Below are 113,992 nucleotides of genomic sequence, written 5' to 3'. Positions count from 1 at the left end.
TCGCCAAAGGTGATGATGCGGTGATTGTCGAGGTCCTCGACCTTCTGCGGCTCGCCGTGGCGGTTGATGTAGGACGGGGCCGCATAGACGTGCATGTGCACGGTGAAGAGCTTGCGCTGGATGAGGTCGGATTGCTGCGGCTGGCGCAGGCGGATCGCGCAGTCGGCATGACGCATGTTCACATCCACTTCCTCATTGTCGAGGATCAGCTGGATCTGCACATCGGGATAAAGCTGCAGGAATTCCTGGATCTTGTCGGTCAGCCAGCCCTGGCCGAGACCGACCGTCGTCGTGACGCGCAACTTGCCGGATGGCGTCTCGGTCGTCTCGGTGAGCTGCATCTTCACGGTTTCGAGCTTCAGCAGCACATCATGGGCGGTGCGGTAAAGCAGCTCGCCCTGTTCCGTCAGAATCAGGCCGCGTGCGTGGCGGTGAAACAGCTTGGTGCCGACATCCTGCTCCAGCGCGCTCACTTGGCGGCTGATGGCGGATTGGGACAGATGCAGTTTATCCGCCGCATGCGTGAACGAACCCGCCTCGGCAGCTGCGTGAAAAATACGCAGCTTGTCCCAATCCAATGGCATTCCCCCACCCCTCATGCCGATCTTACTCCGCGGCCACGGCGACGGGCATGTGGCCCGTCAAGTATCGCTCGGCTTCAAGTGCAGCCATGCACCCCAAGCCGGCGGCAGTGATCGCCTGGCGGAACGTGTCATCCGTCACGTCGCCCGCGGCATAGACCCCGTCCAGGCTGGTCGCGGTCGAATCCGGCGCGGTCCAGAGATAACCATTGTCCTTCAGCTTCAGCTTGTCCTTGAAGAGTTCGGTTGCCGGCGCATGGCCGATCGCGACGAAGACGCCATCGATCACCATGTCGGTGATCGTGCCCGTGCGGGTGTCGCGCAGGCGCGCGCCGGAAACGGATTGCGGCATCGGCGGCTTGGCCGGGGTGCCGGTAATCTCGGCCACTTCGGTATTCCACAGCACCTTGACATTGTCCTTGGAGAACAGGCGTTCCTGCAGGATCTTCTCGGCTCGGAAGAAGTCGCGGCGGTGCACTAATGTCACCGACTTGGCGATGTTGGAGAGATAGAGCGCCTCCTCGACGGCGCTGTTGCCGCCGCCAACCACGATCACATCCTTGTTGCGATAGAAGAAACCGTCGCAAGTGGCGCAGGCCGAAACGCCGAAGCCCTGGAAATGCTGCTCGCTCTCGATGCCGAGCCACTTGGCCTTGGCGCCGGTGGCGATGATCAGCGTATCGGCGGTCCAGACCTGGCCGCTGTCGGTGCGGGCGACGAAAGGACGCTGATTCATGTCGACTTCGGTCACGAGGTCGTTGACGATCTCGGCGCCGACATGTTTTGCCTGCTGCAGCATCTGTTCCATCAGCCAGGGACCCTGGATCGGATCGGCAAAGCCCGGATAGTTCTCGACATCAGTGGTGATCATCAGCTGGCCGCCCTGTTCGAGACCGGCGATCAAAACCGGTTTCAGCATGGCGCGCGCGGCATAGACCGCGGCAGTATAGCCTGCGGGTCCGGAACCGATGATGAGCACCTTGGTGTGGCGGGCGGGCATGTCATTTCCTTTCGACTGGCAGGAGGGCGGCGGCTAAGTGGCGATTGCGGCCGTTTCGCGGTCCATGCGCCATTTATGAACGTCCAATGCTTTTATTCAAGGGCAGCCTTGCGTTACCAACAAGGCAGATCGCCCGGATATGCAAGAATCCGTCATCGGGGTGAAACTTTCTTGCGTATTCCGCGGCTTTATATAGAAGCTCCCCGCGGAGAATTAAAGAAAGGCAATGATGTGGGGCGTGCGGAACTCGACGTCATCGATATAAAGATCCTCCGGGAGCTGCAGGCCGATGGCCGCATGACCAATGTGGAGCTTGCCGATCGCGTCGGCATCTCGGCGCCGCCTTGCCTGCGCCGTGTGCGCAAGCTCGAGGAAGCCGGCATTATCGAGGGCTACCACGCGATGCTGAACAGCCCGAAGCTCGGCTTCGACCTCGTTGCTTTCTGCATGGTTGGCCTCAAGCACCAGTCGGAAGGCAATCTCAAGGCGTTTGCCGCCGCCACCGCCGAATGGCCGCTGGTGCGCCAGGCCTGGATGGTCTCCGGCGACAGCGATTTCCTGCTGCATTGCGTGGCGGAGAACCTCACCCGCTTTCAGGATTTTGTCATCGAGGTGCTGACGGCGAACGAACATGTCGATACCGTGCGCACCATGCTGACGATCCGGCAGGTGAAGAAGCTCGGACTGGTGGAAGTCTAAGCCGACCTCGGCAGATCAAACGTTGTCGCCAACTACTTGCGCGAGATATAGCCGCCCCGATTGATGCCGTGGCGCTGGAGTTTGTCATAAAACGTCTTTCTCGGAATGCCGAGCGCCTCGATGGTGCGGCGGACGTCGCCGTCATTGGCCGACAGTGCGTCACGGATGATCTCCGCTTCGTAGCGCTCCAGCCGTTCGGGAAGTGTCTCGCCTGTCGGCTGCGGAGAGACAGCCGCCGTTGCCCCACCTTCCACGCCAAGCACGACTCTTTCGGCATAATGCGAGAGCTCGCGGACATTGCCCGGCCATGCGTGCGAGGCAAGATGCCGGCGGACATCGGGTGAAAGCGGCGGCGCATCACGGCGGAAGCGCTCCGCGGCGCGAGCGGCGAAATGGGAAAACAGCAGCGGAATATCGTCGCGGCGTTCCCTCAGCGGCGGAATGGAGATCGTCACGACATTCAGCCTGTAATAGAGATCCTCGCGAAAATCCCCGCGCACCGAGGGATCTCCGAGGTCGATCTTGGCTGCCGCGACGACGCGAAGATCGACCGGACGCACCTCGTTGGTGCCGAGCGGCGTGATCTCCCGCATTTCCAGCACTCTTAGCATCTTGACCTGCGTGGCGGCCGGCATGCTTTCGATCTCGTCGAGGAAAAGCGTGCCGCCGCTTGCATGTTCGATGCGGCCCGTGCGGCGCTTCTGGGCGCCGGTAAAGGCGCCGGCTTCGTGGCCGAACAGCTCGCTTTCGATGACGGTTTCGGGCAGGGCGCCACAGTTCAGCGCCACGAAATTGCCCTTCCGGCGGTGGCTCCATTGATGCAGGATCTGGGCAACCACTTCCTTGCCGCTGCCCGTTTCGCCGGCGACGAGCACGTCCACATCGGTATCGGCGATGTGCCGAAGGATGTTTCTGAGGTTTTCCATGACAGGCGTCTGGCCGATCAGCGGCAAATTCTCCTGCGCATCCTCGGCTGCTTTCCGCAGCATGCGGTTTTCCAGAACAAGCCGCCGCTTCTCGCTTGCGCGACGCACGCTCTGCACGAGCCGATCGGCTGCGAAGGGCTTGGCGATAAAATCATAGGCGCCGTCCTGGATCGCCTGAACGGCCATGGGAATATCGCCGTGGCCGGTCATCAGGATCACCGGCAGGTCGGCATCCATGCCTTGCAGCGTGGCGAAGAGTTGCAGTCCGTCGATCTCCGGCATGCGGATATCGGTGACGATGGGGCCGGCAAAGTCCGCCGGCAGGTCTGCCAGCGCGGCTTTCGCACCATCATAGGCGGAAACGGAAAATCCGGCGAGTTCGAGCGTCTGCGCGGTGGCGCGACGCAGATCCCTGTCGTCGTCGATCAGCGCAACGGGCATCAGTGTGTCCATGACCTCAAGCCTTCCTCAACTGAACGGTGAACCGAGTTCCGCCGCCATCGCTTGCAACCTCCATCCGGCCGCCGTAATCGCCGACGATATCCTTGGAGATCACCAGGCCAAGGCCGAGACCGCTTTCCTTCGAGGTATTGAATGGCGTGAACAAGCCTTTGCGGATCTCCGGCGGGATGCCGGGGCCGTTATCGGCGACCGTCACCGTTACCATCCCTGCATCAGTGGACGTCGTGACCTCGACGCGACCCTCTCCGGCCTTCGGCGCCACCGCCTCCAGGGCGTTTTGAAGCAGGTTGATGAGCACCTGCTCGAGACGAATCCGGTTTCCCATCACTTGCAGGTCAGGGGGCGGCAGGTCGATGTCGAGCGTATCCATCCGCCCGGCAAAGCGGCTGCGCAACAGCATCACCGCACCCTCGATGACGTCTTTCAATCCGGTTGGTTCGGCGCTGCCGCGGCCCTTGCGGGCAAAGGTCTTCAGCTCCTCGGTGATCGAGCCTATGCGCTCCGTCAGCGCCGCAATGCTTTCGAGATTTTCGCCGGCAGGCGCCGTCTGGCCGCGATCGAGGAAGGTGCGGGCGTTATCCGCATAGGCACGAATGGTCGCCACCGGCTGGTTGATCTCATGGGCGACGCCGGCGGCCACCTGACCCAGGATGGCCAACCGGTTGGCCTGCACCAGATCCTGTTGCACCGCCTGCAGCTTCTGCTCCGTACTCTTGTGGCCGATGATTTCAGCCTGCAGCCGGTCCCGCGCCTGGCTGAGATCCAGCGTCCGCTCGACTACCCGCCGTTCCAGTTCCTCCCGCGCCTGCTGTTCGCTGGAGATCCGCAGGGTGATCACATGGCGGCGGCGCAACAGGAAGGCTGCTCCGGCCAGCAGCGGCAGGAGTATCAGCAATGCCAGCATCCGGGCCTCGCGAATCCCGGCATCGACGGACGGCCCCAGCGCCACGAGATGCTGCAAATGCCATCCGGTCGCCGGCACCGACGTTGCGACATCGAGAAACCTGGTTTTCCCGGCATCGCCCGGCATGACGATCTCGACGACATCGAGCCCGTCACCGAGATTTCGGACCATGTCGAGGGGCAAGGGTTGAAGCGGCGCATCGCCGAATTGAAGGCTTTCGCGGATCGGCGTCAGCCGGTCTTCGGCGATCCGGCCGATCGTCATGAACCGCCATGATGGAAGACTGGTGATGAGGACAATCCCGCGCTCGTCAACGACGTAGGACGGGGTGCCCGAGGCGTTCCAATCTGCCTCGACGTCGTCGAATTCGACCTTGACGACAACGACGCCCAGCAGGCCATGGCTGCCCGAAATCCGCTGGGAGATATAGAGACCCGGTTTCTTGCTGACCGTGCCGAGCGCGAAGTGCTCGGCCTGTCCTCGTTCGGCCGCCCCCTGAAAATACTCCCGGAAGCGGTAGTCATTGCCGACGAAGCTCGTCGGTTCGCGCCAGTTGCTGGCCGAAACCGCGATGCCGTCCTTGTCGATGACATAGATGACGGCAGCCTTCGTGCCCGCCGCCAGCATTTCAAGCTTCTGACTGAGCTGCTTGAACGTGCCGGCATCGTTTCCCGCCAGTGCCGCGGCGAGCGCGGTATCCTGCGACAGCACGAAGGGAAGCGCCCGGTATTTTTCGAGAACCGTGCGCAGCAAAGCCGCATTCAGCCTCGCATCCATGCGGGCCTGTTCCTCGAGGGCAGCCTCCGCCCGGTGCCGGCCGATCTCGCCGCTTACCCACAGGCTGACCACGACGGCGACAAGGGCGAGCACAGCATAGGCCCACCACATCCGGCGGATGCGGTGCTGCAAGGGCAGGGAAGGCCACAATTTCTGCGACACGGACATAACAGATTTGTGCATTTTTCTGCACGAAGCGCAAATGGATTTGTGCGGATTTCCGCATTGCTTAATTAGCCCTCAGCAGTCTCCGCAAATTTTTTTGTAATAAAATCAAATGTTTGTCTCGGGGCGCGAAACTGGCACGGCGATTGCGAAAGGATATGCCAACAACGGCTGAGCTGTTGGACTTGAAGCGAACGGCTCGGGAGGCCGGAGTTCGTTCCGGACGAGCCATTAGGAGGACATCATGATCGCAGCACCACTCGATGCAGTCGCAGGCAGCAAGGGCAAGAAGCCCTTTTATACCCATCTTTACGTCCAGGTTCTCGCAGCTATCGCTGCGGGCATCCTTCTCGGCCATTTCTATCCCGAACTYGGCACCCAGTTGAAGCCGCTCGGCGATGCCTTCATCAAGCTCGTCAAGATGGTCATCGCGCCGGTCATCTTCCTGACGGTCGCGACCGGCATTGCCGGCATGAGCGACCTGCAAAAGGTCGGCCGCGTCGCCGGCAAGGCGATGCTGTACTTCCTGACCTTCTCGACGATGGCGCTGATCATCGGCCTGATCGTCGCCAATGTCGTCCAGCCCGGCGCCGGCATGAACATCGATCCGGCTTCGCTGGATCCGAGCACTGTCGCCACCTTTACCGCGAAGGCGCATGAACAGAGCGTCGTCGGCTTCCTCACCAACATCATCCCGACGACGATCGTCGGCGCTTTTGCCGATGGCGACATTTTGCAGGTGCTGTTCTTCTCGGTGCTCTTCGGTATCGCGCTCGCCATGGTCGGCGAAAAGGGCGAGCAGGTCGTCAACTTCCTCAATTCCCTGACGGCGCCTGTCTTCAAACTCGTCGCCATCCTGATGAAGGCAGCGCCCATCGGCGCCTTCGGCGCCATGGCATTCACCATCGGCAAGTATGGCGTCGGGTCGATCGCCAACCTCGCCATGCTGATCGGCACCTTCTACGTTACATCTCTGCTCTTCGTCTTCATCGTTCTCGGCGCTGTTGCCCGCTACAACGGCTTCTCGATCGTGGCGCTGCTGCGCTACATCAAGGAAGAGCTGCTGCTGGTGCTTGGTACGTCGTCTTCAGAGGCCGCACTGCCGGGACTGATGAACAAGATGGAAAAGGCCGGCTGCAAGCGCTCGGTCGTCGGCCTCGTCATCCCCACGGGCTATTCCTTCAATCTCGACGGCACCAATATCTACATGACGCTGGCGGCCCTGTTCATTGCCCAGGCAACCGGCATCCAGCTTTCCTGGGGTGACCAGATCCTGCTGCTGCTGGTCGCGATGCTGAGCTCCAAGGGTGCCGCAGGCATCACCGGCGCCGGCTTCATCACGCTTGCCGCGACGCTCTCCGTCGTCCCGTCCGTGCCGGTCGCCGGCATGGCGCTCATCCTCGGCATCGACCGCTTCATGTCGGAATGCCGGGCGCTGACCAACCTCGTCGGCAATGCGGTTGCGACGATCGTCGTGGCACGTTGGGAAAATGAGCTGGATACGGCGCAGCTTGCTGCGGCACTGGGGGGGCAGACCGGAGAGGATACTTCGGCTGCCGGGTTGCAGCCGGCCGAATAACTAACCGGACTATCGGTGTCCCAAGAATCCTGCAAACGGCCCGTTATCCGACGGGCCGTTTCTCTTTTCTGCTTCAGCTGCGATTGTCGCCGAGAAGGCTGTTATAAACGGCGCCGATCGCGCTCGCTTCTTTCTCCAGCGCGAAATTCGCCCTGACATGCCGCAGCGCACTCTCGCCATGCGCGATCGCCAGCGCGGGATCGGCGATGTAAGGCGCGATTGCCCGCGTCAGCGCCTCGCCGTCGCCGGCGGCGACGACCGAACCCGTCTCGCCCGTGACGATGAGCTCGGCATAGGCGCCCGCATCCGATGCCACCACCGCGGTCCGCGAGGCCATGGCTTCGAGCGGCGTCAAGCCGAAGCCCTCGTTGCGGGAGGGGGCGACGTAAAGCGTCAGGCGACGATACCAGACCTTGATGTCAGGCACTTCGCCGAGAAAGAGGATACGGTTGCTGAGCCCGGCGGCGGCGACATCCGCCTTGAGTTTGTCTGCGAATGCCACGTGCTCGGCCGTCACGCGACCGGAGACGACTGCCGTCCACTCAGTGTGCTGCGGCAGCAGTTCGATCATCGCCCTGACGAAAAGGTCAGTGCCTTTCTGATGGCGCACACGGCCGAAACAGCCGACGAGATGGCGGCCGGGCAGGCCGGTGGCGGCGATGCCGTCCTCTGCGGTATCAGGCGGATGGAAGAGGGCAAGGTCGACGCCGTGCTGGATGACCGTGTGCGGCACCTCGAGGAACGAGCCGGAACGGTCGCTGGTCGCGATGACGGCGTCCATGCGGCGGATCAGCCATTTCGTATAGGCGGTGTGGCGGCGTTGCGCGGCCGAGGTGAAGAGAAGCTTCAGCGGCATGCGCGTGAGATGGCGAAGCAGGATGCCGACGGCCATCTCGTTGTTGCGGCGCGCGTGCCAGACACGCCGGCGCCGGCTCGCCGGCGGGCGCCAGAGGCCAAGGAGCTGCCGCCACTTAAGTTTCGGCAGGTCCTCCGGCAGGCCGGGGCCGAGTGTCGCGATCTTGATCCCGAGCCGGATCTGGCACGGGATGAGCTGGACGATCGTCGACGTGACGCCGGAGAGCCGGCGCTTGAAATTGGGCGCAATGATCTCGACGTCACGGATATCAGGCAAGGGAGGGGTCTCGCGGCTGGCGGGCGATCAGCCCCAGGAAACCTGGAGGATTTCGTAGGCCTTGGAGCCGCCCGGCGCGTTGACCTCGATGGAATCGCCGACTTCCTTGCCGATCAGCGCACGGGCGATTGGCGAGGAGATGGAGATGCGGCCGGCCTTGACGTCCGCTTCCTGGTCGCCGACGATCTGGTAGGTCTTTTCTTCCTCGGTGTCCTCGTCGATGAGCTTCACCTTGGCGCCGAACTTGATCTTGTCGCCCGACATCTTGGTGAGGTCGATGACCTCGGCGCGCGCCGTCAGGTCTTCCAGCTCGCTGATGCGGCCTTCATTGTGGCTCTGGGCTTCCTTGGCGGCGTGGTATTCGGCGTTTTCGGAAAGGTCGCCATGGGCACGGGCTTCGGCGATCGCCTCGATGATTCGGGGGCGCTCCTCCTGCTGACGCCAGCGCAGCTCTTCCTGCAGCTTGACGAAACCGCCCTGTGTCATCGGTACCTTTTCAACCATTTTTCTGTCCTTCAATCCTCGTATCCGCACAATCAGCGGCGAACACAAAAGAAAACAGGTCCCGAAGGGGAGCTTCGGAACCGTGCCACAATCTTAGTCGGACGCTTATAGCAGATCGCCAAGGCCGATTTCCAGAAAATTCGCATAAAAGAAACGCGGCCCGCCCCGATATCAGGTGGTGCGACTTGAAAATGGGCAGAAATCGGATCGTCCTGATTGACTCCCATTGTAGGAACATATAGTGAACATACTAATGAAGAAGTCGCTCACAGAACGCTTGGCCATCCTTTCCGATGCTGCGAAATATGACGCTTCCTGCGCTTCTAGCGGCACGGTGAAACGTGATTCCCGGGCAGGTGGGGGGCTCGGTTCGACCGAAGGATCCGGCATCTGTCATGCCTATGCCCCGGACGGACGGTGCATTTCGCTTTTGAAAATACTGCTGACCAATTTCTGCATCTACGACTGCGCCTATTGCGTCAATCGCTCGTCGAGCAATGTCGAACGGGCGCGCTTTACGCCCGAGGAGGTCGTCTGGCTGACGCTGGAATTTTACCGCCGCAACTATATCGAAGGCCTGTTCCTTTCCTCCGGCATCATTCGTTCGTCCGATTATACGATGGAAGAAATGGTCCGCATCGTCCGCGAACTGCGTGTGACGCATAATTTTCGCGGCTATATCCATCTGAAGTCGATCCCCGAGGCGTCGCCGCATCTGATCGAAGAAGCGGTGCTTCATGCCGACAGGCTGTCGCTGAATATCGAGTTGCCGACGGATAACGGCATCACCCGCTTCGCGCCGGAAAAGAAGCCTGCCAATATTCGGCGATCGATGGGAGATCTGAGGCTGAAGATCGAGGCCGCCGGCGAACCGACGCTGCGGACGAAGAAGCGTCAGCGTTTTGTGCCGGCCGGCCAGAGCACGCAAATGATCGTCGGCGCCGATGGCGCGAACGATGCGACGATCCTTGCGACCAGCGGTCGGCTTTACAGCAGCTACGGCCTTAAGCGCGTCTATTATTCCGCCTTCAGCCCCATCCCGGATTCGTCGAAAAATCTGCCGCTGATCAAGCCGCCGCTGATGCGCGAACACCGGCTATATCAGGCCGATTGGCTCTACCGATTCTACGGCTTCGGCATTGACGAGATCACCGCGAACCAGGCGGGAGGCATGCTCGATCTTACCCTCGACCCCAAACTTGCCTGGGCGCTCGCCAACCGGGCCGAATTCCCTGTCGACATCAACAAGGCCGAGCGTGAACGGTTGCTGCGTGTGCCCGGCCTCGGCACCAAGACAGTCAAGGCGATCGTCTCGGCCCGCCGTTTTCGCCGCCTTCGGTTGGACGATCTCCAGCGGCTCGGCATTTCGATCAAGAAGGTCCAGTCCTTCATCTCGGCAGAAGGATGGTCGCCGCGCCGATTGATCGAGCGCCCCGACCTTCGCGCCATGTTCGAACCGCAACCTGAACAATTGTCGTTGCTGTGATGCGCCGGGTCGTGCTTGCAGGACGCGGGGAGCTTGCCGAATGGCGTGACGCCGCGCGCGCTTTCGCGGCCGCCGGTATCCTGCCGGAAGAGATCGATTGGCGCGAAAGAGGCGCAGAGGCGGACCTTGCGTTTCAACGCGACGCCATGCCGCCGACRCCTATCATGGCACGCAAGCTGATGACGGTGCCGCCCGCCTTCATCGAGCTCGCGGAAACAGTTCTCTGCCATTCCGACCCGGCGCGCTTTTCCCTGCTTTACCGTCTGCTCTGGCGGCTGCAACTGGACCGGCAACTGCTTGAAGTGGCTTCGGACGAGGACGTCGCCCGTGCCAGGCTGATGGCGAAAAACGTTCGACGCGACGCGCACAAGATGACGGCCTTCGTCCGCTTCAAGGAGGTTGCTGCGGTATCGGCGGACCGTCGAAAATTCCTCGCCTGGTTCGAGCCGGATCATCATATCGTCAGGCGCACAGCCCCCTTCTTCCAACGGCGCTTCACCGACATGGACTGGCTGATCGCCACGCCCAAGGGGTTGGCCGCCTGGGACGGCGAGCGGCTGACGATGAGCGATGCGCCGTGCGAAAAACCCAATCTCACCGATGCCACCGATGAACTTTGGCGCACCTACTACGCCAGCATTTTCAATCCGGCGCGGTTGAAGCTGAAGGCGATGCAGGCGGAGATGCCGAAAAAGTACTGGAAGAACCTGCCGGAAGCCGACCTTATTCCTGGGCTRATCGCATCGGCGGAGAGCAAGGTGCGCGCTATGGCCGCACGGGAGGCGACCCAGTCATTGCCCTTTCACGATCGCCTGCAAGAAGCCGCGCGCAGCATTCCAGCTGAACCCGAAGCGCCGGCGGGCACGCTGGAAGCACTGCGCGCGGAAGCTGCCGCCTGCACCCGCTGTCCGCTTCATGCGAAGGCGACGCAAACCGTATTCGGGGAGGGGCCGCGCGATGCCGAGGTGATGTTCGTCGGCGAGCAGCCGGGCGACCAGGAGGATATATCAGGGCGCCCCTTCGTCGGTCCCGCCGGCAGGCTCCTCGATCAAGTGATCGCTGAAGCGGGCATCGACCGCTCAACGCTTTACGTCACCAATGCCGTCAAGCATTTCAAATATGAGCCGCGCGGCAAGCRTCGCATCCATCAGAAGCCCAATATGGGCGAGGTGAAGCATTGCCGCTGGTGGCTCAATCTGGAGATGGCGCTGATCAAGCCGAAGCTGGTCGTCGCCATGGGGGCGACGGCGCTCGCGGCGCTGACCGATGCGAAACAGCGGCTACAGGATGTCAGGGGGAAAGCGATCGCGATCGACGAGAGGCGAACGCTCTTCGTGACGGTGCATCCATCCTATCTGCTGCGTATTCCCGACGAGCAGTTGAAAACGGAAGAACTGGCGCGATTTCGCGAAGATATGCTGAAAATCCAGCGGCTTATGGCCGTGGCTGGATAAATTGATTCCCGATTTGAGGAATGACCGAACGGAGGTGCGCCACCGCTCATCGAGCGATGGCGTTGCCGTATCTCAGGCGAAGTAACTCTGCAGCGGCCGCACTTCGAGATTGCCTGCCTTCAGCGCCTTGATTGCCTGGGCGGCGGCCTCGGCGCCTGCCATCGTCGTGTAATAAGGCACCTTCTGCATCAGCGTCGCACGGCGCAGCGACTTGGAGTCCGAGATCGCCTTGTTGCCATCGGTGGTGTTGATGACGAGCTGGACCTGGCGGTTGCGGATCGCGTCCTCGATATGGGGGCGACCTTCCAGCACCTTGTTGATCTTGGTGGCCGTGATGCCGTTTTCGGCGAGGAAGCGGGCGGTGCCGCCGGTCGCCAGCACCTTGAAGCCCTGTTCGACGAGGATGCGGATCGCCGGCAGAACACGCGGCTTGTCGGCGTCGCGGACGGAGACGAAGACCGTCCCGTCACGCGGCAGCTCGACGCCGGCGCCGAGCTGCGACTTGGCGAAGGCCAGCGCAAAATCGGTATCGAGGCCGATGACTTCACCGGTCGAGCGCATTTCCGGGCCGAGSAGCGTGTCGACGCCGGGGAAACGGGCGAAGGGGAAGACGGCTTCCTTGACGGCGATGTGCTTCAGCTTGCGCGGATCGGGCTTTTCGCCGTAGGCGGCGAAGGTCGCATCGAGTTTTTCGCCGGCCATGACGCGGGCGGCGATCTTGGCGATCGGCGCGCCGATGGTCTTTGCGACGAAGGGCACGGTGCGCGAGGCGCGGGGATTGACTTCGAGAACGTAGACGGTGCCGTCCTTGATGGCGAACTGGACGTTCATCAGGCCGCCGACATTGAGCGCCTTGGCCATCGCCTTTGCCTGGCGCTCCAGTTCGTCGAGCAGTTCGACCGACAGCGAGCGTGGCGGCAGCGAGCAGGCGCTGTCGCCGGAATGGATGCCGGCTTCCTCGATGTGCTCCATGATGCCGGCGACATAGACGTCGGTGCCGTCGGAGAGGCAGTCGACATCGACTTCGATGGCGTTGCTGAGATAGCTGTCGAAGAGCAGCGGGTTCTTGCCGAGCAGGGTGTTGATCTGGCCAGTCTTGTCGTTGGGATAGCGCTGCTTGATATCCTCAGGCACCAGTTCAGGCACGGTATCGAGCAGATAGCTCTGCAGCTGGCCTTCCGAATGCAGGATCTGCATGGCGCGGCCGCCGAGCACGTAGGAGGGGCGCACGACCAACGGGAAGCCGATTTCGGTGGCGACCATGCGGGCCTGCTCGACCGAATAGGCGATGCCGTTGTTCGGCTGGTTGAGGTCGAGCTTCATCAGCAGCTTCTGGAAGCGGTCGCGGTCCTCGGCAAGGTCGATCATATCGGGCGCGGTACCGAGGATCGGGATGCCGTTCTTTTCCAGCGCCTCGGCAAGCTTCAGCGGCGTCTGGCCGCCGAACTGGACGATGACGCCGACGACTTCGCCCTTTTCCTGTTCTGCCCGCAGAATCTCGATCACGTCCTCGGCCGTCAGCGGCTCGAAATAGAGGCGGTCCGACGTATCGTAATCGGTCGAGACGGTTTCCGGGTTGCAGTTGATCATGATCGCCTCATAACCCGCATCCTTCAGCGCGAAGGCGGCGTGGCAGCAGCAATAGTCGAACTCGATGCCTTGGCCGATACGGTTCGGGCCACCGCCAAGGATGACAACCTTCTTGCGGTTGGACACTTCAGCCTCGGAGCGGGCGGCGCCGACGAAAGGCGTCTCATAGGTCGAATACATATAGGCGGTCGGCGAGGCGAACTCGGCCGCACAGGTATCGATGCGCTTGAAGACAGGGCGGACATTCAGGCTGTTGCGGAATTCGGCGACTTCCTTCGGGCGCTTGCCAGTCAGGGTCGCCAGACGCGCGTCGGAGAAGCCCATGGCCTTCAGCATGCGCAGGTTTGTGGCATCCTGGGGCAGGCCGTGCTCGCGGATGCGAGCCTCCATCTCGACGATCGCCTTCAGTTCGGCGATGAACCAGGGATCGATCTTGCAGCCTTCGTGGACTTCGGCTTCGCTCATGCCCTGGCGTAGCGCCTGGGCGACCATGCGCAGGCGATCGGGCGTCGGTGTGCCGATTGCGGCGCGGATAGCGTTCTGGCTGGATTCGCCCTCTTCAAAGCCGGGGATCTCGATCTCGTCGAGGCCCGTCAGGCCGGTTTCCAAGCCACGCAGCGCCTTCTGCAGCGATTCGGCGAAGGTGCGGCCGATCGCCATGACTTCACCGACCGATTTCATCGCGGTCGTCAGCACCGGCGAAGCGCCGGGAAATTTCTCGAAGGCAAAACGCGGGATCTTGGTGACGACGTAGTCGATCGACGGTTCGAAGGAGGCAGGCGTTGCACCGCCGGTGATATCGTTATCCAGTTCGTCGAGCGTATAGCCGATCGCCAGCTTGGCGGCGATCTTGGCGATCGGGAAGCCGGTGGCCTTGGAGGCGAGCGCCGACGAGCGCGAGACGCGCGGGTTCATTTCGATGACGACGAGACGACCGTCCTTCGGATTGACGGCGAACTGGACGTTCGAGCCGCCGGTCTCGACGCCGATCTCGCGCAGCACCGCGATCGAGGCGTTGCGCATGATCTGGTATTCCTTGTCCGTCAGCGTCAGCGCCGGCGCGACGGTGATCGAATCGCCGGTGTGGACGCCCATCGGATCAATGTTCTCGATCGAGCAGATGATGATGCAGTTGTCCGCCTTGTCGCGGACGACCTCCATTTCATATTCCTTCCAGCCGAGCACCGATTCCTCGACCAGCACTTCGGTGGTCGGCGAGGCATCGAGGCCGCCGCCGACGATCTCGAAGAATTCCGAGCGATTGTAGGCGATGCCGCCGCCGGTGCCGCCGAGCGTGAAGGAGGGGCGGATGATAGCGGGCAGGCCGACATGGTCGATCGCCTGGGCGGCAATCGCCATGGCATGGCTCATGTAACGCTGCTTGCGGTCGCTCTCGCCGAGGTTCCACTGGTTTTCCAGTTCGTCCAGCGCCGTGTCGAGGGCGGGGCCGGAAAGGCTGTCGCGCAGCTTGTTGCGCTCGGCCTCGTGCGTCTTGCGGTCGAGGTCCTTGATGTCTGTGGCATTCGCCAGCATCGAGCGCGGGGTTTCGAGGCCGATGCGGGCCATCGCCTCGCGAAACAGCGCGCGGTCCTCGGCCATGTCGATGGCGGCGGGTTTGGCGCCGATCATCTCGACATTGTAGCGGTCGAGCACGCCCATGCGCTTCAGCGAAAGCGCGGTGTTCAGCGCCGTCTGGCCGCCCATCGTCGGCAGCAGCGCATCCGGACGCTCCTTGGCGATGATCTTGGCGACGACCTCGGGGGTGATCGGCTCGACATAGGTGGCGTCGGCAAGACCCGGATCGGTCATGATCGTCGCCGGGTTGGAGTTGACGAGGATGACGCGGTAGCCTTCCTCTTTCAGCGCCTTGCAGGCCTGGGTGCCGGAATAGTCGAACTCGCAAGCCTGGCCGATGACGATCGGTCCCGCGCCGATGATGAGGATCGATTTGATATCTTGGCGCTTCGGCATGAGTGCTTCCGTTTTCTGGCTGCGCAGAAAGCCGGCCAGGGTGGGTGATCACCGGGTCGGGTCGCGCATRCTGGGTCTTTTCAGGCTAGAAGCGGCTTATAGGCAAATGTATTTGCAAACGGAACCCCATAAATCGCGGAATCGACAGGAATCCAACACGGCACGAGAGACTATTTCCCGTCAGGCACGACCGCCAGCCGGATTTCGCCGCTGTGCTGCTTCCGGAAGAGCGAAAGCGGGAGTCCCATCAAGCGCTTGGCGCGTCTTCTTTACGTGAAACGGCGGCGCACATCCTCGGCATAGCTGCGGCTGACCGGGATTTTCGTGCCGTCGCGGGTGAGGATCAGCAGCCTGCCATTGTCGCGTTTCAGGCTTTCGACATGGGCGTCGGCCATCCAGTGCGAGCGATGGACGCGAAGGCCCGGCGTTGCGGCGGTTTCCTTCAGCGCATCGGCGAAACGCAAGAGCACCAGTTCGCGCCCGCGGCCGGTCACCACCTCGGTGTAGTGATCCTGGACGGAGAGGCGCAGCAGCGGGCCCCGATTCTCAGGCTTCAGCCGGTCGAGGATCGAGGCGCCCGGGCTGGCTTCCTCAGGAACTGCGGCTTCGGCGATTTTCTGGCTCATCGCCATGTAGGTCAAAAGGCAGAAGAGGGTGCAGAGCGGCACCGCAAAAAGCGCGCGTTGCAGGCCGCTTTGCAGCGTAGTCGTTTCGCCGGTGAAAACATAGTCGACGAGGCCGATGGCAAAACCGATCGGCAGGGCGGCTATGAGCGAACCCGTCATCATGCGGGCGAACATCGAAACGATCACCCCCCGCAGCAGTCTTTCGGCCGTTACCGCGCAGAGGATGGCTATCGCCCAGGCAAGGGCATGCAGGGTCAGCCAATAGGCGAGGCGTTCGCCGAACGCCATGCTTTGCATCGTGCCGTAGGGACCGGTGAAGGCAAAGAGCAGGACGATCGCGGCAAAGGTTCCCCAGAAGCGCCGGGAGTGGAGAAAGACCTGCAATTCGCGAAGCGTGGATTGCAAGAAGGGGTGAATCACGAAGTTTTCCTGCCGTTTGCGCGGTTCGGATTGAGGCTGATGAAGTCTTGGCGGAAACAGGGATCGAATTCAACCGGATGTCGCTCATGACCCTCGAACCGCTCCTCGACGCCCCGTTCGCCGTTCAGATCCATGTCGCCGCTGTTACGCCGGCGGCACTTCTCGGTGCCTATATCCTGCTGCGCCCCAAGGGCACGCCACTGCACCGGCAGCTCGGCAGGATCTGGATGGCGCTGATGGTTGTCACGGCGATATCAAGCTTCTTCATTCATGAGCTCGATCTTTTCTACGGGTTCAGTCCAATCCATCTTCTGTCGATCGCAACATTGTTCGGCAGCTGGAATGCGATCGCGGCGGCTCGTCGCGGCGATATCCGCCTGCACAAGCGCATCGTCGCCGGCCTTTATTTCGGTGGCATCGTCCTTGCCGGCCTGTTCACTTTCGTGCCTGGCCGGATCATGCATGCGGTCGTCTTCACCGGCGTCGAATGGCCGGCTGCCCTTGCCGCGGCGGTGATCGGCTCGATCCTGGTCGCGATCGTGCTGCGTCGCCGGCGCGGGCGCCTGATTGCCCGATGAAGTCGCTGGAATTCCGGCCGCCGACGGATATATAACTCGTTGAGTGCAAGCACGGGCATTGCTGGGGAGAGCGAAGATGGAATGGAGAGGCCGGCGTCAGTCCGACAATATCGAGGATCGCCGCAGCGATCCGACCGGCGGCGGTTTCGGCCGCGGCGGCGGCTTCAACTTTCCTTCCGGCGGCGGCGTTCGCCGGGCCGGCGGCGGCCTCAGCATCGGCACGATCATCTTCCTCGTCGTCATCTATTTCATCTTCAAGATGATGGGCATCGATCTGCTGCAGGTGCTCGATACCGGCAGCACGACAAGCGGTCCCGGCTACGAGCAGAGCCAGTCCAGCGGCACACGCACACCCGCCAATGACGAGATGACCGCATTCATGCGCACCGTCCTTGCCGAGACTGAGGATACCTGGAAGGGCATCTTCCAGGCGCAGGGCCAAAATTACGAAGAGCCGCGTCTCGTGCTGTTCTCGGGCTCGACGGCCTCGGCCTGCGGCTCGGCATCGGCGGCAACAGGTCCGTTCTACTGCCCGAGCGACCACAAGGTCTATCTCGATACAGAATTCTTCCAGGAGCTTTCCGACCGCTTCGGGGCGTCGGGCGATTTTGCCGAGGCCTATGTCGTTGCCCATGAGGTCGGCCATCACGTGCAGAACCTGCTCGGCATCCTGCCGAAGTTCAACCAGGCCCGCCAGCGCATGAGCGAGGCCGAGGCCAACAAAATGTCGGTGCGCGTCGAATTGCAGGCCGATTGCTTTGCGGGCATCTGGGGCAAATATACCCAGCAGAAGGGCCTGCTCGAGTCAGGCGATCTGGAGGAAGCGCTGAACGCCGCCCAGCAGATCGGCGACGATTCGCTGCAGAAGCGGTCACAGGGTTACGTCGTGCCTGAGAGTTTCAACCACGGCACCTCGGAGCAGCGGGTCAGATGGTTCAAGCGCGGCTTCGACAGCGGCCAGCTGTCGGCCTGCGATACGTTCTCGGGACCGGTTTGAGGGGAGATGAAGGGCGCATGGCACAAAGCACATCGCAGCCCCTTCCATTCCTTGCTTACTTCTCGCTGTCCATATGCTGCAGCATATGTTCCGGATAACGCCCACCCGCGGCCGCATCTTTCGGCACGGCGCGTTCGATGATGGCGAAATCGTCTGGCGACAGGTCGACGGCGCGTGAGCCGAGCGCCTCGGTCAGTCGGTCGCGGCGGCGAGCGCCGATGATCGGGACGATATCCTTGCCCTTGGCGGCGACCCAGGCGATGGCGATCTGGGCGACCGAGACGCTCTTTGCCTGGGCGATCTCACGCAGCTTCTCCACCAGAGCGAGGTTCTGCTCGATATTGCCTTCCTGGAAGCGCGGGCTGTAGGCGCGGAAATCGCCGGCCGTCCCACCCTGGCCCTTCTKCCAGTGGCCGCTGATCAGGCCGCGCGAGAGCACGCCGTAAGCGGTGATCGAAATGCCGAGTTCGCGTGTCGTCGGCAGGATCTTCTCCTCGATGCCGCGCGAGATCAGCGAATATTCGATCTGCAGGTCGACGATCGGGGCGACAGCGGCGGCGCGGCGGATGGTGTCGGCGCCGACTTCCGACAGGCCGATATGCCTGACATAACCTGCCTTGACCATGTCGGCGATGGCGCCGACCGTGTCCTCGATCGGCACGTTCGGATCGAGGCGGGCGGGGCGGTAGATGTCGATATAGTCGACGCGGAGGCGCTGCAGCGTATAGCTGAGGAAGTTCTTCACCGCGACCGGCCGAGTGTCGATGCCGCTCCAGCCGCCGACGGGATCGCGCAGACCGCCGAACTTGACGCTGATGACGGCGTCCTCGCGCCTGCGGCCCTTCAATGCCTCGCCGATCAGCATTTCGTTGTGGCCCATGCCGTAGAAATCGCCGGTGTCGAGCAGGTTGATGCCGGCATCGAGCGCGGCATGGATCGTCGCGATGCTTTCTGCACGGTCGGAGGGGCCGTACATGCCCGACATGCCCATGCAGCCGAGGCCGATGGCCGAGACATCGGGTCCGGTCTTTCCCAAACGATAGGTCTGCATTGTCTTCTCCTTTTCGGCGCCGGGGCGGCGCTGTCGGACGCCGTTTTACCGCTTTCGCATTTGTGCGATAATCCGGATAGTGTCGAACGGGTCGTACGGAAAAATGCACAATGAACGATCTTCCTCTGAGTGATCTGGATGTCTTCACGGCGATTGCAAGGGAGCGAAGCTTCCGCGCCGCCGCCCGCAAGCGCGGGGTTTCAGCGTCTTCGCTGAGCGAGTCGCTCAGGCGGCTGGAGGAGCGGCTCGGCGTGCGCCTGCTCAACCGGACGACGCGCAGCGTCACGCCGACGGCCGCCGGCGAACGATTGCTGGCCCAACTGGCGCCGGCGCTCAGTGAGGTCGCGGCCGCACTCGGGGCGCTCGACAATTTCCGCGACAGGCCGGCCGGTACGCTGCGGCTCAATGTGCCGACGATCGCGGCGCGGCTGTTCCTACCCGACATTGCCTGCCGGTTCCTGAAGCTCTATCCCGAGATCGAGCTGGAGATCGTCGCCGAGGATACGTTCATCGACGTGCTCGCCGCCGGTTTCGATGCCGGCATCCGCTATGACGAGCGCATCGAGCGCGACATGATCGCCGTGCCGATCGGCCCGCGCCGGCAGCGCTACGTCACCGCCGCTTCGCCGGCGTATCTCAAGGAAAGGGGCGTGCCGCAGCATCCGCGCGACCTGCTGGAGCACAGCTGCATCCGGCACCGGTTCCTCAGCGGATCGGCGCTGACCTGGGAGTTCGAGCGCGGCGGGGAGTCGCTGACGATTTCGCCGCGTGGAGCGCTTACCTCCAATTCAATCGAGGTGGAGCTTGCGGCCGCTGTGGCGGGACTGGGCATCATCGGCTCATTCCAGGAGCTCCTGGAACCGGGCCTTGGCTCTGGTCTACTGGTTGCTATCCTCGACGATTGGGTCAGCGAGTTTTCCGGACCGTATCTCTACTACGCGAGCCGACGGCATATGCCGGCACCGTTGCGCGCTTTCGTCGATTTTTTGAAGCTGGAACGGCCGCGCGCGCCCTCCGGTTGAGATCTCTGATAAATTCCCGTACAGCATTATCAAAAGCTTTGAAATGTTCACGGATTGTTTCGGTTTCTTTTCTGAGCTATGTCACTTTCTCGGCGACGAGATCGTCTTTTCAGAACAAACCGCTGTAGAGATGCCTCATGCTTGACCCGAAATTTGTTCGCCGCGGCCTTTTCCTGGTCTTCATCATCCTTTTCCTCGACATTATCGGCATCGCCATCATCATGCCGGTGCTGCCCGCCTATCTGGAGCAACTGACCGGCGGCAGCGTCAGCGATGCGGCGATCGACGGCGGCTGGTTGATGCTCGTCTATGCCGGTATGCAATTCCTGTTCGCGCCGCTGCTCGGAAACCTGTCCGACCGTTTCGGCCGCCGGCCGATCCTTTTGCTTTCGGTGCTGACCTTCGCGATCGACAATTTCATCTGCGGCATCGCCACCAGCTTCTGGATGCTGTTCGTCGGTCGCGTGCTTGCCGGCATCAGCGGCGGCAGTTTCGCGACCTGCTCGGCCTATATCGCCGATATCAGCACGGAAGAGAACCGGGCGAAGAATTTCGGGCTGATCGGCATCGCCTTCGGTGTCGGCTTCACCATCGGCCCCGTCGTCGGCGGTGTCCTCGGCGAATTCGGCCCGCGTGTGCCATTCCTCGGCGCGGCCGCGCTATCGCTTGTCAATTTCATCGCCGCCTGCTTCCTGTTGCCGGAAACGCTGGAGGCGAAGAACCGCCGGCGGTTCGAGTGGAAACGTGCCAATCCGCTCGGCGCGTTGCGCCAAATGCGCCACTATCCCGGCATCGGCTGGGTCAGCCTCGTCATGTTCCTGTTCTTCCTGGCGCATGCCGTCTATCCCTCGGTCTGGTCGTTCGTCTCAACCTATCGCTACGGTTGGAGCGAGGGGCAGATCGGCCTGTCGCTCGGCATTTACGGCATCGGCGCCGCGATCGTCATGGGGCTGGTCCTGCCGCGGATCGTGCCGGTGCTCGGCGAGTGGAAGACCGCTCTTCTCGGCCTCTGCTTCTCGGCCGTCGGGCTCACCGGTTATGCCTTCGCCTGGGAAGGCTGGGTCGTCTACGTCATCATCGTTGCGACCGTCATGGAAAATGTCGCCGATCCGCCGCTGCGCAGCATCGCCGCCGGCATGGTGCCGCCCTCGGCGCAGGGTGAGTTGCAGGGCGCGCTTACCAGCCTCAGCAGTATCACCACCATCGCCGGGCCGCTGATCTTCACCCAGATGTTCGGCTACTTCACGCGGCCCGAGGCGCCTGTCACCTTTGCCGGCGCGCCCTATCTTGCCGCCGCCCTGTTCATCCTGGTGGCCGCCGGCGTGTTCCTCGTGCGGGTCCGGGTCCGTGAACCGGCCGAGGCGCTGGAAGCGGCAGGTTGATCGATCAGAAACGCTGATGTGATGATGAATTTTTCATCATCTGCCTCATTTGGGGTAGTTCTTTGCGGGGCTTTGATCTAAGCCCGGATGATATTTCGCCGCAAGCTGCGGCGACGCATATTTCAATCACAGGACTGGTGTCATGGACACGCCGATCGACGCGCGCAGACTTGCGCCGACAACCGATAATCGTTGGGGCGCACATTTCCGTGCCACGCTGGCGCTCGGCATTCCGCTGATCGGCGCGCAGCTTGCCCAACTCGGCATCAACACCACCGATGTGATGATCGTCGGCCGCCTCGGCGCCGAGCATCTGGCGGCAATGGTGCTTGCGGCACAGTTCCTGTTCACGATCCTGATCTTCGGCTCGGGCTTTGCCATCGCCGTCATTCCGATGGTGGCGCAGGCCTATGGCCGCGGCGACCTCGTCTCGGTGCGCCGGTCGCTGCGCATGGGTCTGTGGGTGGTGATCGCATACTGGGTGATCATGCAGCCGGCCTTCTTCAATTCGGAGCAGATCCTTCTCTTCGCACAGCAGAAGCCCGAGGTGGCCAAGCTCGCCCACGGCTACATCATGATCGGCCAGTTCGGCGTGCTGCCGGCACTGCTCTTCAACGTCATGCGCGCGCTGGTCAGCGCCATCGGCAAGGCGGGCATCATCCTCAACGTCACCATCGCCACGCTGGTGATGAACGCGATCTTCGCCTATATCCTCGTGCTCGGGCATTTCGGCTTTCCGGCGATGGGGCTCGAAGGTGCTGCAATCGTTTCGGTCGTCGTGCAGACGGCCGGCTTCCTGTTCATCCTGGCTTTCGTGCAGCGGCGGGAAGAGACGCGGCGCTACGAGATTTTCGTGCGGTTCTGGAAGCCCGACTGGCATGCGCTGCTGGAGGTCATCCGGCTTGGTTTCCCGATCAGCGTTACCATCCTCGCCGAAGTCAGCCTGTTCACGGTGGCCTCGCTCTTGATGGGCTATATCGGCACCATCGAGCTCGCCGCCCACGGCATTGCCCTGCAATGGGCCTCGATCGCCTTCATGATCCCGCTCGGCCTCAGCCAGGCGGCGACGGTGCGCGTCGGCGTCGCGCATGGGCGGGGCGATTATCAAGGGCTGGTGCGCGGTTCGATCACGGTGCTCATCCTCGCCTGCGCCATTTCGGCGGTGGGCAGCGTGCTCTTTGCCACCATGCCGCAATTCCTCGGCAGCTGGTTCCTCGACGTCAACTCGCCCGAGGCGCCTAAGGTGCTTGCCTATGCCGGACCGCTGATCGTCGTTGCCGGACTTTTCCAGCTCGTCGACGGGCTGCAGGTGATTGCCAATGGATTGCTGCGCGGCCTCAAGGACGCACGTGTGCCGATGATCATGGCGTTGATCGCCTACTGGCCGATCGGCTTTTTCCTCGCCTGGGCCTTTGCCTTCCCGCTGGGTTTCGGCGGCATCGGCATCTGGTTCGGCTTTCTCGTGGGGCTGGCAGCCGCCGCCGTCATGCTCTGCGCGCGCTTCTACCTTCTTCTTCGCCGCGAAGGAGTGGCGGCCGGCGCCTGATATCTCCTGATCAGGCTGCGACCGGCTTGTAGCCGGCGATATCGGCGCGGATGCCGAGCCGTTCGAACATTTCCTGCGCACTAAGGTTCGTCGTCGCCTGCGCGGCGGCGCCCGCTGCCTGCGATTGCTCGAACGCTTCGGCATTTTCCCATTCGGCGATCGTCACGAAGTTGAATTCGCCGGGTCCTGCGACCTGTTCCAGGACAGAGTGACGGGTGAAGCCTTGCTGCGTCTGCAGCAAGGCATGTGTGCACACCATATGCATCAGGAACTCGTCACGCGCCGGGGGCGGCACGGCGAACTTGTCGATCCTGTAGAAAACGCCGTTCATCCGGTTTACCCCCGCATCAGATGTTTGCAGGCAGATCTGTAATCCCTCAAGTTAAGTTGAGGTCAATATGCGAATGAAGAAAAAGGCCCGCCTAAGCGAGCCTTCGTCTGAATGCGTATTATTTGAAATCAGCGCTCGGCGAGCGCCGGTTCGCCCTTCTTCTCGCGCACCATGTTGATGAAGCGACGGAAGAGATAGTGGCTGTCCTGCGGGCCGGGAGAGGCTTCCGGGTGGTGCTGGACCGAGAAGACCTGCTTGCCGAGGACGCGCAGGCCGCAATTGGTGCCGTCGAAAAGCGAAATATGAGTCTCTTCAACGCCATCCGGCAGCGACTTCGAGTCGACCGCGAAGCCGTGGTTCATCGAGACGATCTCGACCTTGCCTGTGGTATGGTCCTTGACGGGGTGGTTGGCGCCGTGGTGGCCCTGATGCATCTTCTCGGTCTTCGCGCCGAGTGCGAGGCCCAGCATCTGGTGGCCGAGGCAGATGCCGAAGACCGGGATATCGGTCTTAACAAGCGTCTTGATCACAGGCACGGCATATTCGCCGGTTGCCGCCGGATCGCCCGGGCCGTTCGACAGGAAGATGCCGTCCGGCTGCATGGCGAGCACGTCTTCGGCGCTCGTTGCGGCCGGCACGACCGTCACTTTGCAGCCGAGGCCGGCAAACAGGCGCAGGATGTTGCGCTTGACGCCGTAGTCCAGGCAGACGACGTGGTATTTCGCGTCCGTCGCCTTGAGTTCACCGTAACCTTCATTCCACACCCACGGCGTTTCGGCCCATTGCGAGGACTGGCCCGAGGAGGCGATCTTGGCAAGGTCGAGACCTTCGAGGCCGCTCCAGGCTTTGGCTTCGGCCTTCAGCGTCTCGGTGTCGAAGACGCCGTTCGGGTCGTGGGCGATCACCGCGTTCGGAGCGCCGTTCTCACGGATCCAGGCGGTCAGCGCGCGCGTGTCGATGCCGCAGAGACCGATGACGCCGCGGGCCTTCAGCCATTGGTCGAGGTGCTTGGCGGCGCGGTAGTTCGAAGGGTCCGTGATGTCGGCCTTGAAGATGACGCCGACGGCGCCATGGCGGGCGGCAGGGGTCAGATCCTCGATGTCTTCATCGTTGGTGCCGATATTGCCGATATGCGGGAAGGTGAAGGTGACAATCTGGCCGAGATAGGAAGGGTCCGTCAGGATCTCCTCATAGCCGGTCAGCGCGGTGTTGAAGACCACTTCGKCCGGCACCTTGCCGGTGGCGCCGATGCCCTTGCCTTCGATGACCGTGCCGTCGGCAAGAACGAGCAGGGCGGTCGGCTTTTCGATTGTCCAGGGTGCTGTCGCGGTCATCTTCATCCCGTTTCCGGCGATCGGTCACGCGTTGCCGCGGCTGGCCGCCTTTTGATCTCGCAGGCGTGTGGACGCGGCAATGCCGCGCGCTTCAAGCCTGATCACGAATTTTGGTGCAGGTGGCGGTAAATAGCCACGCAATCGCTTGCGGTCAATCTTTGTAGCCGAGATTGCTGCCGTTTTCCTGCGCTTTATCGCACTGACCGCGCAATTTATTTGATCCCCCGCATCAGCGTGGTTTATGAAGCGGCATCAAAACAGGAGTGAAGACCATGCTGCGCGATCAACTCGCCACCCAGCTGAAAGAGGCGATGAAGGCCAAGAATGCGGAGCGGCTTTCCACCGTCCGGCTGATTCAGGCCGCGGTCAAGGACCGCGATATCGCCAATCGCGGCATTGGCAAGGAGCAGGCGAGCGACGACGAGATCCTGCAGATTCTCGCCAAGATGGTGAAGCAGCGCGACGAATCGGCCAAGATCTACGAGGAGAATTCCCGGCCGGAGCTTGCCGCCAAGGAGCGCGCCGAAATCATCGTCATCCAGGATTTCATGCCGAAGCAGCTTTCCGACAGCGAAGTGCGCGCCAACGTCTCGGCGATCATCGCCGAGACGGGTGCCGCAGGCGCCAAGGACATGGGCAAGGTGATGGCGGCGCTCAAGGAGCGTTATGCCGGCCAGATGGATTTCGCCAAGGCGTCGGCGACCGTCAAGGAACTGTTGAACGGATAAGCTTCAGATAACGCGTCTTGCCTGCGGTTCGTCACGGACCGCAGGCCCGAGCACCGCTTCGGCGGCAGCATCGATGATGGCGAATTTCGCCGCCTGATAATTCCAATATTCACGGATGAAGTGGCCCGACAGCCAGAAGTCGCCCTTGCGGGAGGGTTCCGTCCAGCCAATGCTCTCCATGGTCGCTGCCTGCATCAGAAGCCGCTTCAGGTGGGTATTGGAGATCATGAACTGTTCGCGGATTTCCCTGAGCGACAGAGGGCCGAGCACGACGCGATCGGCCGTCCTTGGAAAATCGGGAAGGCGCGATATCAGGTAGTCCATCACCAGCCCGCCGGAATTCGCCCAGTTGAAGAGGTTGAAGGTAGCACCTGGATTGCGGACCGCTTCACTTCCTATGATCGCCCTTGCGATTAGCGGCTGGATCGCTGCCATCATCGCCGAGGGGTCGGCGGTGATCTTATCGGCGCGCTCACCGCCGTCGAGGCTGTCGAGGATCATCATATGGGCGACGAGCCATCGGGTGAAATGCTGCTCGGCGATTTCGGTAGGCTCCAGGTAACGTGTGCGCTTATCGGGGCCGGGAACCGGTCGCAGGAAACGATAGGCCAGCATTTCCTGCATGAAGGCCGCGGCCGTGTTGCGGCTGGCAATGTCGTTCCTGACTGCAAAATCGATGAAGCGGCCGGAATAGAGGCCGCCGCTCTTCCCGTCGTCGGAATAACCGTAATGAAGCGCGAAGCCGGCATGGGCCATCAGCCAGCGCTGCTGCGCGGCGAAGATCGAGGCGATGCGCGGGCTCTCGCGATAGATGGCGAGCATCTGATCGGCGCAATGCAGGATGGCAGCGAGAAAGCGATCGTCTGCTGCGAGATTGTCCGCGGTAAAAGCCATTTGGAGAGGTCCAGGGAGTTCGGCGCATACATCTTTCATGCAGGCGCCGCCTGTCAACGGTTTTGTCAATAAGCGGTTAATTTCAAAGGGAGAGTTGTCGTAAGGAGAGCCACAATTTAAGAAGGCAGGAGCTGGGGGCGCTCCTGCCTTCTTGCTCTTTGCTTCCACCGGCACGCAGGGCCGAAGCCCAAGCCGGAGGGTATTTGCAAAGGCACCCTTGCGAAGCGGCGCCGGGGGTAGGGATGGTGCTTCGCTCGGGGATCGCTTTGTTGAGATCGAACCTATTGCGGTGCGGCGGCTTATTCAAATTACAAAAAAATAATAATTGCCGGAATCGGCGGATTGGGAGGCGTCGAGGCGGACTCTCGGGAGGTGGCGCAGAGGATGATGAAGCGCAATCATCTGAGGAAATAATCCATTGTTTCCAAAAGATTTTTTCTCATCTCTGTTGGATGCCGCCGCCCTCGCTGTAGCTTTTCTGACGGCGGAATTCCGGCTCTGAAGGGACAATAATGTCGCACCCTGTCGCAGGGGGCGATAACGCGTTGTTGATTGGATAATCGGAGCCGCCGATGACCGCCACATAGCCTGTGAATAGTGGGTTTTCATGACAAGTTTCGTGGCATGGAGCGGAAAAGCAGCTTATATGGAGATTGGCCAAGAGGTATAAATGCGCTTTTCCAACACCTTTCTCGATGATATTCGCGACCGCGTTCCGATTTCGAACGTGATCGCGCGCCGCGTCAGCTGGGACAAGCGCAAGACCAACGTGTCGCGCGGCGATTACTGGGCCTGCTGCCCGTTCCACGGCGAGAAATCACCGAGCTTCCACTGCGAGGACCGAAAGGGCCGTTATCATTGCTTCGGCTGCGGTGTCACCGGAGACCATTTCCGCTTCCTGACGGAACTTGAAGGTCTGAGTTTCCCCGAGGCGGTGCAGCAGATCGCCGATATGGCCAGCGTGCCGATGCCGCTTGCCGATCCTGTGATGGAGAAGCGCGAGAAGGAGCGCGGCTCGCTGATCGACGTCATGGAGATGGCGACACAATTTTTTCAGGATCAGCTGCAGACGGCGAATGGGGCGAGGGCGCGCGCCTATCTGCGCGACCGCGGATTGACGGGCCGCACCATCGAGACCTTCCGTCTCGGCTTTGCGCCCGACAGCCGCAATGCGCTCAAGGAATTCCTCGCCGGCAAGGGTGTCTCCAAGGAGCAGATCGAGGCCTGCGGTCTGGTCGTCCATGAAAACGTGCCGGTTTCCTACGATCGTTTCCGCGACCGCATCATGTTCCCGATCCTCTCGTCGCGGGAAAAGGTGATCGCCTTTGGCGGCCGCGCCATGTCGGCCGATGCGCCGGCGAAATATCTGAACTCCAACGAGACGGAGCTCTTCCACAAGGGCAACGTCCTTTACAATTTCGCCCGCGCGCGGCGCGCGATCCAGGGACCGGGCCGCAGCGACGCTCAGGACGACAATGCGACCGGCACAATCATCGCCGTCGAAGGCTATATGGACGTGATCGCGCTGCATCAGGCGGGCATCGAGAATGCCGTTGCGCCGCTCGGCACGGCGCTCACCGAAAACCAGCTCGAACTGCTCTGGAAGATGGTGCCGCAGCCGGTGCTCTGCTTCGACGGAGACGGCGCCGGCATCCGCGCCGCCAATCGCGCCGCCGAACTGGCGCTGCCGCATCTGAAGCCCGGCCGTTCCGTTCGCTTCGCGCTTCTGCCCGACGGTAAGGATCCCGACGATCTGGTGCGCGATGACGGGCGCGCGCCTTTCGACAAGGTGATGAGCCAGGCAAAGCCGCTCTCCGAGATGCTGTGGAGCCGGGAGATCAACACCGGCAAGTTCGATACGCCCGAGGCGCGCGCCGAGCTCGAGGCGCGGCTGAAGCAACTGGTCGCCGTCATCGCCGACGAGAACGTCCGTCGTCACTACCAGCAGGATATTCGCGACCGGCTGAACGCCTTGTTCCAGCCGCAGTTCCAGAACCGCAATAATGGCGATCGCCGCGGCGGCTTCAACGGCAATGGCAATTACCGGACGGGCCGCGACAATGCGGGCAAGGCAGGGCCGAAAAGCCCGAGCGTCATTTCCGAAAGGCTCGCCCGCTCAGGCCCGGTGCGCGGCCACCAGAACAATACGGCGCTGCGGGAATGCGTGCTCGCTCTGACCGTCGTCAATCACCCCTCGCTGATGATCGACGATTATGACGAGATCGCCGCGATCGAATATGACAGCCGCGAGCTGCAGCGGCTCTGGTCGGCGATGCTGGGGGCAGCCGCGGCCGTCGCCGGGCCGCATCTGACGCGCGAATATCTGACCGAAAGGCTGGAATTCGAAGGCTTCGGCCCGCTCATCAAGAGCCTCGACCAGCAGGTGCGCAATGCCCGGCTGTGGATCGCGACCGAGGAGGCGGCGATGGAGGATGCGCGTGAGGGATACCGCCAGGCGCTGGCTTCCCACAAGCGGGCGAAGGCGCTGCGCCGGCAGAAGATCGAGCTCGAGCGCGAGATCGCGCTGGCGACCGAAGCCGGCGACGGCGAGGCGATCGTTCAACTGATGCGAGCGCAGCAGGAAGTGCATTTCGAAGGGGTGCGCCTCGAGAACCAGGAGGCCATCATCGATGGCTTCGGCGTGCTTTCCGGCCGCGTCAAAGGGGCGGCGAACCACTGATGTCGCTGACTGAACGCAATGAACCGGGCTTTTCCGCTTCCGGCGCGCTGTTTTCTTCCGGCCGCTCGCCGCTCGATATCCTCAAGCAAGTCTACGGCTATTCCTCCTTCCGCGGCAAGCAGCAGCAGGTCGCCGAGCATGTGGTTTCCGGCGGCGATGCGGTCGTGCTCTTTCCCACGGGCGCCGGCAAGTCGCTGTGCTTCCAGATCCCGGCGCTCTGCCGCGACGGTGTCGGTATCGTCGTTTCGCCGCTGATTGCGCTGATGCGAGATCAGGTGGAGGCGATGAAGCAGCTCGGCATCCGCGCCGCAGCACTCAATTCGTCGCTGTCGCGCGAGGAGTTCGTCGAGGTTCGCCGCGCGCTTTCGGCGGGCCAGCTCGATCTTCTCTACGTGACGCCCGAGCGTATTCTGACCGATGGTTTCCGCGAGTTGATCGCCAACGAGAAGATCGCGCTGTTTGCGATTGACGAGGCCCATTGCGTCTCGCAATGGGGTCATGATTTCCGGCCGGAATATCGCGAACTCGGCCGGCTCGGCGAGCAATATCCCGGTGTTCCCAGAGTGGCGCTGACGGCGACGGCCGATCCGCATACGCGCGACGACATGATCGAGCGGCTGGGTTTGGATTCTGCTGAGATCTTCACCACCAGCTTCGACCGACCGAACATTGCCTACGAGATCGTCGAGCGCGACCAGCCGCGCCAGCAGTTGCTGCGGTTCCTGTCCGGCCACAAAGGCGACAGCGGCATCGTCTATTGCCTGTCGCGCGCCAAGGTCGAGGATACGGCCGAGTGGCTGAACGGGCAGGGCATTCGCGCGCGTGCCTATCATGCCGGCATGGACAGGGCGGTTCGTGACGCCAACCAGGATGCCTTCCTGAAAGAAGAGAATCTTTGCCTGGTCGCCACCGTCGCCTTCGGCATGGGCATCGACAAACCGAACGTGCGTTATGTTGCCCATCTCGACCTGCCGGGCTCGGTAGAAGCCTATTATCAGGAGACTGGGCGCGCCGGCCGCGACGGCCTGCCGTCCGAAGTCTGGATGGCCTATGGCATGGCCGACGTCATCCAGCGCGGCCGGATGATCGACGAGGGCAGTGCCGCCGCGGAGATCAAACGGGTCGAACGCGCCAAGCTCAATGCGTTGCTGGCGATCTGCGAGACCGCCTCCTGCCGCCGCCAGGCAATTCTTGCCCATTTCGGCGAAGCGCATGCCGGACAATGCGGCAATTGCGACACCTGCCTGAAGCCGGTAGAGACCTGGGAGGGCACGGAAGCGGCGATCAAGGCGCTGGCGGCCGTCTACCGCACCGGCGAGCGTTTCGGCGCTGGCCATGTCGTCGACGTGCTCCTCGGCAATGTCAACGAAAAGACCGAACGTTTCGGCCATGCCGAAATGCCGGTCTTCGGCGCCGGCAAGGATATTCCGGCGCGCGTCTGGCAGTCGGTCTTCCGCCAGCTGCTCGCCATGGGGTTGATCCGCGTCGACCACGAGGCTTTCGGGGCGCTGAAGCTGGAGCCGGAGGCGCGTGCCGTCTTCAAGCACGAGCGGCAGGTGTTCTTCCGCAAGGACCGGCCGGCCTCGGAACGGCGTACGAAGAAGGCGGAGCGCAGCGAGCGCAAATCGGGACTATCAGGCGCCGACGGCAGTCTCTTCGATGCGCTCAGGGCCGAGCGCATGGCGATTGCGAAATCGCTCGGCGTGCCGCCCTATGTCGTCTTTCCCGATACGACGCTGATCGCCTTTGCCACCGAGAAGCCACGAAGCCGCAAGGAACTGCTCGCCATATCAGGTGTCGGGCAGGCGAAGCTCGAACGCTACGGCGATGCCTTCCTGGAGATCATTCTGGCGCAGGACAACGGCTAACGAATCCGCCTGATCCTTGAGATCGGGCGAGGGGGCATGGTAGTGCTGCCTCTAAAGGAAGAGCGCCGATGGCCCAGAATATCTACGACCGACCGGAATTCTTCGCCGGATATAGCGGCATGAGGCGATCTGTCCACGGGCTTGACGGAGCATCCGAGTGGCCGGCGGTACGCGCGTTGCTGCCCGATCTTGCCGGCAAGCGTATCGTCGACCTCGGTTGCGGCTTCGGCTGGTTTTCGCGTTTCGCCGTGAGCCAGGGTGCTGCAAGGGTGCTTGCGCTCGACATCTCGGAAAAGATGATCGCGAGAGCGAGGGCCGATACGGCGGATGCCGCGATCACCTACGAGATCACCGATCTCGAGCATCTCACGCTTGCTCAAGCCTCCTTCGATTTCGCCTATAGCTCGTTGGCGCTGCATTATATCGAGGATTTCGCCGGTCTCGCCGCAACCGTCTATCGCGCGCTTTTGCCGGGATCGCATTTCGTCTTCACCATCGAGCATCCGATCTTCATGGCGCCGACCAATTCCGCCTGGACAACCGATGCCGAAGGGCGGCGCATCTGGCCGCTCGACCGTTATTCCGTCGAAGGTTCGCGCACCACCGACTGGCTCGCCAAGGGTGTCGTCAAGCAGCATCGCAAGTTCGGCACGACGCTCAACACCTTGATCGCGGCCGGCTTTGCCATTCGCCATGTCGAGGAGTGGAGCCCGAACGAAGATGAGCTCCAAGACAATCCAGACTGGGCGGAGGAGCTGGACCGGCCGATGTTCCTGCTGATCTCGGTTCAGCGCTGAGAAGACAAGCCGGCGGCAATATGCTAACCCGGCGGTAGCGCATCGGCCCGAAAATCGGAATCGATTTTTGGAAAGCACGATGCGCAGATTAAAAGTGTAACAGCGTCCTTTGCGCGTCTGATAAGACGCGCGGCGCTGTAGGGAAATCTCTGGGAAAGGCCGTCCATGACCTCGCAATTTCTCTCCCATCTCAGCAACGAGATCTCAGCGCTGAAGGATGCCGGCCTCTACAAATCCGAGCGCGTCATCAGCTCCAAGCAGGCGGGCGAGATCGTGATTTCCACCGGCGAGCGGGTGCTGAATTTCTGCGCCAACAACTATCTCGGCCTTGCCGACAACGAGGAACTGGCCGAGGCCGGCAAGCAGGCGCTCGACCGATACGGCTACGGCATGGCCTCGGTGCGCTTCATCTGCGGCACGCAGGAAGAGCATAAGCAACTCGAAGCGCGCATCTCCTCCTTCCTCGGCATGGAAGACACGATCCTCTATTCCTCCTGCTTCGACGCCAATGGCGGTCTGTTCGAGACGCTGCTGTCGGAAGAGGACGCGATCATCTCCGACTCGCTGAACCACGCCTCGATCATCGACGGCGTCAGGCTTTCGAAGGCCAAGCGTTTCCGCTACGCCAACAACGACATGGCGGCGTTGGAAGAAGAACTGAAAAAGGCCGAAGGCAGCCGCTTCAAGCTGGTCGCCACCGACGGCGTCTTCTCGATGGACGGCATCATCGCCAATTTGGGCGGTGTCTGCGATCTCGCCGAGAAATACGGTGCGATGGTCATGGTCGATGACAGCCATGCCGTCGGTTTCGTCGGCAAGAACGGTCGCGGCTCCGCCGAACATTGCGGCGTCGAGGGCCGGATCGACATTATCACCGGCACGCTCGGCAAGGCGCTCGGCGGCGCCTCGGGCGGCTATACCTCCGCCAAGGCGGAAGTCGTCGAATGGCTGCGGCAGCGCTCGCGGCCCTATCTGTTCTCGAACACGCTGGCGCCCGTCATCGCCGCTGCCTCGCTCAAGGTGTTTGACCTCATCGAAAACGGCGATGCCTTGCGCAAGCGTCTTTCCGACAATGCGGATCTCTTCCGCAGCGAAATGACCAAGCTCGGCTTCACGCTTGCCGGCGAAGGCCATCCGATCATCCCCGTGATGCTGGGGGAGGCTAAGCTCGCCCAGGATATGGCCGGCCTGATGCTGAAGAAGGGGATCTATGTGATCGGCTTCTCCTTCCCCGTCGTGCCGAAAGGCCAGGCCCGCATCCGCACGCAGATGTCGGCGGCGCATTCGCGGGCGGATGTCGAGCGGGCGATCGCGGCCTTTGCCGAGACAGGGCGGGAACTGGGTGTGATTTGAGTTTGACGGCGTGCCGTGTCGCCCCCTCATCCGCCCTACGGGCACCTTCTCCCCGCTGGGGAGAAGAGGGGATAGCAAAGTCGGGCGCCAAGTAAGGGTGGATATTGTCGATGTCGAACATGATGAAGGCGCTGGTCAAAGCGAAACCGGAAGTCGGGCTTTGGATGGAGAATGTGCCGGTTCCCGAGGTCGGGCCGAACGATGTGCTGATCCGGGTGAAGAAATCGGCGATCTGCGGCACCGACGTCCATATCTGGAACTGGGACCAGTGGGCGCAGAAGACCATTCCGGTGCCGATGGTGGTCGGCCATGAATTCTCCGGCGAGATCGCCGAGATCGGCTCAGCGGTCACCCGCTATCATGTCGGCGAGCGGGTCTCCGGCGAGGGGCATATCGTCTGCGGCAAGTGCCGCAACTGCCGGGCGGGCAGGGGGCATCTCTGCCGCAACACGCTCGGCGTCGGCGTCAACCGCCCGGGTTCGTTCGGTGAGTTCGTCTGTATTCCCGAAAGCAATGTCGTGCCGATCCCGGATGATATTTCCGACGAGATCGCCGCAATCTTCGATCCGTTCGGCAATGCCGTGCACACGGCGCTTTCCTTCGATCTCGTTGGCGAGGACGTGTTGGTTACCGGCGCCGGGCCGATCGGCATCATGGGCGCGCTCGTCGCCAAGCGATCCGGCGCCCGCAAGGTCGTCATCACCGATATCAACCCGCACCGGCTGGAGCTGGCGCGCAAGCTCGGCATCGACTATGTCGTCGACGCATCGAAGGAAAACCTCGCCGACGTGATGAAGGCGATCGGCATGACGGAGGGATTCGACGTCGGGCTCGAAATGTCGGGGGCCGCACCTGCCTTCCGCGACATGATCGACAAGATGAACAATGGCGGCAAGATCGCCATTCTCGGCATCGCGCCGGCCGGCTTCGAGATCGACTGGAACAAGGTGATCTTCAAGATGCTCAATCTCAAGGGCATCTACGGCCGCGAGATGTTCGAGACCTGGTACAAGATGATCGCCTTCGTCCAGGGCGGCCTTGATCTTGCGCCCATCATCACCCACCGGATCGGCATCGACGATTTCCGCGACGGCTTCGAGGCGATGCGGTCGGGCAATTTGCGAGGATTGAAAGTGTTAGAGCGTCCTTTGTGCGTCCGAAAGGACGCACGGCGCTCTAAGCGCGCATATATCGTCTGCACAACTGCAAAAATGGTGGAAACAACTGCTACAGCGGGCAAAATTCTTGCTGCCCTTGTCTTTTGTTCGCCGCATCTTAAATAAGGCTTCGCAATCGCTGCCGCGGTTCGAAGCCTGTGGATAAGGCTTTTTCCGTATTTTTGTGGGCTTTTTTTCCGGAAAAGCTTGACGAGAACAAAAAATGTGGGAATCACCGTTCGACTTGTTGAATGGTGAACTGGGTCAAGGCGGATCGCGCAACCATGGCCGGAAATCCAAAAGCAAGAAAGCTTTGCTGTCCGGTGCCGGTAATCGTGGTTAATCAGGCTTTAAATGTCATCCCGTTAGGTGGGCAAAGGTGATTCGAGGGCGGCGCGTGCGGCGCGTCAGGCCCTGAGACAGCCCGTTCACCGTAGCGAGATTGGATAGCGTCAGGAAGGCGACGATATAAATGGCAACCAAGGTCAAAGAGAACGAAGACGCGGAAGTCGAACGCGACGGCGCAAGCGACGGCCCTCTTCTCGATCTTTCCGACGACGCGGTCAAGAAGATGATCAAAGCCGCCAAGAAGCGCGGCTATGTGACCATGGACGAGCTCAACGCGGTCCTGCCGTCCGAAGAAGTGACGTCCGAGCAGATCGAAGACACGATGTCGATGCTGTCCGACATGGGCATCAACGTCATCGAAGACGAGGAAGCCGAGGAAGCCGGTGCTTCCGGCGGCAGCGATGACGACGACGCCGGCGGCGACGAGGAGAGCGAAGGCGGCGAACTCGCGCCTTCGAGCGGCACGGCGCTGGCGACCGCCAAGAAAAAAGAACCGACCGACCGTACCGACGATCCGGTTCGCATGTACCTGCGCGAGATGGGCTCGGTGGAGCTTCTTTCCCGCGAGGGCGAAATCGCGATCGCCAAGCGGATCGAGGCCGGCCGCGAGACGATGATCGCGGGTCTCTGTGAGAGCCCGCTGACCTTCCAGGCGCTGATCATCTGGCGCGACGAACTCAACGAAGGCACGACGCTGCTGCGCGAGATCATTGATCTCGAAACGACCTATTCCGGCCCTGAAGCCAAGGCTGCGCCGCAGTTCCAGAGCCCCGAGAAGATCGAGGCCGATCGCAAGCTCGCAGAAGAGAAGGAAAAGACCCGTCGCGCCCGCTCCGGTGACGACGACATTACCGATGTCGGCGGCGAAGGCCTGCCTCCCGAAGAGGAGGAAGAGGACGAGGACGAATCCAACCTTTCGCTGGCGGCGATGGAAGCCGAGCTTCGCCCGCAGGTGATGGAGACGCTGGATACGATCGCCGAGACCTACAAGAAGCTGCGCAAGCTGCAGGACCAGCAGGTCGAGCAGCGGCTGTCGGCTTCCGGCACGCTGTCCACGGCCCAGGAGCGCCGCTACAAGGAACTCAAGGATGAGCTCATCAAGGCCGTCAAATCTCTGTCCTTGAACCAGAACCGCATCGACGCCCTGGTCGAGCAGCTCTACGACATCAACAAGCGCCTCGTTTCCAACGAGGGCCGCCTGCTGCGTCTGGCCGAATCCTACGGCGTCAAGCGCGACTCCTTCCTGGAGCAGTATCAGGGCGCCGAACTTGATCCGAACTGGATGAAGTCGATCGGCAATCTGGCCGCTCGCGGCTGGAAGGAATTCGCCAGGGGCGAAAACACGACGATCCGCGACATTCGCCAGGAAATCCAGAATCTGGCGACCGAGACTGGTATCTCGATCTCGGAATTCCGCCGCATCGTCCATATGGTGCAGAAGGGCGAGCGCGAAGCGCGCATCGCCAAGAAGGAAATGGTTGAAGCGAACCTTCGCCTCGTCATCTCCATCGCCAAGAAATACACGAACCGCGGCCTGCAGTTCCTCGACCTCATTCAGGAAGGCAATATCGGCCTGATGAAAGCGGTCGACAAGTTCGAATACCGCCGCGGTTACAAGTTCTCGACTTATGCGACATGGTGGATCCGTCAGGCGATCACCCGTTCGATCGCCGACCAGGCCCGCACGATCCGCATTCCGGTGCACATGATCGAGACGATCAACAAGATCGTCCGCACATCGCGCCAGATGCTGCACGAGATCGGCCGCGAGCCGACGCCGGAAGAACTGGCCGAAAAGCTGGCCATGCCGCTCGAAAAGGTCCGCAAGGTCCTGAAGATCGCCAAGGAGCCGATCTCGCTCGAAACCCCGGTGGGCGACGAAGAGGATTCGCATCTCGGCGATTTCATCGAGGACAAGAACGCGCTGCTGCCGATCGACGCCGCCATCCAGGCGAACCTGCGCGAGACGACGACCCGTGTTCTCGCCTCGCTGACGCCGCGCGAGGAACGTGTTCTGCGCATGCGCTTCGGCATCGGCATGAACACCGACCACACGCTCGAAGAAGTCGGTCAGCAATTCTCGGTCACTCGCGAACGTATCCGCCAGATCGAGGCGAAGGCGCTGCGCAAGCTGAAGCATCCGAGCCGCTCCAGAAAGCTGAGAAGCYTCCTCGACAGCTAAGGCTTCGGCCACGCCATTCTGATTGGAAAAGCCGGGCTGCGTGCCCGGCTTTTGCTTTTGTGATTAATACCAATGATCCCGGCATCTTTCTTGTCCCTCCACGGTGACAAGCCTATAATCCGGCCACGGGGGAAGGCATCGATCGCAACCCGCGAGCGAGGGCTGACGTGTGCCTGCGTGAACGAATCCTCCGCTAGATCCGGATAATTTCAGGCCTGACAGGCCTGAAATCTGAGTCTGGATCCACATCAAAGAAATAGAGCATGACCTCGTCCRAAAACCGCTGACACTTTTCGGCATCATGCTCTGGGAGGTGCGACATGACCACTTACATTCTTTTGATCAATTGGACGGATCAGGGCATCCGCAATATTCGCGACTCGGCAAAACGGCTCGATGCGGCGAAGAAATTGCTCGCCGGCGTCGGAGGCTCCTTCAACCAGTTCTTTCTGACGATGGGCGGGCACGACATGGTCGCCGTCTGCGAGGCGCCCGATGACGCCGTCATGGCGCATTTTACCCTCTCGCTGGCGATGGGCGGCAATGTCCGCACGGAGACGCTGAAGGCATTCCCGGAGGCCGCCTACCGGGATCTCATCGGGTCGCTCGGGTAGCTAGAGCCTTTCCGGGTTAGATTGAAGCATTCTGTTGGCTCAAACGGAGTCGGATGGTCGGCCGGCCGGCGCGCGTCGTAGCCCAGCTCTACGGCCAAGCCGGCCGGTCGATCAGCCGGCCCGTTTCAGCCAACCTTCCCGCAGATTTGCCTGGCAAATCTGCAAGACTCAGAATCGCCGGGCGCACCTATCGCTTCGCCCTGGCGAAGCGGTGCGGCCGGTGGGCCGGGCATCTTTCCGCCAGGATCAGAGGCGATCGGCTCGGACGTACCAAGAGGTATGCCCTTCGCCAATCGCCTCTGCCCTGACAAAAACCTGCTCCGGCAGAATGCTTCAATCTAACCCGGAAAGGCTCTAGGGCCGGCGATCGTCGATCTTAGACGTTGCGGAGCACTCGCTGCGCTGGCAGTGTTGCGGCGTGCTTCAATTTCTGCGGCAGGCTCCGGCCCGACTTTTCGGCAAGCTCATAATGAAAGCGCTCATCAGTTTCATGATCGTCATCGATCGTCCGACAGCCGCTTCCTGACCGATGGAACTGGCGGCGGACAAATGGGATGACGGGATCCGGCGGGGCGCTACGGCGTCGTTCGCGCTGCATGCCATCGCGATCCTGCTCCTGCTGCTGCTATTGCCGAAGGCCGAGCCGCCGCTGCCATTGCCGGATGACGGCCTCTCGGTGGAGATCGTTCCTCAGGCCGCGGAATCGCTGAAAATGCCTGAGCCGACCAAGGCGCCTTCGCCGGAACAGGCAAAGCCCGAGGCCGCAGAGCCTGAAGCCGAGCCGGCTGCGCCCATTTCGAATAATCCGCCTGCTGCGGCAATGCCCTCCGCGGCACCGATCACTGCGCCGATGCCAAAGTCGGCGGAATTCGTCGAGGCAAGGCAGTTGTTTTCCGACAAGGTCCTTGCCGATCCACGCAGCCGCCGCGCCCGCGAGGCACTGCGTGGCCTTGCCGGCAGCGAGCGCAATCTGCAGCTCTGTGATCTCGAGGCGCTGGAGCAGGTGCGCCGGGCGCAGCCGGCCATGGCGCCCGATACGCTTGCGCCCTATGCGATGGCGGCGGAGAAGGTCAGTGGCAATAGGGTCGAGGTGAAGGGCGGCGCTTTCCGCAGCAATCGCAAGTGGTACAACATTCAGTTCAAATGCGAGCTCGATGCCGGCTCCGGCGAGGTTATGTCCTTCGCCTTTCTTGTCGGCGATGCCATTCCGCGAGATGAATGGCAGGAGCACAATCTGGTGGCCGAGGATGGAGCCGCCGACCAATAACTCTCGTCGCTGCTGCGATCACGCGGTTTTTTTCTTTTGTGGCTTGATGCTGCCGGCTTTAGGGGCCACATCGCTGCTGTGACAGAAGAAGACGTGGAACCGGCGGAAACGCAGCACGAAACGGGAAGGCAGCGGCCTGAAATCCGCTGGGGCGTCGTTGCGTCCGTTGTTGTGCATATTCCTATCGTTGCTCTTCTGATTTTCGGGCTGCCGAAGATTGAGCCGAAGCCTGTTGAAGACGAGAGCGTGAAGGTGGAGCTCGTTCCGCCGCCGGAGGAGAAGAAACCGGAGCCCAAGGAAAAACCACCGGAGCCGAAGCCGCCGGAAGAAGCCAAGAAGGAACCACCTCCACCTCCACCGCCGCCTCCGCCACCATCGCCACCTCCGCCGGCCATCAAGACTCCCGAGCAAGCCAAGCCGAGGCCTATGCCGACTCTGAGCCCTGTCATCGAGTTTGGCGACAGGAATAGCGGCCCCGAAAAGTCGTTGGCGGGAAATTCTCCTCAGGGCGAAACCAAACCCGCAACAACTCCGCCGCAGCACGATGCCGAACCGGCGCAGATGCCGACAAAGGCTGCTGCAGAAAAACCAAAAACTGAAGAGCCTCCGTCAATGCCGGTGCCAGACGATGTGAAGCTTCCTGAGGTCGCGACGACTGACGTTTCCCCAGAGCGTAATGGGCCGCCGACCGACGTCTCTGGCGAAGCCAATACAAGTATCGAGGAGGCCAAGCCGCCGGAGCAGCAGACCGCTGAGAAGCCGAAAGTGATAGCTAAGGACGATCTGCCCAAGGCAAAAACGCTGTTTTCACGGACGGAAGATGGCAGTTTGTTTGCGCAAACTGCAGTCAATGGTCTTCCGCGCAAAGAGCGAGTGGCCACGCTTTGCGCTACCGAGCTTCAGGGCCAACTCGTTCACGGTTCACCGAGTTATCTACCGTTCGCATTGCCTAGTTTTGGGTTGCGAACCGGTACCATTCTTGATGTGAAGGATGCTGCCTTTGGCACGGTCAAGGGCTGGTACCAGGTTCGTTTCCGTTGCGAGGTGGATGAGGAAGCCACGAAAGTCGTATCGTTTGCCCACGAAGTTGGTGKATTGATCCCCCGCAGTCAGTATGCGAAATATGAAATTCGTGACTAGTCCTAGCGATCCTGGATTGCGTCTCATTCGGGAACAAGCCACGCGCAAGGAACCGCACCTAGCCTTTTCTCATGGCCGTGATGATTCCGGTGAAGAAGAGGACAGATGATATGTCGAACGAGATTGAGCGTTTTTTTGAACGTCAGGATGAAGCCGTGAGCGCGGTGTTCCTGGAAAACAAAGGCGATGAGCTGACCGATATTCTGGTGGCTGCTCTGGAAGAGGCTTTCGAAATCCTTCTCGAAGCCGCGCCCGCCGAAACCGTTCATTGAGGTCGCAGAGGGCCCGCTCAGTCTGCCAATGTGTGCTGACCGATCGCGCCGCTTGCGGTGCCCCGCCTTGTCGGGACAATGCGCCAGCATCAATGGCCTAGATATCATGTCGATTTTCCAAGAGGATCAACCACCCTCAGCGGGCGCGCTTGATGCCCGTCTGGCCGGTTACCGGTTCGAACGCGATGCGCTCGGCCGTTCCGCCGCGCGCGTCTTCCGGCTGGAAGCTCTCGGGTTGCCGACGCTTTATCTGAAGGTCGAAGAGGCTGGTCCCTTCGGCGAACTCGCTGACGAAGCAACCAGGCTTCATTGGCTCAAGGCTTCCGGTCTGCCATGTCCCGATATCATCGCAGAGGACAGTGACGGTGTGCACAACCGGCTGCTGATCAGCGCGTTGTCCGGGAGTGACCTCGCCAGCGCATCGGCGCTGACGCCGCTTGCGCGGGTCGAACTGCTGGCTGCGGCACTCCTCGATCTGCATCGCCTGCCGATCGCATCCTGCCCCTTCGATCACCGCCTGAAGATGCGTATTGCGGCGGCGAAAGCACGGATGCAGGCCGGCATCGTCGACGAGACCGATTTCGATGAGACGCGACTTGGAAAGAGTGCGGAGGCTCTGCTTGCCGAACTCGAAAGCGGGAGGCCTGGCCGCGAGGATCTCGTCGTTACCCATGGTGATGCCTGCCTGCCGAATTTCGTCTTCTCCGAAGACGGGTTTTCGGGCTATATCGACTGCAGCCGTCTCGGCGTCGCCGACCGCTATCAGGATATCGCGCTCGCCTGCCGTAGCATCGCCTACAATTTCGGCGAGGCGCTGGTGCAGCCCTTCCTTGATCGCTATGGCATGTCGGCCACGGATCCTGCAAGGCTCGATTATTATCAACTGCTCGACGAATTCTTCTAAAGCGCGTCGCGATCTTTCAGATTCGCCCTCGCGCTTTAGGTCTTTATTTTTACGCATGTCGTTGTCGCAAAACCGCTGCACACTTTTGCGCGACCTGCTTTAGGCAGGCATCCTAGCCGCCACGATTGCGTCATCTCACGGCGGCTGGCAGAGTGACCGGCGATCGGATCTGCGGGCAGATAATGGCGAAAAACCAGTTCAGGATGTTGCGCTCGGCGCTGGCTGGCGTCGAAGCGGTGGAGGCGGAAACGCACCACAGCTTTGCGCGGCATACGCATGAGCAGTTCGGCATCGGACTGATATCCGCCGGGGCGCAGTCGTCGCTCAGCGGCCGCGGCATGGTGGAGGCTGAGGCCGGCGACATCATCACGGTCAATCCGAACGAGGTGCATGACGGCGCGCCGATCGGCGAGGGCCGATCCTGGCGCATCCTCTATTTCGATCCGAGCATCGTCAGTGGCCTGTCGCAAGAGATCAGCGAAGACGGGGCAGGGCGATCGGAAATCCCGCATCCGGTCATCCGCAATGCGGCGATCGCCGCCCGTTTCGAGACGCTGTTTCGTACGGTGACCGGCGATGGAGCGGCGGATGGGCTGCTTTGCGAGGAACTGCTTCTGCAGCTCATCGCCGATGTCATGCGCGAGCGCTGCGGTACCGAAGAGCGGCCGCTGGTGCCGGCGTCGATCCGCGCGGCCCGAGACCTGATCGACGACGATCCGCTTGCCGCCGTCTCGCTCGCCGATCTCTCCAGGAAAAGCGGGCTCAGCCGCTTCCAGGTGCTGCGCGGTTTTGCCAAGGCAACGGGCTTGACGCCGCATGCCTATCTCGTCCAGGCCCGCATCCATATCGCCCGACGGCTGATCGCTCAGGGCATGCCGCTTGCGGAAGCGGCTTTTGCCAGCGGCTTTGCCGACCAGAGCCACATGACGCGGGTCTTCGTGCGCAAATACGGTCTGTCGCCGCGCCTTTATGCCGGCGCCTTTCTCTGAGCGTCTGCAATTTCGTTCAAGACCCTGATCCATCCCTGCTGTTTTCTCGGCGCATCCAACAGGAGACGCTGAATGTCGAGGCAGGTTCAAGGTTATCTCTATCTGGCGCTGGCGATGCTGACGGTCGGAAGCACTGTGATCGCAAGCAAGCTGATCGCGTCGGGTCTGCCGCCGTTCAGCGCCACCGCATTGCGCTTCGCCATCGCCTTTCCGGTCTTACTCCTGTTGATGCGGGCGACCGGCGCGCGGCTGCCGAGGTTTTCCCGACATGACCGGCTCATCCTCATCATCCAGGCCGGGGCCGGCAGCGTTGGTTATACGACGCTGCTGATCTCCGGCCTCAGCCTGACCTCGGCCGCCAATGCCGGCGTCATCATCGGCACGCTGCCGGTGGTTTCGGCCGCAATCTCCATCCTGCTGCTTCGCGAACGGCCGCAGTGTGCCCTGCTTCTCGCCGTGGCGCTTGCGACGGCGGGCGTGCTGTCGATCGCCTTCACGCCGGATGCGGCAGGCGGATCATTGGCCGGCAATGCGTTGATCTTCTGCGCCGTCGTCTGCGAGGGGTTGTTCATCCTGCTCAACAAAAGACTGAACACCGTGATTGCGCCGCTTGCGCAGTCGACGCTGATGGCCGGCATCGGTTTCATCGTCGCCGCTATCCCGGCTATTTTCGAAGCGCCTTTCGCACATGATATTTCCGCAAGCGCTGTAGGCGCCGTCGTCTATTATGCGCTAGTGCCGACCGTCGGCGGATTTTTGCTCTGGTATGCGGGCGCAGAAAGGGTGAGCGGCACGGAAGCGGCGCTCTTCACCGCGCTGGCTCCGGTTTCCGCCGTCGTGCTTGCCTTCATCATCCTTGGCGAGCCGGTTGGGCTCCACCAGTTCGCCGGTATCGCCTGCGTGCTTGCGGCCGTGCTCGGTCTTGCTTTTGCCGGGAGCCGTACAGTGAAACTTGCCAGCGGGAGATAGATCATGCAGTTCAGCCATTCCGATGCCATGTGGCAGGCCTTTCCGGAGCTTCGCGCCGGCGCGCTGCATGCAGGAGGGATCCGTGCGGATGCCGATGTCGAGGCGGCCATCGCAGACTTCAACGCAATCGCCGAGGCCCGGCTGACGCAAGCGCAGGAAGGCGAATTCCCCGAAATCCAGGCCTGGCGGCGCGGCTTTTCCCGCATGGGCCTGAAGCCGACGCAATATCGCTGCGCTTCCGAGGCGCTACTGCGCCGCTTCCGCCAGGAACATGCGCTGCCGCGCCTGCATCCGCTCATCGATCTCTGCAATTCGATTTCGCTCGCCTTCGCCATTCCGATCGCCGTCTTCGACACTGAAAAGATCGCTGGCGATCTCCAGGTCCGGCGGGCGAGGGGTGACGAGACCTATCTGACCTTTGGCGGCGAAATCGAACATCCCGAGCCGAACGAAGTGATCTTCGCAGATGCCGGGGAGAACGCACATGCACGGCGCTGGACGAACCGGCAGAGCGGGCTTTCGGCGCTGCGGGAGACGACGCACTCGGTGCTGATCGTTGTCGAGGCCCTGCACGTCTCCGCCGGCGACGACATCGCCAGGCTGGTCGAAACAGTTGCGGATGCGCTTACGCGGCACTGGCCGGCGGCGCCGAAAACGGCGAGGCTAAGTCCGGTATCGCCGCGTTTCGAGTTCTAAGGGCGCAGCATTTCAGGGAAAGCTGCGTTCGAGGCCTTGGGCCGGCCGCATGCCCGCCCTATCTCCATGCGATCGATATCTCCTGGAGACGAACCCCATGTCAGATAAGTCGTTCAAGATTCCGGGGCCGGATCATCCGATCACCGTCGAGCACAATCCCTCCCGCGTCGTCGTCACGCTCGGCGGCAAGACGATTGCCGATACCCGCGATGCGCTGACGCTGTGCGAGGCCTCCTATCCGCCGGTGCAATATATTCCGCGCAGGGATGTGGACATGTCGCTGCTTCAACGCACCGACCACAGCAGCCATTGCCCCTATAAGGGCGACGCTTCCTATTACAGCATCATTCCGGGCGGCGAGCGCTCGAAGAATGCCGTCTGGACCTACGAGGCGCCGAATGCCGCGGTCAGCAGCATCAAGGATCATCTCGCCTTCTATCCCGACCGCGTCGACGGTATCGAGGAGATGGCCTCTCCGGAAGCCGGCGCCTTCTGACGGTACGCATGACACGGAAACCCGTTCCGGCGGAACATGTTGTCCGCCGGACCGTTAGGATCACCTGGAGCATTTCTGTTTCTCCGAATCACGGAAATGCTCTGGCTTTTTTTGTGCAATTCCGGATGCAAAACCGCTGCGCACTTTGCCGGAATTGCTGCAGGGGATGTGTCGTGCCAAAATTCTATTTTCAGCTCTTCGATCGTGATGGCGCCGGGACGACCGAGACGGCCTATGATTTTGAATCCATCGAAGCTGCGAAAGCCGAGGCACGGCGCGTGTTGGCGGAGATGGCCACCGAAGGCTTGCCGGCGGCACCTCTGAATATGATGTCGGTGGAACTCTTCGATGAAAGCCGGCGACCGCTCGCAGAAATCCGGCTGATTCTCGAAGAAATTGCAAAACAGCCACGATAGGCACGCCGACCTGTGAATGCCTGTCGATCAAGCCAAAGCAATCAAAAAACTATGTCAAATTTAATTGCCGGCTATGAAGGCGGGTCTTAGCGTCGCGCCAATCGACCGAGTCGGATTGATGCGTAGGAGTGACCGGCGGCAGCCCTTAAACCGCAGCCGCTATCGTAAGACGTCGAGCCATTCATTGTGGAAGATGAGGCTGGCAACCGTGACCGGATCGCCGCTTTCGTCGCGAACGGTGATGGCGATCGTCATGCGATCGCCCGCCGGCAATTCGTCGCGGGCCACATCCAGCAGGATGCGGGTCAGCTCTTTCGGAATGTCTTCACGAGATTTGAGCTCGGTGCCGTGCTCGTCGCGCGTGGGACCTTCCCCGTTGTGTAGATCGAAATAGTAGCGAGCCATGTTCTTTCCTGCGCGTCACAGGAGAAATCACAGATGAAGACAATTGTTCCAGAGGCTRAGCATTGATTCTTATAGAAAATACAGGTCGCATCGAAATGGTCAGGAACTCTTGCGATATCGGCGGGCAAACCCGTGATTGAATCCCTGCTGCTGAATCTTGGCAGCCGCGATGTTTTGTCGGCGGAAGAGGAAAACCGTCTCAGAGCGATCATCGTCAAAGACAGGTATTTTGCTGCCGGGGAGGATCTCGTCTCCGAAGGGAGCAGGCCGGGTTACAGCACGCTGCTGCTCGATGGTTTTGCGGCGCGCTACAAGGTGATGGCCGATGGCAGTCGCCAGATCACCGCACTGCATGTCGCCGGCGATTTCGTCGATCTGCATGCTTTCCCGATCAAGAAGATGGATCACGGCATCGTTGCGCTGTCATCCTGCCATGTTGCCTTCGCCGATCACGCCGACCTCAGGGCGATCACCGAACGCATGCCGCACCTGACGCGGCTGCTCTGGCTCGACACGCTGGTCGATGGCGCCATCCACCGCGAGTGGATCGTCGCCATGGGCCGGCGCTCCAAGCGCGCTCATATTGCCCATCTCGTCTGCGAACTCTTCGTGCGGCTGCAGGTGGTGAAGCGGACGCGCGGCGCAAGCTTCCAGTTTCCGTTGACGCAGATCGAGATGGCCGACGTGCTCGGCGTTTCCGTCGTCCACCTGAACAAGACGCTGCAGGCGCTGAGGCGCGAGGGCGTGTTCACCTGGGAGAACCGGACGATCACCATCGTCGATTGGGAACGCCTGCAGGAAATCGCCGAATTCGATCCCGGCTATCTCAGTATTTCCAGGGAACCGCGCTAAACGTCGACGGTTCTTGCATATGAAGAGGGCTTTCAACATGATCCCGGTCGATAGTCATTTGCTGGGATCATCCACACCATGAATAATCTTCAAGCGGTCGATCTCAACCTCCTCGTCGCCTTCGACGCGATCATGGCGGAGCGCAGCGTCACCCGGGCCGGCGCCCGCATCGGCCGCACCCAGCCGGCGATGAGTGCAGCACTTGCCAGGTTACGGCAGCTTTTTCAGGATGAGCTCTTCGTGCGCAGTCCGAGCGGATTGGAGCCGACACCGCGTGCGCTCGATCTGGCCGAGCCGATCGGAAAATCTCTGCGGCATGCGCAAGAGGCGCTGGCTTTCAGTGGCGTCTTCGACCCGCGGTCGTCATCGGCTTCGTTCCGGCTCGGTCTTTCTGAGCATCCAGCCTTCGTGCTTCTGCCGAAGCTGCTGGCGGCGATCAGGCAGGCCGCGCCGAATATCAGTATCGACGTCAAGGGTTTCGTTGCCCGCGAAAGAGCGGTGGAAATGCTCGATGCCGGCGAGGTGGATGCGGCGGTCGGCGTGCCGGTTTCATCCTCGCCACGCATCCTTTCCCGGCTGCTTTTCGAGGAGAGCTTCGTTTCGATCGTCCGCGCCGATCATCCGGCGGCGGCAAGGGGCCTTGATCTCGAAACCTTCGTTGGTCTCGACCACCTGCTCGTATCACCGGAAGGCGATCGTTATGGCCATGTCGACCGGAAGCTTTCGGAATTCGGTCTGCGCCGCAGGCTCGGCCTGACACTGCCGCAAATGTATGCGGCGCCGGCGATCGTCGCCGAGACCGATCTCGTCGCCACGCTGATGCGCGGCATCGTCGAGGTCTCGGACAGCCGCGCCCGGCTGTCGATCCATAAGCCGCCGATCGAGCTGCTGCCGGTCTCCTTTGCGCTGTCATGGCATCGCCGCAACGATTCCCATGTCGGCCAGCAGTGGTTCCGCGAACTGATCCGCTCCGTCGCGGCCGCGAAACAGGATCAGTCCGAGGAATTGCGCTGATCCCGCCTTTGGGATCAGCCGGCTCGTTTAGGGTCTGACCAGTGTCTTGCCGCGGGCGCCGCCCTTCGACAGCGACCGCAAAGCCTCGACCGTGCTTGCAAGGGCGAACTCCTGGCCGATGACGCTGTGGAGAGGACCATCGGCGGCAAGTGCTGCCACTGCGGCCAGGCGGCCGGCATCGCTCTCATGAAAGAGAAACTGCGCATCGATGCCGCGCGCCTTCGGCCCTTCGGTGTCGAACGGTGCCGAAAGGCCGATGAGCTTACCGCCGGGGCGGATGATGCCGAGCGAGCGCTCCAGCGTTTCGCCGCCGACCGTGTCGATCACCAGGTCGACGGCCCCAGCGAAGGCAGTAAAATCCTGGTTGCGATAGTCGATCACCTCGTCAGCGCCAAGCGAGCGGACGAGGTCGAGATTGGCCGCAGAGGCTGTCGCCGTCACATACGCGCCGGCACGCTTTGCGAGCTGAATGGCGAAGCTGCCGACGCCACCGGCGCCGGCATGGATGAGCACCGATTGACCGGGCTGGACCGCTGCGGCCTCGAACAGCGCCTGCCAGGCGCTGGCTGCAGCGGTCGGCAGGCCGGCGAGGCTTGCGAGCGGCAGATCGGCCGAAACCGGAACGACCAATCGAGTAGGCACCGCCGCCAGTTCGGCAAAGGCGCCGCCGCCCGCCGGATCGGTGCGCGCGATCACCCTGTCACCCGGCCTGACGGTGGCGACAAGCGGGCCGGTYGCAACCACCGTTCCGGCGAGATCGGTCCCCAGCGTATAGGGGAAGGCGAGAGGGAAGAAGTCCTTCAGATATCCGGCAAGCAGCTTGTTATCCATTGGATTGAGGGCGGCTGCCTCGACACGGATGAGCACCTCGTCAAGGCCGGGTACCGGCTCGGGCACATCTTCGATCCGGATATCGTCGATCGCGCCATAGGCATGGATGCGGGCGGCCTTCATCACGCGCTCTCCGGATGAAGGGACGTCGTCTTCGGCGGCCAGGCGCCGAGCTGGTGCAGCATGCCGAACCAGTCCTCGAGATGCCAGGTGTGGGAGATCCTGTCGCCTTCGAAGCGGTGGAATTCATGGAGCGCGATCTCGATTCGGCGGTTCGTCGCCGGAATGCCGAAAAGCGCGCCGCGCTGGGTGCCGATGATACGGGCACGGACGCCGGCGCGGTCGTTGAAGCCGATCACTTCGTCGACTACGATCTCCACATCCGGCAGGGATTCGATAAAGCCGAGGATGATCGGTTTCAGTCCAGCTGGCCCCGGACCCTGGCCCGGTGCCAGCGGAATATCCTGCCAGTCTGATGTGACGGCCTCGTCGAGAAGATCGGGATTTTTGCGCGTGAAGGCGCCGTAGAAGGTTTCAAGCGTTGCATGCTGACCTGCAGTCAGTGCGCTTGCGGTTGTATCGAAGGTCATCGAGAGCCTCTTTGTTTATGACAAGAGGAGGTTAGGGCATGCGGCCGTCATATCGGAAATCGATATAAGATATAAACGATCATTGATAATTGATATGCCGACGGGCTGAGACCAATACAAACCGGCGGCTGCTGCGCATTGCGATTGACAAATCGTCCATTCGGGCAGAACACCGCTCCGACCTTCCTAAACTCCTTATAAAGGCTGGCGCGACCGCAGCCGGCCGGTGACATCGCAATGGACATATCCCAAGGACCGGGGAGCGTTCTTCGCCACCCCGGCTATCTGAACTTCGCTGCCTCCCGCGTTTTTTCCTCGCTCTCCTTCCAGTCCATTGGCATCGCCATGGGATGGATGATCTACGACCAGACGCACAGCGCCTTTGCGCTCGGCCTCGTCGGCTTCTGCCAGTTCCTGCCGATGGCGGTGCTGACCTTCGTCGTCGGCCATGTCGCCGACCGGTTCGACCGGCGGCGCATCGGGCTTGTCTGCCAGTTGGTCGAGGCGGTGACGGCGCTGGTGCTGGCGATCGCCACCTGGCAACAATGGCTGACGCCGGCCGGCATCCTCGCCGCCGTCACGGTGCTCGGCGCCGTCGTCGCCTTCGAGCGCCCGACCATGGCGGCGCTGCTGCCGAACATCGTGCCGGCCTCGATGCTGCAGAAGGYGGTCGCAACCYCTACCTCGATGATGCAGACGGCGCTGATCATCGGCCCCTCGCTCGGCGGCCTGCTTTATGGCCTCCACCCCGTCGCGCCCTTTGCTATAGCAGCGCTGCTTTTTGCCGTTGCGAGTTTCAACGTCATCTCGATCCGGATGCAATGGAGCCCTGCCAAGCGTGAGCCGGTGACATTAGCCTCGGTCTTTGCCGGCGTCTCCTTCATCCGCAGCCGGCCGGTGATGCTCGGCACGATCTCGCTCGATCTCTTCGCGGTGCTGCTCGGCGGCGCGACCGCGCTGCTGCCGATGTTTGCCCGCGATATCCTGCATGCCGGTCCGTGGGGGCTCGGCCTGCTGCGCGCGGCGCCGGCGATCGGCGCGCTCGCCATGTCGATCGTGCTTGCCCGCCGGCCGCTCGAGAGCAATGTCGGGCGCAAGATGCTTGCCGCCGTCGCCGTGTTCGGCGTCGCCACCATCGTCTTCTCGCTGTCGACCAATATCGCGCTTTCCGTCGTGGCACTGCTTGTCGTCGGCGCATCCGATACGGTGAGCGTCGTCGTGCGCAGCTCGCTGGTGCAGCTGCTGACGCCGGACGAGATGCGGGGTCGTGTCAGTGCCGTCAACTCGCTGTTCATCGGTACCTCCAACCAGCTCGGCGAATTCGAATCCGGCATGATGGCGGCAGCGCTCGGGCCGGTCGCCACGGGCTTTGTCGGCGGGCTCGGCACGATCGTCGTCGTGCTCCTGTGGATGCGGCTCTTCCCCGATCTCACCAAGGTCAAGACGCTGCAGGGCTAGTGCATGCATGACGCGTTGAAAGCGGCGACCGCTCCCGTTAGGTTCGGCCCGAAACATCATTCGGCGGAGCCGCGCGTGACGACAAATTTTCTATCCTATGTGCTTGCGGCGGTTTTCACGTCGGTGCCGGCCGTGGCCCTGGCCGAGTGGCAGGCGGTCGAAGAGGTGCGGCCCTATTCGATATCAGGCACGTCGGGGGCCGGACTCTATGCATCGATCGGCGAGCGTGGGCCGGAGGCGGGCGGCTTCGGCCGGGCAATCGCGCATACGACGTTCAAGCTGACCTGGACCAGGAAATACGAACCGCAGGGAAATGCCTGCGTTATCGTGACCAACCGGCCAAAGCTCATCATCACCTATACGCTGCCGAAACCATCTGCTGCGCTGCCAGCCGCCGTGAAGAGCAGCTGGGAGGCTTTCATATCAGGCGTGCAGGCGCATGAGCGGGTGCACGGCGAGACCATCAAGGAGATGGTCAAGGAAATCGAGGCGACGAGCATCGGCCTCACCGTTGCTGATGATCCTGATTGCAAGAAGATCAGGATCGAGCTGACCCGGCGGCTCGGCGAGATCTCCCAAAGACAACGCCAGCGCGGCCGTGACTTCGACAAGATCGAAATGGGTGACGGCGGTAATATCCAGCAGCTCATCCTCAAGCTGGTCAATGGGCCGTGATCGCCAGGAAGTTGATAAGGGCACGCGGTTAGCCGCTCGGCAGCGGACTGGACCCGCTTGGCAAGTCTCCTATCTCTTCCATGATAACCGGGCGCAGATGCGCAGAGGAGGAGCGAGATGTCCTATGTCGATGGTTTCATCGTGGCAGTTCCGAAGGGGAATATCGAGGCCTACAAGGAATTCTCGACCTTTGCCGGCTCGATCTGGAAGGAATATGGCGCGCTCGAATATGTCGAATGCATCGGCGACGACGTGCCTTACGGCGAGTTGACCTCCTTTCCCCGCGCCGTGCAGGCGAAGGAGGACGAGGTGGTGGTGTTTTCCTGGATCGTCTACGGCTCACGCCAGGAGCGCGACGATATCAATGCCAAGGTGATGGACGATCCGAGGCTCAAGGACGACCAGTGGCAGATGCCGTTCGACGGCAAGCGGATGATCTACGGCGGCTTCGAGACGCTGCTCAGGCTCTGAAGCTTGACTTCCAAACTCTGCCGCCGCTCAGGAATGACGATGCGCATGCAAGACTTCAGGCGAGCCGTGCGAATGGCAGGATGCTTGGCCTCCCATGTTCCCTTCTGCCTTGCACGAGCGCATAATCGCTCCGCGGGGCTCGGCAGGCCGCCGGCTGCCACCGTGGGGGGACGGACATGCAGCGACGTGATTTCATCAAGGGACTGATCGTGCTTGGCGCCTGTCCGGCCTGTGCCGGTGCTGGCTTTGCCGCCGAAGGTGCGCATTGGAGCTATGAGGGCCAGTCGGGCCCGGACCACTGGGGCGCGATGGCGCCGGAGAATACCGCCTGTTCAGCCGGTTCGCAGCAATCGCCGCTCGATCTGACCGGTGCTGTCAAGGCGGAGCTTCCGCCCATTGCGATCGACTGGAAGGCCGGTGGCAGGATCGTCAACAACGGCCACACGATGCAGGTCAACATGCCTGGTGGCAGCAGGCTTTCGCGGGCCGGTAACAGCTACGAGCTGCTGCAGTATCATTTCCATGCGCCGAGCGAACATCATGTCGACGGCAGGAGCTTCCCGATGGAGGCGCATTTCGTCCACAGGCACAAGGAGACCGGCACGCTTGGGGTACTTGGTATATTCGTGACACCGGGTGCCGCCAATCCCGGCTTCTCGCGGCTGGCGGCCGCCTTTCCGAAAACGGCAGGCGGCGAAGCTGCGGTCGATGTCGACCCGAACGGCCTGCTGCCGAAAGAGCTCACCTATTGGTCCTATGAGGGGTCGCTGACGACGCCGCCTTGCAGCGAGATTGTCGATTGGATGGTGCTCAGGCAGCCGATCGAGGTCGACGAAAGGGATATAAGAGCCTTCACGACGCTCTATCCGATGAATGCCCGGCCCGTGCTTGCCGCCAATCGGCGCTTCATCCTCTCTTCTTTCTAAGCGATCATCGACTTGCCCACGCAAGTTTGACTTGCCCACGCGAGCTCGACTTGCACACGCGAGCTTGACTTGCACACGCGAGCTTGACTTGCGGCAAGCAGCGCGCCAACTCGCGAGACATGTCATCTCGAAGTGGGAGAGCGCCTTGCCCCAGACGATCCTCACCCTGTCCACACGCGGACAGGGCCTTTACGAGTTCACCCACCAGGCGGAGGCTTTCGTCAGCGCGTCGGGGCGGGAGGAGGGGCTTCTCACGGTCTTCGTGCGCCACACATCCTGTTCGCTGTTGATCCAGGAAAATGCCGATCCTGACGTGCGCACCGATCTTCTCTCTTTCTTCCGCCGCCTCGTGCCGCCGGCCTCCGATCCTGACATGGACTGGGTCGTACACAGGGCCGAGGGGCCGGACGACATGCCGGCGCATATCAAGGCGGCGCTGACGCAGGTCTCGATCGGCATTCCTGTTGCCAGGGGGCGGCTGATGCTTGGCACCTGGCAGGGTATCTATCTCTACGAACATCGCGACCGGCCGCACCGGCGCGAAATCGTGCTGCATCTCGGCTCATGAAAGGGTTAATTCCAAATCCGGATGATCATCCGGATCTAAATCGAAGAAGGAGAGCATGATGTCGTCCGAAAACCGCTTACGCTTTTCGGCATCATGCTCTTTGAATGCAAACTGAATGCCCGGTTCGAACACCGTTCAGTTTGCGGCGGTTACTGTCGAGACAATCCCTGAGGGGAGAGCTTAGGTAATACCAATCGACGGAGAACCCCATGACGCATTTCCTGACCAAGGCTTCGCTTGCCGTATTGCTCGCCCTCTGCTCCATTCCCGCCACTGTTTCCATGGCCGCCGCCGCCGGACCGCAGACAAGCTTTATCGTCGAGGCACAATACCATCATCCGATCCGCGGCTGCTCGCCGATGCACGCGGTGCGCAAGGCGCGTGATTTCGGCCTGCACAGAGCCCATATCACCCGCATGTCGCCGCGCGTTGTCGTCGTCGCAGGGCGCGACCGCCGCGGCTGGGACAGGATCACCTTCGCGAATGTCCGCGGCTGCCCGCTGATCCGGCGCTGAGGACTGCGGCCGGAGGCGCCGATGCGGCGCTTCCGGTCCGTTTTTGCCTTGACGCTGACACTTTCCGCCGTCTCTTCTCTGACCTGTATGAGTGATTCCCAAATGACGCTTCGGCGTAATGCGGACTAATGGGAGGGCGGCTTGACCGGCCCGACTTTCAAACGAAAGGTTTTTCGATGATGCAGTTTCTGGCAAAGGCGGGTCTTGCCGCCATGCTGACAGCCGGTACCCTGGCCGGCACGGTGGCCCCGGCTGCCGCCCAGTTGAATATCATTATTGGTGAGCCGGACCGTGGTCCGCCGCAGGATTACCGCCGTCCGCCTCCGGGTTATGACCGTCCGCTTCCGGGCTACGGCCGCCCGTCGCGCGGCTGCAATCCGCAGCTCGCCGAAAACCTTGCTCGCGATTACGGCTTCCGCCGCGCCCGCGTCGTCGACATCACGCCGCGCCGCGTCATCGTCCAGGGCTGGACGCGTCGCGGCCCCGATGAGATGAGCTTCGGCAATGTGCGCGGTTGCCCCGCCCTACGCCGCTGATATCAAGATAGAATACCGCCTCGTCTCCCCGATGTGACGGCACTGCATAATTCCCTAAATCGGAATCGATTTAGGGATAAAATTATGCAGCAATTGAAAGTGTTACAGCGTCCTTTGCGCGTCTGAAAAGACGCGCGGCGCTGTAAAAACCGCCTTTGCCAGTCTCCCCGGATCGGCAAGGGCGGTTTTCTTTTTGCGCTCAGTCTGACTGCGCTCTTTCCTCCGGCATTCATCGTGGGTCTTGTGCCACGGCTGTCCGATTGGCGCCAATGGCTGCCACTCACCCTAACCCTCTCCCCGCAAAAACGGGGCGAGGGGACGTGCCCTGGAGGGGCTGGTGGGGAACGGGGAGGGTGCGGCATGGTCCCTTCGCCCCGTTTACGTGGAGAAGGTGGCGGCAGCCGGATGAGGGGTCGGCATCGGCRTTCTCTCGGGCCGAGGCGCAGAAGATGACATTGAACCGAGCGCCGTGCGCCTGAAAAGACGCGCGGCGCTTTCATTTTACTGCTCGATGGCAAAGGTCACGGTGACGCTGACATTGTAATTGTTCTCGCCACTCTGGACGGGAACGGCAGCGTCGGAGGCCTCCTTCATCATCGTGGCGCGATAGACCGGCTGCGGCATCGCGCGCGGCACATTCTCGTTGATCTCGAGAATGCGGCCGAGCTTGACGCCGGCGGCTTCACTCAGCGTCTTCGCCTTCTTGACGGCACTGGCGACAGCATTCTTGCGTGCCTCGTCGATCACGGCGTCCGGCTTGTCGTTGGTAAACTGGATATCGCCACCCTGGTTGATCCCGAGGCTGACGGACTGGTCGATCACCGCGCCGAGCTTGGCGAGATCGCGCAGCTTGACGGTGATCGAATTGATGGTCTGGTAGCCGATCAGCTGCGGCTGCTGCTGCTGGCCGTCGACCGGCTGCGGATAGTTGTATTGCGGCTGGATGGAAAAGCCCGAGGTCTGCAGATCGCGCTCGGCGATCCCGCCGCTCTTCAGCGCGGCAAGCACGTCGTTCATCGCCTTGTTGTTCTCATCGAGCGCTTCGCGGGCGGTTTTCGCCTGTTTGACGACGGCGAGATTGACGACGGCCATATCGGGAGCGATGGACGATTCGCCATCGCCGGTCACCGAAATCACCGGCTCGCGCGGCTTCATCTCCTGCGCGAAGGCGGGCGCTGCGGCGATGAGCGGCAGCGCCAGAAGGGCGGTCATCAGGACAGTTCTGGTATAGTTCGGCGCCATGTTTTCATTCCTTGGTTGTCGTTTCCCTGAACAGCTTTCTGTCGGTTGATTGTGAAGCTATTGCGGCGGAAAAGACAGGCGCATGCGTAACGGGAGAAAAATGTGGGGTAACGAGGAGAGGGGGCTCACACGGCGGCACTGATCATCATCACAATGCCCGGATCAGAAACGCCGGACACCGCCAAATAATGCTCCTCTCCGCAGACTGACTTGGCAACGCGACCGCTTCCCAAATTCTGCAAACCTGATAGCAAATACGGCGGGTTAAGGAACAAGCGGCGGCCGCGCTACTGTGGCCGACAAGGGGGCAGCATGCGCTTCATGGCAATTCTTTCGATCAGCCTCGCCATCGGTTTGGCGGGGTGCTCTCAAGTGGCGGAAAAGGCGGAGAACGCCGCCAACCGCTCTTACACCAGCTATGCGCTGGGCAAGCCCTATACAGAGGTCGCCAATCTTGGCCAGTCGCCAATGGCGCGGCTTTCCGGCTCCGAAGCGACCTTCGGGCCGATGATCGGCGCAACGCCCTTGAAGAACGGCATGACGATCTACCGGCATATGGCGCCCGGCGCTCAGACCGAGACCGGCACGAATTTCGCCGGTCTGGTCGGCAGCTCCACGATTTCGCAGAACAACCGGCTTTCCTATTTCCTGGTGGGCGCCGACGGGATGGTCACGGATTGGGCCACGGGCTCCGCGCAGGGCAGCGCCAGCGACTGCGTGCAGTATATCGGCGGCATCATCAACCGCTGCAACAATATGCGGCAGCTCCAGGCTTCGCTCGCGCTCTATGACATCAGGGTGGCGACCAAGGCCGGCCAACCCATTTCCAGCTGGGGCGAACCAGCCGCACCCGCAGTCAACTGAGGATGCGCGCCAGCCGGGATGAGGTTACTACCTTACCCGGCGGCGAGCGGATGCCTTGGATGGCCAAGCATGTCGTGCAAATGTGTGGAGCGGTTTTGCGATAAAGAGATGCGCAAAACCAAAGCTAAAGCGGGGCAGGGAATCTAAAAGATCGCTACGCGCTTCAGGCGCCGAAATCGTCCATGAAGGATGGGTGGATGGCGGGCTTGCGCTCTTCGCGTGCGTCGCGAATGCGCTGGGGAACCGCACCGAGACCAGCGACGAAGCGGGTCAGGAGATTGCGGTTGAAAAGTTTATGTATGGCACTCATGGCAGTTCACTCATTCTTTTTTTTGTTAGCGGGCAGCATATATTTTGCCCAGGCTGCCGTAACAATGGGCAATTTAGCATGACAGTTATGCGACAGTGCATGGCTGGAGAGCGGCTGGCCTAAAAGGTGATCACATTGGCGTTAGAACGGGCCGCCGAGAGCGGTCTGGCGCTATAAATCCTCGTCTGCATTCGCCGTGGCGTGGTAGATTGCCCGCTTGGGGTGAAACCATGCCCTTCCGAAGGAGAAGCTCAGATGAACCGATTTTTCGCATTTGTCGCGACCGGAACGCTGATCAGCCTTGCCACGATCATTTCGGCTTGCACTTCGTCCGGAAGCCTCGACCAGACTTCGTCGATCGGCGGAGGTTATTATGAGAGTCAGCCGCTTAATCCGGCGTGTGGGGGTGGGTTCAGGCCGAGCGATGGGCGTTCTTGTAGCTATTAGAAATGTGCACCGATCGGGCATGATGCCGTCGGACGAAGTCGTGTGCTACTGGCCATCGCCGGAAGCGAACTATCGCGGCAATCAGACTTCTAATTTCCCAGCGCTAATAGCTGCATGGGCGATCATTGCCGAATCCATCGCGGCAGGCGGGCCGAAGGGCAAAGTCAGCGCTATGAGCGGTATAGCCGATCGAGCCCGTTTGTATCGAGTCGTTTGAGCTCGTGCTGCAGGCCGATGCCGACATGGCAATGACGAAGACGGCTGTCATGGCCCCCAATAGTTTGCGAGTTTGAAGCATCTCCTCACTCCTCACTGTCCAAAGTGTCCGTATAATCCTGGCAAGTAGGGTCATGGGGCGTCCTGATAACTGTCGTTGTCGATCAAGATTTTGTTATTGGCTGAAAACCCCTTCGCCAGCGCTCGCTGCCACGATCAAGGTTGCGTGGCAACGCCTACAGATGTCGTTTGTTTGGCGCCTCGCATCCGGGTCGARCAAGACCGGTAAGCACGCCATCCCGGCGCCCACGGCTGGCCTATAGGGGTGCCGTAGGGTGGGTTTCACGCCTGTCGGGCACCCCGCACAAAACGCCACGGCATACCCTTTTCGCCCGAAACACAACTGTTGCTCATCTCATGAGATCGTCGACAATTTCATCCAAGCGCTGCTGTCGACGCTCTTCAGTCGAGTACCCCTTTAGGGAGCCATAAACCTCGCTCTTTAGTATCTTCCAATCCTGCATTATGATCTTGTCGGCCAAAAGCCAATCGTGAGCCGTTAGAAGCGCTAGCTGGAGACGGGTGATTAGGCCGTCCTCTTCCTTGATTTTACCGGCTAGGAAGTCTTTCCGCACCGTGCGTTGCATTTCGATTTCCTGCACTGTCGGGGGGAACGAGCAAATGCTGGCCCAGTCCGACAGGCGATCATAGATTTGTTGCCGGCGTGCAGCTTCGAGATGACTGATTGCCTCAGCAAATAGGGCTGCAGCAATGTGCGTAGTCGCTACCTCCTTCGGTGTGCTTTTGCGTCCATTCTGTCGGATCGCATCGCGGACACCAGAGTGTTTGGGAAGATGATCGTTCTCGAGCAGCAAAGTCATCGCCATGACTTCGGCAAGAACTTCGTTTTCGTACGAACGCTGTTTCCACCATCGCAGGATCATTGGATTATCTTTTGTCCGCAGTTCGTCGTTAGCCGTCGCGTCGCCCAGTGTTGGGCAACGACCGTAGATCTTCACACCTTATACATACCTTGCTTTCACGCGGACAAGCCGGACCGGTGTACGGCGTGGTGAATCAACTGGTTTGCCTCACCAACAATCCCAAATTGGTCGTCCACAACCCCGCAATGATCGTTTCGGCGTCCTGAACGCCTCGCGGAGATCTATCCGTTTCGACGAGGTAATCGGTTTTCTTAGAAAAATGGTGGGTCCGGAAGGACGCCAACCCCCAACCAAGCGGTTATGAGTCGCCGGCTCTAACCATTGAGCTACAGGCCCTTGGCGCCGGGTCGCCGGCGCTTGGGTGCCGGGCCAATGGTTCCCGCAGCTCGGGTTCCGCTCTAACGCAAATCCAGAGGAGCCACGATCACTTCGGCCCGCACGTCGTCCGGAAGCCTCGACCAGACGTCGTCGATCGGCGGTTATTGCCGGGAGGAGCTGCCGCTCAACCCGGCGTGCGGCGCGGGTTCAGACCTAGCGACGGCCGCTCCTGCAGATATTAAAGGCCTGCTCGGGCTGATCCACGGCTAAGTCGGCTTCACCTAAAGAACTAGGCGTGGCGACATGGCCGCGCAAGGCATCAACTATCGATGATCTAGCCACTGCTTGCCAATTCACCGAAGATGGAAAAATAGGGTCACGCCGCTCGACGAGCGGATAGCGCATGCGTTCGAGTTACCGGGAGCCTACATGCTTCATATCGCTAATATTGCGCCACMTCGGCTCAGGCTATGGACGCGCGCTTCACGAGAATGGCGCCATGGTGAGCCCGAGCTTCGGATCCTCGATAGATTATGCCGTCGGGGCCAGACTGCAATCGATATAGGTGCGAACTACGGTGTCTATTCCTGGTACTTGACCAAGTATGCGCGCGATGTCGTCGCCTTCGAACCTCAGCCTCACATGGTCGCTTTTCTGAAGGCTGCGCTTGGTTCGTCGGTTCGGGTCGAGCAGGTCGCACTTTCCGACAGCGCTGGCGTTGCAACGATGCGGATCCCCAGTGATCAGCTCATGGATGGCTGCGCCACGATTGAGGAGCAGAATACGCTTTCGACGCAAAATGTTGAAGAAATTTCCGTTCCAACCCGGCGCCTGGATAGCTATCAGTTCGGCCCTGTAGGCTTCATTAAGATCGACGTTGAAGGGCACGAACTAAAAGTACTCAAAGGCGCGCAGGCTATACTGAACCGGGATCACCCAAACCTGCTCATCGAAGCGGAAGACCGACATCGACCCAACGCTGTCGCCAGCGTGATCGACTATCTTAAGCCGTTTGGCTATTCTGTATATTGCCTGAAAGATCGAAAATTTCGTTCCCTGTCGATCGACGAGGTCCAGAAGGGCTCTTCCGGAACGCCTTATAACTACGTCTTTTCTATCCGCAAGGATCTATAAAGCGCCTTTCGTGTGCCCCGTGCCCACCACCCCTTCATCAGACGCTGTCATGGCGGCAGCCGATGTTTCGCCCTATATCGCCCCTATGGCCCAATCCATGAGTGGCTTTCCATGGACCGAGCGAGCGGAGATTGCAGTTGGGCGATTGCGGCCAACTGCCTACAGCCGGCGGCTCCGCTCTCCCTTCTGACAAGCATCGCCGTGCCGAAAGATGCGGATCAAGGCTGCCTCGGCCACGCTTACAGATGTCGTTTGTTTGGACAACGACGATATGGGGAGCCGCAGCCTGTCGAAGGGGTCCCATTCACCCCGGTCGATTGCCGATCTGGAGTAGTAGGAGGCTCATGCTTGCGGCCATGAATCCAGAGCGAAGGTCAAGGCCGGTCGGCGACAAATTCGCCGAGGTGGTAGCCTTTCGCAAAGGAGATAAGGTGGCCGAATAGGCACTCTGCTCGAGGACATCCGACATCTGCGCCAGCAGCTTGCATTGGCAGAAGGCGCCTTGAGGCGCGGATGCCATATCCGGCGCGCACCGGGTCAGGTCGCATTGAAACGCTTGGGTTTCACGGCAAAAAAACAGCAAGCGGCAACGAACAGGGCTTTGGAAAACAAGGCAGAAGTCCTGTCGCAAGTCCTTCCAACCAATTAGAGAGCTTAACTTTATAGGGAGAACAACCTGCGACAGGGGAATTCGGCTTCTGTCCCGGGCCTATCAAATTAGAAGAGCCGTCCGGGAAAGCTGAGATATTGCGCTCGGACGATCGGAGCAGAGGAATTGTGCGAGTGACGGCAGCAATATTTCGACCCGCCTTATTTCGGGAATGAGGGCGACTATGTGAAGGGACTTTTCGGGCACGGCCGGTGTCATTGGATATGCGGACGCGGCTACGGTCTCGATCAAGGCGCTCTTGAACGATACTTCGGCTCGATTGGCTTGGCGACGCCGGAGGGCTTTTCCTATATCAAGGTGAACATCGAGCGTGCGTCAGCGGAAAAACCGTCGCAGTTTGAATGCACCCCTCCAAGGCTATAGCGAAGTCGCTTGGGGTCCTGAAGCCATAGACTTGCCTGCCGCCGGTTCAAGCCCCTTTGAGGCTGCTTCAAGTACCCTTCGAAGGACGCCAAGGAGTTGATAAGGCATAGCCATGGTAGAAAAGGTCGCCATCCCGAAGTTGCAGGATCTATATGTCGGCCAACTTGCTATCAGAGGCAATTGGGTAGCGGCATGCGTTCGCTCTCAAATGGCTTGGCCGATTGCAACGGCGGAAGTGTTGTTTCGGGAGCGCACAATCTTTCTTATACCTTGGGCTGATGCTGGAGGATCAGCCGGGATAATGTATCCAGCTGCCGCTGTCTGTTTACAGCCTGACGAAGACCGGGATTCGGGGCAGCTGTTGATAAGCCATTTTCTCAGCTCACTGGCCTGGGCACATGGGCAGTCTATCGAGATCGAACAGTGGAGTGGAGGAAATTTTCCGCGATCCATGGGCGGGTTCAATGGGCCATATGTTATCGCCMATGACTTACTTCACCCTTACGTACCTGATCCTGCGGACCGTAAGGCCCGTCTGGCACTTGGCTTTTATCGGGAGGGGCTTGGCCTGAATAATCCTGCCTACGCGTGCTTGAGCTTCTTCAAAATCCTCAATATCTTTAAGGATAAAGGTCCAGATCAAATCGCTTGGATTGACGATACGATTCCTAAGATCAAAGATAGTCGGAGAGCGCGAAATCGCATCTCTTCCCTCCAGAACTCAAACGAGACGCCAGGCAAGTACCTTTACGGGTCCAACCGCTGCGCTGTGGCCCACGCCTTTGGTACTACTGCAAACCCGGAGGATCCGGCTGATATGCGGCGGATGCGACAAGATTTGCCTGTTGCTCAGGCGTTGGCGGAATACGCCATCGAACACCACTTCGGTGTGAAGAGCAGCCAAACGATTTGGGAAGAGCACCTTTACGAACTCAAGGGTTTCCACGATATATTCGGCGAAGGTGCCGTGGCGACCATAAAAGCAGGCGCCTCGCCGGAGCGGAATCTTTGGCCGCCACTTCCCAGGCTTACAGTGACTTTGGCACGCACTGAAGGCTTCGCGGCGCTAACCAACCTTCGTTCTGAGGTAGTAGCGATTGCGGATGGCTGTGCGGATGTCATGTGCACATCTGATGACAACCTTACAGAAATGATGCTGAGCCTGAATTTCGCAGAGGAGCGATTACAGATAGATGTGAAGGATGGGCTTAGGATGGCCGACGACGGATCGGAGGGGGCGTTCAGAGGCTGCGCAAGCGTCATGCGATTTATTCGAGACTATATACTCAACGGTGTCCTTGAAGTGTGGGACTGGGATCAGCGAAAATTGCTTGGTAGATGCGATGCCTTCATTCCCATGAATATCGATCTCGAGGCAACCAAAAGAACTTATGATGCAATCGTCAGCAATTACGAAGATCTAGCTAAGGGACGTTCGGGGTCAGGTAACAATGGTGGAGACTAAGTCCGCCGAGCCCATCATTGAATGGCGCGTCCTTAAACTGCCCTCAAGCACGCTTCAAGATTCAAAAATTCCGGAACCTAGGGTCAAAATTCCGGGTTTTTGCGCCCGGCTACATTCTCGTCCGGCTAGATTGAGACAGAGGAATGGTGGGCCCGGAGGGACTCGAACCCCCAACCAAGCGGTTATGAGCCGCCGGCTCTAACCATTGAGCTACAGGCCCTGGCGTCGGGTGTCCGGCGCTTGGGTGCCGGGGCAATGGTTCCCGCAGCACGGTTTCCGCTCTAACGCAAATCCGGGGGAGCCACAAGCGGTGAGCGCAAGCATCTGTGGACGATGCATATTCGTGGGCAGCCACTGGAACCTTCTCGCGCGGGCTACACTTATCCAAGTGACATTCCGCATGAAGAGGGCGATCGCAGATGGTGGCTTCGAACAGTGCCGTGGTGCTCATCGTGGAGGACGAGCCGCTGATCCGGTTCAATATCCTCGATGTGCTGGAAGAGGTCGGTCATGTGGCGCTGGAGGCGGCGAATGCTGATGAGGCTCTGGTGGTGCTGAAGGGCAGGCAGGATGTCGATATCCTGTTCACCGACGTCAACATGGCCGGTTCGATGGACGGTCTGCAGCTTGCCAATCGGGTGAGGGCGATGCGTCCGAATATCGGCATCATCATCACCTCGGGCATGGTGCGGCTCGATCCGATGGCGTTGCCCGCCAATACCGCCTTCCTGCCGAAGCCCTACATGCACGACACGCTGATTTCAACGATCGATACCCTGATGACGTAACGGCAATACCCTGATGACTGGACAGGGGCGCGCAGCCGCAAAAMGGGGACTGTTTTTGCGGCTGCGCGCGAGGCGCCGGGAGACATGCTCGTCTTCAGGCGGGGCGGAGGGGAACCACACCCTCAGCTGAAGCTGCTCCTCAGCGCCTCGTTCTCGTGATGGGCCTTCTTCTCGTAGATCGTGAACAGCGCCATCGAAAGGAGATAGGAGAGGAAGGGATCCCCTATCTGCGCGGCGATGTCGCGGGATGCGAGAACATGGCGCTCCAGCGCGCCGATATCCTTCTGCATTGCGGTCTGCGTGGCGGTTTCAGCGAGGCGGTTCATGCTGCCATCTCCAGGAATTGGGTCACGACCGAGCGGGCCGGCACGTGCCTGACATAAAGGGGTAGGGTGAGGCCRAGGGCGGCGCGCATCTTGCGCAGCACGCGGTCCGATACTTCGAAGGCGCCGCAGCAGACGGGGTATTTGCCGTAACCGTCTGCACGGCCGAGTTCTTCCACTTCGGCGCCGGCGCGCTTGTAGACGCGCTTGAGGTAGGGCTCGTAGTTGGAAATCATCGTATGGATGCCGTGATCGAGCGCGCATTCGCAAAGCGCAAGCAGCATCATGGAGAAGGCGCGACCGGCATCGACATTGGAGAAATCCTTGGCGATCGCCTCCTCGTCGAGGCACATGCGCGTGCCTTCCCAGATGCCAGGGGCGATGAGATTGGCGGCATCGGGAAACGTCTCGCGGAAGACGTCGTAGAGAAGGGTCGGGCCTGTCGTCGGCATCAGGCGCATGCCGCCATAAAGGCGGGTGCGGCTGTCGTTGCACCAGACGAGATAGGCGGGGGCGAGCGAATCGTAGCTGTCGCGTTCGTAGGGGCCGATGACGGGAACGTCCCAGCCGAGCGTATCGGCGAAGACCTTCTTGCGCAGGCGAAACATCTGGTCGAGTACGGCAGCGTATTTCTGATACTCATGTGCCTGAATGATAACGAACATTTTGCCCTCCAGCGTTTTCAAGTTCGTGGAAAGCAGAATGGTTCAGGCGAGCCGGATCGGAAATTCCCTCAGATGGGCCCCCTCAGATGAGGGGGGCAGAGCATGTCGCGCAAAAGTGCGCAGCGGTTTTGCGAGAACGACATGCGCCAACAAAAGACCTAGGGTGCCGTGCGTCCTTTCGGACGCACAAGGGACGCTCTAACACTTCGAACCTACGCATCGTGCTTTGCGAAAATCGATTCCGATTTTCGGGCCGATGCGCTAGGGATTGATGATGCGCAATTGCACGGCCCGGGAGGCGGCGGCCGAGATCGTGGCGCAGCCGAGCTTGAAGCGGGCGGTCTTCAGATAATCGCGCGTCGTGTGCTCCGATATGCCGAGGATGACCGAAATATCCTTGTAATCCTTGCCCAGCGCCGTCCAGTGCAGGCACTCGATCTCGCGCGGCGACAATGACGGCACCGGGTCGTTCTCGCCATGCAGTTCGTAGACGGCTTTGCGGTGGATCAGATGGGCGATCTCGATCCATTCGTTGCGGCAGCGGCGGACGAGTTCGGCCCATTCGTCAGCCGGTATGCGGGCATTCAACGACAAGAGCGCACGGCGCTGCGCCTTGTCGGCGACGGGAATGGAATAGCCATTGCCGCCGATTCCGTGCTTCTGGGCGTCGACCAGCATGGCATAGGCCTCCGGTGTCGGCTCGACCTCGCTCCAGTCGAAGGGCAGTTGGCGTTCGAAGCCCTGCTTGACGATCGGATCGACCTTCACATAGCTGTTCAGGAGGTAGCGGGAGACCCAGGCATCCGGGTAGGTGGTGCGCACGAAGGGCGAATCGATCTTGCTCGCGATCGTCTGGGCGAGATGGTAGGTGACGAAATCGAGGCCATATTCCGCCTGGAGAATGCGGATGGCGGCATCGACATTGGCCGCGGCCTTGATCTGTTCGAAAGCGGACTCGAACTTTTCGCTATAGGTATTTTCAATCATTTCCACTGCCCCAATTCCCTCAATCCTACCGCGAGCGCTGTCATAAATACAAGGCATCCCCACATATGCGGGGAATGACAATCCGGGTCCCATCTGCTAGCGCCTGTCATGAGGAGACCTCATATGGACAGCAAGAGACCATTCGAGATTGCCGAATGCCAACAGGCCGCCAAGGGCCTGAAATCCAGCTGGCAGGACATGGCAGGCTCCGAAGCGCTGATCCGCGCCCTCGTTGCCGAGCGCAACGGTGACACGTCGCTGGCGCTATTCTGGACCGAGGTTCACCGGGCGCTCTGCCAGGAAACCAACGCCTTCTGACGATCGGCCTTCCAGAACGGCTCAGCCTTTTTCTCCACAATTCAGGCAGGGCACCCACGCCGGTCGGCAGGGACATCCCATCCGCTTTTCTCCAAAACTGCCGATGAACACGTCTTCATTCTTGTCGCGATTCGATCTGACGGCGAAAGCGTTGGACACTGCGTTCTGGATTTATGGTTAAGAAACCCGCATTATTTCATCGATTTGTGCCAAAACTGGTTGACGGAGCGTTTGCGGCAGGAGCTATGGTGTTTGTGGAAACGGTTACATTCCGTCTTGCCTGTACAGCGCCGGCTGCAGAATGTTTCGGATGTCCTTACTGATGTGTGGAATGGAATGACTGAAAAGCGCGTGCATTTGGTCTTCAAGACCCATCTCGATATCGGCTTTACCGATCATGCCGAGAAAGTCCGCCGGCAATATCATGAGCGCTTCATTCCGCAGGCGATCGAGACGGGCAGGCATTTTCATGCCGAAAATCCCGACGAGCCGAAATTCATCTGGACGACCGGCGCCTGGCTGATCTGGGACCATCTGAATTCGCGCTCCGGTCCTGAGGTCGCGGCGCTGGAACAGGCGATCGAGCGCGGGCTGATCCGCTGGCACGGGCTGCCGTTCACCACGCATACGGAGCTGATGTCGCCGGATCTCTTTCGGGCCGGGCTCTCTTATTCGCAGGAGCTCGACCGGCGTTTCGGTAAGACGACGATCGCGGCAAAGATGACCGATGTGCCCGGCCATACGCTCGGCATGGTGCCGCTGCTTTGCGAGGCGGGCATCCGCTTCCTTCATCTCGGCGTCAATACGGCCTCACCGCCGCCTGATGTGCCCGACATCTTCCGCTGGCGGGCGCCTGGCGGCGAGGAGGTGGTCGTCATGTACCAGCGCTCCTATGGCGAAACCTGTTTCCCCGATGGTTTGGAGGATGGCCTGAGCTTTGCCCATACCAACGACAATATCGGGCCGCAGAGCGTGCCGCAAACGACCGAGGCCTATCGCGAATTACGCGCCCGTGAGCCGGATGCGGTCATCCGCGCGGCGACGCTCGACGAGTACGGCGCCATCCTCTGGAGCGAGCGCGAGCGCTTTCCTGTCGTCGAGCTTGAACTCGGCGACAGCTGGATCCATGGCAGCGGCAGCGATCCGGTGAAGACGGCGCGGTTCCTCGCGCTGCAGCGGCTCTACGACCGTTTCGCGGCGGATGGTCTCGACGCGCGGCGTCTCGCCTTCGGGCGCGGATTGGCGATGGTGGCCGAGCATACCTGCGGCGTCGATATCAAATCCTATCTGCGCGACGACAAAGCGTGGTCACGGGCCGATTTCGAGGCCGCGCGCCGATCCGATTATCGCTTCGCCTACACCGAAGCTTCATGGGACGAGCAGCGGGCCTATCTCGATCAGGCGGTCTCGGAGCTCGACGAGACGGACCGGAAGGCGGCCCAGGCCGTGCTTGCCGAACTCGCCACGCCTGCCGTGATCGAGGGCGGTGGGCGGGAGCTCAGCCTGCAGGTCGGCGGCTGGTCGATCGCCCTTAACGGCGTGAGCGGCGATGTCGCCGAAATCACCTCGCCCTCCGGCAGGACGATCTCCGGACGTGACGGCTCGCTGATCGCCTATCGATACGAGAGCTACGATGCCGGCGACGTTATCAGGCACATGGAGACCTACCTGACCCATCGCCAGGAATGGGCGGTCCTCGACCATGACAAGCCAGGGCTAGCTCGTTCTGGTGCGGCGCTTTCGAAGGTTTTTCTGCCGGCGCTGGAAGCGACTGATGAGGCGAGCATCCTTCTCTCAATGCCGGTCGAGGCCGTGCAGAAATATGGCGCGCCGCCGCATGTGATGCTGCATTTCACCGCCGAGGGCGATCGCCTCGATCTTTGCCTGACATTGCACGACAAGCCGGCCAACCGTATGCCGGAGGCAAGCTTCCTATCCTTCACGCCTGATGGTGCCGGGGACTGGAATTTCCGCAAGATGGGCCTCTGGCATCGATCCGGGAATATTGCGACGAGCGGCGGCGGACAATTGCAGGCGGTGACATCAGCACGCAACGATCTCGCTCTGGGTGCGCTGACGATCGAAACCTTCGATGCGCCGCTCGTTGCGCCGCAAAGCTCAGATTTCATGACGTTCTATAAGACGCGGCCGGACTTCGGCTCTGGCATTCGCTTCAATCTGCACAACAATAAATGGGGAACCAATTTCCCGATGTGGTGGCAGGGAGATTTTCAGGCGCGCTTCCGGTTAAGCTTCGACTGAGTTGCTCTCAGGGATCAATCTGCGCGGCCCGGTACGGATTGGGCCGTCCGGGCCGATACGGGACGGCGTTCAGCCGACGCTTACCCATCGGCCGATCCAGCTGATGCGGGGCGCTTCGGGCTGCTGCGGCCTCGGGCGAAACTTCACCAGTACCTCGCGGCCGTCGGAAGAGGCCTTCGTGCGCTCCAGCGCATCGCGTTCGGCAACCGCCTGGCGCCAGTGTTCGTCGTCGCGGCCGTAAGGGCGGCCCTGTTCCTCCCAGATCGCGTAAGCTCTTTTGCTGATCCATTCGTGGCGTCTATCGCTCATCTGTCTATTCCATTCGTCAAAAGTGTTATTCGGCAATTCTGTCCTGCAGAACCGGCGGCCGGCGTTTGGCTGCCATCAGCAGGTCGAGTTCGATCGAGGAGGGTCCGAAACGGGTGAAAAGACTTTCGGCCTGGTCGCTCAGGAGACCATATTTGGAGGCGAATTCATCAAGGCTATAGGGGCGGCCGCGCAGGATTCTGCTTCGGCGCTCCGGTTCACGGATTTGCGTCATTGGTGATAACCCCAGACTGTTTTGCGAATGTGAGAACAAAACAAATTACAGAGACAAAAGTTCCGTGAATTTTCAGGGTTTTTTCGTCTCGTCGTGCCATTCCGGAGCGATCTCAGGCGGGTGGCATAGATTTTTAAGACTGGTGGTCGCCGAGAAAATTTCGACTAAAAGACGCAAGAATATCAGGGCGTTATGGAATTCGCTTCCGCGGCGGCGGATAAATGGGCTTTACCCCGGCGCGTTACTCTATAGAATCAATAGTGTTATTCGGTTCGCAGGGGCAGCAAAACGCTCCGTTCCCCGCGTTGGCGCGACCGATACCGGAGGACTTTGGCTTCAACCCATCAAGAGGAGACAGACATGATGAATGCACTGCCGCCACTTCATGACGGCCATGCGCCGTTCAACCTCCAGCAGCTGTTTCGCGAAGCGCTCTATGCCTTCGAGGAATGGGACAGTGAATTGACCGAACCGATCGTGACCTACGAAGGACGGGTCATCCCCATCAGCTTCGTTTTCGAAGCCATGCGTGAATGCACCGACATCGTGCCGATGAACATCGTCGGCGCCGTCACCGAACGGCTGACCAAGCCGTGGGAGGGCGAAGGCCCGCTCGACCAGATGACTTTCTCGACGGCGGCGCGCGTCATGCGCGTGCTGGTGCGCAAGCGCCTTCTCGCCACGGGTGCCGTGGATCTCGTTGCCGTTTCGGCCCACGCGTCCGAAGACCAGAGCCGCGACTGACAGGATAAGGATCGCGGCCATGGCTGCGATCCTTTTCCGCTTCTTGGCGGAACCTCACCCATTCCCAACCGTTTAATTCGGCAGACACGGCCCGCCGCTACAGCGCCGCTGTGGCACTTTGAATTGCCGCATAATTTTATCCTTAAATCGATCCCGATCTTAGGAATTATGCAGTCGTGACGGGCGAGGAATAAGTACCATGCTAAAATCCATCGTTCATGAAATCATCGGCACACCTCGGCGTGAGCCTGACCTTCCGCAATCGCTCGAGCAGTTTCGCGACAGGAAGCGGGTGCTGATCATCTTCGCAGATGCGCAAGACGACCGCGCTCTCATTCAGGACGAATGGCTGCGCAAAGCGCATATGCGCCTCATCGAAGAAGACGTCGAAGTGTTCAGCATTGCCGGCGGCGGCGCGTTTGCGCTGTTCGACGATGACTGGGAACTCGATGCCGACGATATTCGCGAGCGGCTGCAGGGGCCGCCGTCCGGCGAGTTCGGGCTGATCCTGATCGGACGCGACGGAACCGTGAAGCTGCGCTCGAGCGAGCCAATGACCGCGGAGGATATCTTCGCGGCTTTCGAGATGTTGCCGAAGAAGACGCCTTGGTAGTGTTTCGAGATTCCGTTTGAAGCGGGGCGCGGTGAAGCATCATCCGCGCCCGCATCTTTTGCATGTTCAGAGCTCGAAAGCTTCCTTGAGGCCCAGGCTCTTGCGTTCGCGCAGGTCGAGATCGGCCTCGATATGGGCGATGTGGTGCAGCATCAGCTGGCAGGCGCGGTCGAGTTCGTTGGCTTCGATCGCCGAGATGATGTCACCGTGTTCGGAATGACCGCAGCTCGATKCGGTCGACTGCCCGTAGAGCGCAATCACCAGGGACGAGCGGGCGACGAGCTCTTCCATGAAGCGTTGCATGATCGAATTGCCTGATATGAGCGCCAGCGTCAGATGGAAATCGCCCGATGCCTTGATTTCAGCGCGCCGCGCCGTCTGGCCGCGTTCGCTCATCAGGCGACCTTCTTCCAGCAGAAGCTGTCTCAGATGCGCGATGTCATCGGGCGTGATCTGCGCCGCGGCCTCCCGTAATATGCCGGGTTCGACCAGGCGGCGGGCGGAGAAGATCTGGCGAGCCTCTTCGGGCGAGGGGTAGGCGACGAAGGCGCCGCGGTTCTTCTCGACGCTGACGAGGCCCTCATAGGAGAGCGCCTGCAGGGCGGCGCGCGCAAGCGTGCGGCTGACGTTGAAGAGATTGCCGACATCGCTTTCCGAAAGCTTGGTGCCGGGCGAGAGCCTGCGTTCGACGATCGCTTCGCGGATGGCATCGCGGATCTGTTGCGCGCCGGTATCGGCGGAGTCTTCGGCTTGCTGAGCCTTGGCGGCGGATTTCATGAAAATCGATTTCCTGATGACGACAAACCATATCCGTGTTCGCGGCAAAAGTTAAACAGAATTTGTGCCCGAAATGGCGGCAAAATTGTATACGATTTTCTGCACAAATTGCGCACGATAGCCTAAATCATGTGCAGATACCGTTGTGCCTATAATTTGCTCTCGCAAGTTCGGTAGCGATAAAATCTTTAATTCGCAATGGCTTGATGTGCGCGACGGAGTTTGGCACGGCAGATGCATCGTCTTTTCCGAACAGGGGAAGGCATGATGTCGAAAGCGGCAGAGATCGATATAGTATCCGTTTCGAAGGTCTATGGCGCGACGACGGCGGTCCATGCGATCAGCCTGAAGATTCCGGCCGGCTCCTATTGCTGTTTCCTCGGTCCGTCGGGCTGCGGCAAGACCTCGACGCTGCGCATGATTGCCGGCCACGAGAGCATTTCGTCGGGCGATATCCGGCTCGGCAATGTCGTCGTTACCGATTTTCCGCCGGCCAGCCGCGGCACGGCGATGATGTTCCAGTCCTACGCGCTCTTCCCGCATCTCGATTTGATCGACAACGTCGCCTTCAGCCTGAAGATGAAGGGCGTCGACAAGCAAGAGCGGCAGGCCAAGGCGCTTGAGATGCTGAAGCTGATGCAGATGGAGGCCTATGCCAACCGGCGTCCGGCCCAGCTTTCCGGCGGCCAGCAGCAGCGCGTGGCACTGGCGCGCGCGCTGATCACCGATCCGGAAGCGCTGCTGCTCGACGAGCCGCTGTCGGCGCTCGATCCGTTCCTGAAGATCCGCATGCGCGCCGAACTCAAGAAACTGCAGAAGTCGCTCGGCATCACCTTCGTACACGTCACCCATAGCCAGGAAGAGGCGATGGCGCTCGCCGACGTCATCGTCATCATGAATGACGGCCGGATCGAGCAGGCGGCGGCACCTCGCGAGGTCTTCGAGCGGCCGGCGACTGCCTTCGTCGCGCGGTTCATGGGCGACCACAATGTGCTGTCCGGCCGGGTGACGTCGAGCGAGAACGGCGTGCTCGTCATGACCGTGCCGGAAGGTCAGAGCTTTTCCGTGCGCGGGACGGGCAGGGAGGTCGGCGAGCCTGTCGATATCGGTATCCGCACCGACCGCGTGCGCCTGCAGGTGGCGACCGAATGGACGCTCGGCTTCGACGGTATCGTCTCCAACATCGAATATCGCGGGTCTTCCGTGAAGATCACCGTCCTCGGCGCGGGCAGCGACGACTTCACCGTCATTGCCGACGACGGCGACTATTTCGCCCGACCGGTTGCCGTCGGCGACACCGTCTCGCTCAGCTGGGCGCTCGAAGATGCCGTGCTTCTCGGCCGCTCTTCCGCATGAGCCATTACCATCAAAAACACTGAACCTTCCGTATCAAGAAAAGGGGAACTGACATGACGACTGAAACGACATCGACCAAAGCGGAAAAGGGGCTTTCCCGCCGCACGCTGCTGAAGACGGGTGCTGCCGCCGTCGGCGCCATCGCCGGCTCCGGCGCCATTACCGGCTTTCCCACAATCTGGGCGCAGACGAACATCACGCTTCGCCAGTTCGGCACCGGTGTTTCGAACATCAATGCCATCGCCGAGAAGTGCAAGGCCGATCTCGGCATCACGCTGGAGATGACGGCAACCGATTCCGACGCCGCCGCCCAGCGCGCCGTCACCCAGCCCGACAGCTACGACATTGCCGACATCGAATACTGGATCGCCAAGAAGGTGTTCCCGACCGGCGTGCTGCAGCCGATGGACGTCAAGAAGCTGAAATATTACGACAAGATCGTGCCGCTGTTCATCAACGGCAAGCTAAAGCCGGAAAGCGTCATCGCCCAGGGTACGGCGCCGCATACGGTCGGCTTCGTCGGGGCGCAGGGTTCCAAGAAGTTCGCCAAGGAGCCGACACAGTGGATGACGATGGTTCCGACCATCTACAATGCCGACACGCTCGGCATCCGTCCTGATCTCACCGGCCGTCCGATCACCAGCTGGGCCGATATTCTCGATCCGGCCTTCAAGGGCAAGACCGCGATCCTCAACATCCCGTCGATCGGCATCATGGATGCGGCGATGATCATGGAAGCCTCCGGCAAGATCAAATATGCCGACAAGGGCAACATGACGAAGGAAGAAATCGACAAGACGATCGACTTCCTGATCAAGACCAAGGGCGACGGCCAGTTCCGTGCCTTCTGGAAGTCGTTCGACGAAAGCGTCAACCTGATGGCCTCGGGCGAAGTGGTCATCCAGTCGATGTGGTCGCCGGCCGTCGCCGCCGTCCGTTCGAAGGGCATTGCCTGCACCTTCCAGCCGCTCAAGGAAGGCTATCGCGCCTGGGGTGGCGGTCTCGGCCTTGCCTCGCACCTCAAAGGCGCGGAGCTCGATGCAGCCTATGAATATATCAACTGGTACACATCGGGCTGGGTCGGCGGCTACCTCAATCGCCAGGGCTATTATTCCGCCTGCATGGACACCGCCAAGGAATTCATGTCGGCCGACGAATGGGGCTACTGGATCGAAGGCAAGCCGGCGCAGGGCGATATCCTGTCTCCCGAGGGCAAGGTCATGGAGAAGGCCGGCGCTGTTCGCGACGGTGGCTCCTTCGAAGCCCGCATGGGTGCTGTCGCCTGCTGGAACTCCGTCATGGACGAGGACCGCTACATGGTCCGTCGCTGGAACGAGTTCATCGCTGCCTAAGGCCCGGTTGGCGGTTGCCGCTTTTCCCCTCCCCAACCCTCCCCACAAGGGGGAGGGAGTCCGGAGGTGGTGCGGTACAGAAACTCCCTCCCCCTTGTGGGGAGGGTTGGGGAGGGGTCTTCTCAGTCCTCCCTGCCCGAAAGCAAGGTTCGCGGTGGCCCAGGCGCTGCCGCGAATCTCTTCTCCTCGGCGGGGGAGAAGGTGCCTGCAGGCGGATGAGGGGGCGGGGCACGAGCCTCTGTCATCACCCCTGACAATGAGACAACGGAGAACCGGATCATGGCGACCATCGCAGCGGAAACGGAGGAGGATGGCCAGGGCGCGCGCGGCGGGCGCGGACTGAGGCTTTCCCCATCGGCGATATCCTATCTCCAGGCGACGCCGCTGTTCGTCATTCTCGGCTTCTTCTTCCTGCTGCCGATCGCCATGATCGCGGTCGTCAGCTTCTGGGACTACGACTTTGCCGGTCTCTATCCCGATTTCCTGACGATGAACTACACCGATACGCTCGGTTCGTGGGTGACGTGGAAGACCTATCTCAACACGCTGAAATTCACAGCGATCGTCTGGTCGCTGACGCTCGTCATCGGATTCTGGGTCGCCTATTYCCTGGCCTTCCACATCCGCAAGACCTCGACGCAGATGATCCTCTTCCTCGTCTGCACCGTGCCATTCATGACGTCGAACATCATCCGCATGATCTCGTGGATCCCGGTGCTCGGGCGCAACGGCCTCGTCAATTCGACGCTGATCGAAATGGGCATCATTCCGCAGCCGATCGAATGGCTGCTCTATTCCGACTTCGCCGTCGTGCTCGCCATGGTGCATCTCTATACGCTGTTCATGGTGACGCCGATCTTCAACACGCTGATGCGCATCGACCGGTCGCTGTTCGAGGCGGCGCGCGATGCCGGCGCCTCCGGCTGGCAGGTTTTATGGAATGTCGTCATCCCGCTCGCCAAGCCCGGCATGGCGATCGGCACGATCTTCGTCGTCACGCTCGTCATGGCTGATTTTTCGACGGTGCAGGTGATGTCCGGCGGCCAGAGCGCCTCGGTGGCGCTGATGATGAAGAATCAGATGTCGCTGCTGCAATATCCGGCCGCTGCCGCCAACGCTGTGGTGCTGCTCGCCGTCGTGCTGTTGATGGTTGCAGCCATCCTGCGCGTCGTCGACATCCGCAAGGAGCTTTGAGATGAACCACGAAAAACGCGGCCTTGAATTCTATCTGCTGGCGATCTTCTTCATCATCTTCGTGCTGTTCCTCTACGGCCCGCTTTCGGCAATCCTGATCCTCTCCTTCCAGGGGCCGGATGGCGGCCTGACCTTCCCGATGAACGGCGTTTCCACGCACTGGTTCTTCAACCTGTTCGAGAAGCAGGCGGTCGGCGATTTCGGCGCTTCCTTCCGTCGCTCCTTCACTCTCGGGCTGATGGTGATGGCGGTGACCGTCATCGTCTCGCTGCTTGCCGGCCTTGCCTTCCGGCGACGGTTTCGCGGTTCGACGGCGCTGTTCTATGCCACGGTCGCAAGCCTCGTCGTGCCGTCGATCATCATCTCGCTCGGCATCGGCGTCGTCTTCCAGGAGGGAGGGCTGAAGCCTGCCTGGTATTCGTCGGCCTTTGGCGCCCATCTCACCTGGACGCTGCCGTTCGGCGTGCTGATCATGTTTGCCGTCTTCAACCGCTTCTCGCCGGCCTATGAAGAGGCAGCGCGTGACCTTGGCGCCAACTCCTGGCAGACGTTCCGCCATGTCGTGCTGCCGATGATCGCGCCGAGCCTGATCGGTGTCGGCCTGTTCGGCTTCACGCTCTCCTATGACGAATTCGCCCGCACTCTGATGACATCAGGCACCTACAATACGCTGCCGCTCGAAATCTACGGCATGACGACTAACGTCACGACGCCGGTGCTCTATGCGCTCGGCACGGTGACGACGCTGTTTTCCTTCACCATCATTCTCCTCGCACTCGGCATCATGACGATGCTCAGCCGGCGGCAGGCAAAGATAAGCTGACATGCGCATCCTCATCGTCAATCCGAACACCACGGCCTCCATGACCGACAAGGCCGCGACCGCCGCGCGTGCAGTGGCGGCATCAGGCACGGAGATCATCGCGGCCACCTCGCGCATGGGGCCGGTCTCCATCGAGGGACATTACGACGGCGCACTGGCGATCCCCGGCCTGCTCGCCGAACTCAAGGAGCGGCAGGCGGCAGGTTATGACGCGGCCGTTATCGCCTGCTTCGACGATACCGGGCTCGAAGCGGCACGAACCTTTGCCGATGTGCCGATCCTCGGCCTTTGCGAATCCGCCGTGGTGACGGCGGGCTTCCTGGCGCAGCGCTTCACCGTGGTGACGACGCTGGAGCGGTCGCGGGTGCTGATCGACAATCTGGTGCGCCGCTACGGCATGGGCGACCGCGCCAGGGTGCGCGCCTCCGACATCCCGGTGCTGGAGCTGGAAGATGCGGCCTCGGGCGCGATAGGCAAGCTCAGGGCCGAGATCGAGCGGGCGCTTTCGGAAGACGGCGCCGAGGCGATCGTGCTCGGCTGCGCCGGCATGACCGATCTGGCGCGTGAGCTGCAGGAGATCTACGGCGTGCCTGTCGTCGATGGCGTTGCCGCCGCCGTCAAGCAGGCCGAAGCGCTGGTGTCGCTCGGACTTTCCACCAGTAAGCGCGGCTCCTACGCATCGCCGTTGCCGAAACCCTTCACCGGGGCGATGAGCAGTTTCTCGCCGGTCCTCAAGGTCGGCTGAACTGATGTCCGTCTCTTTCGATTTCAAGCAGCTCACCGAGCGCGAACGCTACAAGCTGATGATCGGCACGATCATCCCGCGGCCGATCGCGCTGGTGACGACGGTCGACGAGAATGGCCGGGTCAACGCCGCACCCTTCAGCTTCTTCAACTGCCTTTCGGCCGATCCGCCGATCCTCGCGATCGGGGTCGAGAACAATGCCGACATGTCGTTCAAGGATACCGGCCATAATATCCGCATGACCGAGGTGTTCACGGTCAATATCGTCTCCTTCGCGATCGCCGAGGCGATGCATGTCTGCGGCGCCAAATATCCGCGCGGCGTCGACGAGCTGAGGGAAGCAGGCCTGACGGCGATGCCGGGCGAGAAGGTGGCTTCGCCCTTCATCGCTGAGGCGCCGGCCGCCTTCGAATGCAAGCGGCATGTGACGCTGGAACTCGGCCGCTCGCGGCAGATCGTCATGGGCGAGATCGTCTATGCACATTACCGCGACGGTGTCGTCGATCCGCAAAGGCTGCATGTCGATCCGGCCGCGGTCGATGCCATCGCGAGGCTCGGCGGCGATACCTGCGCCACCATCCGCGACCGTTTCGAGATGCTGACGCCGAAGCTCTGACATAGAGCGTTTCCGTTTTCTTCGGGTCACGAAAATGCTCTATCTCTTTGTCTTCGCGCAATTCCGGACGCAAAACCGCTGCGCAGTTCTGCCGGAATTGCTCCAGGGATAGCCCCAAGTTTTTGCTTTACTTTTTCGGCTCCCGCAAGAATGGTCGGCTACGGATCATTGCGGCAGAGGAGCGCTTTACCCATGACAATCGAGGACGATCTCAGCCGGATCGCGGAGCAGGAGAAAGTCCTGAGCTTCGACGCCTTTGACCTGACGACGGCATGGCAGCTCGGCAAGCTTCTGCAGGAACTCGCCACTGAGCGCGGCCTCGGCATTGCGATCGACGTCACCCTACATTCGATGCCGGTCTTCTATGCGGCACTTCCGGGTGTAACGCCCGACAACGTCAACTGGGTTCGCCGCAAGCGCAACATGGTGCTGCGCTATTTCCGCAGCAGCTATGCTTCCGGCCTGAAGCTGCAGAAGGATGGCAGGACGGTCGAGGATAACGGGCTTTCCGGCGCCGATTATGCGCCGCATGGCGGCAGTTTCCCGATCAACGTCAAGGGCACCGGTTGCATCGGCGCCGTCACCGTCTCAGGACTGCCGCAGCGCGACGACCACAATCTCGCGGTCGAGGCGCTGGCGCTGATGCTCGCCAAGGATCTGGATACGCTGCGGCTGGGCCCGATGCTCTGACGCGGTCTCTGCTGCCCTAATTTTGACAGAAAAAAGCCATGAAAACTTCAAATTCGCGTAGCCGCTCCGGTGACGCGGGCTTGTCCTGCGGCTAAGCTGCGGCATCGCACTCCTCATCTTACCCGGGACGCCATGATCCGCTTGTTCCTTGCGCTTGCCGCCACCATCGGCTTCGGCCTTTTCCTTGCCTCCTGCAACACGCTTTCCAAGGAGGAATGCGTTGCCGCCGACTGGCGGGTGATCGGCGAGAGCGACGGCGCGGCGGGCTACGAGCCGCAACAGCGCTTCGCCGCACATGCGAAATCCTGCGAGCGGGTGAAGATCGTGCCCGATCAGACGATCTGGTTTCAGGGATATCAAGCCGGCCTGGTGCGCTACTGCACGCCGCTCAGCGGGCTTGCGCGCGGCCAGGCGGGCAGCGGCTACGCCAATGTCTGCCCGCCGGAGACCGCGCCCGGTTTCCTGCGCGGCTTCGGCCTCGGCAGCAAGCAGCACGAGCTGCAGGCGCGCCTCAGCTCGATGCAGAGCGATTATAGCAATAAGGAGACTGATATCGACGAGCTTTCCGACAAGCTGAGGGATGCCAAGGACGGCGACCGCTCGGAACTGCGCCGGCGGATCGAGGATCTGGAAGATGACATGCACGACATCCGCCGCGACCAGCGCGACGTGCAGGACGATCTCGACCGTGTCAACGAGGATGTCGAGTGGTTCCAGCGGAACCCGAACGCCGAACTGCCGGCGCCGGGTTACTGATCCCCGACCTCAGAGCTTCCCGCCGGCCTCGGCGATGCCCTTTGTCAGGCTGCCCGTTGCCGGGAAGAGCGGGATGAGGCAGGCCTGCAGGGCGTGATAGATATCGCCCTTGCCGGGGAACAGCGAGTGCGAGGGAACGAGATCTTCCGTCAATTCCTCGTGCCAGCCGCCGTTCTTGTGGTCGATGAAGGCGCGCTCGATCACGTTCCAGATCTTGCGGTAGCTCTCTTCATGGAAATCGCTCGGCAGGTGCTCGTTGAGGAAATGTGCGGCAGCCGCACCTTCGCAGGCTGGCCACCAGAGCTTGTTGCGCTTGGCAGGCTTGTCGTCCCAATCGAGCGTATAGAAGAAGCCGCCCTTGTCGTTGTCCCAGCCGAGCGCCATGGATTGCGCAAAGAGCGCCTTGGCCGCATCCGGCATCCATTCGATGCGTTTGCCGCCGAGCGCCCAGAGCTGCAGGATGAGGCGGGCCCATTCCAGCCAGTGGCCGGGCGTCGTGCCGGCCGGGCGGAACATTTCGTTCGGATGATAGTAGGTCTTGTCGAGATTCCATTCGGCATCGAAATGCTCGGCGACGCGCCAGTCCACCGAACCGGCGGCGCGGCGGATGACGAGATCGGCGATGCTTTCGGCCTTGGTCAGATATTCCCGGTCGCCGGTGGCTTCGAAGGCCGCCATCAGCGCTTCGGTCAGGTGCATGTTGGAGTTCTGGCCGCGATAGGCGCCGCCATCGAGCGGCTGCCAGTCGGCGGTGAATTCCTCGGCGATGGCGCCGTGCTTTTCTTCCCAGAACTTCGTGTTGAGGATCTCGGTGATATCATCAAGCATGCCGTCGGCAAGCGGATGGCCGATCGTCTTTGCGGCTGAGGCGGCCAGCAGCACGAAAGCGTGGCCATAGCCCTGCTTGTTGGAATCGACGGGACCGTCATTGTTGAGGGACCAGAAATAGCCGCCATTTTTCCGGTCGCGATGATGGTTCCAGATATAATCCATGCCGTGGTCGACGACGTCGGAGGCGCCTGGACGGCCGAGCAGGGCGCCGATCGAGAAGCAATGCACGGCGCGCGCGGCGATATGGATGCCGCGAACCTGGCCCTCGGCGTCGAGAGGCCCGCCTTCGTCGTCGAGATCGTAGAAACCGCCCTTGGGGTTGACCGAATTGTGCTGGAAGAAATCGAAGAGACCGTTCGCCTGGGTCAGCAGCCAGCCGCGGTGATAGGCGCGGGTCGTCCAGTTTCCAAGCACGGCGTTGCCGGTTGCGGGTGCCATGATGCTCCTCCGATTTCGTGCACAAAGCGTTGTAAACGCCTATATAGGCGTCGTGCGAGTCTGTCATCCGGCGAGATTTGCAAAGCACGAAATCGACAGGCATATATTGACATAAAGATATCTTTATGTGATTTGGAAGTCTGGTCTTACGACGTCAAGGAGCCCTCCCGTGTTTGACAATCTCTTTGGTCCGGAAACGGGCAAGCGTGACGGCAGTGAAGTTTTCGCAGCTTTGAAACAAGCCGCGAGCGAGCGCATCCTTGTTCTCGACGGCGCCATGGGCACGCAGATCCAGGGGCTCGGCTATGACGAAGACCAGTTTCGCGGAACGCGCTTCATTGGCTGCGCCTGTCACCAGAAGGGCAATAACGACCTTCTGATCCTGACCCAGCCGGACGCGATCGAAGAGATCCATTACAGATACGCCAAGGCCGGCGCCGATATTCTTGAGACCAACACCTTCTCCTCGACCCGCATCGCCCAGGCCGATTATGAGATGGAAGGTGCGGTCTACGACCTCAACAAGGAAGGTGCCGAGATCGTGCGCCGGGCAGCACAGCGCGCCGAGCGCGAAGACGGCCGCCGTCGTTTCGTAGCCGGCGCCATCGGGCCGACCAACCGCACCGCCTCGATCTCGCCCGACGTCAACAATCCCGGCTTTCGCGCCGTGACCTTCGACGATCTGCGCTCCGCCTATGGCGAGCAGATCGACGGACTGATCGACGGCGGCGCCGATATCATCCTCATCGAGACGATCTTCGACACGCTGAACGCCAAGGCGGCGATCTTCGCCTGCGAGGAGCGCTTCGAGGCCAAGGGCGTGCGCCTGCCGGTGATGATCTCGGGCACGATCACCGACCTTTCCGGCCGCACGCTGTCCGGCCAGACGCCGTCGGCCTTCTGGAACTCGGTGCGTCACGCCAATCCCTTCACGATCGGCCTCAACTGCGCGCTCGGCGCCAATGCGATGCGCCCGCATCTGCAGGAGCTTTCGGGTGTTGCCGACACCTTCATCTGCGCCTATCCGAATGCCGGCCTGCCGAACGAGTTCGGCCAGTATGACGAAACGCCGGAGCTGATGGCGGCGCAGATCGACGGCTTCGCCCGCGAAGGCCTTGTCAACATCGTCGGCGGCTGCTGCGGCTCGACGCCGGAGCATATCAAGGCGATCGCCGAGACCGTTGCCAAGTACAAGCCACGGCCGATCCCCGAGCATCGCCCCTTCATGTCGCTGTCGGGTCTCGAACCCTTCGAACTGACGAAGGACATCCCCTTCGTGAATGTCGGAGAACGCACCAACGTCACCGGCTCGGCCCGCTTCCGCAAGCTGATCACCAACGCCGATTTCACGGCAGCGCTCGATGTGGCGCGCGACCAGGTCGAGAACGGCGCGCAGGTGATCGACATCAACATGGACGAGGGGCTGATCGACTCCGAAAAGGCGATGGTCGAATTCCTCAACCTGATCGCCGCCGAGCCTGACATCGCCCGCGTGCCTGTCATGATCGACTCGTCGAAATTCTCAATCATCGAATCCGGCCTGAAGCGCGTCCAGGGCAAGCCGATCGTCAACTCGATCTCGCTGAAGGAAGGCGAGGAGAATTTCCTCGCCCAGGCGCGGCTGTTGCACAATTATGGTGCCGCCGTCGTGGTCATGGCCTTCGATGAAACGGGGCAGGCTGACAGCTATGAGCGCAAGGTGGAAATCTGCACGCGCGCCTACAAGCTGCTGACCGAAAAGATCGGCTACCCGCCCGAGGATATCATCTTCGATCCGAACATCTTCGCGGTCGCGACCGGCATCGAGGAGCACAATAATTACGGCGTCGACTTCATCGAGGCGACGCGGACGATCCGCGAGCGCATGCCGCTGGTGCATATTTCGGGCGGTGTTTCGAACCTGTCCTTCTCGTTCCGCGGCAACGAGCCGGTGCGCGAGGCGATGCACGCCGTGTTCCTCTACCACGCCATCCAGGCGGGCATGGACATGGGCATCGTCAATGCCGGCCAGCTTGCTGTTTACGACAACATCGATCCCGAGCTGCGCGAGGCCTGCGAGGATGTGGTGCTGAACCGCCGTCCCGACGGCACCGAGCGGCTGCTCGAAGTGGCGGAGAAATTCCGTGGCGGCGCGGCACGCGAAGGCCGAGTCCAGGATCTTTCCTGGCGCGAATGGAGCGTCGAGAAGCGTCTCGAACATGCGCTGGTCAACGGCATCACCGAATATATCGAGGCCGATACCGAGGAGGCGCGCCAGCAGGCTGCAAGGCCGCTGCACGTCATCGAAGGGCCGCTGATGGCCGGCATGAACGTCGTCGGCGACCTGTTCGGCTCGGGCAAGATGTTCCTGCCGCAGGTGGTCAAGTCGGCGCGCGTGATGAAGCAGGCGGTGGCCGTGCTGCTGCCCTACATGGAAGAGGAAAAGCGCCTCAATGGCGGCGAGGAACGCCGGTCGGCCGGCAAGATCCTGATGGCGACGGTCAAGGGCGATGTGCACGATATCGGCAAGAACATCGTCGGCGTCGTGCTTGCCTGCAACAATTACGAGATCGTCGACCTCGGCGTCATGGTGCCGGCGACGAAGATCCTCGAAACGGCGATTGCCGAAAAGGTCGATGTCATCGGCCTTTCCGGCCTGATCACGCCGTCGCTCGACGAGATGGTGCATGTCGCGGCCGAAATGGAGCGGCAGGGCTTCGAGATCCCGCYGCTGATCGGCGGGGCAACGACCAGCCGCGTGCATACGGCCGTGAAGATCCATCCCGGCTACAACAAGGGGCAGACGATCTACGTGACCGATGCGAGCCGCGCCGTCGGCGTCGTCTCTGCCCTGCTGTCACCGGAGAACCGCCAGGCCTATGTCGACGACATTCGCGCCGAATATGCCAAGGTGGCGGCCGCCCATGCGCGCAGCGAGGCCGAGAAGGTGCGCTTGCCGTTGCCCCGGGCTCGCGAGAATGCGCATAAGGTCGACTGGTCTGCCTACCGGCCGGTGAAGCCGCAATTCTTCGGCACACGGGTGTTCGAGGATTACGATCTGGCCGAGCTTGCCAAATATATCGACTGGACGCCGTTCTTCCAGACCTGGGAGCTGCGCGGCCGGTACCCCGCCATTCTCGACGACGAGAAGCAGGGCGAGGCGGCGCGTGCGCTCTGGGCCGATGCGCAGGCCATGCTGAAGAAGATCATCGACGAGAAGTGGTTCCGCCCGCGCGCCGTCATCGGCTTCTGGCCGGCCGGCGCGGTCGGCGATGATATCCGGCTGTTCACGGACGAGAGCCGGAGCCAAGAGCTTGAGACCTTCTATACGCTGCGCCAGCAGCTTTCCAAGCGGGACGGGCGGCCGAACGTGGCGCTCTCCGACTTCGTGGCGCCTGTCACAAGCGGTGCTCAGGATTATGTCGGCGGCTTCGTGGTGACGGCGGGTATCGAGGAAATCGCCATCGCCGAACGTTTCGAACGGGCGAACGACGATTATTCGTCGATCCTCGTCAAGGCGCTGGCCGACCGCTTCGCCGAAGCCTTTGCCGAGCGCATGCACGAGCGGGTGCGGCGCGAATACTGGGGCTATGCCAAGGACGAGACGCTCAGCAAGGAGGATCTCATCACCGAAGCCTATGCCGGCATTCGCCCGGCGCCCGGTTATCCCGCCCAGCCCGACCACACCGAAAAGGCAACACTCTTCAAGTTGCTCGACGCTGAAAAAGCGGCCGGCGTGAAGCTGACCGAGAGTTATGCGATGTGGCCGGGCTCCTCGGTCTCCGGCCTCTATATCGGCCATCCCGACTCCTATTATTTCGGCGTCGCCAAGGTGGAGCGCGATCAGGTGGAAGACTATGCGGCCCGCAAGGGCATGGAGGTTTCCGAGATCGAGCGCTGGCTCGGGCCAGTGCTGAACTATGTGCCGCGCAAGACCGAAACCGAGATCGAGGATGCGGCGTAACCAGCCGTTTGGCGTCGTCCGCTGATAAAGTGATTCAAGAAACGAGGAAGCCGGAAAGTGATTCACTTTCCGGCTTCGTGCTTTTGAAAATCAAGAAGATTATTCTTTGGAGCCGATGATGTCGGCTTTGCGTTTCAAGTCACCGCGATCGTCAGCTCCGCGACGAAATCATAGGCGTCGCCGCGATAGAGCGAGCGGGTGAATTCGACGGCGCGGCCGGAGCCGAGATAGGAGATACGCTCGATCGACAGGCCGGCCGCACCGACGGAGACGCCGAGAAGCTGGGCGTCGGCTTCCTTCATGTTGGTCGCCGAGATGCGCTGCACGGCGCGCACGGGGCGAACCTGGAGGCGTTCGAGCTCGGCATAGAGCGAATTGGTGACGGCTGAGGGATCGGGCAGGAATTCGCCGGAGACGCTGGCGTTCTCGATTGCCARCGGCTGGTCGTCGGCGATGCGCAGGCGGGAGAGGCGCGAAACCTTGACGTCGGTACCGAGGCCAAGGATCATCATCTCATCGGGCGAGGGGGTATGGATGCCCTTGTGCAGCCATTCGGAGCGGGAGGACATGCCGCGGCGCGCCATATCCTCAGTAAAGGAGGTGAGCTGCGACAGGCGTTGCTCGACCTTGGAGACCGGCTTGGCGACGAAGGTGCCCGAGCCGTGGCGGCGCACCAGCAGGCCGTCGGCGACAAGTTCGTCGATCGCCTTGCGCACGGTGACGCGGCTAACGGCGGCGAATTCGGCGATGTCGCGCTCCGGCGGCAGCGCATCGCCGTGGCCGAGCGTGCCGGTGCGCACGGCCTCTTCGAGCATGCGACGCAGCTTGACGTAGAGCGGGCCGGTGCCGGCAGCCTGCAAGCGCTCCAGGGACAGGATGGTAGCGAGGTCGTCGCTCATGCCGCACCTCTCTGCTTGTTGTTCAAGAGCTTCACCGCAAGTTCCACTGCGCCGTGCAAGGCATCGTTCTTCGGTCTGGCGAGCAGCGGCCTGTAGCGTTCGGAAAGCCAGGGTTCATAGGCTTCGGCAAGACCGCCGAGCAGGCAGATCGAGGGGCATTCGGGCCAGAGCAGCGCGTCGAGGCTTTCGCCGATCGCCGTTGCCGCATCCGTGACGATGCCGACCGCGATGGCATCGCCCTTGGCCGCATGCTGAAAGACGATCGGTGCGTAGACGGCAAAGTCCTTCGGTCTTGCCGAATGGGCGAATTCGACGATGCGCTCGGGATCGTTGCCGTATTCGGTCATGACCGCGTCGGTGATCGGCGATGCCGGGCGCACCCCGTCATGGGCGAGCAGCGATCGTTCCAGCAGGTCGCGACCGAGGCGGGCGCCGCTTGCCTGGTCGCCGACAACGAAACCCCAGCCGCCGATGCCGTTCAGCCGGCCATCCCTACGGGCATTATAAACCGAGCCGGTGCCGAAGGCGCCGACGATGCCGTCGGCATCGCCGAGCGCGCCCTGCAGGGCGATCAGCGCATCGGTGACGACGCGGCCTTCGGTGAAGGGCAGGGCCTTTTCGATTCGTCTACCATAATCGCCGACATTGGCGCCGGCGACGCCGACGACGGCTGCGACGGAGGAAATGGTTTCAGCGGCAAGCCCGGCATCGCCTAGCGCCTGCCGGGCGGATTCGACGATATTGAGAAGGGAGTTTTCCAGATCCGACAGGATGTTGGCAGGGCCGGCTTTGCCGCGGCCGATGACATTGCCGTTCCTGTCCGCGACTGCGGCCCGGCAGCTCGTTCCGCCGCCGTCTATGCCGATTGCAAGCTCCGTCATCGGGCCTCCGAATATGCCGTTCCCTATGTTTTTTAATACAATACCAAAAAAATACCATTTACCAAGTGGGAATGACGTGGAAAATCAATCTTTTTATCATATTGATTTTGCTTGATTAAATTTTTTAATGAGTTTTATCAGGCCGAAAAGTTAATTTCGGCTGGACAATTGGTATTTTTTTGGCATTAATTCGGCAAAAGGGAACAGCACTTCGAAGCCCACGAAAACCGGCAGTTAAGTCAAGCCGGAACCGCTTCGAGGATGATCGAGAGAACGACCCCCGGCCCATCAAGCTGGGGGCGAATTCGGGCATCCATCGGCTTTCCCCATCATTTCGCCGCTCCCGGTGCAGCCGCCGGGAAGGCGCGCAGTTCGGCCGCAGGCGATCCGCCTTCGTGTCCGTCGAGCTTTCGGGACCGGCATTGCTGGCGGTCCTCCAAGGGGCGTTGGGTGTTGCCTCAGACACACCAATTGCTTGTTTCAGATCGAAAACAGCGCCTCGCGGCGCTTAAAACAGGAGAGGGAAATGAAAAACACTGCTCTGAAAAGCCTGCTGCTTGCCTCCAGTCTGCTGAGTTCAGCCKGTCTCGTCCACGCCGCCGACGTCACGCTGACGGTCGAAAGCTGGCGTAACGACGACCTGCAGATCTGGCAGGAAAAGATCATCCCGGCTTTCGAAGCCAAGAACCCGGGCATCAAGATCGTTTTCTCGCCGACCGCGCCGACCGAATACAACGCCTCGCTGAATGCCAAGCTCGATGCAGGCTCCGCAGGCGATATCATCACCTGCCGTCCGTTCGATGCCTCGCTCGAACTCTTCAACAAGAAGCAGCTCACTGACATCACCAGCCTGCCTGGCATGGAGAACTTCTCGCCGGTCGCCAAGGCCGCCTGGAGCACCGACGACGGCAAGTCGACCTTCTGCGTGCCGATGGCTTCTGTCATCCACGGCTTCATCTACAACAAGGATGCCTTCGACAAGCTCGGCATCTCTGTGCCGAAGACCCAGGACGAGTTCTACGCAGCGCTCGACAAGATCAAGGCCGACGGCACCTACATTCCGCTCGCCATGGGCACGAAGGACCTCTGGGAAGCCGCTACCATGGGCTACCAGAATATCGGCCCGAACTACTGGAAGGGTGAGGACGGCCGCGCCGCCCTGATCGCCGGCAAGGAAAAGCTGACGGATGCCGACTGGGTCAAGCCCTATGAAGAGCTTGCCAAGTGGAAGCCCTATCTCGGCGACGGCTTCGAAGCCCAGACCTATTCGGACAGCCAGAACCTGTTCACGCTCGGTCGTGCCGCGATCTATCCGGCCGGCTCGTGGGAAATCTCGCTGTTCAACAGCCAGGCACAGTTCAAGATGGGCGCCTTCCCGCCGCCGGTTCCGAAGGCCGGCGACACGGGCTACATCTCCGACCATCCGGATATCGGCGTCGCTCTGAACACCAAGAGCACGCATGCCGAGGAAGCCAAGAAGTTCCTCAGCTGGGTCGCTTCGCCTGAGTTCGCCGATATCTACGCCAACGCGCTGCCGGGCTTCTTCAGCCTGAACTCCAACCCGGTCAAGATGTCCGATCCGCTCGCTCAGGAATTCGTTTCCTGGCGCGGCCCGTACAAGTCGACGGTGCGCTCGACCTACCAGATCCTGTCGCGCGGCACGCCGAACCTCGAAAACGAGACCTGGGTCGAATCGGCCAATGTGATCAACGGCACGGATACGCCTGCGGTTGCTGCCGAAAAGCTCCAGAAGGGCCTCGACAGCTGGTACAAGCCGGCCAAGTGATGTGATCCGGGGCGGCGTTTGCAGCCCCTCATCCGGCCTGCCGGCCACCTTCTCCCCGCTCGCGGGGAGAAGGAGACTCGCAGCGACCTCCCAGCCCGATAGCATCTCAACAGGGCGTGTTCCCTCTCCTCCCAGGTGGCAGAGAGTTAGGGTGAGGCGCAACGTTTTCCACCTGTGCTGCCCTTGCAGCCAGTCGACAAGAACAGGCAAAAGCCATGAGCGAAACCGACAACGCGGCTGATATTGTCCCGATCAAGCGCGCGGTGCGCTGGCACATTTTCGTCTTCATGCTGCCGGCCCTGATCGTCTATTCGGCGGTCATGGTGCTGCCGCTCATCGAAACTCTTCGGCTGTCGCTCTACAATACGGTCGACGGGCAGCCGGCCTTCGTCGGACTGGCGAATTTCAAGGTGCTGTTCGGCGATGCGCGCTGGGCGCGCGATTTCTGGAATGCCCTTGTCAATAACCTGATCTTCTTTGCCATCCACATGTGCGTGCAGAACCCGATCGGGGTGGCGCTTGCCGCCCTGCTTTCGGTGCCGAAGCTGCGCGGCGTCGCCTTCTATCGCACGGCGATGTTCCTGCCGACGCTCTTGTCCTTCGTCATCGTCGGCTTCATCTGGAAGCTCATCCTTTCGCCGATCTGGGGCGTGGCGCCCTGGATGCTCGATCTCATCGGTTTGAAATTCCTGTTCGCACCCTGGCTCGGCAAGTCCGGTTCGGCGCTGATTGCGGTGTCGCTGATCTCGAACTGGCAATATATCGGCATTCCGATGATGCTGATCTATGCCGCACTGCTCAGCATCCCCGAAGAGGTGATCGAGGCGGCCGAATGCGATGGCATCACCGGCTGGGCCCAATTCTGGAAAATCAAGCTGCCGCTGATCCTGCCGGCGATCGGCATCATCTCGATCCTGACCTTCGTCGGCAATTTCAATGCCTTCGACCTGATCTATACCGTGCAGGGGGCGCTTGCCGGACCTGACATGTCGACCGACATTCTCGGCACGCTGCTCTACCGCACCTTCTTCGGTTTCCAGCTTCAGCTCGGCGACCGCTCGATGGGCGCGACGATTGCCACGGTGATGTTCCTCATCATCCTCGCCGGCGTCTCGCTTTATCTGTTCGTCATCCAGCGGCGCATGCGTCGCTACCAATTCTGAGGAGCGCGCATGTCCAAGGCACGCACATCTCCCATCCGCACCGGCCTCGTGCATCTGGCGCTGAGCGCCTATACGCTGGTCGCGCTGTTTCCGGTGTTTCTGACCATCGTCAACTCGTTCAAGGATCGTGCCTCGATCTTCCGCGAGCCGCTGATGATCCCGACGCCATCGACCTTCAGTCTGGTCGGCTATCAGACGGTGCTCGGGCAGGGCGATTTCGCCACCTATTTCCAGAACAGCTTCATCGTCACGATCGTCTCGATCCTGCTGGTGCTGCTCTTCGGCGCCATGGCGGCCTTCGCGCTCTCGGAGTACCGCTTCCGCGGCAATATGCTGCTTGGTCTCTACATGGCGATCGGGATCATGATCCCGATCCGTCTCGGCACGGTGGCGATCCTGCAGGGCATGGTGGCGGCCGGCCTCGTCAATACGCTGACGGCGCTGGTTCTTGTCTATACCGCGCAGGGCATACCGCTGGCGATCTTCATCCTGTCGGAATTCATGCGCACGGTTTCGGACGATCTGAAGAATGCCGGGCGCATCGACGGGCTTTCCGAATATGCAATCTTCTTCCGCCTGGTGCTGCCGCTGGTGCGCCCGGCGATGGCGACGGTCGCGGTCTTCACGATGATCCCGATCTGGAACGATCTCTGGTTCCCGCTGATCCTCGCACCCTCCGAGGCCACCAAGACGGTGACGCTCGGCTCGCAGATCTTCATCGGCCAGTTCGTCACCAACTGGAACGCGGTGCTGGCGGCGCTGTCGCTGGCGATCCTGCCGATCCTCGTCCTCTACGTCATCTTCTCGCGGCAGCTGATCCGCGGCATCACGTCAGGAGCCGTCAAGTGAGCCAATCCGAAAAGCCGATCCGCGTCCTCGTTGCCGGCCTCGGCAATATGGGCCGCAGCCACGCGCTCGCCTATCACAACAATCCGGGCTTCGAGATCGTCGGTCTTGTCAACCGTTCCAAGCCGTCGCAGCTTGCGCCGGAACTTGAGCAATATACGATCCATCCCGACTTCACGACGGCGCTCGCCGAGCTGAAACCGGACCTCTGCTCGATCAACACCTATTCCGACAGCCATGCCGATTATGCGGTCGCCGCCTTCGAGGCGGGCTGTGATGTCTTCGTTGAAAAGCCGCTGGCGACCACGGTCGCCGACGCCGAGCGCGTCGTCGCCGCAGCGGGGAAGGCCGGGCGCAAGCTGGTGATCGGTTATATCCTTCGCCATCATCCTTCCTGGATGAAGCTGATCGAAGAGGCGCGCAAGCTCGGCCCGCCTTACGTCTTCCGCATGAATCTCAATCAGCAGTCCAGCGGCCCGACCTGGGCGACGCACAAGTCGCTGATGCGCACGACCTCGCCGATCGTCGATTGCGGTGTGCATTATGTCGACGTCATGTGCCAGATCACCGACGCGAGGGCTGTCGAGGTGCGCGGCATGGGGCTGCGCATGTCCGACGAGATCGCTGCCGACATGTACAATTACGGTCACCTGCAGGTGCTGTTCGAGGATGGTTCCGTCGGCTGGTACGAGGCCGGCTGGGGCCCGATGATCTCGGAAACAGCCTTCTTCGTGAAAGATGTGATGTCGCCAAAAGGCGCGGTGTCGATCGTCATGGATCCGAACGCCAAATCCGACGATATCGACACGCACACCAAGACCTCGGTGATCCGTCTGCACACGGCCGAGACCGGCCCGGACGGCAAGTTCATCCGGCCCGACCAGGACATGACGATGGAAGGCGAGACCGGCCATCAGGAGCTCTGCGACCTGGAGCARGCCTTCATGCTGAGGGCGATCCGCGAGGATCTGGACCTCGACCGCCATATGGCGGATGCGGTGGCGTCGCTGCGCATCTGCCTTGCCGCCGACGAGAGCGTGCGTACCGGCCAGCCGGTCAGATTGTAAGGGAAAGACAGTGGGATCGCTTCAACTCAAATCCATCCGCAAGACCTATGGCACACATGAGGTGCTGAAAGGCATCGACCTCGAGGTCAAGGACGGCGAATTCGTCATCTTCGTCGGACCGTCAGGCTGCGGGAAATCGACGCTGCTGCGTAGCATTGCAGGCCTCGAAGACGTCACGTCAGGCGCCGTCGTCATCAATGGCCGCGATGAGACGCTGACGCCGCCGGCCAAGCGCGGCATCGCCATGGTTTTCCAGTCTTACGCGCTCTATCCGCATCTGACGGTCAAGGACAATATGGGGCTTGGTCTCAAGCAGGCCGGCACCGCCAAGGACGAGATCGACAAGCGTGTCAGCAAGGCATCCGGCATGCTTTCGCTGGAACCCTATCTGGCGCGGCGGCCGGCCGAGCTCTCCGGCGGCCAGCGCCAGCGTGTCGCCATCGGCCGTGCCATTGTGCGCGAACCGGAACTCTTCCTGTTCGACGAACCGCTGTCGAACCTCGATGCGGCGCTGCGCGTCCAGACCCGCCTCGAAATCGCCCGGCTGCACCGCAGCCTGAAGGCGACGATGATCTATGTCACCCACGACCAGGTCGAGGCGATGACGCTTGCCGACAAGATCGTGGTGCTGAATGCCGGCGCGATCGAGCAGATCGGTTCGCCGATGGAACTCTACAAACGACCGGCCAATGTTTTCGTTGCCGGCTTCATCGGCTCGCCGCAGATGAATTTCATCGCGGCCGAGAAGGTCGGCGATCATAGCGCCAAGACCATCGGCGTGCGTCCCGAACATATGACGCTGTCGCGCGAGCAGGGGACTTGGGCTGCGAAGGTCGTGCATGTCGAGCATCTCGGCGCCGACACGATCATCTATCTGGAATCCGACCAGTGCGGCCTGCTGACCGCGCGTCTTTTCGGCGAGCACCAGTATGAGCCGGACGAGATCGTCTATGCGACTCCAGATCAGGCGCATGTCCACCGCTTCGATGTAGACGACCAAGCGATCCGCTAAGCGCATGACAGAACGAAAAAGCCCCGCCAGCCAGCCTGGCGGGGCTTTTTCGTTTCCCGCCGCTCGCGGTTCGATCAGCCGAGCACGGGCCGCATGAAGCTGCGTTCATAGCTGACGATGCTGCGGTTGCGTTTGTCGAGTTCGAAAGCGGCCTGACATTCCGGATCGTTTGCCATGCGTGTGCGATAGTCCTCGTAGGCGGCAAGGCTCGGGAAGGAAAACAAGGCAACGGCAATATTGTTGGCGCCTTCGGACGGCAGGAAATAACCGTGATGGGTGCCACCCATCCTGTTGACGATCGGAATCCAGAGCCGGGCATATTCCTCAAATTCGGCAAGCTTGTACGGATCGATCACATAACGCAGGTGGCAGGTAATCATTGAAATATCCCATCAGGTAAGATGTTGGGCGGAAGGCTGCCCGGCTGATTTGGTTTGCTCAACTTCTGGCATCGAGCTGGGGGAGTTCAAGTGCTTTTTGGTGATGACTGCATCACGATTGCTGACGGCTCGGACGAGCTGAAATGAAAAAGGCACCGTTTCGCGGCGCCTTATGTCTCAACAGTATTGGCGAAATCAGTCGCGGATGATGAGCAGGTCGGCTGCCATGAAGCGCAGGGTTACCGTTTCGCCGGCCTGCGGCGGGGTGGTGCCCGGGCTGTTGAACATGTCGAAGGAGATGACGTTGCCTCCGACATTCATGCGGGTGCGGATGACCGACCCCAGGAAGTGGGCCGAAACGACCTGACCGGTCAGTGCCGTGTCGCTCTTGACACTGTCGGAGAGCGAGCCGGCTTCCGGACGCAGCGCCAGCGAAATGGTTTCGCCGGCCTTGTGGGCGGCGACCGACTGCTTCAGCGTTATGCCCTGATCGCCGATCTGGATGCGGTTGGTATCGGGATCGACGACCTTGGCCTCGATGAGGTTCAGCGTGCCGACGAAGGAGGCGACGAAGCGCGTCGCCGGTGTATTGTAGATCTCGAAGGGCGAACCGATCTGGTCGGCCTTGCCGGCATTCATGACGACGATGCGGTCGGAGATCGACAGGGCCTCTTCCTGATCATGGGTGACGAAGACCGTGGTGATGCCGAGTTGCTGCTGGATCTGGCGGATTTCCTCGCGCAACGACACGCGGATCTTGGCGTCGAGTGCGGAGAGCGGCTCGTCGAGCAGCAGCACTTGCGGCTTGACGGCGAGCGCGCGGGCAAGGGCGACACGCTGCTGCTGGCCGCCCGACAGTTGATAGGGGAAGCGGTCGGCCAGGTGATCGAGCTTGATCAGGCCGAGCATTTCCTTGACGCGAGCGTCGATCTCAGGCTTGGGCGCGCCTGCCACCTTGAGGCCGAAGGCGACGTTGTCGTGCACCGTCATGTTGGGAAACAGCGCGTAGGCCTGGAACACCATGCCGATATTGCGCTGGTTCGGCTTCAGCGAGCTTTGATCCTTGCCGTTGATGGTCAGCGTGCCGCCGGTCGGCGTTTCAAAACCGGCGATCATGCGCAGAACGGTCGTCTTGCCGCAGCCTGACGGCCCAAGGAAGGAGATGAACTCACCCTTCTCGATCGTCATATTGAAGTTCTTGACGACCTGAACCGGGCCGAAGGATTTCTGAATGTTGTTCAGCGTGAGAAAAGACATGAGCCAGATACCTTAAGCCTTTGCCGGGGCGGCTTTGCCGAAGCGGGAAACGAGATTGAGCAGGCCCATGCTGAGCCAGGTGATCGAGAAGGCGATGACGGCAAGCGCCGAAGGCTCATAGGCCTTGTTGGCGCCGACGAGCTGCAGGTAGGGACCGAAGGCCGGACGGTTCAAAAGTGCGGCAAAGGTGAATTCGCCCATGACGATCGCGAGCGTGATGAAAGCGCCTGAGAGCACGCCGCTCATGACATTCGGGAAAATGCACTTGAACATGATGGTCGTCCATCGGGCTCCGAGGCTTTCGGCCGCTTCCGTCAGCGTGCGGACGTCGATGGCGCGCATGGCGGTATCGACGGCGCGGTACATATAGGGCAGGGACAGGGTGATATAGGAGAAGACCAGCAGGATGTTGGTGCCGGTCGTCGAACCCGTCAGCGGTAGGTAAGAGGATGAATTATACATCCTGAGGTAACCGAAGACGATGACGATCGCTGGAATGACGAGCGGCAGCAGCGTGATGAATTCGACGACCGGACGCATCTGCGGCAGGCGCAGGCGCACCCAATAGGCCGTCGGCACGACGAGCAGCATGCCGAAGACGATGGTGAGCAACGCCATCGCCATGGAATAGCCGAAGGTCTCGCGGAACTGAATGTCGGAGAAGACCGACTTATAAGCATCGAGGCTGTATTCGCCGCGACGCATGCGCAACGAAAATTCGATTGTGCCGATCAGCGGAATGACGAAATAGGATGCACCCAGAATGACGGCGATCCAGGCTCCGAGACGTTGAGCTTTCATTTCTGCCACCGTTCTGCGCGCATGCGCAGCATGAGGTAAAGAACGTTGGAGACGCCAGTGATGACGATCATGCCGAGCGCAATGGCGTAACCGAGATTGGCATTGTGCAGAACGTCGCCGCGGATCTGCGCATAGAGCAGGATCGGCACGATGTTCAGCGAGCTGCCGGTCAGCGCGAAAGCGGTGGCGATGGCGCCGAAAGCGTTGGCGAAGAGCAACAGCGTCGTGCCGAGCAGGCTCGGCCAAAGGATCGGCAGCGCGACCATCGTCCAGTATTGGCGGTTGGTGGCGCCGAGGATCTGCGAGGCTTCGCGCCATTCCTTCTTCATGCCGTCGAGGGCCGGCGTCAGGATCAGCACCATCAGCGGGATCTGGAAATACATGTAGGTGATGGTGAGGCCGAAGAAGGACAACAGATTAAAGCCGGTGCCATAGAGATTGAAGCCGAACCATTCGCGCAGGAAAATCGTCACAAGCCCGGTGCGGCCGAGCGTTGCGAGAAAGGCGAAGGCAAGCGGCACGCCGGCGAAATTCGAGGCGACGCCCGAGAAGGTCAGCAGCGTCGAACGGATGGAGGCGGGCAGGCCGCCGAGCACGACGGCCCAGGCGAGGAAGAAGCCGATCAGCGCACCGCCCAGAGCTGACGCCACCGACACACGGATACTGATCGAGTAGGCGCTCATGATGGATGGGGTAAAGAGATCACCGATATTCTTCAGCGTCAAATCGCCCTCGGGCGTCAGGAATGCGCCCGCCACAAGATAAAGCGTGGGGATGATCAGGAACAGCAGGGAGAAAATGATGAAGGGTGCAATGCCCAGCCAGTCGATCACGCGATCTCTGTTGATCAAGGGGGCACTGCGCACCATAGGCGTTGAAACGGTGCTCATGGAAAAGCTCATCCTGGGGCGTCGGAGTGAGAAAACCTCCCCGCCTTGCGGCGGGGAGGCAGGATCAGAGGTTACTTGACGGCGGCGCCGACAACGGAATCCCAGTTCTTGGTGATGGCTTCCTTGCCAGCGGACTGCTCTTCGAGTGTCGGGAAAACAGCCTTTTCATAGGCTGCAGYCGGCGGCAGCTTGTCGAGCAGTTCCTTCGGGATCTTGTTGTTCTTGGCAAGATCGWTGAAGCGGATCGGGTGACAATAGCCCTTCAGCCAGCCGAGCTGACCTTCGTCGGAATAGAGGTATTCCATCCAGAGCTTCGCAGCGTTCGGGTGCGGAGCGAAGGCGGAGATAGCCTGGACGTAGACGCCGGCAACGACGCCGGTTTTCGGAACAACGACCTCGAACGGAGGATTGCCTTTCAGGCTTTCGCCCCAGGAGAGGGCGTTGTAATCCCAAGCGACGATGATCGGCGTCGAGCCCTGGGCGAACGGAGCCGCCTTGCCGACGACCGGCACGAAATTGCCGTTCTTGTTCAATTCGGCGAAGAATTTCAGACCTTCTTCGCCGGCCTTGGCAGCGTCACCGCCGGATGCGGAAAGACCGGCTGCATAGACGCCCTGGACAGCCTGGTTGGCGGTACGCGGATCGCCTGCGAGGGCGACGGTGTTTGCGTAGTCGCTCTTCTTCAGGTCGGCCCAGTCGGCCGGCGATTCCTTGACGAGATCCTTGTTCACGAGGAACGAGAGAACGCCGTAATAGTCGCCGTACCAGTAGCCGTCGGCATCCTTGGCGGTATCCGGGATGGAGTCCCAGGTGGAGACCTTGTAAGGCTGGATCAGGCCGTCTTTCTTTGCAGACGGGCCGAAAGAGAGGCCGACATCGATGACGTCAGGAGCCTGCGGGCCGGTGTTGCCCTTGTTGGCCTTGATGGCTTCGACTTCGTCGCCCGAACCCGCATCCGGGTTGAGCTCGTTGACCTCGAGGCCATACTTGGCCTTGAAGCCGGCGATGACTTCGCCGTAGCCGCACCAGTCGTGCGGAAGAGCGATTGTCGTCAGGGTGCCTTCCTTCTTGGCGGCGGCGATAAGTTCAGCGCTCGGCTCGGCGGCGGCAATCGCGGTCGAAGCCACGATCATCGCAGTAGAGAGCGACAGAAGTCGAGAAATGTTAGAGATCACTGTTGTTCTCCTTCGGGTTTTCAGTGTCTGGCGATGCTGTTAATGAGATTACATGAAGCTTGTGTGACAGTAGGATGACGTTAATTCTGCTGTTGGTAGCGGAGGTTGTAGCAAATGTTTTATTTGCGACAACGCCGTCTGCCTTCACCAAAATCCGTCATTGTTTTTCTTCTGTTTTAGTCTTGTCCTCCTAACCCGGTTTGCGGAAAAGCCTGGTCTGCTCGAACAGGCCTTCCAGTGTCTTCATGCGTTCCTTCGTCTCGTCCCAGGTCGAATTCTGAACGGCCTCGATCAGCGYTTCGACGATGAAAAGGGTAACGACGGAGGAATCCCAGGCCGACGGCGCCTCGATCCGGACGCGAAAGGTATGCCTGGCGAGCTTGGCCGCGGGCGATCCCCATTGGTCGGTGAAGACGACGATTTCGGCGCCGCGTTTGCGGGCGGCGGTGGCAAGGCTCACCATCTCCTGCTCGTAGCGGCGGATGTCGAAGATGATCAGGATGTCACCGGCATTCATATTGAGGACATATTGCGGCCAACTGCTGGAATTCGACGACAGCAGCGTCGTTGCCGGCCGGATCACTTGCATGTGGGTGAAGAAATACTCGGCAAGCGCGCCGGTGATGCGGCCGCCGACAAAATAGAGGCCGCGCTTGCGGTCGGAAAGCAGCGCGGCAACGCTGTCGAAAGTCGCGGTGTCGAGATCGGTCAGCGTCTGGCGCAGATTGCCCATGATGGCATCGGCGAAACGGTTGAGAATATGCGTGCCCGGGGCATTCTGCGCCCAGCGGTCGTGTTTGGCGATCGGGTTAGAAATCGTCGCCTCGACCTCCAGGTGCAGATGCGCCTGAAAGTCCGGATAGCCCTTAAAGCCAAGCTTCTGCACCATGCGCACGACGGTCGGCGTCGAGACTCCGGCATTCTCGGCAATGGTGGTGATGCTGCCGAGGCCGGAAACCGGATAATTGTCGAGCAGGCTTTCGGCTAACTGCTTCTCGGCGCGCGTCAACACCCCCAAATGCGAGTGTATGACGTCCGAAACCGTCTTCGACGCAACTGTCACGTAACTATACTCCCCGGGATGGTCTGGCGCCACTTTCCCACTCAAAGTTAACAACGCTGTCATAATCCATGTCAACTACTGTCATGAAAAGAAATTTTCAGTGGATGCTTGACACCGGCTGAAACCTGAAGAATTCTTTTCTTCATAAGGAATTTGTTAAGGGATAAGGAGTGGCGCGTTTGGTGCTGGCCCGGCCGAAAATCCTCAGTGAAGCGGACGGTGACTGCGTCGGGATCGAACGTATCCACGGCCGGAGCCCGGTGCTTCTKGTCTGCGAGCACGCTTCGAATGCGCTTCCGGCCGTTTTCGGCGATCTCGGCCTGCCCAGCGAAGCGCTCTCCAGTCACATTGCCTGGGACCCGGGCGCGCTTGCGGTCGCCCGCAACATATCGGAAGCGCTCGACGCGACGCTCGTTTACCAGCGGTTCTCCCGGCTTATCTACGACTGCAACCGGCCGCCCAGTTCACCCGGGGCCATGCCGGAGACCAGCGAAATCTACGACATTCCCGGCAATAAGGATTTGAGCGCCGAAGAACGGCTTGCGCGCACTGACGCGCTCTATGTGCCTTTCCACGACGCCATTCGCGGGCTGATCCGCGATCGTCGGGCAAGGGGGCAAGACAGCATCATCGTGACGATGCACAGCTTCACGCCGGTCTATCATGGCCGCGAACGCGCCGTCGAACTCGGCATATTGCATGATGAGGACAGCCGGCTTGCCGACCTTATGCTGGAGGCTGCGGCCGAGGCGCCGCTTTACAGGACGGAACGCAACAAGCCTTACGGGCCCGAGGACGGCGTGACCCACACGCTGATCCTGCATGGGCTTTCGAACGGCTTGCGCAATGTGATGATCGAGGTCCGCAACGACCTCATCGCAGACGATACCGGCCAAGGGGTCATGGCCGACTATCTGAAAGGGCTGCTCCAGCAAAGCCTGGACGCCTGACATAAAAAGAAGACCCGAGGGAGCAGTTTAACTGCGGACGTCCGCACGGCGCAAATGTCGCGGGCAATTGGCACTGAATCGGCCCGCAATCCCGCGGCCGATCGTGAACAGGGGGAAGTCATGTCGGATTATACCGAACTGGACAAGAAGCAGGATGTGCACATCCTGCATTCCATGGGTTATGCCCAGGAACTCGAACGACGCATGAGTTCGTTCTCGAACTTCGCCGTCTCATTTTCCATTATCTGCATCCTCTCCGGCGGCATCAATTCGCTGGCGCAGGCGACCTCGGGTGCCGGCGGCGCCGCCATCGGCATCGGCTGGCCGGTCGGCTGCTTCATCTCGCTCGTCTTCGCCATCGGCATGGCGCAGATCAGCTCGGCCTATCCGACGGCCGGCGGCCTCTATCACTGGAGCTCGATCCTCGGAAACCGTTTCACCGGCTGGGTGACCGCCTGGTTCAACCTGCTCGGTCTCGTCACAGTGCTGGGCGCCATCAATGTCGGCACCTATTATTTCTTCATGGGGTCGTTCGGCACCAGCTATTTCGGACTGACTGACACGATAGCGGTGCGCATCATCTTCCTCGTGGTCATCACCGGCGCGCAGGCGCTCGTGAACCACATGGGCATCGGACTGACCGCGAAGCTGACCGATTTCTCGGGTTATCTCATCTTCGCGACCGCTATCGCGCTGTCGGCCGTCTGCCTCATCGCAGCGCCCTCCTACGAGATCGGCCGTCTTTTCACTTTTGCCAACTATTCCGGCGAAGTCGGCGGCAACGTCTGGCCTTCCACCTCGGGCGCCTGGGTCTTCCTTCTCGGCCTGCTGCTGCCGATCTACACCATCACCGGCTATGACGCCTCGGCGCACACATCGGAAGAGACCGTCAAGGCTGCCGAATCGGTTCCGCGCGGCATGGTCTCCTCCGTCCTGTGGTCGGCTCTTTTCGGCTACATCATGCTGTGCGCCTTCGTTCTGATGCTGCCGAACATGGACGATGCGGCAAAGCAGGGCTGGAACGTGTTCTTCTGGGCAATGGACAGCCAGGTGAACCCGTTCGTCAAGGACATTCTCTATCTTGCGATCCTGGTCAGCCAGTGGCTGTGCGGTCTTGCGACCGTCACCTCGGTCTCGCGCATGATCTTTGCCTTCTCGCGTGACGGCGGTCTGCCGGCATCAAAGGCGCTGTCGAAGGTCAGCCCGAAATACCGCACGCCGGTGGCGGCGATCTGGACTGGCTCCATCCTGTCGGTACTTTTCGTTTGGTTTACCTCACTCGACTTCATGAAAATCGGTGAGACGCCGGTTTATACGATCGTTGTCTCGTGCACTGTCATCTTCCTGTTCTTCTCCTTCGCGATTCCGATCACGCTCGGCCTCTTCGCCTGGGGCACATCGAAGTGGGACAAGATGGGTCCATGGAACCTCGGCGAAGGCGTCTTCAAGCTCTTTGCCGTGCTCACGATCATCGCTATGATCCTGATCTTCATTCTCGGCATCCAGCCGCCGAACGGTATTGCGCTTTACGTTACCGTCGGCTTCCTGGTGCTCACCGCGATCGTCTGGTTCGGTTTCGAAAGCCGGCGCTTCAAGGGGCCGCCGATCGGCGCCGAAGTGGCGAAGCGCCAGGCCGACATCGCGGCCGCCGAAGCAGCCGTCGGCGAAAGCGGCGAAAACTAAGCATCGAGGCTTCCCTCTCAAATGGTGGGGCCGCATCCTGCGGCCCCATCACGGTTCAACGAAAAGGCATCGGGCCGCAAAGTCCGGCCGAGCGCATGCGATTTCGTTGCCCCGATTTTGTCAATCCAATTCAGGCGGATCAATCATGAGCAGCAGCTACACAATCGACGATCTCAGGAAGGATGTTGCCGAAGGGCGCATCGACACGGTTCTGGCCTGCCAGGTGGACATGCAGGGCCGGCTGATGGGCAAGCGTTTCCAGGCGGAATATTTCGTCGAGAGTGCCTGGAAGGAAACGCACAGCTGCAACTACCTGATCGCCACCGACATGGAGATGGAGACCGTCTCCGGCTACAAGGCGACGAGTTGGGAGAAGGGCTACGGCGACTACACGATGAAGCCGGATCTGGCGACGCTGCGTCGTATTCCCTGGCTCGAAGGCACCGCGTTGGTGCTCTGCGACGTGCTCGACCATCATACGCATGAGGAGGTCGCCCACTCGCCGCGCGCGATCCTGAAAAAGCAGGTGAAGCGGCTCGAGGATATGGGCATGAAGGCCTACATGGCCTCCGAGCTCGAATTCTTCCTGTTCGACCAGAGCTACGAGGCGGCGCAGGCTTCCGGCTACCGCAACCTCAAGCTCGCCAGCGCCTATAACGAGGACTACCACATCTTCCAGACCACCAAGGAGGAAGAGGTGATGCGGGCGATCCGCACCGGGCTGCAGGGCGCCGGCATCCCGGTCGAAAACTCCAAGGGCGAGGCTTCGGCCGGCCAGGAGGAGATCAACGTGCGCTACGCCGATGCGCTCGCCATGGCCGACCGGCACGCGATCATCAAGAACGGCTGCAAGGAGATTGCCTGGTCGAAGGGCAAAGCCATCACTTTCCTCGCCAAGTGGAACTACAATGCTGCCGGCAGTTCCTCGCATATCCACCAGTCGCTCTGGAGCCTGGAGGAAAAGCCGCTGTTCTTCGACCATACCGGCAAATACGGCATGTCGCCGCTGATGCACAATTACGTCGCCGGGCTTCTCGCCCATGCGAGCGAGATCACCTATTTCCTGGCGCCCTACATCAACTCCTACAAACGCTTCATGGCCGGCACATTTGCGCCGACCAAGGCGATCTGGAGCAAGGACAACCGTACCGCTGGGTACCGGCTCTGCGGTGAGGAGACCAAGGGAATCCGTATCGAGTGCCGCGTCGGCGGCTCCGATCTAAATCCTTATCTCGCCTTCGCCGCGCTGCTTGCCGCCGGCATCGACGGGATCGAGAACAAGCTCGAACTCGAAGCCCCCTTCGTCGGCGACGCCTATGGCGGCAAGGGTGTCCGCGAAATCCCGCGTACGCTGCGTGCGGCCACGACTGAAATGACGGAATCGGCAATGCTGCGCAAAGCCTTCGGCGACGACGTGATCGACCATTACACCCGCGCTGCCGAATGGGAGCAGGAAGAATACGATCGCCGCATCACCGACTGGGAAGTGGCGCGCGGTTTCGAAAGAGCTTAATAGGCATTTGCGGGTTGCTTGCCTCACCCTAACTCTTTCCCCGGCTGCGGGGAGAGGGACTTGCCACACGGATCGCTTGAGAATTCGGGAAACGGTGCGGCATAGCTCCTTCGCTCCGCGAGCGGGGGTTCGAAGGACGGGTCGAAACCAGTGGCTCGACCCGAGTGCCGGCACGCGGATGAGTGGCTATGGCCCTCACTAATTTTGACGCATACGAGGACAGGAACAGATCATGGCAATGATCCAATGCATTTCACCGGTTGACGGTTCGGTCTATGCCGAGCGCGCAGCCCTTTCTCTCGACGCCGCCAAGGACGTGGTGGCGCGCGCCCGCAAGGCGCAGAAGGCCTGGGCGAAACGGCCGCTCGAAGAGCGCGTGCAACTGGTGCTGAAGGGTGCTGCGCGGCTGAACGAGATGTCCGACGTCGTCGTGCCCGAGCTTGCCTGGCAAATGGGCCGGCCGGTCAAATATGGCGGCGAATACAAGGGCTTCAACGAGCGTTCCAACTATGTCGCCTCGATCGCCGCGGATGCTTTGGCGCCTGTCGTCGTCGAGGAGAGCGAGCGTTTCGAGCGCCGCATCGAGCGCGAGGCGCATGGTGTCGTCTTCGTCGTCGCGCCGTGGAATTATCCCTATATGACGGCGATCAACACGATCGCGCCGGCGTTGATGGCCGGCAATACCGTGGTGCTGAAACATGCTTCGCAGACGCTGCTGGTCGGTGAGCGGCTGGTGCAGGCCTTCATCGAGGCCGGCGTTCCCGAGGATGTGTTCCAGAACGTCTTTCTCGACCATGAAACGACGTCGGCGCTGATTGCCGCCGGCAGCTTCAATTTCGTCAACTTCACCGGATCGGTCGAAGGCGGGCGGTCAATGGAGCGGGCCGCCGCCGGCACCTTCACCGGTCTCGGCCTCGAGCTCGGCGGCAAGGATCCGGGTTATGTCATGGAGGACGCCGATCTCGAAGCTGCCGTCGACACGCTGATGGACGGCGCGACCTACAATTCCGGCCAGTGCTGCTGCGGCATCGAGCGCATCTACGTGCATGAATCGCTCTATGACGCCTTCGTCGAGAAGTCGGTTGCCTGGGTGTCGAATTACAAGCTCGGCAATCCGCTCGATCCCGATACGTCGCTCGGGCCGATGGCGCATAAGCGCTTCGCCAAGGTGGTGCGCGAGCAGATCGCCGATGCCGTTTCCAAGGGCGCCAAAGCGCTTGTCGATCCAAAGCTTTTCCCCCAGGATGACGGCGGCGCCTATCTTGCACCGCAGATTCTCGTCGACGTCGACCACTCCATGGCCTTCATGCGCGAAGAGACTTTCGGTCCGGCGGTCGGCATCATGAAGGTGAAGAGCGATGAGGAGGCACTCGCTTTGATGAACGACAGCCAGTACGGGCTGACGGCCTCGCTCTGGACCAAAGATGTCGAGCGGGCAGGGCGGCTCGGCCGCGAGATCGAAACCGGCACCGTTTTCATGAACCGCGCGGACTATCTCGACCCGGCGCTTTGCTGGACCGGCGTCAAGGAGACCGGCCGCGGCGGCTCGCTGTCGATCATCGGCTTCCAAAATCTGACGCGCCCGAAATCCTTCCATCTGAAGAAAGTCACAGCATGAGCAGCAACATCACCGCAAACTGGAGCTATCCGACATCGGTCAAGCTCGGCCGGGGCCGCATCGCGGAACTGGCCGACGCCTGCAAGAGCCTCGGCATCAAGAAGCCGCTGCTCGTCACCGACCGCGGCCTCGCCTCGATGGCGATCACCAAGACTGCGCTCGATATCCTCGAAGATGCCGGTCTCGGCCGGGCGATCTTCGCCGATGTCGATCCGAACCCGAACGAGAAGAACCTCGAAGCTGGCGTCAGGGCCTTCAAGGACGGCGGCCATGACGGCGTCGTCGCGTTCGGTGGTGGCTCCGGCCTCGATCTGGGCAAGTGCGTCGCCTTCATGGCCGGCCAGACGCGGCCGGTTTGGGACTTCGAAGATATCGGCGACTGGTGGACGCGTGCGAGCCTTGAGGGCATCGCCCCGATCGTCGCGGTGCCGACAACGGCAGGCACCGGTTCGGAAGTCGGGCGCGCCAGCGTCATTACCAATTCCGAAACCCATGTGAAGAAGATCATCTTCCATCCGAAATTCCTGCCTGGCGTTGTCATCTCCGATCCGGAACTGACGGTCGGCATGCCGAAGATCATCACGGCCGGCACCGGCATGGATGCCTTCGCTCATTGCCTGGAGGCCTATTCCTCGCCCTTCTATCACCCGATGTCGGCCGGCATCGCGCTCGAAGGCATGCGTCTCGTCAAGGAATTCCTGCCGCGCGCCTATCGGGAAGGCACCGATCTGGAAGCCCGCGCCAACATGATGGCGGCGGCTGCCATGGGTGCGGTCGCCTTCCAGAAGGGGCTCGGCGCCATCCACGCGCTATCGCACCCGATCGGCGCCGTCTACAACACCCATCACGGCATGACCAATGCGGTGGTGATGCCGGCGGTGCTGCGCTTCAACCGCAAGGCGATCGAGGAGAAGATCGGCCGCGCCGCCGCCTATCTCGGCATCTCGGGCGGTTTCGACGGGTTCTACGACTATGTGCTGAAGCTCCGCTCCGAACTCGGGGTGCCGGAGACGCTGTCGGCGATGGGAATCGCTGCCGACCGCATCGATGAATTGTCGGCCATGGCGATCGAAGATCCGAGTGCGGGCGGCAACCCGGTTGCAATGACGCTCGAAAATACCAAGGTCCTTTTCAGGGATTGCTTCTGACAACATAAGAGCGGACCTACTAACTGGCCTGGAGAACCTCGGTTTTCCGGGCTTTTTTCGTTGCCGCGATATCCCTAGTTTTAGGGATGTGAAAAATACTGGCTGCAATTTCGCCGCGCGTGTTTCCAATTTGTTAACCATGATTAGAAAGGATGGATTAACCGCACGATGCTCCGAGGGTGCGTAAAAGAGCGATATCGGCTCGCACCATTTCCTTCCGAGGACCGAACATGCCTGTCATCACATTCGCAAATACCAAGGGCGGCGCCGGCAAGACGACCGCTGTTCTCCTGCTCGCGACCGAGCTTGCCCGCAAAGGCTATCGCGTCACCATCCTCGACGCCGACCCGCAGCACTGGATTTCGCGCTGGCACGAGATCTCTGGTCATGTGGCTAATCTTTCGGTCATCGATTTCGTGACAACCGCCTCGCTGCCGCTGCATATCAGCGAGAACAAGCACAATACCGACTATTTCATCGTCGACCTGCCGGGTGCGCGCAATCCGCTGCTTGCCACAGCTGTCGGCCTTTCCGACCACGTGCTGATCCCGATCCAGGGCTGTGCCATGGATGCGCGCGGTGGCGCGCAGGTGCTCGAACTGCTGCAGTATCTGGATGAAAAGGCCGGCATCAAGATCGGCCATTCGGTGGTGCTCACCCGCGTCAACTCGATGGTAACGACGCGGGCGCTGCAAGTCGTCAAGTCGCTGCTCAGCGAGCGGCATGTGCCGGTACTCGATACGGCTATCATCGAACGCTCCGCCTTCCGCGACATCTTCGACTGTGGCGGCACCCTGCACACGATTGATCCCACGCGCGTCAGCAATCTCGACAAGGCCCGGGAAAACGCCACCTGTTTTGCCGAGGAAATGATGCGCAAACTGCCGGTGAGGCTGGTGGCATCCGCCCGTGTGACGAACCCGATGGTCCGCTCGGCCGCCTGAACATCTCTCACATGAAACGACAAGGCCGCCGGAGCGATGCGGCGGCCTTGTCGTTTCTATCGCGAGAATGATTTCAGTCGACGAATTCGACCGTCACTCCCGGCTTGACCATCTTGGCAAGCTCTGTCGCATCCCAGTTGGTCAGACGGATGCAGCCGTGGCTCTGGGTGCGGCCGATCTTCGAGGGTTCGGGCGTGCCGTGAATGCCGTATGTCGGCTTGGAAAGCGCCATCCAGACTGTGCCGACGGGGCCGTTCGGGCCGGGCGGGATGTTGAGGATCTTGTCGTTGGCACCCTGCTGGAAATTGATCTTCGGATTATAGGTATAACCGGGATTGAGGGCGACACGCTCGACATTTACCAAGCCCGACGGAGAGGGGGTGTCGGTGGAGCCGATCGATGCCGGATAGGCGGCGAGGAGATTGCCGGCGCCGTCATAGGCGAAGACCTGCTTGCGGCCCTTGTCGGCGATGATGCGGGCAACTTCACCGCTCTTCGGCTCGCCCGGATTGACGACCTTGATGACGGTGCCTGCAACTGTGAAATCGGCACCGGGGTTCATCTCCTTGAGAAAGGCCTCATCCATGTGGAAGCGTTCGGCCAGCATTTCGGTGGTCGAGGTGTAGGCGAGCGACGGTAGCAGCGCCTTGTGCGAATAATCTTCCGGGATCTCAGCGACGAAGGGGCCAGCAGCATCGGCCGGCGTGATCGTGTAGCTGATGACGGGCAGGCCGCCGTTCATGCGCAGCTCTTCCAGAATGGCATCGGTGTCGTTGGGATCGAGCTTCGAGCCGGTCATCTGGTCATAGGCATAGATCCCCTTGGTGACGTTCGAGCCCATATGGCCGTCGATGACGCCGGGAGAGATGCCGGCGCGATCGAGGAAGACCTGCAATGCGACGATCTCGGGCTTCGACTTGTTCTTCAGCGTGATGACGGGCTCATCGGGTGCGGCGTTCGGCTGGTCGGCGGGCGGGATCTGCTGGTCCGGGTCGATCGAGGCATAATCGTCGCTAGGCTGCGGATTGCCGATGCTGTTATCATCGGGATAGGGCTGCTCACCGAGCGGCCGGCGTTCGATCTCGGCATCGCGCGGAATGCCGCCGGTGACGGCGCCGCGCTCTGAATAACGTGTATCGCCATCGGGATTGTTGTCGGAATAATAGGGGTCGTTGCCATACTGGTCGTTATAGACCTCCCGCGGTCCCGGCCGCGGCGGATAGTAGCCCCGCGCGCGCATCTCGGTGGCGACGACATTGCCGTAGCCGTCGATCAACACGCGATTGCCGCTACGGTCCCGGGCGTAGATATAGCCAGCTGGAACATAGTCGAGGATTTCGCCGCTCGGCGTCACAAGCACGATATCGCTCTGGCGGCGATCGCGGAACTGCTGCGCGCCTGCCTCCGGCGCTGCAGCCGCAAGGGCAGCCAGGACGGCCGCGAAGCAAAATGCCGACTTCAAAAAGCGATTCACGTCTCATACCTCGAACAGTGACTGGGCAGACACACACATGCCAATTTTGACGCTAGTGTGGAATTTATGAAACCGTGCTGAACAAAATATGAAAATCACTAAGATTTCCTTTTACTCATAAACGTTTGCGTCCTTGTGTCAGTTCCGCAAAATCCATGGTTGCTGCAAAAGCACAAGATGGAGGCGACGCCGATTGACGAATGGCGACGCGAAACCTAACGCTAGCGCATCCTGCTTTCCGAAAATCGGATTGGATTTTCGGAAAGCAGGATGCGTCGATTCAAAGTGTTAGAGCGTCCTTTGTGCGTCCGAAAGAACGCACGGCGCTCTAAGGGCTGATTGTTCCCCGAGGAGACCGTGATGATCGAATTTGCCGCCGCAAGCGGGCCGCGCCTGATGCTGGACGAAACATCGGTGCTGGATATCGGCGGATGCATCGTCGACGGTGTCGACATCGCGCCGAAACGCGCCATTCCCGACGACGGTGATGCGCGAATCGATCACTCGCTCGAAGGCTTTCTCTTCACCTGCGGCCCGGATCATATCCGCCACCGCCAGCCAATTCCCGGTCGGGATGACGGCAAGGTCTATCCGCTGCACGGATCGGCCTCCGGCCATGCGGCAAAAGTGCTATGGACGAAGTTCGAGAATGGCCATGCCGAATGCCGCGCCGATATCGACATCACCACCGTCGAAGGACTGCCACAGCGCATCGAGCGGCTGTGGCGGATCGATGGGGCGACCGGCGAAGTGCGGCTTGAGGACCGGGTCGTCAATACGAGCGATCGGACGGTGCCGACCTTCCTGATGTACCACATGAACACCGGCGGCAAATGGCTGGACGAGGGCACGCGGCTTGAAGGCCGGATGCTGGAGAATGGCGGTTTCCCCTGGGCGTTCGGCGAGGAGCCTGGCGGCATCTTCTGCGTTGCGGCGCCGGCTGCGGAGGAGGGTTTCGCAGAGGTTCGCCTCGGATCGATCGCCGCGATCGGCGGCAGGACGCTGCGCGTGCGCTTCCGCGCCGACACGCTGCCCCATCTGCAGGTCTGGCGAAACCAGAAGGCGCCGGCCCATATCATCGGTATCGAGCCGGTGTCGCATCGCTGGATATCGCGCGACGAGCTTCAGGCAGCCGGTGAGTTCAACATGCTGGCGCCCGGCGAGAGCCGCAGCTATGCGCTGACCTTTGCCTTCCTGTGAGCGAAGTGTTGTTGACGCTGGCAGACCTCCGTCGTAGACCTTCAGCCCACGATTTTTGAGGAGACAAGACGATGGATATTCGCCAGATCGACGATGAATATTCGGTTTCGGGCCAGATCACGCTGGAGGAGCTCGACGAGATCAAGGCGCTGGGGTTCAAATCGATCGTCTGTCACCGTCCAGACCACGAAAGTCCCGACCAGACGTCGTTCTCCGTCATCGAGGCGCGCGCCAAGGAGCTTGGCCTCGAGATCGCCCATGTGCCGGTTGGACCGATGGGCGTGACCGAGGAAGCCGTGCAGGGCATGGTCGACGCGCTCGATGAATTCCCGCGGCCGATGCTCGGTTATTGCCGCTCCGGCGCACGCTCGACGGCGATCTACCAGAAGACCCACCATATCCGTAATTGAACCCCGTGCGGGTGCCGATTTTCCGGCGTTGAACCTCAGCGCCTTCACCTTCCATTCACTCAGGAGACTATAATGAGCATCAAGCGTATCGACGTCGGCTCGCGCATGAGCGGCGCCGTCATTCACGGCAACACGGTCTATCTCGCAGGCCAAGTCGGCGAGGGCGAAAGCGTCACCGATCAGTGCAAGTCATCGCTTGCCGAAGTCGACCGCCTGCTGGCTGCATCAGGCAGCAGCAAGTCGAAGATCCTGCAGACGATCATCTACCTCTCCGATATCGCCGATTTCGCCGAGATGAACGCCGTCTGGGAAGGCTGGATCGATCCAGCCAACCCGCCGGCCCGCGCCACCAGCGAAGCCAAGCTCGCTGCGCCGAAATACAAGGTCGAGTTCATCATTACCGCGGCCCTCGACTAAGGTCGTACCATTCCGATTGCCTGAAGCCGGTGAGCACTGCGCGTGCTCACCGGCTTTTTGTTTGTGCGATTTCGGAGAGCGTGCGTGTCGGTGTGATCGCTTCAGGATCGAGCTTGACCTCGATGATTGCCGGCTTGCCGCTGGCGCGTGCCCGCTCGAAGGCCGGGGCGAAATCCGCTGTCGTCTCCACCRTCTCGCCGTGGCCGCCATAGGCGCGGGCAAGGGCCGCGAAGTCGGGATTGGTCAGATCGGTGCTGCTGACGCGGCCGGGATACTCGCGCTCCTGATGCATGCGGATCGTGCCCATTGACCCGGAGGTGGGGGCGGCTTGGGTGTTGAAGCGGCGAAAACGATGGAAGCGGTGCACCCAGGTGGCGTAGTTGCCCGCGCCATTGGTGAAGATCGTCTCCGGCCCGGTATTGGCCTCCAGCCATTCCATGATCGGCCCCATCTGGACAGCGCCGGGACCACTCGAGGGTGGTTTCGACCAGGTGAGATAGGCCTGATGCAGGCGGGCGGTGCGCTCCGCCCAGAGCGGTTCGGCCGGCGCTTCCAGATCGGCGAGTGCGGCGACGAAATCGGCAGGTGCCGCGCAGATGGCAAGATCCGGACGGTAGACGCGGCCGAGCTCGGAAGGGTCGGGATGGATATGCACCAGCGATTGCTGGGGGTAGGGGATATCGATCAGCGTATAGGACGAGGACGGCATTTCCGACATGCGGCTGCCAAGCAGGATCAGCAGGTCGCTCTCCCTGATCTCCTTTGCCAGCGCCGGATTGATGCCGATGCCGACATCGCCGGCGTAGCAGGGATGGAGATGATCGAACAGCATCTGCCGGCGAAAGGAGCAGCCGACAGGCAGGTGAAAACGTTCGGCGAAGCTCTGAAAATCGGCGACCGCATCGGCATCCCAGCGCGTACCGCCAAGGATTACCATTGGCCGCTCGGCCTTCAGCAGTCTTACATAGAGATCGTCGACCTGGCGGCGGCCGGGATGGGCCTCGACGGTGGCATAGTGCCTGGCGCGGGGTGCTTCGACCTCATCGCGCAGCATGTCCTCCGGCAGCGTCAGCACCACAGGGCCGGGACGGCCGGAAGTTGCGACCGCAAAGGCGCGGGTGACGAATTCGGGAATACGGGCGGCATCGTCGATCTCGCCCACCCATTTGGCGAATTCGGTGAAGGCGCGGCGGAACTCGACCTCCTGGAAGGCCTCGCGCTCACGTGCTTCGCGCTGCACCTGGCCGATAAACAGGATCATCGGGATCGAGTCCTGCTTAGCGATATGCAGGCCGGCGGAGGCGTTGGTGGCGCCGGGGCCGCGGGTCACCATGCAGATGCCGGGTTCGCCGGTCAGCCTGCCCCAACAATCCGCCATCATCGCCGCTCCGCCCTCCTGGCGGCAGACAAGGACGTCGATATCGCTGTCGCGCAACGCGTCGAGCACGGCGAGGAAGCTCTCGCCGGGCACGCAGGAGAGACGCTTGACGCCGTTCGCCTTCAGCGCCTCGACGATCAGTTCTCCGCCCGTCTTCTTCATGACAATGCCTTCTTCATGACGATGCCTTCCTCTCGCGCTCGRCGAGTTCCGCCAGAATTTCTGCCTGGTGTTCGCCGAGACGCGGGCTCGGCCTGATATAACGCAGCGGCGTCTCCGACAGCACCACGGGCGTCCTGACACCGGGGATCACGGTGCCGGCGGCATCCGCAAGGTCGATGCGCAGGCCGCGGGCCTGCACCTGCGGATGGGCGAACATTTCCTCGATCGTGTTGATTGCGCCTGATGGAACTGAATTCTCCTCGCAGGCCTTCAGCAGATCCGCCTTCTGCCACTTCAGCGTCTCGGTGGAGATGAGGCGGCGCACCTCGGCGCGATTGCCGACGCGGGCCTTGTTGGTGGCGAAACGCTCGTCGCCGGCGATGGCCTCCAGGCCGAGGATGCTGCAGAGGCGACGGAACTGGCCGTCGTTTCCAACTGCGAGGATGAGGTACCCGTCCGCCGTCGGCACGACCTCATAGGGCGAGATATTGGGGTGGGCATTGCCGAGGCGGGTCGGTGCCTCGCCGGAAACCAGGTAATTCATGTTCTGATTGGCGAGCACCGCCGATTGCACGTCGAGCAGGGCCATGTCGACCAACTGGCCTTGACCTGACTTCAATGCGTGGATCAGGGCGGCTTCGATCGCCGAGACGGCATAGATGCCGGTGAAGATATCGGCGATGGCGACGCCTGCCTTCATCGGCTGGCCGCCTGGTTCACCAGTGATCGACATGAAGCCGGACATGCCCTGGACGATATAATCGTAGCCGGCGAGGCTGGCATAAGGGCCGTCCTGGCCGAAGCCGGTGATCGAGCAATAGACGAGCTTCGGGTTCACCTTGCGCAGGCTGTCGTAATCGAGGCCGTATTTGACGAGGCCGCCGACTTTGAAATTCTCGATCACCACATCGGCGGTGGAGACGAGGCGGCGGACGAGATCCTGGCCTTCGGCGCTCTTCAGGTCGGCGGTGACGGAGCGTTTGCCGCGATTGGCGGCGTGATAATAGGCGGCCGAGAGATTTTCGCCATCGGCGCCCTCGACGAAGGGCGGCCCCCATTGGCGCGTATCGTCGCCGCCATCGGGATTTTCGACCTTGATCACGTCGGCGCCGAGATCGGCAAGCATCTGTCCCGCCCAGGGGCCGGCGAGCACGCGGGCAAGCTCGATCACCCGGATGCCGGCAAGCGGCGGCTCTTTGGTCACGGTCTCTGTCATGTTCCTCCCGGCAATATCTACGGCGCCAGCGTCACCTCAGATGTATCGGATACAGGCTTTGAAGCAAAGCGGCGCTCGCGCCAGAGGATGTAGAAGCCCGCTGCCACGATGATGGCAATGCCCAGCCATTTGACGGCATCCGGAAAGTCACCGAAGACCAGCCAGGCGAAGATCGTTGCCGAAACGATCTCCAAATATTGCAGCGGCGCCAGCGTCGAGGCCGGTGCTGCGCGATAGGCGTAGACGCCGAGGATGCCGGTGATTGCGGCCATGGCGCCGACGCCGGCGACATAGAACCAGGCGCGGCCTTCCGGCATGACGGGATCGAAGAGGTCGGAGCCGGTTCCCTGACCCAGGAAAAGCAGGACGGCACAGAAGAGCAAGCCCCAGATGCTCATCTGGAACTGCATCGACCAGGGGTCTTCCCTGTGCGAGAGGGCGCGAGTCATCAGCACGAAGATCGCGATGCAAAGAGCACTGACGACAGGTAGAAGCGCGATGTAGCCGACCTCTTCGAAACTCGGCTGGATGATCAGCATCGCCCCGAAGAAGCCGACGCCGCAGGCGGTATAGCGCCGCCAGCCGATCGTCTCCTTGAGGAAGATGCCGCCGAGGATCGTCACCATGATCGGCTCTACGAAGAAGATCGCGATCGCGTCGGCGACCGCCATATATTTCAGCGTGGTGACGAAGGAGATCATCGAGACGGTAATGATCCCGCCGCGGATGGCATGGAACAGGCTCTGGCGCCAGGAGAATTCGGCGAAGCTGCGCCGCCATATCACGATCGGCAGCATGCAGAGCGCTTGGACGACGAAGCGACCGGCGGTGATCTCGCCGGATGGCACGGTCGTGATTGCAAGCTTGGCGAAAATATCGATGAGCGGCGACACCATCACCGAGAGGAACATCAGCACAAGCCCCGTCATCACGTCGGAGGTGGATGATACGGGTCGGGTCGGGGTGCTGTTCACGATAAAATCCTTGTCACTCAGGATATTGGTCGCTCAGGATCTTGCGACCGCCCGTCGCACCAGTCGGCGAAGGCTGCGATCGCCGCATCCGCGCCGATCTCGTTCAGCGTTTCGTGTCGCACGTCCTGATATATCTGAGTGCTGATACGAGAGAAGCCCCGGCCTTTCAAATGGTTTGACAGCCAGAGCACCGCTTTTCCCCGCTCCGTCGCCGGGTCCTCTCCGCCGCCGACGAGATGGATCGGCAAGTCCCGCGGCAGCCGATCGAGATGGATCTTTTGCGGCGCGCGGAAGGTCAGCTCGAAGAGATCGAGCCAGAGAGAGACTGAGGCGTCGAAGCCGCAGAGCGGATCGGCGACATATTTGTCGACTTCATCAGGACGACGCGACAGCCAGTCGAACTCGGTGCGGCGGCCGGCAATGGATTTGCCCCAGGCGCCGAAGGTGAGCTTCGGCAGCAGGCCGCTTGGCACGTCGGAGCCCTTCAGCATGCGCTCGGCAAGCAGGATCGCCTGGGCGGCGCGGCCGGCAAGGCCGACGGCGAAATTCGAATTCCAGACGGCGACAGCATCGAAGTCGGCCGGAGCCGTGACGGCTGCATTGAGGGCGATGAGGCCGCCCATCGAATGGCCGAAGAGGGTCACCGGCAGACCGGGATGGCGGGAGACCGCGTGGCCGCGCATGGCGATGACGTCGCCGATCACCCTTTTGACCCCGCCGCGTCGGGCAAAGCGGCCGATCGGCGCATCGGGTGCCGTCGTCTCGCCGTGGCCGCGATGATCGTGGGCATAGACGTGATATCCGTGCACCGCCATCGCCTCGGCAAAGGAGCGGTATCGTTTCGAATGTTCGGCCAAGCCATGCGATATCAACAGGATGCCGCGTGCCGGGGTGAGGGCCTCGGCATGGTGATAGGCCAGCGACGCCCCTGGCACGGCGAGCCTTTGCGTTTCAGAAAACATGTGGGTCCTCCCGGCGGCAACAGACCAGATCGCCGGGTAATTGCAACATGGGCATTTGATTATCTGATAACAATTTGCAGCCTTGTTGCGATTCAGGGTTGCGGCCTTTTGATTTTGATGCTTATTTGTTCCTGTATTGTTCTTTTTAGGGGGTTGAAATGAGCAGCATGCAGTTGCGTACCTTGTCGTTCGCCGTGTCGATGGTTGTTGCCGGCGCCGCCGTGGCGCAGGAAGCTGGCGGGCGCACCCGCTTCATTCTGGCGGCGAGCTGGCAGCCGGCCTTTTGCCAGACGAACCAGAAGAAGGCCGAATGCGCAAGCCAGACCGGCGAGCGCCCTGACGCGACGAACTTCTCGTTGCATGGACTCTGGCCGATGCGGGAGGATTATTGCGGCGTAAGCGCCGAGCAGAAGGCCGCCGACAAGGATGGCGACTGGAACAAGCTGCCGGAAGTCACGCTTGCGGCCGAGACGAAGACTGCGCTGACAAAGGCGATGCCCGGCACGCAATCCGGTCTGGAACGGCATGAATGGGTGAAGCATGGCACCTGCACGAAGATGAGTGCCGACGACTATTTCGGCGTCGGCGTGCATCTCGTAAGCGCGCTCAACGCGTCGGCGGTGCGCGATCTTTTCGCTGCCAATATCGGCAAGCCGGTCAAGGCCGACGCGATCAAAGCGGCTTTCGACAAGAGCTTCGGGCCGGGTGCCGGCGATCGTGTCAAGATGAGCTGCCGGCGGGCCGGCAATGTCAGGATGATCAGCGAACTGACGATCGGGCTTTCGGAAGCCGCCGGGGCGGCATCGGCGAAAACTACCGGCCTTGCCGATCTGATCCAGGGCGCTGGAAAAACGTCGTTCGGCTGTGACGAGGGCGTCGTCGACGCTGCGGGCTTTTGACCGGAAATCCTGAGTAAACCGGGTTTGGCGTTGCCCGCAGGCGCTGTTTCGCCTACATAGCGGCACAATCGAAGTTTCCCGCCCGGAGYAGCGCAGCATGGCACGTCAGTTCATCTATCATATGTCCGGCCTCAACAAGGCCTATGGCAACAAGAAGATCCTGGAGAATATCCACCTTTCGTTCTACCCGGATGCCAAGATCGGTATCCTTGGTCCGAACGGCGCGGGTAAATCCACCGTACTGCGCATCATCGCAGGCCAGGACAAGGAGTATACCGGCGAAGCCTGGCTCGCCGAAGGTGCGACCGTCGGCTATCTGGAGCAGGAGCCGCATCTCGATCCCAACAAGACGGTGTTCGAGAACGTCATGGAAGGCGTTGCCTCGAAGACGGCCGTCCTCGATCGTTACAATGAATTGATGATGAACTATTCCGATGAGACGGCGGAAGAGGGCGCCAAGCTTCAGGACGTCATCGACAGCCAGAACCTCTGGGATCTGGAAAGCCAGGTCGAAATGGCGATGGAAGCGCTGCGCTGCCCGCCGCGCGACGCCGAAGTCACCAGCCTTTCGGGTGGTGAGCGTCGCCGTGTCGCGCTCTGCCGCCTGCTGCTTTCGCAGCCGGATCTGCTGCTGCTCGACGAACCGACCAACCACCTGGACGCCGAAACCATTGCCTGGCTCGAAAAGCATCTGCGCGACTATCCGGGCGCCGTGATGATGATTACCCACGATCGCTACTTCCTGGACAACGTCACCGGATGGATCCTCGAACTCGACCGCGGCCGTGGCATTCCTTACGAGGGCAACTATTCGGCCTACCTGCAGGCGAAAGCCAAGCGCATGCTGCAGGAAAGCCGCGAAGATGCATCGCGCCAGAAGGCGATCAGCCGCGAACAGGAATGGATCGCTTCCAGCCCGAAGGCCCGTCAGGCCAAGTCCAAGGCCCGTATCAAGTCCTACGAGCAGCTGGTGGATGCCGCCGAGAAGCAGCGTCCCGGCGACGCGCAGATCATCATCCCGGTCAGCGAGCGCCTCGGCCAGGTGGTCATCGAGATGGACGGCATCACCAAGGGCTTCGAGGGCCGCACGCTGATCAACGACCTGTCGATCAAGCTGCCGCCMGGCGGCATCGTCGGCATCATCGGCCCGAACGGCGCCGGCAAGACGACGCTATTCAGGATGATCACCGGCCAGGAAACGCCGGATGGCGGTTCGATCCGCATCGGCGAAACCGTGCATCTCGGTTATGTCGACCAGAGCCGTGACACCCTTGCGGCCGACAAGACGGTCTGGGAGGAAATTTCCGGCGGCGCCGAAATCATCAAGCTCGGCAAGTTCGACATGAACTCCCGCGCCTATTGTGGCGCCTTCAACTTCAAGGGCGGCGATCAGCAGCAGAAGGTCGGCAATCTCTCCGGTGGTCAGCGCAACCGCGTTCACCTTGCCAAGATGCTGAAGGCCGGCGGCAACGTTCTGCTGCTCGACGAACCGACCAACGACCTCGATACGGAAACGCTGGGTGCCCTGGAAAACGCGCTTGAGAATTTCGCCGGCTGCGCCATCATCATCAGCCATGATCGCATGTTCCTCGACCGTCTGGCGACGCATATTCTCGCTTTCGAAGGCGACGGCCATGTCGAATGGTTCGAAGGCAACTTCGAGGATTATGAACAGGACAAGGTTCGCCGTCTCGGCCCCGACGCCCTCAACCCGGGCAGCCAGGCCCATAAGCGCCTGACACGCTGATTTCACCCATTTTTCGTTTGTGAGAGCCCCGGTTCGCCGGGGCTTTTTCATGTCGGGCTCTGTCGCAATCTGAGCAGGCAATTTCGCGGAGAGAGCGAATTGCCGCTTGCCACTGCTTTTCAAATCACATAAAGATATCTTTATGTCTTGATTGGATCAAAGATGAGCGAACCGTTGAAGCTTGGACTGGATGCGCTGGTGGACGTCTTGAAGG

The 113,992-nt window shown here is 61.1% G+C and carries 108 protein-coding genes, 1 tRNA gene and 1 pseudogene (1 of these 110 cut by a window edge); 69 read left to right on the top strand and 41 right to left on the bottom strand.

Annotation, left to right across the window (positions count from 1 at the left end; all coding sequences use genetic code 11):
- Positions 1–584: the 5' portion of a LysR family transcriptional regulator VtlR gene (locus AC1ECN_RS09180; RefSeq protein ID WP_018446649.1), read on the bottom strand. The gene continues 313 nt to the left of window position 1, outside the view; 584 of the gene's 897 nt are visible here — the first part of the coding sequence; its start codon is at positions 582–584; its stop codon lies beyond the left edge, outside the window.
- 22 nt (positions 585–606) lie between these two features.
- Positions 607–1,581 carry a thioredoxin-disulfide reductase gene (trxB, locus tag AC1ECN_RS09175; protein WP_003541649.1) on the bottom strand — a complete coding sequence of 325 codons (975 nt, stop codon included), beginning with the start codon at positions 1,579–1,581 and terminating at the stop codon, positions 607–609.
- 231 nt (positions 1,582–1,812) lie between these two features.
- Between trxB and AC1ECN_RS09170 the strand changes: the two genes are divergently transcribed.
- The gene (locus AC1ECN_RS09170; RefSeq protein ID WP_003541645.1) at positions 1,813–2,280 is read left to right on the top strand and encodes an Lrp/AsnC family transcriptional regulator; all 468 of its coding nucleotides are present in this window, start codon (positions 1,813–1,815) and stop codon (positions 2,278–2,280) included.
- 32 nt (positions 2,281–2,312) lie between these two features.
- On the opposite strand, the gene AC1ECN_RS09165 is transcribed toward AC1ECN_RS09170, so the two are convergent.
- Both AC1ECN_RS09165 and AC1ECN_RS09160 read right to left on the bottom strand, forming a co-directional pair.
- Positions 2,313–3,659, bottom strand: coding sequence for a sigma-54-dependent transcriptional regulator (locus AC1ECN_RS09165; RefSeq protein ID WP_024319561.1), 1,347 nt, complete (start codon positions 3,657–3,659; stop codon positions 2,313–2,315).
- A gap of 4 nt (positions 3,660–3,663) precedes the next feature.
- A complete protein-coding gene (locus AC1ECN_RS09160) occupies positions 3,664–5,532 on the bottom strand; it encodes a sensor histidine kinase (RefSeq protein WP_018074015.1) in 1,869 nt (622 codons plus the stop codon).
- 226 nt (positions 5,533–5,758) lie between these two features.
- Between AC1ECN_RS09160 and AC1ECN_RS09155 the strand changes: the two genes are divergently transcribed.
- Complete coding sequence (locus AC1ECN_RS09155; RefSeq protein WP_018074016.1) at positions 5,759–7,093, top strand: dicarboxylate/amino acid:cation symporter; 1,335 nt, start codon at positions 5,759–5,761, stop codon at positions 7,091–7,093.
- Positions 7,094–7,166: 73 nt separating this feature from the next.
- On the opposite strand, the gene AC1ECN_RS09150 is transcribed toward AC1ECN_RS09155, so the two are convergent.
- Together AC1ECN_RS09150 and greA are read right to left on the bottom strand one after the other, a co-directional pair.
- The gene (locus AC1ECN_RS09150) at positions 7,167–8,225 is read right to left on the bottom strand and encodes a glycosyltransferase family 4 protein (protein WP_130661996.1); all 1,059 of its coding nucleotides are present in this window, start codon (positions 8,223–8,225) and stop codon (positions 7,167–7,169) included.
- Between the two features lie 27 nt (positions 8,226–8,252).
- Positions 8,253–8,729, bottom strand: a complete 477-nt coding sequence (gene greA / locus AC1ECN_RS09145) for a transcription elongation factor GreA (RefSeq protein ID WP_018074018.1) — start codon at positions 8,727–8,729, stop codon at positions 8,253–8,255.
- A 253-nt stretch (positions 8,730–8,982) separates the two neighbouring features.
- Between greA and AC1ECN_RS09140 the strand changes: the two genes are divergently transcribed.
- Both AC1ECN_RS09140 and AC1ECN_RS09135 read left to right on the top strand, forming a co-directional pair.
- Complete coding sequence (locus AC1ECN_RS09140) at positions 8,983–10,215, top strand: putative DNA modification/repair radical SAM protein (RefSeq protein WP_477952855.1); 1,233 nt, start codon at positions 8,983–8,985, stop codon at positions 10,213–10,215.
- Positions 10,215–11,669 (top strand): UdgX family uracil-DNA binding protein, encoded by a 1,455-nt coding sequence (locus tag AC1ECN_RS09135; protein WP_477952790.1) that lies wholly within the window; start codon positions 10,215–10,217, stop codon positions 11,667–11,669. The genes AC1ECN_RS09140 and AC1ECN_RS09135 overlap by 1 nt, the downstream gene beginning before the upstream one ends.
- A gap of 72 nt (positions 11,670–11,741) precedes the next feature.
- Here AC1ECN_RS09135 and carB read toward each other — a convergent pair whose 3' ends face one another.
- A complete protein-coding gene (gene carB, locus AC1ECN_RS09130) occupies positions 11,742–15,230 on the bottom strand; it encodes a carbamoyl-phosphate synthase large subunit (RefSeq protein ID WP_130661994.1) in 3,489 nt (1,162 codons plus the stop codon).
- Positions 15,231–15,499: 269 nt separating this feature from the next.
- Complete coding sequence (locus AC1ECN_RS09125) at positions 15,500–16,276, bottom strand: LytTR family DNA-binding domain-containing protein (protein ID WP_130661993.1); 777 nt, start codon at positions 16,274–16,276, stop codon at positions 15,500–15,502.
- 47 nt (positions 16,277–16,323) lie between these two features.
- On the opposite strand from AC1ECN_RS09125, the gene AC1ECN_RS09120 reads away from it, so the two are divergent.
- Both AC1ECN_RS09120 and ypfJ read left to right on the top strand, forming a co-directional pair.
- On the top strand, positions 16,324–16,854 hold the full coding sequence (locus AC1ECN_RS09120; RefSeq protein WP_130672919.1) for a DUF2306 domain-containing protein: 531 nt from the start codon (positions 16,324–16,326) through the stop codon (positions 16,852–16,854).
- A 76-nt stretch (positions 16,855–16,930) separates the two neighbouring features.
- Positions 16,931–17,851: a KPN_02809 family neutral zinc metallopeptidase gene (gene ypfJ / locus AC1ECN_RS09115; RefSeq protein WP_018074024.1), complete on the top strand. Its 921-nt coding sequence runs from the start codon at positions 16,931–16,933 to the stop codon at positions 17,849–17,851.
- 55 nt (positions 17,852–17,906) lie between these two features.
- Here ypfJ and AC1ECN_RS09110 read toward each other — a convergent pair whose 3' ends face one another.
- Complete coding sequence (locus AC1ECN_RS09110; protein WP_477952786.1) at positions 17,907–18,902, bottom strand: aldo/keto reductase; 996 nt, start codon at positions 18,900–18,902, stop codon at positions 17,907–17,909.
- Between the two features lie 110 nt (positions 18,903–19,012).
- On the opposite strand from AC1ECN_RS09110, the gene AC1ECN_RS09105 reads away from it, so the two are divergent.
- The 3 genes from AC1ECN_RS09105 (at position 19,013) to AC1ECN_RS09095 (ending at position 22,852) form a co-directional block, all read left to right on the top strand.
- Positions 19,013–19,924 carry a LysR family transcriptional regulator gene (locus tag AC1ECN_RS09105; protein ID WP_018074026.1) on the top strand — a complete coding sequence of 304 codons (912 nt, stop codon included), beginning with the start codon at positions 19,013–19,015 and terminating at the stop codon, positions 19,922–19,924.
- A 137-nt stretch (positions 19,925–20,061) separates the two neighbouring features.
- A complete protein-coding gene (locus tag AC1ECN_RS09100) occupies positions 20,062–21,306 on the top strand; it encodes a TCR/Tet family MFS transporter (protein ID WP_018074027.1) in 1,245 nt (414 codons plus the stop codon).
- Positions 21,307–21,448: 142 nt separating this feature from the next.
- On the top strand, positions 21,449–22,852 hold the full coding sequence (locus AC1ECN_RS09095) for an MATE family efflux transporter (RefSeq protein ID WP_018074028.1): 1,404 nt from the start codon (positions 21,449–21,451) through the stop codon (positions 22,850–22,852).
- Positions 22,853–22,862: 10 nt separating this feature from the next.
- Here AC1ECN_RS09095 and AC1ECN_RS09090 read toward each other — a convergent pair whose 3' ends face one another.
- Entirely contained in the window at positions 22,863–23,183 is a 321-nt protein-coding gene (locus AC1ECN_RS09090) for an antibiotic biosynthesis monooxygenase family protein (protein WP_018074029.1), read from the bottom strand.
- A gap of 128 nt (positions 23,184–23,311) precedes the next feature.
- On the bottom strand, positions 23,312–24,517 hold the full coding sequence (carA, locus tag AC1ECN_RS09085; RefSeq protein ID WP_477952782.1) for a glutamine-hydrolyzing carbamoyl-phosphate synthase small subunit: 1,206 nt from the start codon (positions 24,515–24,517) through the stop codon (positions 23,312–23,314).
- A gap of 272 nt (positions 24,518–24,789) precedes the next feature.
- Here carA and AC1ECN_RS09080 point away from each other — a divergent pair, with 272 nt between their 5' ends.
- Positions 24,790–25,245 carry a GatB/YqeY domain-containing protein gene (locus AC1ECN_RS09080; protein ID WP_018242983.1) on the top strand — a complete coding sequence of 152 codons (456 nt, stop codon included), beginning with the start codon at positions 24,790–24,792 and terminating at the stop codon, positions 25,243–25,245.
- Between the two features lie 3 nt (positions 25,246–25,248).
- On the opposite strand, the gene AC1ECN_RS09075 is transcribed toward AC1ECN_RS09080, so the two are convergent.
- Positions 25,249–26,139 carry a hypothetical protein gene (locus tag AC1ECN_RS09075; protein ID WP_130661991.1) on the bottom strand — a complete coding sequence of 297 codons (891 nt, stop codon included), beginning with the start codon at positions 26,137–26,139 and terminating at the stop codon, positions 25,249–25,251.
- A gap of 670 nt (positions 26,140–26,809) precedes the next feature.
- Between AC1ECN_RS09075 and dnaG the strand changes: the two genes are divergently transcribed.
- The 16 genes and pseudogenes from dnaG (at position 26,810) to AC1ECN_RS08995 (ending at position 44,287) form a co-directional block, all read left to right on the top strand.
- On the top strand, positions 26,810–28,819 hold the full coding sequence (gene dnaG, locus AC1ECN_RS09070; protein WP_075224500.1) for a DNA primase: 2,010 nt from the start codon (positions 26,810–26,812) through the stop codon (positions 28,817–28,819).
- Positions 28,819–30,687, top strand: a complete 1,869-nt coding sequence (recQ, locus tag AC1ECN_RS09065) for a DNA helicase RecQ (RefSeq protein ID WP_130661990.1) — start codon at positions 28,819–28,821, stop codon at positions 30,685–30,687. The genes dnaG and recQ overlap by 1 nt, the downstream gene beginning before the upstream one ends.
- A 68-nt stretch (positions 30,688–30,755) precedes the next feature.
- Positions 30,756–31,484, top strand: coding sequence for a class I SAM-dependent methyltransferase (locus tag AC1ECN_RS09060; RefSeq protein ID WP_130661989.1), 729 nt, complete (start codon positions 30,756–30,758; stop codon positions 31,482–31,484).
- Positions 31,485–31,649: 165 nt separating this feature from the next.
- A complete protein-coding gene (locus tag AC1ECN_RS09055) occupies positions 31,650–32,837 on the top strand; it encodes a glycine C-acetyltransferase (protein WP_018074037.1) in 1,188 nt (395 codons plus the stop codon).
- Positions 32,838–32,947: 110 nt separating this feature from the next.
- Positions 32,948–33,955 (top strand): annotated as a pseudogene (tdh, locus tag AC1ECN_RS09050) (L-threonine 3-dehydrogenase); the annotation flags it as partial.
- Positions 33,956–34,466: 511 nt separating this feature from the next.
- Positions 34,467–36,524: an RNA polymerase sigma factor RpoD gene (gene rpoD / locus AC1ECN_RS09045; RefSeq protein WP_477952778.1), complete on the top strand. Its 2,058-nt coding sequence runs from the start codon at positions 34,467–34,469 to the stop codon at positions 36,522–36,524.
- A gap of 320 nt (positions 36,525–36,844) precedes the next feature.
- Positions 36,845–37,138: a GYD domain-containing protein gene (locus AC1ECN_RS09040; RefSeq protein WP_018074042.1), complete on the top strand. Its 294-nt coding sequence runs from the start codon at positions 36,845–36,847 to the stop codon at positions 37,136–37,138.
- Positions 37,139–37,667: 529 nt separating this feature from the next.
- A complete protein-coding gene (locus AC1ECN_RS09035) occupies positions 37,668–38,405 on the top strand; it encodes a DUF930 domain-containing protein (RefSeq protein ID WP_130672917.1) in 738 nt (245 codons plus the stop codon).
- A 36-nt stretch (positions 38,406–38,441) separates the two neighbouring features.
- On the top strand, positions 38,442–39,545 hold the full coding sequence (locus AC1ECN_RS09030) for a DUF930 domain-containing protein (protein WP_477952775.1): 1,104 nt from the start codon (positions 38,442–38,444) through the stop codon (positions 39,543–39,545).
- Positions 39,546–39,655: 110 nt separating this feature from the next.
- Entirely contained in the window at positions 39,656–39,817 is a 162-nt protein-coding gene (locus AC1ECN_RS09025) for a hypothetical protein (RefSeq protein WP_018074046.1), read from the top strand.
- A 106-nt stretch (positions 39,818–39,923) separates the two neighbouring features.
- Positions 39,924–40,721 carry an APH(3') family aminoglycoside O-phosphotransferase gene (locus AC1ECN_RS09020; RefSeq protein ID WP_130725880.1) on the top strand — a complete coding sequence of 266 codons (798 nt, stop codon included), beginning with the start codon at positions 39,924–39,926 and terminating at the stop codon, positions 40,719–40,721.
- Positions 40,722–40,903: 182 nt separating this feature from the next.
- The gene (locus tag AC1ECN_RS09015; RefSeq protein ID WP_130661985.1) at positions 40,904–41,710 is read left to right on the top strand and encodes an AraC family transcriptional regulator; all 807 of its coding nucleotides are present in this window, start codon (positions 40,904–40,906) and stop codon (positions 41,708–41,710) included.
- A 72-nt stretch (positions 41,711–41,782) separates the two neighbouring features.
- The gene (locus AC1ECN_RS09010; protein WP_130661984.1) at positions 41,783–42,679 is read left to right on the top strand and encodes a DMT family transporter; all 897 of its coding nucleotides are present in this window, start codon (positions 41,783–41,785) and stop codon (positions 42,677–42,679) included.
- Positions 42,680–42,682: 3 nt separating this feature from the next.
- Entirely contained in the window at positions 42,683–43,375 is a 693-nt protein-coding gene (locus AC1ECN_RS09005) for a B3/B4 domain-containing protein (RefSeq protein WP_130661983.1), read from the top strand.
- A 97-nt stretch (positions 43,376–43,472) separates the two neighbouring features.
- Positions 43,473–43,871: a DUF427 domain-containing protein gene (locus AC1ECN_RS09000; protein WP_003541590.1), complete on the top strand. Its 399-nt coding sequence runs from the start codon at positions 43,473–43,475 to the stop codon at positions 43,869–43,871.
- A gap of 173 nt (positions 43,872–44,044) precedes the next feature.
- Complete coding sequence (locus tag AC1ECN_RS08995; protein WP_018242968.1) at positions 44,045–44,287, top strand: DUF6894 family protein; 243 nt, start codon at positions 44,045–44,047, stop codon at positions 44,285–44,287.
- A gap of 159 nt (positions 44,288–44,446) precedes the next feature.
- Here the strand turns inward: AC1ECN_RS08995 and AC1ECN_RS08990 are convergent, their stop codons facing one another.
- Entirely contained in the window at positions 44,447–44,692 is a 246-nt protein-coding gene (locus AC1ECN_RS08990; RefSeq protein WP_024319582.1) for a DUF6894 family protein, read from the bottom strand.
- 132 nt (positions 44,693–44,824) lie between these two features.
- Here AC1ECN_RS08990 and AC1ECN_RS08985 point away from each other — a divergent pair, with 132 nt between their 5' ends.
- Positions 44,825–45,544 (top strand): Crp/Fnr family transcriptional regulator, encoded by a 720-nt coding sequence (locus AC1ECN_RS08985; RefSeq protein ID WP_024319583.1) that lies wholly within the window; start codon positions 44,825–44,827, stop codon positions 45,542–45,544.
- A 78-nt stretch (positions 45,545–45,622) separates the two neighbouring features.
- On the top strand, positions 45,623–46,558 hold the full coding sequence (locus AC1ECN_RS08980) for a LysR family transcriptional regulator (RefSeq protein WP_024319584.1): 936 nt from the start codon (positions 45,623–45,625) through the stop codon (positions 46,556–46,558).
- A gap of 27 nt (positions 46,559–46,585) precedes the next feature.
- On the opposite strand, the gene AC1ECN_RS08975 is transcribed toward AC1ECN_RS08980, so the two are convergent.
- Both AC1ECN_RS08975 and AC1ECN_RS08970 read right to left on the bottom strand, forming a co-directional pair.
- A complete protein-coding gene (locus AC1ECN_RS08975; protein ID WP_024319585.1) occupies positions 46,586–47,512 on the bottom strand; it encodes an NADP-dependent oxidoreductase in 927 nt (308 codons plus the stop codon).
- A complete protein-coding gene (locus AC1ECN_RS08970; RefSeq protein WP_018074056.1) occupies positions 47,512–47,979 on the bottom strand; it encodes an ester cyclase in 468 nt (155 codons plus the stop codon). Before AC1ECN_RS08970 ends, AC1ECN_RS08975 begins: the two co-directional genes overlap by 1 nt.
- Positions 47,980–48,216: 237 nt before the next feature.
- On the opposite strand from AC1ECN_RS08970, the gene AC1ECN_RS08965 reads away from it, so the two are divergent.
- The 5 genes from AC1ECN_RS08965 (at position 48,217) to AC1ECN_RS08945 (ending at position 52,077) form a co-directional block, all read left to right on the top strand.
- Positions 48,217–49,437 (top strand): MFS transporter, encoded by a 1,221-nt coding sequence (locus tag AC1ECN_RS08965; protein ID WP_477952768.1) that lies wholly within the window; start codon positions 48,217–48,219, stop codon positions 49,435–49,437.
- Between the two features lie 3 nt (positions 49,438–49,440).
- Entirely contained in the window at positions 49,441–50,112 is a 672-nt protein-coding gene (locus AC1ECN_RS08960; protein ID WP_197727412.1) for a DUF922 domain-containing Zn-dependent protease, read from the top strand.
- Positions 50,113–50,229: 117 nt separating this feature from the next.
- Complete coding sequence (locus AC1ECN_RS08955; protein ID WP_024319588.1) at positions 50,230–50,583, top strand: DUF1428 domain-containing protein; 354 nt, start codon at positions 50,230–50,232, stop codon at positions 50,581–50,583.
- A gap of 176 nt (positions 50,584–50,759) precedes the next feature.
- On the top strand, positions 50,760–51,509 hold the full coding sequence (locus tag AC1ECN_RS08950; RefSeq protein ID WP_024319589.1) for a carbonic anhydrase: 750 nt from the start codon (positions 50,760–50,762) through the stop codon (positions 51,507–51,509).
- A gap of 145 nt (positions 51,510–51,654) precedes the next feature.
- Positions 51,655–52,077, top strand: a complete 423-nt coding sequence (locus tag AC1ECN_RS08945) for a secondary thiamine-phosphate synthase enzyme YjbQ (RefSeq protein ID WP_024319590.1) — start codon at positions 51,655–51,657, stop codon at positions 52,075–52,077.
- Here AC1ECN_RS08945 and AC1ECN_RS08940 read toward each other — a convergent pair.
- Positions 52,072–52,209: a hypothetical protein gene (locus tag AC1ECN_RS08940; protein ID WP_164582155.1), complete on the bottom strand. Its 138-nt coding sequence runs from the start codon at positions 52,207–52,209 to the stop codon at positions 52,072–52,074. The two genes, AC1ECN_RS08945 and AC1ECN_RS08940, sit on opposite strands and share 6 nt — an antisense overlap.
- A gap of 77 nt (positions 52,210–52,286) precedes the next feature.
- Between AC1ECN_RS08940 and AC1ECN_RS08935 the strand changes: the two genes are divergently transcribed.
- Positions 52,287–52,592 carry a hypothetical protein gene (locus tag AC1ECN_RS08935; RefSeq protein ID WP_024319591.1) on the top strand — a complete coding sequence of 102 codons (306 nt, stop codon included), beginning with the start codon at positions 52,287–52,289 and terminating at the stop codon, positions 52,590–52,592.
- A 176-nt stretch (positions 52,593–52,768) separates the two neighbouring features.
- Positions 52,769–53,128, top strand: coding sequence for a hypothetical protein (locus AC1ECN_RS08930; RefSeq protein WP_018074063.1), 360 nt, complete (start codon positions 52,769–52,771; stop codon positions 53,126–53,128).
- Positions 53,129–53,629: 501 nt separating this feature from the next.
- Here AC1ECN_RS08930 and AC1ECN_RS08925 read toward each other — a convergent pair.
- Positions 53,630–54,370, bottom strand: coding sequence for an SIMPL domain-containing protein (locus AC1ECN_RS08925; RefSeq protein WP_130661980.1), 741 nt, complete (start codon positions 54,368–54,370; stop codon positions 53,630–53,632).
- Positions 54,371–54,682: 312 nt separating this feature from the next.
- Between AC1ECN_RS08925 and AC1ECN_RS08920 the strand changes: the two genes are divergently transcribed.
- The gene (locus AC1ECN_RS08920) at positions 54,683–55,234 is read left to right on the top strand and encodes a hypothetical protein (protein WP_130661979.1); all 552 of its coding nucleotides are present in this window, start codon (positions 54,683–54,685) and stop codon (positions 55,232–55,234) included.
- A gap of 163 nt (positions 55,235–55,397) precedes the next feature.
- On the opposite strand, the gene AC1ECN_RS08915 is transcribed toward AC1ECN_RS08920, so the two are convergent.
- Positions 55,398–55,544 (bottom strand): hypothetical protein, encoded by a 147-nt coding sequence (locus AC1ECN_RS08915; RefSeq protein ID WP_003561157.1) that lies wholly within the window; start codon positions 55,542–55,544, stop codon positions 55,398–55,400.
- Between the two features lie 255 nt (positions 55,545–55,799).
- On the opposite strand from AC1ECN_RS08915, the gene AC1ECN_RS08910 reads away from it, so the two are divergent.
- Positions 55,800–55,991, top strand: a complete 192-nt coding sequence (locus AC1ECN_RS08910) for a hypothetical protein (RefSeq protein WP_018074065.1) — start codon at positions 55,800–55,802, stop codon at positions 55,989–55,991.
- Between the two features lie 103 nt (positions 55,992–56,094).
- Here the strand turns inward: AC1ECN_RS08910 and AC1ECN_RS08905 are convergent, their stop codons facing one another.
- Entirely contained in the window at positions 56,095–56,289 is a 195-nt protein-coding gene (locus AC1ECN_RS08905; protein ID WP_018494925.1) for a hypothetical protein, read from the bottom strand.
- A gap of 328 nt (positions 56,290–56,617) precedes the next feature.
- Positions 56,618–57,226, bottom strand: a complete 609-nt coding sequence (locus AC1ECN_RS08900) for a hypothetical protein (protein WP_245483795.1) — start codon at positions 57,224–57,226, stop codon at positions 56,618–56,620.
- Positions 57,227–57,898: 672 nt separating this feature from the next.
- On the opposite strand from AC1ECN_RS08900, the gene AC1ECN_RS08895 reads away from it, so the two are divergent.
- Together AC1ECN_RS08895 and mauJ are read left to right on the top strand one after the other, a co-directional pair.
- Positions 57,899–58,603 carry an FkbM family methyltransferase gene (locus AC1ECN_RS08895; protein WP_477952762.1) on the top strand — a complete coding sequence of 235 codons (705 nt, stop codon included), beginning with the start codon at positions 57,899–57,901 and terminating at the stop codon, positions 58,601–58,603.
- Between the two features lie 1,145 nt (positions 58,604–59,748).
- Positions 59,749–61,101: a methylamine utilization protein MauJ gene (mauJ, locus tag AC1ECN_RS08890; protein WP_477952760.1), complete on the top strand. Its 1,353-nt coding sequence runs from the start codon at positions 59,749–59,751 to the stop codon at positions 61,099–61,101.
- Between the two features lie 144 nt (positions 61,102–61,245).
- On the opposite strand, the gene AC1ECN_RS08885 is transcribed toward mauJ, so the two are convergent.
- A tRNA-Ile gene (locus AC1ECN_RS08885) sits at positions 61,246–61,321 on the bottom strand.
- 199 nt (positions 61,322–61,520) lie between these two features.
- Between AC1ECN_RS08885 and AC1ECN_RS08880 the strand changes: the two genes are divergently transcribed.
- Positions 61,521–61,889: a response regulator gene (locus AC1ECN_RS08880; RefSeq protein WP_065280740.1), complete on the top strand. Its 369-nt coding sequence runs from the start codon at positions 61,521–61,523 to the stop codon at positions 61,887–61,889.
- Between the two features lie 122 nt (positions 61,890–62,011).
- On the opposite strand, the gene AC1ECN_RS08875 is transcribed toward AC1ECN_RS08880, so the two are convergent.
- The 3 genes from AC1ECN_RS08875 to AC1ECN_RS08865 form a co-directional block, all read right to left on the bottom strand.
- The gene (locus AC1ECN_RS08875) at positions 62,012–62,215 is read right to left on the bottom strand and encodes a hypothetical protein (RefSeq protein WP_130672912.1); all 204 of its coding nucleotides are present in this window, start codon (positions 62,213–62,215) and stop codon (positions 62,012–62,014) included.
- Positions 62,212–62,877, bottom strand: a complete 666-nt coding sequence (locus AC1ECN_RS08870; RefSeq protein ID WP_130672911.1) for an acyl-homoserine-lactone synthase — start codon at positions 62,875–62,877, stop codon at positions 62,212–62,214. Before AC1ECN_RS08870 ends, AC1ECN_RS08875 begins: the two co-directional genes overlap by 4 nt.
- Positions 62,878–63,138: 261 nt before the next feature.
- Complete coding sequence (locus AC1ECN_RS08865; RefSeq protein WP_024320732.1) at positions 63,139–63,864, bottom strand: LuxR family transcriptional regulator; 726 nt, start codon at positions 63,862–63,864, stop codon at positions 63,139–63,141.
- Between the two features lie 123 nt (positions 63,865–63,987).
- On the opposite strand from AC1ECN_RS08865, the gene AC1ECN_RS08860 reads away from it, so the two are divergent.
- Positions 63,988–64,182, top strand: a complete 195-nt coding sequence (locus AC1ECN_RS08860; RefSeq protein WP_018074075.1) for a hypothetical protein — start codon at positions 63,988–63,990, stop codon at positions 64,180–64,182.
- Positions 64,183–64,518: 336 nt separating this feature from the next.
- Positions 64,519–66,444, top strand: a complete 1,926-nt coding sequence (locus AC1ECN_RS08855; protein WP_130672910.1) for a DUF5054 domain-containing protein — start codon at positions 64,519–64,521, stop codon at positions 66,442–66,444.
- Positions 66,445–66,513: 69 nt separating this feature from the next.
- On the opposite strand, the gene AC1ECN_RS08850 is transcribed toward AC1ECN_RS08855, so the two are convergent.
- The gene (locus tag AC1ECN_RS08850; protein ID WP_130672909.1) at positions 66,514–66,753 is read right to left on the bottom strand and encodes a DUF2934 domain-containing protein; all 240 of its coding nucleotides are present in this window, start codon (positions 66,751–66,753) and stop codon (positions 66,514–66,516) included.
- A 25-nt stretch (positions 66,754–66,778) separates the two neighbouring features.
- Positions 66,779–66,985 carry a hypothetical protein gene (locus AC1ECN_RS08845; protein ID WP_018074078.1) on the bottom strand — a complete coding sequence of 69 codons (207 nt, stop codon included), beginning with the start codon at positions 66,983–66,985 and terminating at the stop codon, positions 66,779–66,781.
- A gap of 360 nt (positions 66,986–67,345) precedes the next feature.
- Here AC1ECN_RS08845 and AC1ECN_RS08840 point away from each other — a divergent pair, with 360 nt between their 5' ends.
- Positions 67,346–67,729 carry a BRA0787 family protein gene (locus AC1ECN_RS08840; protein WP_026171050.1) on the top strand — a complete coding sequence of 128 codons (384 nt, stop codon included), beginning with the start codon at positions 67,346–67,348 and terminating at the stop codon, positions 67,727–67,729.
- A 199-nt stretch (positions 67,730–67,928) separates the two neighbouring features.
- Positions 67,929–68,342: a DUF4174 domain-containing protein gene (locus AC1ECN_RS08835; protein ID WP_018074080.1), complete on the top strand. Its 414-nt coding sequence runs from the start codon at positions 67,929–67,931 to the stop codon at positions 68,340–68,342.
- Positions 68,343–68,408: 66 nt separating this feature from the next.
- Here the strand turns inward: AC1ECN_RS08835 and AC1ECN_RS08830 are convergent, their stop codons facing one another.
- Positions 68,409–69,119, bottom strand: coding sequence for a GntR family transcriptional regulator (locus AC1ECN_RS08830; protein ID WP_477952756.1), 711 nt, complete (start codon positions 69,117–69,119; stop codon positions 68,409–68,411).
- Positions 69,120–69,386: 267 nt separating this feature from the next.
- On the opposite strand from AC1ECN_RS08830, the gene AC1ECN_RS08825 reads away from it, so the two are divergent.
- From AC1ECN_RS08825 to AC1ECN_RS08790, 8 genes are all read left to right on the top strand, one after another.
- Complete coding sequence (locus tag AC1ECN_RS08825) at positions 69,387–70,475, top strand: ABC transporter ATP-binding protein (protein WP_130672908.1); 1,089 nt, start codon at positions 69,387–69,389, stop codon at positions 70,473–70,475.
- Between the two features lie 53 nt (positions 70,476–70,528).
- A complete protein-coding gene (locus AC1ECN_RS08820) occupies positions 70,529–71,827 on the top strand; it encodes an ABC transporter substrate-binding protein (protein ID WP_130672907.1) in 1,299 nt (432 codons plus the stop codon).
- Positions 71,828–72,106: 279 nt separating this feature from the next.
- Positions 72,107–73,021, top strand: a complete 915-nt coding sequence (locus AC1ECN_RS08815) for an ABC transporter permease (protein WP_477952754.1) — start codon at positions 72,107–72,109, stop codon at positions 73,019–73,021.
- Position 73,022: 1 nt separating this feature from the next.
- Complete coding sequence (locus AC1ECN_RS08810; protein ID WP_024320739.1) at positions 73,023–73,844, top strand: ABC transporter permease; 822 nt, start codon at positions 73,023–73,025, stop codon at positions 73,842–73,844.
- Position 73,845: 1 nt separating this feature from the next.
- Positions 73,846–74,589, top strand: a complete 744-nt coding sequence (locus AC1ECN_RS08805; protein WP_024320740.1) for an aspartate/glutamate racemase family protein — start codon at positions 73,846–73,848, stop codon at positions 74,587–74,589.
- A 4-nt stretch (positions 74,590–74,593) separates the two neighbouring features.
- Complete coding sequence (locus tag AC1ECN_RS08800; RefSeq protein ID WP_024320741.1) at positions 74,594–75,205, top strand: flavin reductase family protein; 612 nt, start codon at positions 74,594–74,596, stop codon at positions 75,203–75,205.
- A 192-nt stretch (positions 75,206–75,397) separates the two neighbouring features.
- Positions 75,398–75,895, top strand: coding sequence for a heme-degrading domain-containing protein (locus AC1ECN_RS08795; RefSeq protein ID WP_024320742.1), 498 nt, complete (start codon positions 75,398–75,400; stop codon positions 75,893–75,895).
- A 132-nt stretch (positions 75,896–76,027) separates the two neighbouring features.
- A complete protein-coding gene (locus AC1ECN_RS08790; protein WP_128401147.1) occupies positions 76,028–76,651 on the top strand; it encodes a DUF2799 domain-containing protein in 624 nt (207 codons plus the stop codon).
- Between the two features lie 9 nt (positions 76,652–76,660).
- Here AC1ECN_RS08790 and AC1ECN_RS08785 read toward each other — a convergent pair whose 3' ends face one another.
- Positions 76,661–77,920, bottom strand: a complete 1,260-nt coding sequence (locus AC1ECN_RS08785) for an AGE family epimerase/isomerase (protein ID WP_130672906.1) — start codon at positions 77,918–77,920, stop codon at positions 76,661–76,663.
- Positions 77,921–78,089: 169 nt separating this feature from the next.
- On the opposite strand from AC1ECN_RS08785, the gene metH reads away from it, so the two are divergent.
- Complete coding sequence (gene metH / locus AC1ECN_RS08780; protein ID WP_477952750.1) at positions 78,090–81,863, top strand: methionine synthase; 3,774 nt, start codon at positions 78,090–78,092, stop codon at positions 81,861–81,863.
- Positions 81,864–81,997: 134 nt separating this feature from the next.
- On the opposite strand, the gene AC1ECN_RS08775 is transcribed toward metH, so the two are convergent.
- Entirely contained in the window at positions 81,998–82,762 is a 765-nt protein-coding gene (locus tag AC1ECN_RS08775) for a GntR family transcriptional regulator (protein WP_011652849.1), read from the bottom strand.
- Positions 82,759–83,643: a glucosamine kinase nucleotide-binding domain-containing protein gene (locus AC1ECN_RS08770; RefSeq protein WP_130661970.1), complete on the bottom strand. Its 885-nt coding sequence runs from the start codon at positions 83,641–83,643 to the stop codon at positions 82,759–82,761. Before AC1ECN_RS08770 ends, AC1ECN_RS08775 begins: the two co-directional genes overlap by 4 nt.
- A 526-nt stretch (positions 83,644–84,169) precedes the next feature.
- Between AC1ECN_RS08770 and AC1ECN_RS08765 the strand changes: the two genes are divergently transcribed.
- The 5 genes from AC1ECN_RS08765 (at position 84,170) to AC1ECN_RS08745 (ending at position 89,517) form a co-directional block, all read left to right on the top strand.
- Positions 84,170–85,429, top strand: coding sequence for an ABC transporter substrate-binding protein (locus tag AC1ECN_RS08765; protein WP_477952747.1), 1,260 nt, complete (start codon positions 84,170–84,172; stop codon positions 85,427–85,429).
- 215 nt (positions 85,430–85,644) lie between these two features.
- Positions 85,645–86,592 (top strand): carbohydrate ABC transporter permease, encoded by a 948-nt coding sequence (locus AC1ECN_RS08760; protein ID WP_018074094.1) that lies wholly within the window; start codon positions 85,645–85,647, stop codon positions 86,590–86,592.
- Positions 86,593–86,601: 9 nt separating this feature from the next.
- Positions 86,602–87,441 (top strand): carbohydrate ABC transporter permease, encoded by an 840-nt coding sequence (locus tag AC1ECN_RS08755; RefSeq protein WP_018074095.1) that lies wholly within the window; start codon positions 86,602–86,604, stop codon positions 87,439–87,441.
- Positions 87,438–88,505 carry a Gfo/Idh/MocA family protein gene (locus tag AC1ECN_RS08750; protein ID WP_477952745.1) on the top strand — a complete coding sequence of 356 codons (1,068 nt, stop codon included), beginning with the start codon at positions 87,438–87,440 and terminating at the stop codon, positions 88,503–88,505. Before AC1ECN_RS08755 ends, AC1ECN_RS08750 begins: the two co-directional genes overlap by 4 nt.
- 10 nt (positions 88,506–88,515) lie before the next feature.
- Positions 88,516–89,517, top strand: a complete 1,002-nt coding sequence (locus AC1ECN_RS08745) for an ABC transporter ATP-binding protein (RefSeq protein ID WP_018074097.1) — start codon at positions 88,516–88,518, stop codon at positions 89,515–89,517.
- 74 nt (positions 89,518–89,591) lie between these two features.
- Here the strand turns inward: AC1ECN_RS08745 and AC1ECN_RS08740 are convergent, their stop codons facing one another.
- From AC1ECN_RS08740 to AC1ECN_RS08715, 6 genes are all read right to left on the bottom strand, one after another.
- Positions 89,592–89,897 carry an NIPSNAP family protein gene (locus AC1ECN_RS08740; RefSeq protein WP_018074098.1) on the bottom strand — a complete coding sequence of 102 codons (306 nt, stop codon included), beginning with the start codon at positions 89,895–89,897 and terminating at the stop codon, positions 89,592–89,594.
- Positions 89,898–90,092: 195 nt separating this feature from the next.
- Positions 90,093–91,154: an ABC transporter ATP-binding protein gene (locus AC1ECN_RS08735; RefSeq protein ID WP_028732867.1), complete on the bottom strand. Its 1,062-nt coding sequence runs from the start codon at positions 91,152–91,154 to the stop codon at positions 90,093–90,095.
- Between the two features lie 12 nt (positions 91,155–91,166).
- The gene (locus tag AC1ECN_RS08730) at positions 91,167–91,955 is read right to left on the bottom strand and encodes an ABC transporter permease (RefSeq protein ID WP_130661969.1); all 789 of its coding nucleotides are present in this window, start codon (positions 91,953–91,955) and stop codon (positions 91,167–91,169) included.
- Positions 91,952–92,845 carry an ABC transporter permease gene (locus AC1ECN_RS08725; RefSeq protein WP_020397649.1) on the bottom strand — a complete coding sequence of 298 codons (894 nt, stop codon included), beginning with the start codon at positions 92,843–92,845 and terminating at the stop codon, positions 91,952–91,954. The genes AC1ECN_RS08730 and AC1ECN_RS08725 overlap by 4 nt, the downstream gene beginning before the upstream one ends.
- 71 nt (positions 92,846–92,916) lie before the next feature.
- Complete coding sequence (locus AC1ECN_RS08720; protein ID WP_477952741.1) at positions 92,917–94,020, bottom strand: ABC transporter substrate-binding protein; 1,104 nt, start codon at positions 94,018–94,020, stop codon at positions 92,917–92,919.
- A gap of 190 nt (positions 94,021–94,210) precedes the next feature.
- Positions 94,211–95,083, bottom strand: a complete 873-nt coding sequence (locus AC1ECN_RS08715; protein WP_477952739.1) for a MurR/RpiR family transcriptional regulator — start codon at positions 95,081–95,083, stop codon at positions 94,211–94,213.
- Positions 95,084–95,262: 179 nt separating this feature from the next.
- Between AC1ECN_RS08715 and AC1ECN_RS08710 the strand changes: the two genes are divergently transcribed.
- The 6 genes from AC1ECN_RS08710 to AC1ECN_RS08685 all read left to right on the top strand — a co-directional run bounded on the left by AC1ECN_RS08710 (position 95,263) and on the right by AC1ECN_RS08685 (position 102,939).
- Positions 95,263–96,033 carry an N-formylglutamate amidohydrolase gene (locus AC1ECN_RS08710; protein WP_020397650.1) on the top strand — a complete coding sequence of 257 codons (771 nt, stop codon included), beginning with the start codon at positions 95,263–95,265 and terminating at the stop codon, positions 96,031–96,033.
- A 120-nt stretch (positions 96,034–96,153) separates the two neighbouring features.
- Positions 96,154–97,716: an amino acid permease gene (locus AC1ECN_RS08705; protein ID WP_130661967.1), complete on the top strand. Its 1,563-nt coding sequence runs from the start codon at positions 96,154–96,156 to the stop codon at positions 97,714–97,716.
- Between the two features lie 145 nt (positions 97,717–97,861).
- Positions 97,862–99,229 carry a glutamine synthetase family protein gene (locus tag AC1ECN_RS08700; protein ID WP_105006798.1) on the top strand — a complete coding sequence of 456 codons (1,368 nt, stop codon included), beginning with the start codon at positions 97,862–97,864 and terminating at the stop codon, positions 99,227–99,229.
- Positions 99,230–99,461: 232 nt separating this feature from the next.
- Positions 99,462–100,847: an aldehyde dehydrogenase family protein gene (locus AC1ECN_RS08695; protein ID WP_018074107.1), complete on the top strand. Its 1,386-nt coding sequence runs from the start codon at positions 99,462–99,464 to the stop codon at positions 100,845–100,847.
- A complete protein-coding gene (locus tag AC1ECN_RS08690; protein ID WP_018074108.1) occupies positions 100,844–101,995 on the top strand; it encodes an iron-containing alcohol dehydrogenase in 1,152 nt (383 codons plus the stop codon). Before AC1ECN_RS08695 ends, AC1ECN_RS08690 begins: the two co-directional genes overlap by 4 nt.
- Before the next feature lie 230 nt (positions 101,996–102,225).
- Positions 102,226–102,939, top strand: coding sequence for a ParA family protein (locus AC1ECN_RS08685; protein WP_018074109.1), 714 nt, complete (start codon positions 102,226–102,228; stop codon positions 102,937–102,939).
- A 73-nt stretch (positions 102,940–103,012) separates the two neighbouring features.
- Here the strand turns inward: AC1ECN_RS08685 and AC1ECN_RS08680 are convergent, their stop codons facing one another.
- Positions 103,013–104,413, bottom strand: a complete 1,401-nt coding sequence (locus AC1ECN_RS08680) for a L,D-transpeptidase (protein WP_018074110.1) — start codon at positions 104,411–104,413, stop codon at positions 103,013–103,015.
- Positions 104,414–104,773: 360 nt separating this feature from the next.
- On the opposite strand from AC1ECN_RS08680, the gene AC1ECN_RS08675 reads away from it, so the two are divergent.
- The 3 genes from AC1ECN_RS08675 (at position 104,774) to AC1ECN_RS08665 (ending at position 106,440) form a co-directional block, all read left to right on the top strand.
- Positions 104,774–105,613 (top strand): aldose 1-epimerase family protein, encoded by an 840-nt coding sequence (locus tag AC1ECN_RS08675; protein WP_130661965.1) that lies wholly within the window; start codon positions 104,774–104,776, stop codon positions 105,611–105,613.
- Between the two features lie 71 nt (positions 105,614–105,684).
- Positions 105,685–106,023, top strand: coding sequence for a protein tyrosine phosphatase family protein (locus tag AC1ECN_RS08670; RefSeq protein ID WP_018074112.1), 339 nt, complete (start codon positions 105,685–105,687; stop codon positions 106,021–106,023).
- Between the two features lie 72 nt (positions 106,024–106,095).
- Positions 106,096–106,440 (top strand): RidA family protein, encoded by a 345-nt coding sequence (locus AC1ECN_RS08665; protein ID WP_018446572.1) that lies wholly within the window; start codon positions 106,096–106,098, stop codon positions 106,438–106,440.
- Between the two features lie 46 nt (positions 106,441–106,486).
- Here the strand turns inward: AC1ECN_RS08665 and AC1ECN_RS08660 are convergent, their stop codons facing one another.
- Genes AC1ECN_RS08660 through AC1ECN_RS08645 form a run of 4 tightly spaced genes read right to left on the bottom strand, consistent with a single transcriptional unit; the run spans position 106,487 to position 111,132 of the window.
- Positions 106,487–107,980 carry a thiamine pyrophosphate-binding protein gene (locus AC1ECN_RS08660; RefSeq protein ID WP_477952735.1) on the bottom strand — a complete coding sequence of 498 codons (1,494 nt, stop codon included), beginning with the start codon at positions 107,978–107,980 and terminating at the stop codon, positions 106,487–106,489.
- A gap of 13 nt (positions 107,981–107,993) precedes the next feature.
- On the bottom strand, positions 107,994–109,196 hold the full coding sequence (gene caiB, locus AC1ECN_RS08655) for a succinate--glutarate CoA-transferase (RefSeq protein ID WP_477952734.1): 1,203 nt from the start codon (positions 109,194–109,196) through the stop codon (positions 107,994–107,996).
- A gap of 17 nt (positions 109,197–109,213) precedes the next feature.
- Entirely contained in the window at positions 109,214–110,170 is a 957-nt protein-coding gene (locus AC1ECN_RS08650) for a DMT family transporter (RefSeq protein WP_130661962.1), read from the bottom strand.
- Between the two features lie 17 nt (positions 110,171–110,187).
- Complete coding sequence (locus AC1ECN_RS08645) at positions 110,188–111,132, bottom strand: alpha/beta fold hydrolase (protein ID WP_130655911.1); 945 nt, start codon at positions 111,130–111,132, stop codon at positions 110,188–110,190.
- A gap of 158 nt (positions 111,133–111,290) precedes the next feature.
- On the opposite strand from AC1ECN_RS08645, the gene AC1ECN_RS08640 reads away from it, so the two are divergent.
- Together AC1ECN_RS08640 and ettA are read left to right on the top strand one after the other, a co-directional pair.
- Positions 111,291–112,031, top strand: a complete 741-nt coding sequence (locus AC1ECN_RS08640; protein WP_018074119.1) for a ribonuclease T2 family protein — start codon at positions 111,291–111,293, stop codon at positions 112,029–112,031.
- A gap of 97 nt (positions 112,032–112,128) precedes the next feature.
- The gene (ettA, locus tag AC1ECN_RS08635; RefSeq protein WP_011652822.1) at positions 112,129–113,778 is read left to right on the top strand and encodes an energy-dependent translational throttle protein EttA; all 1,650 of its coding nucleotides are present in this window, start codon (positions 112,129–112,131) and stop codon (positions 113,776–113,778) included.
- Positions 113,779–113,992 lie beyond the last annotated feature (214 nt).

The organism is Rhizobium sp. 01N447_2, assembly GCF_056399245.1.
Note: the sequence above shows the minus strand (reverse complement) of the source record. Positions and strands in the feature narration are given on the sequence as shown.

Excerpts from the sequence above, each read along its gene's own strand:
- trxB (WP_003541649.1), bottom strand. The coding sequence starts at position 1,581 with ATGCCCGCCCGCCACACCAAGGTGCTCATCATCGGTTCCGGACCCGCA.
- AC1ECN_RS09165 (WP_024319561.1), bottom strand. The coding sequence starts at position 3,659 with ATGGACACACTGATGCCCGTTGCGCTGATCGACGACGACAGGGATCTG.
- AC1ECN_RS09160 (WP_018074015.1), bottom strand. The coding sequence starts at position 5,532 with ATGCACAAATCTGTTATGTCCGTGTCGCAGAAATTGTGGCCTTCCCTG.
- greA (WP_018074018.1), bottom strand. The coding sequence starts at position 8,729 with ATGGTTGAAAAGGTACCGATGACACAGGGCGGTTTCGTCAAGCTGCAG.
- AC1ECN_RS09140 (WP_477952855.1), top strand. The coding sequence starts at position 8,983 with ATGAAGAAGTCGCTCACAGAACGCTTGGCCATCCTTTCCGATGCTGCG.
- ypfJ (WP_018074024.1), top strand. The coding sequence starts at position 16,931 with ATGGAATGGAGAGGCCGGCGTCAGTCCGACAATATCGAGGATCGCCGC.
- AC1ECN_RS09105 (WP_018074026.1), top strand. The coding sequence starts at position 19,013 with ATGAACGATCTTCCTCTGAGTGATCTGGATGTCTTCACGGCGATTGCA.
- AC1ECN_RS09100 (WP_018074027.1), top strand. The coding sequence starts at position 20,062 with ATGCTTGACCCGAAATTTGTTCGCCGCGGCCTTTTCCTGGTCTTCATC.
- AC1ECN_RS09095 (WP_018074028.1), top strand. The coding sequence starts at position 21,449 with ATGGACACGCCGATCGACGCGCGCAGACTTGCGCCGACAACCGATAAT.
- AC1ECN_RS09090 (WP_018074029.1), bottom strand. The coding sequence starts at position 23,183 with ATGAACGGCGTTTTCTACAGGATCGACAAGTTCGCCGTGCCGCCCCCG.
- AC1ECN_RS09080 (WP_018242983.1), top strand. The coding sequence starts at position 24,790 with ATGCTGCGCGATCAACTCGCCACCCAGCTGAAAGAGGCGATGAAGGCC.
- AC1ECN_RS09075 (WP_130661991.1), bottom strand. The coding sequence starts at position 26,139 with ATGGCTTTTACCGCGGACAATCTCGCAGCAGACGATCGCTTTCTCGCT.
- dnaG (WP_075224500.1), top strand. The coding sequence starts at position 26,810 with ATGCGCTTTTCCAACACCTTTCTCGATGATATTCGCGACCGCGTTCCG.
- recQ (WP_130661990.1), top strand. The coding sequence starts at position 28,819 with ATGTCGCTGACTGAACGCAATGAACCGGGCTTTTCCGCTTCCGGCGCG.
- AC1ECN_RS09060 (WP_130661989.1), top strand. The coding sequence starts at position 30,756 with ATGGCCCAGAATATCTACGACCGACCGGAATTCTTCGCCGGATATAGC.
- AC1ECN_RS09055 (WP_018074037.1), top strand. The coding sequence starts at position 31,650 with ATGACCTCGCAATTTCTCTCCCATCTCAGCAACGAGATCTCAGCGCTG.
- AC1ECN_RS09040 (WP_018074042.1), top strand. The coding sequence starts at position 36,845 with ATGACCACTTACATTCTTTTGATCAATTGGACGGATCAGGGCATCCGC.
- AC1ECN_RS09035 (WP_130672917.1), top strand. The coding sequence starts at position 37,668 with ATGGAACTGGCGGCGGACAAATGGGATGACGGGATCCGGCGGGGCGCT.
- AC1ECN_RS09025 (WP_018074046.1), top strand. The coding sequence starts at position 39,656 with ATGTCGAACGAGATTGAGCGTTTTTTTGAACGTCAGGATGAAGCCGTG.
- AC1ECN_RS09020 (WP_130725880.1), top strand. The coding sequence starts at position 39,924 with ATGTCGATTTTCCAAGAGGATCAACCACCCTCAGCGGGCGCGCTTGAT.
- AC1ECN_RS09015 (WP_130661985.1), top strand. The coding sequence starts at position 40,904 with ATGGCGAAAAACCAGTTCAGGATGTTGCGCTCGGCGCTGGCTGGCGTC.
- AC1ECN_RS09010 (WP_130661984.1), top strand. The coding sequence starts at position 41,783 with ATGTCGAGGCAGGTTCAAGGTTATCTCTATCTGGCGCTGGCGATGCTG.
- AC1ECN_RS09005 (WP_130661983.1), top strand. The coding sequence starts at position 42,683 with ATGCAGTTCAGCCATTCCGATGCCATGTGGCAGGCCTTTCCGGAGCTT.
- AC1ECN_RS09000 (WP_003541590.1), top strand. The coding sequence starts at position 43,473 with ATGTCAGATAAGTCGTTCAAGATTCCGGGGCCGGATCATCCGATCACC.
- AC1ECN_RS08990 (WP_024319582.1), bottom strand. The coding sequence starts at position 44,692 with ATGGCTCGCTACTATTTCGATCTACACAACGGGGAAGGTCCCACGCGC.
- AC1ECN_RS08980 (WP_024319584.1), top strand. The coding sequence starts at position 45,623 with ATGAATAATCTTCAAGCGGTCGATCTCAACCTCCTCGTCGCCTTCGAC.
- AC1ECN_RS08970 (WP_018074056.1), bottom strand. The coding sequence starts at position 47,979 with ATGACCTTCGATACAACCGCAAGCGCACTGACTGCAGGTCAGCATGCA.
- AC1ECN_RS08960 (WP_197727412.1), top strand. The coding sequence starts at position 49,441 with ATGCATGACGCGTTGAAAGCGGCGACCGCTCCCGTTAGGTTCGGCCCG.
- AC1ECN_RS08955 (WP_024319588.1), top strand. The coding sequence starts at position 50,230 with ATGTCCTATGTCGATGGTTTCATCGTGGCAGTTCCGAAGGGGAATATC.
- AC1ECN_RS08950 (WP_024319589.1), top strand. The coding sequence starts at position 50,760 with ATGCAGCGACGTGATTTCATCAAGGGACTGATCGTGCTTGGCGCCTGT.
- AC1ECN_RS08935 (WP_024319591.1), top strand. The coding sequence starts at position 52,287 with ATGACGCATTTCCTGACCAAGGCTTCGCTTGCCGTATTGCTCGCCCTC.
- AC1ECN_RS08930 (WP_018074063.1), top strand. The coding sequence starts at position 52,769 with ATGATGCAGTTTCTGGCAAAGGCGGGTCTTGCCGCCATGCTGACAGCC.
- AC1ECN_RS08925 (WP_130661980.1), bottom strand. The coding sequence starts at position 54,370 with ATGGCGCCGAACTATACCAGAACTGTCCTGATGACCGCCCTTCTGGCG.
- AC1ECN_RS08920 (WP_130661979.1), top strand. The coding sequence starts at position 54,683 with ATGCGCTTCATGGCAATTCTTTCGATCAGCCTCGCCATCGGTTTGGCG.
- AC1ECN_RS08915 (WP_003561157.1), bottom strand. The coding sequence starts at position 55,544 with ATGAGTGCCATACATAAACTTTTCAACCGCAATCTCCTGACCCGCTTC.
- AC1ECN_RS08910 (WP_018074065.1), top strand. The coding sequence starts at position 55,800 with ATGAACCGATTTTTCGCATTTGTCGCGACCGGAACGCTGATCAGCCTT.
- AC1ECN_RS08905 (WP_018494925.1), bottom strand. The coding sequence starts at position 56,289 with ATGCTTCAAACTCGCAAACTATTGGGGGCCATGACAGCCGTCTTCGTC.
- AC1ECN_RS08880 (WP_065280740.1), top strand. The coding sequence starts at position 61,521 with ATGGTGGCTTCGAACAGTGCCGTGGTGCTCATCGTGGAGGACGAGCCG.
- AC1ECN_RS08875 (WP_130672912.1), bottom strand. The coding sequence starts at position 62,215 with ATGAACCGCCTCGCTGAAACCGCCACGCAGACCGCAATGCAGAAGGAT.
- AC1ECN_RS08865 (WP_024320732.1), bottom strand. The coding sequence starts at position 63,864 with ATGATTGAAAATACCTATAGCGAAAAGTTCGAGTCCGCTTTCGAACAG.
- AC1ECN_RS08860 (WP_018074075.1), top strand. The coding sequence starts at position 63,988 with ATGGACAGCAAGAGACCATTCGAGATTGCCGAATGCCAACAGGCCGCC.
- AC1ECN_RS08855 (WP_130672910.1), top strand. The coding sequence starts at position 64,519 with ATGACTGAAAAGCGCGTGCATTTGGTCTTCAAGACCCATCTCGATATC.
- AC1ECN_RS08850 (WP_130672909.1), bottom strand. The coding sequence starts at position 66,753 with ATGAGCGATAGACGCCACGAATGGATCAGCAAAAGAGCTTACGCGATC.
- AC1ECN_RS08845 (WP_018074078.1), bottom strand. The coding sequence starts at position 66,985 with ATGACGCAAATCCGTGAACCGGAGCGCCGAAGCAGAATCCTGCGCGGC.
- AC1ECN_RS08840 (WP_026171050.1), top strand. The coding sequence starts at position 67,346 with ATGATGAATGCACTGCCGCCACTTCATGACGGCCATGCGCCGTTCAAC.
- AC1ECN_RS08835 (WP_018074080.1), top strand. The coding sequence starts at position 67,929 with ATGCTAAAATCCATCGTTCATGAAATCATCGGCACACCTCGGCGTGAG.
- AC1ECN_RS08825 (WP_130672908.1), top strand. The coding sequence starts at position 69,387 with ATGTCGAAAGCGGCAGAGATCGATATAGTATCCGTTTCGAAGGTCTAT.
- AC1ECN_RS08820 (WP_130672907.1), top strand. The coding sequence starts at position 70,529 with ATGACGACTGAAACGACATCGACCAAAGCGGAAAAGGGGCTTTCCCGC.
- AC1ECN_RS08810 (WP_024320739.1), top strand. The coding sequence starts at position 73,023 with ATGAACCACGAAAAACGCGGCCTTGAATTCTATCTGCTGGCGATCTTC.
- AC1ECN_RS08805 (WP_024320740.1), top strand. The coding sequence starts at position 73,846 with ATGCGCATCCTCATCGTCAATCCGAACACCACGGCCTCCATGACCGAC.
- AC1ECN_RS08800 (WP_024320741.1), top strand. The coding sequence starts at position 74,594 with ATGTCCGTCTCTTTCGATTTCAAGCAGCTCACCGAGCGCGAACGCTAC.
- AC1ECN_RS08795 (WP_024320742.1), top strand. The coding sequence starts at position 75,398 with ATGACAATCGAGGACGATCTCAGCCGGATCGCGGAGCAGGAGAAAGTC.
- AC1ECN_RS08790 (WP_128401147.1), top strand. The coding sequence starts at position 76,028 with ATGATCCGCTTGTTCCTTGCGCTTGCCGCCACCATCGGCTTCGGCCTT.
- AC1ECN_RS08785 (WP_130672906.1), bottom strand. The coding sequence starts at position 77,920 with ATGGCACCCGCAACCGGCAACGCCGTGCTTGGAAACTGGACGACCCGC.
- AC1ECN_RS08770 (WP_130661970.1), bottom strand. The coding sequence starts at position 83,643 with ATGACGGAGCTTGCAATCGGCATAGACGGCGGCGGAACGAGCTGCCGG.
- AC1ECN_RS08760 (WP_018074094.1), top strand. The coding sequence starts at position 85,645 with ATGAGCGAAACCGACAACGCGGCTGATATTGTCCCGATCAAGCGCGCG.
- AC1ECN_RS08755 (WP_018074095.1), top strand. The coding sequence starts at position 86,602 with ATGTCCAAGGCACGCACATCTCCCATCCGCACCGGCCTCGTGCATCTG.
- AC1ECN_RS08740 (WP_018074098.1), bottom strand. The coding sequence starts at position 89,897 with ATGATTACCTGCCACCTGCGTTATGTGATCGATCCGTACAAGCTTGCC.
- AC1ECN_RS08735 (WP_028732867.1), bottom strand. The coding sequence starts at position 91,154 with ATGTCTTTTCTCACGCTGAACAACATTCAGAAATCCTTCGGCCCGGTT.
- AC1ECN_RS08730 (WP_130661969.1), bottom strand. The coding sequence starts at position 91,955 with ATGAAAGCTCAACGTCTCGGAGCCTGGATCGCCGTCATTCTGGGTGCA.
- AC1ECN_RS08725 (WP_020397649.1), bottom strand. The coding sequence starts at position 92,845 with ATGAGCACCGTTTCAACGCCTATGGTGCGCAGTGCCCCCTTGATCAAC.
- AC1ECN_RS08705 (WP_130661967.1), top strand. The coding sequence starts at position 96,154 with ATGTCGGATTATACCGAACTGGACAAGAAGCAGGATGTGCACATCCTG.
- AC1ECN_RS08700 (WP_105006798.1), top strand. The coding sequence starts at position 97,862 with ATGAGCAGCAGCTACACAATCGACGATCTCAGGAAGGATGTTGCCGAA.
- AC1ECN_RS08695 (WP_018074107.1), top strand. The coding sequence starts at position 99,462 with ATGGCAATGATCCAATGCATTTCACCGGTTGACGGTTCGGTCTATGCC.
- AC1ECN_RS08690 (WP_018074108.1), top strand. The coding sequence starts at position 100,844 with ATGAGCAGCAACATCACCGCAAACTGGAGCTATCCGACATCGGTCAAG.
- AC1ECN_RS08685 (WP_018074109.1), top strand. The coding sequence starts at position 102,226 with ATGCCTGTCATCACATTCGCAAATACCAAGGGCGGCGCCGGCAAGACG.
- AC1ECN_RS08675 (WP_130661965.1), top strand. The coding sequence starts at position 104,774 with ATGATCGAATTTGCCGCCGCAAGCGGGCCGCGCCTGATGCTGGACGAA.
- AC1ECN_RS08670 (WP_018074112.1), top strand. The coding sequence starts at position 105,685 with ATGGATATTCGCCAGATCGACGATGAATATTCGGTTTCGGGCCAGATC.
- AC1ECN_RS08665 (WP_018446572.1), top strand. The coding sequence starts at position 106,096 with ATGAGCATCAAGCGTATCGACGTCGGCTCGCGCATGAGCGGCGCCGTC.
- AC1ECN_RS08645 (WP_130655911.1), bottom strand. The coding sequence starts at position 111,132 with ATGTTTTCTGAAACGCAAAGGCTCGCCGTGCCAGGGGCGTCGCTGGCC.
- AC1ECN_RS08640 (WP_018074119.1), top strand. The coding sequence starts at position 111,291 with ATGAGCAGCATGCAGTTGCGTACCTTGTCGTTCGCCGTGTCGATGGTT.